Here is an 86,243-nt window from a genome sequence, read left to right on the forward strand (position 1 = left end):
GGCGGAAGCGGCGATGTCGGCGGCGAAGAACCGCCCGATCCACCCGAAGTGCGCATCGGCGTCGGCGGGGGCGACAGAACGCACCGGCACGCCGAGTGCGGCGCCGAGCCACGCCGCGATGTCGCGAGCCGGAATTCCGTCCTCAGCGACAGCGTGCACGATCGTCCCGGGCTCGCCGCCCTCGATCGCGAGGCGCACGAGACGGGCAGCGTCGGTGCGGTGTACCGCGGGCCAACGGTTCATGCCGTCGCCGACATATCCGGCGAACCCCTGCGTGCGGGCGATGCGGGCGAGCTCCGCGGTGAAGCCGTGGTCGCCCATGCCGTGCACCGTCGGGGCGAAGCGGGCCGCCATGGCGCGCACACCCTGCGCCGCCCAGCCGAGCGCGAGGTTCTCGCTGCCGCCGCGCATCGATTCGATGCCGTGCTGCGTGGACGGCGTCGCCTCGGTGAGGGTCTGCCCGGGGTAGCCCGCCATGCCGGAGGCGACGATGAGCGCACCGCCACGAGGCGCGAGCGTCTCGGCGAGCGCGGCGACGGCATAGTGCTCGATCACCCCTGACTCGGCGAACCGTGCGAAGTCGTGCACGAAGGCGAGGTGGGCCACGGCGTCGGCGCCGGCGGCGCCGGCGCGCAGCGAGTCGAGGTCGGTCAGCTCGCCGCGCAGCACCTCGATGCCGCGGGCGGCGAGGGTGTCGGCGGCGGCCGCGGTGCGAGCGAGGCCGACGACCTCATGTCCTGCCGAGAGCAGTTCGGCCGACACGGCGGTTCCGATCCAGCCGGTGGCTCCGGTGACGAAGATGCGCATGATGCGCTCCCTTCCTGATGTCAGTGTGTGACATCAGGCTAGCACCCAACGTCAGTCACTGTCATCACTATGATCGACGTATGGGTCGATGGGAACCGGGAGCACGCGAGCGACTCGCGCGCGCCGCGCTCGACCTCTATGTCGAGCGCGGGTTCGACGAGACATCCGTCGGCGACATCGCCGCGCGCGCAGGAGTCACTGAGCGCACCTTCTTCCGACACTTCGCCGACAAGCGCGAGGTGCTCTTCCAGGGATCGGCCGTGCTCCAGCAGCGGGTCGTCGACGCGATCGCCGCCGCGGACCACCGACTCACGCCGTTGCAGATCATGATCACGGTGATGCGGGAGACGCAGGACTACTTCCCCGACCACGATTTCGTGGCCACCCGTCAGGCCGCGATCGACCGCAACACGAGCCTGCGGGAGCGCGAGCTGCTCAAGCTCGCCACCATGCGCGCCGCCGCCGCCGACGCGCTGCGCGCGCGAGGCGTCGACGACCTGTCGGCCGACCTCGCCGCCGACGCCGGCGTCTCGCTGTTCCACCAGGGGTTCCAGCGCTGGGTGGCCGGCGCCGCCCCCGACCTCGTCTCGGGCATCGACGACGCGGCATCCGCTCTCCGCGGCCTCACCGCCTGACGCGACGCTCCGCGCTCGACATGACGGAACGCCGCACCCCGAGGGGTGCGGCGTTCCGTGGGGCGGCGCTCAGAGAGCGGCGCGCAGTCCCTCGACGAGAGGCGTCGTGGGGCGTCCGATGAGCGCGGCGAGAGAGCCGTCTCCGCCGTCGAGCTGGCCCTCGGCCGTGCTCGCGTCCATCGCGGCGACGAATCCGGCCGTGCCGGCGTCGAGCCCGGCGGCCTCGAGCGCGGCGGCGCGCTCGGCGACCGTTTGGCGCACGTAGGCCACCTCACGGTCGAAGATCGCGGCCGCGGCCGCGGCGAGGTCGTCGTAGCTCCAGGCGACGTCACCGGCGAGCTCATAGACCCGACCGGCCTGGTCGTCGGCCAGCAGCACCGCGGCGGCAGCGTCCGCGTAGTCCACGCGGCTGGCGCTCGCGATGCGACCGTCGCCCGCGGCGGCCGCGAGCACACCCGACGTGCCCGCGTACTGCACGTCGGCGAGCTGGTTCTCGGTGTACCAGTTGTTGCGCAGCAGCACGGCCGGAACGCCCGACGCGGCGATCGCGGCTTCGGTCTCGACATGCTCGGGAGCGAGGATGTGGGTGCTCTCGCCCGCACGGTAGATGCTCGTGTAGGCCAGCAGCTCGACGCCCGCTGCGACGGCGGCGTCGATGACGACCTGATGCTGGGCGGCACGCTGTCCGACCTCGGAGCTCGAGATCAGCAGCACGCGGTCGACGCCCTCGAGGGCTGCCGCGACGGTCTCGGGCTTCGTGTAGTCGAGCTCGACGACGCGCACGCCGAGGTCGGCGGCCTTCGCGGGAGTGCGAGCGCCGGCGACGATATCGGATGCAGCGGCACCACGAGCGAGCAGACGCTCGACGACGAGACGGCCGAGGTGCCCGGAGGCACCGGTGACGAGGATGGTCATGGGGTTCCCTTCGACGTGTGAACGGAGGATGCAGCGGCATCGGGCATCGGCACATTCCCACCGATGGGTACCCACTTTCGGGTACGGTACTGGCATGGCGGTGAGTTTTGCGGAAATCCGGGAGGACCGCCCCGGAACTTTCACCCATTCATGCCCGACCCGGGTCGTGCTCGACCACGTGATGAGCCGGTGGGGAGTGCTCGTGATCGCCGCTCTCAGCGACGGCACGCAGCGCTGGGGCGAGCTGCGCCGGGGCGTCGACGGCATCAGCGAGAAGATGCTCGGCTCGACGCTGCGCACCCTCGTCGCCGACGGTCTCGTGGCCCGGCGATCGCTTCCCGCGGTGCCCCCGCACGTCGAGTACAGCCTCACTCCGCTCGGGCTCGAACTGGTCGAGCGCATGCTCCCGTTGCTCTCCTGGGTGGCCGACAACGCCGACGAGATCGTGGGTCAGAAGGCGATCGCCCGCACCTGACGCCCCCGGGAGAGCCGCGGCATCCATACAGGACTCGTCCAGAAATGCCCCCTAACGTGGCCGGGTCCGCCGCGGTCCCACCCGAGGGAGCGGGGCGGATGCCTCGGACTCACCCGTCCAGACGGGTGTAATGCGTCAGCGTCAGGGCACCGGAACCGCCTCGTGCGACCGTCGCCCGCCGCATCGTCCGAGGCGGCCAGCCTGCTCGGCCGCCGCCCGCTGACACGCGCGCGGCCGCCCGACGTCGTCCGCCTGGCGGGCACGCGAGGAGCCGCAGGGAAGCTCGAGAATTGGAGTTCCGTGCGCCTTCGCGTCACTCTCCCCCGTCGTAAGAGAACCCTCATCCCCCTCGCCGCACTCGCGACCACTCTCGCGGTCGGCATCCCCGTCGGCCTGGTCTCCACGGCCGCGGCCCAGACCCCCGCTCCCCCCTCTCTCGCAGGCCCCGCCGCGCGCGACGTCGATCGAGACGCCAGCCTGTACGCGGCCGTCGCCCGAGTCACGGTGACGGGAGCCTCCGGCAAGGTCGACGCCTCCGCCCTCGGTGCGCAGATCGACCAGCTCACCAACTCGGAGGAGCTTCCCGCCGAGACGGTGGCCGCCCTCACCGCGAATCTGCGCGGCACGACGTCCACCGTCGCCGATCAGATCGCCGCCCACGACGCCGAGCAGGCGCGCATCGCCGCCGAGCAGGCCGCGCAGGCCGCCGCGCAGGAGGCTGCCGCGAAGGCCGCCGCCGAGAAGGCCGCGGCAGCCAAGCGCGCCGCCGCCTCGCAGGCGTCGGCGGCCGCCGCGAACGCGGCAGCCGCGGACCCCGCCAGTGCGCAGGCCATCGCCAAGCAGATGGCGGCCGCCAACTACGGCTGGGGTGACGACCAGTTCGCCTGCCTGTACTCCCTCTGGAAGAAGGAGTCGGGCTGGAACTACCGCGCCTACAACGCCTCGAGCGGTGCCTACGGCATCCCCCAGGCCCTGCCGGGCTCGAAGATGGGCGCGAACGGCGCCGACTGGCAGACGAACCCCGCGACGCAGATCGCGTGGGGTCTCGGCTACATCAGCCGCGCCTACGGCACGCCGTGCGGCGCCTGGGGTCACTCCCAGTCGACCGGCTGGTACTGATCCGCCACGCTGACGCGCTGGTGGTGCGGCCCCTAGGCTGACCACCAGCGCGTTGCCGCGCCCGCCGCCCGCGGGCCGCTCGGTCGACGCCGATGCCGACGCGAGAGGGGACGCCACGTTGGATGCCGCCTCCCCCCGCCCTGCGACACCGGCCCGGGCGGGCATCGTGCTCACGGCATTGGTGCTCGCCGCCGTCGTCTGCAACATCAATGTCGCCGCGGCGACGGTGGCGCTGCCGTCGATCGGCGACGCGTTCGGGGCGTCCCAGACGGCCCTGAACCTCGTCGGCATCGGCAACGGGCTGGGGTTGGCGATGTCGGTGCTCTACCTCGGCGCCGTCGCCGACCGCTACGGCCGCAAGCGGCTCCTGCTCATCGGTCTCTCGCTCACGGTGGTCGCGAGCGTCGCGTCGGCTGCGGCGTCCTCTGTGGAGGCGCTCGTGCTCGCGCGGGTGTTCACGGGGCTCGCGGCCGGCGCCGCCTACCCGACGACCCTGTCGCTGATCACCGCCCTCTGGGCCGACGGACCGGCGCGCACCCGCGCGATCGCGCTGTGGTCCAGCGTGAGCGCGATGGCGAGCGTCGGCGGCTCGGTGCTCGCCGGTATCGTGCTGACGGATGCCGGCTGGCGCCCGTCGTTCCTCATGGCGATCCCCCTCGCGCTCGTCGCCGCGGTGCTGGTCGCGTGGGCCGTGCCCTCCCGCGTCGCGGAGTCCGAGGAGCCCGTCGATCACATCGGCGGCGTGTTGTCCGTGGTCGGCGTCGGTGCGCTCGTGCTCGGCATCGGGATCGTCTTCGATCCGGGCGAGCAGGTGCCGGGCATCGTGCTGGTGCTCGTCGCCGTCGTCGCGATCGGCGGGTTCGGGTGGCGGCAGCGTCGTACCCGCTTCCCCCTGTTCGACCTGCACATCGCCCGGCGACGCCTGTTCTGGGCGCCTGCCGTCGCCGGCACCATCGCGTTCGGTGCGCTGCTGGGTGCGATCTTCGTCGGTGAACAGTTCCTGCAGAACGTGCTCGGCTACGACCCTTTGAAGGCCGGCGCCGCCGTCATCCCCGCCGCCGTCGGCCTGCTGATCGCGGTGCCGTTCGCCGCTCGGCTGGTCGGCACGCGCGGCACCCGGTGGGCGATGCTTCTCGGCTACGCGATCATCCTCGCCGCGTTCCTGACGATGCTCGGCTGGCGCGAGAGCACGCCCTACGCGCTCGTCGGCGTCGGCTTCCTCTTCGTCGGCGCGGGAGCCGCGTTCGTGATGACCGCGTCGTCGCGCTCACTGACCGGATCGACGCCCGTTCGACGCGTCGGCATGGCCTCCGCGGCATCCGATCTGCAGGGCGACCTCGGCGGGTCGATCATGCAGGCGCTTCTCGGTGCGATCCTCGCTGCGGGGTTCGCGGGCGCCGTCTCCCGCCACATCGCCGACTCGGGGCGCGCGGGGGAGATCGGCGCCGAGGTGACGGCGGCGCTGCAGGCGTCGTTCGCCTCCGCGGCCCATGTCGCCCAGGCCTATCCGGCGGATGCGGGCCAGATCCTCGCGGCCGCGCGCGAGTCGCTGGCGGCCGGGGCGTGGGCCGCCTACCTCGTCGGCGCGATCGTGCTCGTCGCCGGCGCCCTCGTCGTGCGCTTCGGCATTCCCGACCGCCGGGGCGAGGCGCGCCTGCACGAGCGCTACCGCGCCGACGACGAGCGGATGCCGCAGCCCGGCGCCTAACGCGACGGGCCGGGCTCCTGGGGGCCGGCGCCGCCGGCGGCCTCGCGGTCGATCGTCGAGGCTTCGTCGACGTCGCGTCCGGCGAGCTCGTCGACCACGAGGGTGTCGGCGTCGAACGAGCCGTTGCGGTAGGCCTGACGACCGACCATGTGGGCCGACAGCGGGGCGGTCGCGAGCTGGAACATCACGACGGGCACGAGGAACGCCACCACCGGCCACGACCGCAGCGACAGCGCGATCGCCAGGCAGATGAGCACGAGTCCGAGCACCTGCGGCTTCGTCGCCGCGTGCAGGCGCCCGGGGACGTCGCGCAGCCTCACGACGCCGATGGCTGCCGTGAGGCACAGCAGGGCGCCGATGAGGATCAGCACGAGCGAGGCCGTGTCGAGCACGCTGTCGATGGTCATCGCCGATCCTCTCTTCTCGCGACGAACCGCGCGATCGCGACCGACCCGAACACACCGATCGCCGCGAGGCACAGCAGCACCGGCAGCGTGCGGGTGTGGTGGTTGATCGCCATGTCGGCGCCGAGCACGCACATCACCTCGGTGAGGAGCACATCGGATGCCACGGCCCGGTCGAGGATCGACGGGCCCTTCACGATGCGCCACAGCGTGAGAAGCGCGGCGAGCGCGAACACGATGTAGATCGCGACGAGCAGGGGGTTCACGAGGCTCCTCCCGCCGCGGCATCCGTCACTGTCTTCACCTGGGCGCGCGATCCGAACGCCTGCACGACGCGACGTTCCCACGCGAGCACCGTGCGTCGCTGGCGCTCGGTGTCCTCCGCGCTGCGCACGCCGATCACGTGCAGGTAGAGCACCCGCCGGTCGCGATCGATGTCGATCAGCAGCGACCCCGGGATGAGCGAGGACGTGACGGCGGTGTGGGTCATGATGAGGTCGTCGTCGACCCGCAGTGGCACCGCGATGACCGCGTTGCGCGGCTGGCGGCGCACGTCGAGCACGATCCAGGCGACCGACAGCGAGCCGCGCACGACCGCGAACGCGAACATGACCACGAAGACGAGCGCGTGCCACGGATGCAGCCGGCCCGACAGCTCGACCGGCGGCAGCCGGAACACGCGCGTGACGATCAGGGCGACCACGATTCCGGTGAGCGCAGCGAGCACCGTGAACTGGCCCCAGAGCAGCATCCACAGCAGCACGAGCCAGATGAAGAACGGCAGCTGGCGCCACGCGCGCGCGGCGGCGGAGCGACGCACCATCAGTGGCCCCCCTCGCCGGTCGTCGTGTCGCTGATCACCTGGGCGACGTGCACCGGCTCGCTCAGCTGAGCGCCGATGCGCGCGCACAGGTCGAACAGGGGTCCGGCGAACACGGTGAGCGCGATCGTGACCACCACGAGCCCGGCGGTCGAGGCGGTCATGACCTTGGGGATGACGCGGCGCTCGGTCTGGACGGCTGCAGCCGGCGCCGACCCGAGGAAGCGGATGCGGTCTTCGACCTCGGGCTCTTCGGCCGAGGTGCTCTCCCGCCAGAAGCCGAGGTTCCACGCGCGCATGAGCGTGTACAGGGTGAGCAGCGACGTGATGACCCCACCCACGATGAGCACGATCATGAGAGGCGTGCCGACCTGCGCGGCGGCGTCGAAGAGCGCGAACTTGCCGATGAAGCCCGAGAACGGTGGCAGACCGCCGAGGTTGATCGCCGGGATGAAGTAGAGCAGCGCGATCAGCGGCGCCCCCGTCATGAGGCCCTTGAGCTTCAGGATCGACGTCGTGCCGGCCCGGCGCTCGATCAGTCCGACCGCGAGGAACAGCGTCGTCTGCACGACGATGTGATGCACCATGTAGTACACGGTCGCGCCGATGGCCGCCGGCGTCGCGATCGCCAGCCCGAAGATCATGTAGCCGACATGGCTGACGAGTGTGAACGACAGGATGCGTTTGAGCTCGGCCTGGGCGACGGCGCCGAGGATGCCGACGATCATCGTCGCAAGCGAGACGATCAGCAGCAGCGTGTTGATGTTGCTGTCGGGGAACAGCTGCGTCTCGGTGCGGATGATCGCGTACACGCCGACCTTGGTCAGCAGGCCCGCGAACACCGCCGTGACAGGGGCGGGGGCGGTCGGGTACGAGTCGGGCAGCCAGAAGGAGAGTGGGAACACGGCCGCCTTGATGCCGAAGGCGAGCAGCAGCATGAGATGCAGCACGAGCTGCACGGAGGGCGGCTGCAGCGCCATGCGCTCGGCGATCTGCGCCATGTTCACCGTGCCGAGCGCCGCGTAGATGGCCGCGATCGCCGAGAGGAACAGCACCGAGGAGACGAGCGAGACGACGATGTACACGACGCCCGAGCGGATGCGCGCCTCGGTGCCGCCGAGCGTGATGAGCACGTACGACGCGACCAGCAGGATCTCGAATCCGACGTAGAGGTTGAAGAGGTCGCCCGCGATGAACGCGGTGTAGATGCCCGCCGCGAGGATCAGATACGAGGGGTGGAAGATCGAGACCGGGGTGTCCTCGTCGCCGTCGGCAGCGCCCTGGCCGACCGAAAACAGCAGCACCGCGAGCAGCACGATGCTGGAGATCACCACGAGCAGCGCTGCGAGGGTGTCGACGTACAGCACGATGCCGAACGGCACCGGCCACCCGGCGACCGCGACGGCGAGCGGGGCGTGGGCGTCGACGTAGACCAGCAGCACCGACGCGATGACGAGCACCGCGGTCAGTGTGACGATCGACACCCACACCTGCACGCGCCGACGACGACCGAAGATGAGCGCGACGGCCGCGCCGAGCAGCGGCAGCGTGGTCAGCAGGGGGACGAGGGAGCTCACGAGTCATCCCCCCGTCGTCCGTCACCGGTGGGCCGGTCGGTCGGCGCGTCGTCGGCGAGTGCATCGAAGTCGAGGCTCGAGAGCACGGTGATCGGGGCGACCTCCGAGTCGACGAAGTCGGTCGTGGCGTCGTCGTCCTGCTCGGTGATCTCGTCCTCCGTCTCGAGAGCGTCGGCCGGCTCGGCGGCCCGTTCGCGCAGCGCGACGTCGGCCTCGTCGTCCTCGACGGTGTCGGCCTGGCCCAACTGCCACGAGCGGTAGATCAGCGCCAGCAGGAACGCCGAGACCGCGAACGTGATGACGATGGCGGTGAGCGAGAGGGCCTGCGGCAGCGGATCCGAGAAGGACGCGGCATCCTCGGCAGACCCGAAGAAGGGGGCGACGCCGGGCTTGCCGAGCACGATCAGCAGCAGCAGGTTCGCGCCGTTGCCGAGCAGCAGGAAGCCGATCAGCACGCGCGTGAGCGAGCGCTCGAGCATGGCGTAGACGCCGCAGGCGAACAGCGCCGCCATCACGACGATGAGCACGACCGAGACGCTCATTGCACGCTCACCCCCCGGGCACGAAGCTCCTGCGTCTGACGGTCGACCTCGGCGCCGAGGCTGCGCAGCACGTCGAGCACGAGCCCGATGACCACGAGGTAGACCCCGATGTCGAAGATGGTCGACGTCACGAACTCGATGTGCCCGATGACGGGGATATCGGCCTCGACGATGCCGCTGGTCAGCGGGGCCACACCGAACAGCAGCGGCACGATCGCGCAGGCGACCGCGAGGGTCATGCCGACGCCGAGCAGGCGTCCGGCGTCGGTCGGCGCGGCGGCGCCGAGCTCGTAGCGGCCGCCCGCGATGTAGCGCATGACCAGGGCCATGCCCGCGACGAGGCCGCCGGCGAAGCCGCCGCCGGGAAGGTTGTGGCCGGCGAAGAGCAGGTAGATCGACACGACGATGATCGAATGGAACAGCACCCGCACGATCACCTCGAGCATGATCGAGCGGTTCTCGGCGCGCACCCTCTGACCGGCGTACAGCCAGGCGCGACGGGTCGAGTCGCTGGATGCCGCGGGGCGCAGTCCCTCGTCGGTCTCGACGAGCACGCGGCGTCCGGTCTGGCGGGGGATGGGCCGGGTGAGCGACGACAGGTTGTCGGCGCGGTGCGTGACGAACACGAGCGAGGCGACGCCGGTCGCGGCGAGCACGAGCACCGACAGCTCGCCCATCGTGTCCCACCCGCGCAGGTCGACGAGGGCGACGTTCACGACGTTCTTGCCGTGCCCGATCTGGTAGGCGAGCGCCGGGAAGTCGAGCGAGATCGGCGGCAGGGTGCGGGCTCCCGTCGCGACGATCGCGACGAGGGCCATCGTCGCACCCACCGCGATCGCGAGCACCGCCCGACCGATGGGCGCGACCGACGCGTTGTGGTCTCCGAGCCGCGAGGGGATGCGGCGCAGCACGAGGGCGAACGCGACGAGCGTCACGGTCTCGACGAGGATCTGCGTGAGTGCGAGGTCGGGCGCCCCGCTCGTGGCGAACAGCACCACCATGCCGAGTCCGGTGACCGAGACGAGTACGACGCCGGTGTAGCGCTTCTGGGCGCGCACCGCGAGGATGCCGGCGACGATCATGACGGGGGCCACGGCGAGCTGCGCGGGCGTGTGCCACGCATCCAGCTGAGCCTGCCACGAGGGGCTCGCGAGCAGCGCGGTGCCCTCGGCGACGACGAACACGGAGAAGATCACGCCGAGGTGCAGGGGCAGGGATCCACGCTGGGTGAGCGTGGTCGAGGAGACGGCGAGCCGGATCACCCCGCGCAGCGCCGCGTTGTAGACGTCGACGGCGGTGAACGGCAGCACGCGACGACGCTCGGCCCAGCCGACGCGCAGCGCGAGCCAGAAGACGAGCGCGCCGACCGCGAGGGAGCCGAGCGAGATCCACAGCGCGGGCTCGAACCCGTGCCAGAGGGCCAGGTGCGCGGCCTTGGTGTGGTCGCCGACGCCCTCCGCACCGGCTGGAACGGTCGCCGCGTAGGGGGCGAGAGCGCCATCCACAACGGATGCCGCGGCCCCCAGCACGAGCGTGAGCACCGCGAGGGCGACCGGTGCGAACGAGAACCCGAACGGGGGAGAGGGCCACTCGGTGCGCGGACGCGGGGAGCCCGCGGCATCCTTCTTCGTGAAGAACGCACCCCAGACGAACCGGATGCCGTACGCGGCGGTCAGCACCGACCCGAGCACGATGGCGACGAGCCCGACGCTCGCCCAGGGGGCCCCTTCGCTGGCCTGCTCGAGGAACGCGGCGAGCACCGACTCCTTCGCGACGAACCCGATCGTGGGGATGACACCGGCCATCGAGCACACGGAGATGATGGCGGCGGCGGCGAGCACCGGCGCCTGCCGGCCGACGCCCGAGAGTTCGCGGATGTCACGGGTCGACAGCTGCCGGTCGACGATGCCGACCACGAGGAACAGCGCCGACTTGAACAGGGCGTGGCTGATGAGCAGCGCGAGGCCGGCGAGCGCGGCGTCACGGGTGCCGTAGCCGAGCACGATCGCGAGGAATCCCAGCTGGCTGACGGTGCCGAAGGCGAGGATGCGCTTGAGGTCGTACTCGCGCAGCGCCTGGATGCCGCCGAGCAGCATCGTGAACGCACCGAGGCCGATGACGATTGGCCGCCAGGTCGGGTCGATGGCGAACACGGGGGCCAGGCGCGCGATGAGGTAGATGCCCGCCTTCACCATGGCGGCGGCGTGCAGGTAGGCGCTCACGGGGGTCGGTGCGGCCATCGCGCCCGGAAGCCAGAAGTGGAACGGGAAGATCGCCGACTTCGACAGCGCGCCCACGAGGATCAGCACGAGCGCCGCGTCGACGACCGGGCCGGTGGGCGCCGCCGCGAGGATCCCCGCGATGCTCGTCGTGCCCGCGTGCACCACGAGCAGCACCACGCCGATGAGCATGATGAGGCCGCCGAGGGTCGTGACGAGCAGTGCCTGCAACGCCGCGCGACGGCTCGCGCCGCGCGCGCGGTAGTAGCCGATGAGCAGGTACGACAGGATGCTCGTGATCTCCCACAGCATCACCAGCACGACGATGTCGTCGGTCAGCACCAGTCCGTACATGGCCCCGGCGAACGCGAGCAGCACCGCGGCGAAGAGCCCGACGCCCTGTGTCTTGCCCGCGAAGTACCAGCGGCAGTAGAGCAGCACGAGCGCGCCGACGCCGGTGACCACGAGCGCCATCACCCAGGCGAGGGTGTCCATGCGCATCGTGAGCGAGATGTCGAGACTCGGAATCCACTCGAGTGTCTCGGTCGGCGGGGTGTCGGTGCCGACCAGGGGGAACAGCGACACGGTGTGCACGAACGCCAGCACGGGAAGGGCCGCGGCGACGAAGAACGCGCGCGAGCCGATGCGGGAGACGAGCCACGGCAGCAGCAGGGGCAGGAGGGCGAACGCAGCGAGAAGGACCAGCACGAGGCCTCCTCGGGGTCGTCGGGCCGGGCTCAACGAGGGAGCGCCCAGGCGATCGGGGTTCGGGCCCTCAGTCTATCGGGCGGCCCATAGGAGGCGTGCGGCGTTCGCCCAGACGGGCGTGCCTATGCCTGCGGCGCGGGACCGGTGGTGTTGCCCTCGCGGAAGCGGCTTGCGAAGTCGACCCCCGACGTGGGCGTCCCCTGGATGAGGGCGGCGAGCACCTCGCCGGCAGCCCTGCCCTTGTCGGCGGCGGGCTGCGCCATGGTCGTCAGGCGGTGGGGGGCGATGCCGTCGGCGCGGATGCCGTCGAATCCGGTGACGCTGAAGTCCTCGGGCACCCGCACGCCCGCGTCGAGGGCCGCGCGCACGATGCCGACGGCGAGCAGGTCGGTCTGCGCGATGGCCGCCGTGGGCCGCGGATCGAGCGCGAGGATGGCCTGGCCGGCGGCGTACCCCTCGTCGATGAGACTTCCGGTGGCGTGGTAGATCGGGGCATCCGGATACACCTCGAGGGCGCCGCGCAGTCGGTCGCGGGTGACGTCGACAGTGATCGCGTCGAGGTCGACCGACGGAGCCCAGCCGGCGCGGGTCGACGCGTCGAACGCCATCGTCACGTGCACGACCCGTTCGTGTCCGAGACCCTTCGTGTACTCCGCGATGTGCCGCTGCGCGGCCTCGTTGTCGAGTCCGATCTGCGGCACCCCCTCGCCCGCATCGCCCTCGATGACGACGACCGGGATGCCACGCCCACGCACATCGTCCAGCGACGAGCGCATGTGCGCGCTGCACCCGAGGAGCACGGCTCCGTCGATGGGCGCGGTCATGAGCGACGGCCCGGTCTCGGTCGCGTCGTCGCGCAGCAAGAGGATCGCCGCGTCGAGTGGGGCGATGCCCTCGGAGATGCCGTCGAGCACGACGGTCGTGACGGGGTCGAGGAACGCCGAGCGCAGGCGTCCGCCGAGCACGACGCCGATGATGCCGCTGCGCCCGCGACGCAGCGAGGCGGCGCGGGGGTCGGGGCCGGTGTAGCCGAGGGCGGATGCCGCGGCGAGCACGCGTTGGCGCGTGGCATCCGTCACCTGGGTCTTGCCGCTGAACACGACCGACGCGGTCGACGGCGACACCCCCGCCTCGCGGGCGACGTCGGCGATGGTGGCTCGGCGTGCGCTCATGTTGCACCGATGCTAACCCGTCGGAGGCTTGGTGTGTCGAATCGATTCGATTAGGGTGTGCTGCATGCTCCACTCGACCGACCGCCGCGCCTTCGTGCGCTGGCGCGCCGCGATCTTCGTCGTGTTCGCGCTCTCCGGGCTCAGCATCGCCACCTGGGCGTCGCGCGTGCCCGCGATCAAGGCGGCACTCGGCATCTCGCAGCTCGAGATCGGTCTGCTGCTGCTCGGCGCCGGAATCGCGTCCGTCGCGGGCCTCTCCCTCGCCCCGATCGTGTTCACGCGGATCGGCGCGCGGCGCACGATCATCGCGGCGATCGCCGTGTTCGCCGCGGGCGTGCTCGTGATCGGCGTCGGCACGGACCTCGTGCACAGCTACGCCGTGGTGCTCGCCGGGCTCGTGCTGTTCGGGCTCGGCAACGGCGCCGTCGACGTCACGATGAACGTCGAAGGGGCCGCGATCGAGAAGCAGCAGGGCACGACGATCCTGCCGCTGTTCCACGCGTTCTTCAGCTTCGGCACCGTCATCGGGGCGAGCCTCGGCGCCCTCGCTGTCGCGCTCGGGTTCGACGTGTTCACGCACGCCGCCGTGATCGCCGTCACCCTCGTCGTGGCCGGGCTGATCGCCGCGAGCCAGGTTCCGGCACACATCCCCGCCGACGCCGCACCCGCGACCCAGCGCACCCCGTGGCGGGAGCGTCTCCGCATCTCGCTCTCGGCCTGGCGCGAGCCGCGCACGTACGCGATCGGCGTGGTCATGCTCGGCATGGCCTTCGCCGAGGGCGGCGCGAACGACTGGCTCGCACTCAGCGTGAGCGAGGGGCATCGCCAAGGCGAGGCGGCCGGGGCGATCGGCCTCGCCGTGTTCTCGGTGAGCATGACCGCCGCGCGCGTGCTCGGTGGCCCGCTCGTCGACCGCATCGGCCGCGTCACGACCCTGCGCATCCTCGCGACGACCGCGACGGTCGGCATGATCCTGTTCGTCTTCGCCCCGAACCTGCCGCTCATCTTCGTCGGCGCGTTCCTGTGGGGCGCGGGGGTGTCGATGGGCTTCCCGCTCGGCATGTCCGCCGCGGCCGACGATCCCGCGCGCGCGGCCGCCCGGGTGAGCGCCGCAGCGACGATCGGCTACGTCGCGTTCCTCGCCGGACCGCCGCTGCTCGGCTTCCTCGCCGAGCACATCGGGCTGCTCCCCACGCTGCTCGTGCTCGTGGTGCTGGTCGTCGCCTCGGGTCTCGCATCGGGCGCCGCGAAGCCGCTCACGCCGGTGGCGTCCGCACCGCGGGGGGCCGCGGCATCCACCGACGCCTGAGGCGGCGCTCAGCCGGCGTCGAGGTCGGCCCAGAACGGCGAGAAGTGGTAGCCGTCGGGGTCGTCGAACTGTCGCTGGTACATGAAGCCGTACTCGTCGGTGTCGCCGAGGCGGCCCCCGGCGGACTCGGCGGCGACGGCGAGCGCATCGACGGCGTCGCGCGTCGGCACGCTGAAGGCGACCGTCACCGGCGACGGGGTGCCCGGCCCGCCCACGAGCTCCTCGGTGCCGCCGAGGCTCTCGTAGAAGCTGCGGCTGATGGCCATGATGTGCGTGTCGCCGTCGATGCGGAAGCAGGCGGCGTTCTCGTTGGTGAACTCGGCGACGGCGCTCCAGCCGAGCGTCGAGTAGAAGGCGGCGGAGCGTGCGACGTCCGCGACGGGGAAGTTCACCAAGATGCTCATGGCCCGATCGTCGCGCGCGGCGGCGAGCGCGTCAACGGCGTCGCCGGGGCGGGGCGGGCGCCGGTACCGTGGTCGGGTGCGTCTCGTCATCGCCCGCTGCTCCGTGGACTACTCGGGGCGCCTCAACGCCCATCTGCCGCTGGCCACCCGGCTCCTCGTACACAAGGGCGACGGCTCGCTGCTCGTGCACTCCGACGGCGGCAGCTACAAGCCGCTCAACTGGATGAGCCCGCCGTGCTCGCTCGCGGTCGAAGAGGTCGATGAGGATGCCGCGGCATCCGGTGTCATCGAGCAGTGGCGCGTGACCCACCAGAAGTCCGGCGACGCGCTCGTCGTGAAGCTCTACGAGGTGCTGCACGACTCGTCCCACGAGCTCGGCATCGACCCGGGCCTGCAGAAGGACGGCGTCGAGGCCGACCTGCAGCGCCTGCTCGCCGAGCAGGTCGACGTGATCGGCGAGGGACTCACCCTGGTGCGGCGCGAGTTCCCCACTGCGATCGGCCCGGTCGACCTGCTGCTGCGCAACCCCGAGGGCGGCACGATCGCCGTCGAGGTGAAGCGCCGCGGCGACATCGACGGCGTCGAGCAGCTCACCCGCTACCTGGAGCTCCTGGGTCGCGACCCCCACCTCGCGCCGGTCACCGGCGTCTTCGCCGCGCAGGAGATCAAGCCGCAGGCGCGGGTGCTCGCCGGCGACCGCGGGATCCGCTGCGTGACCCTCGACTACGACGGCATGAAGGGCGTCGAGTCGGGCGCACCCCGGCTCTTCTGACGACCGGATGCCGCGGCATCCCGTGCCGTCGGCGACGACTACCGTTAAGGGGTGTCCCTCCCCTACACCTGCGTCCTCTGGGACGTCGACGGCACGATCGTCGACGCCTCGGTCGGAATCCTCCGTCGGCTGACGATCTCGCTCGAGCGTCTCGGGCTGCCCGCCCCCACTGAGGCGGAGCTCACCCACTGGATCGGCCCGCCGATGTTCGAGTCCTTCCAGACGCAGGCGCACCTGAGCCCGGAGGACGCAGAGAAGGCCGTCGCGCACTACCGCGAGCTCGGCAAGGCCGACGGCTACACCACCGACGTGCGGCTGTACCCGGGGGTCGCCGACCTCATCCACGAGCTGCACGACCGCGGCGTGCCGCAGGCCACGGCGAGCTCCAAGCCCGAGGTGCAGGTGAAGGCGATCCTCGAGCACTTCGAGCTCGCGCCGCTGTTCGCCTCGATCACCGGTGCCACCGCCGATGAGCGCACGCTCGGCCGCAAGGCCGACATCGTCGCCGAGGCCCTCCGCCGCCTCGAGGCCCAGGGTATCGACGTCTCGCGTCCCGTGCTCATCGGCGACCGCCACCACGACGTCGAGGGCGGCACCGAGCGCGGCGTGCCCGTGATCTTCGTCGACTGGGGCTTCAGCAGCCCGGGCGAGGCCGAGGGCGCGGTCGCCGAGGCGGCTGACATCGAGGCGCTGCGCGCACTCGTGCTGCCGGCCGCCTGAACCCCTCGTCGACCGGCGACCCGGTCGGTAGGCTGGCCGACATGACGGATGCGGCGGCTCCGACGAGGCATCCGGTGATCACCGTCGTCGCGCGCATCCCGGCGACGCTCATCACCCTCGGTCTGGTGCTCGTGGCCGGACTCGTGAGCGCCGCGCTCTGGTTCCCGCTGCGCGAGAACCATGCCTGGCGCTACCTGGCCTACGGCCTGCCCTCGCTCCTCGAGGGGCACTGGTGGACGCCCGTCACCGGTGCACTGCTCGTGCACTCGCCGATCCTCTACCCGGTCGTGATCGTGAGCTTCGCCGGCATGGCGTACCTCGAGTTCCACCGCGGGTGGAAGGTCGCGACCCGATACTTCGTCATCGGCCAGATCGGCACCGTGCTGGTCGCGGCTCTCATCGTGTGGCTGCTCGCGATGACCGGGTGGCCGTGGGCCGTGGCGCAGTCGCATCACCTCGACGTCGGCCCCTCGGGCGGCACGATGGCGTGCATCGCGGCAGCCGTCGGGCTCTTCCGCCCGCCCTGGCGGGTGCGCGCCTGGCTCGTGCTGCTCGCCTTCGTAGGTGTGACGATGGTCTTCTGGGGCAACCTCGGCGATCTCGAGCACGCCGTGTCGGTCATCGGCGTGCTGATCGTCGACCGGTCGCTGCGCCTGCGCAAGGCGTCGCTGCGCGAGAAGCGCTTCATCGCCTTCGTCGCCGTCCTGGCGCTCGGGGCGCTCGAGATCATCGTTCTCGTGGTGCCGACGGCGGGCATGTTCGGCAGTACGACGCCGGACCCCGGTCCGATCCTCGATGTGACGGTCGATGTCGTGGTGATCGTGCTGATCGCTCGCGGCCTGCTGCGCGGCCGGCGCTGGACGTGGTGGGTCGCCGCGGTCTTCGCGGGCGGCAACATCCTCGCCGTGGTCTTCGTGCTCATCGGTGCCGAACTGGTCGGGTGGAGCGAGGTGACGGACGCGATCTCCGGCGATCCCGCCCTGACGATTGTGAGCGGGGTGCTGTGGGCGTTGCTCCTCGTCTACCTGCTCATCGAGCGGCGTGCGTTCCGCGCGGGGCGCGGCACCCGCCTGTCGGCCCTGCCTCCGCCCACGCGGGCGGAGGTGCGACGCACCCTTCATCGGGACGGCGGCGGCACTCTGTCATGGATGGCCACGTGGGACGCCAACTCGACGGTGCGCACGGCGGCGGGCGGGATGCTCACCTACCAGCGGCGCAACGGAGTGGCCCTGGCGCTCGGCGATCCGTTCGGCCCGCCGAGCGACGCCCCGGGTGTGGTCGACGCGTTCGTCGACGGTGCGGAGCACGCCGGTCTCGTGCCGTGCTTCTTCAGCGCGAGCGAGTCGACCCGCGCGCTGCTCCCGCCCAGCTGGAGGAGCCTGGTGGTCGCCGCCGACACGATCGTCGATCTTCCGGGGCTGCAGTTCACGGGCAAGAAGTGGAACTCGGTGCGCACGTCCCTCAACCGTGCCGACCGCGAGCAGGTCGAGTTCCGCATGACGCACCTCGTGCACGAGTCCTGGGGCGTGCGCCAGCAGATCCGTGCGATCTCCGAGGAGTGGCTCGGCGACAAGGACCTGCCCGAGATGGGCTTCACCCTCGGCAGCCTCATCGAGGCCGCCGATCCGGAGGTGCGGATCGCCCTGGCCGTGACACCGTCGGGCGATGTCGACGGCTTCTTGTCCTGGCTGCCGGTGTACGGCGCTCAGGGTGTGGTTCGCGGGTGGACGCTCGACCTCATGCGCCGCCGCGAGGGCGGCTTCCCCTCGGTGATGGAGTTCCTCATCGGATCCTCCGCGCAGCAGTTCGAGGCGGAGGGCGCCGAGTTCATGTCGCTGTCGGGTGCGCCGCTGGCCCACGATCTCCCGCAGGAGGCCGGCGGCCTCGCCGCGCTGGGCGACCGGCTGGCCGAATCGCTCGAGCCCGTCTACGGATTCCGCTCTCTGCAACGCTTCAAGCAGAAGTTCCATCCCCGCCACGAGCCGCTCTACCTGCTCTACCGCGACGAGAGCGACCTCACCCGCATCGGTCTCGCCCTCGTGCGCGCGTTCCTGCCGACTGCGACGCTGCGTCAGCTCGCGGCGGCGGGGGTGGACGTCGTGCGCGCCGGCTGAGCCCGAACATGACGAGGGGACGGGATGCCGCGGCATCCCGTCCCCTCGAACGCTTCGGTCAGAGCGCGCGAATGCTCGCCGCCTGCAGTCCCTTGGGACCCTGTTCGACCTCGAACTCGACCCGCTGGTTCTCTTCGAGCGAGCGGTATCCGTTTCCCTGAATGGCCGAGTAGTGCGCGAAGACGTCGGCGCCGCCCTCATCAGGAGCGATGAAACCGAAACCTTTCTCCGAGTTGAACCACTTGACCGTACCCGTCGTGCTCATGAACTGCCGTTCTCTACTGCAACCGGCGCCCAGTGCACCGGTGTTCGCTTCACGCTAGCGGGCATCACGGCTCGGGGCGAGGGCGATCGCAGATCGTTAACGCAACCGTTGCGTGGGAGGACCCCGCCCGAGCGCCCGATCGGGCCCTTAACCCATACGACGCCCGGGCCGAGTGAACTCAAGGCCCGGGCGTCGACGGATCCCCCCGGATATGCCACGCCATGCGTGACAGCGTTCACTCTAATGACCTCGAAACCGCCGCGCATAGCGGGTGAGCCGTGAGAAATCGATGAGCTGCGCGACGTCGGTTCGACGTCGTCGCCGGGCTGTGCGCCCCACCGGAAGAGGGCTGCGAGTTCGCGCCAAGGCAGAGAAGAGCCCCCTCCCGGCTGGGGGATCAGGAGGGGGCTCTTGTGGATCCCTCCGCTGGGGGCACGAGGGATGCGAGTCGTTACGTTACGCGGCGGCGGCGGCGCGTGGGGGTGCCCGCGTCGATCTTGCGGCAAGCGCATAAGCAACGCCCAGTCTGACTGTCCGGGAATGCACGATGGTCTTCGACAGTTGTCGAACAAGGACAACCTTTCAGGCTGCCCGACGGCAGGCGCACCCGCGCCGCCGCCATCGGCCGGCGCCGCCTCATCACGGTCACGCCGGATGAGGAAAGGAATCGACATGGCTGTGTACGACGTCGCAGAACGTTCGGCGATCGTGACGGGAGCGGGGTCGGGGATCGGTCGCGCCGTGGCGCACACCCTGGCGGCGAGCGGCGCGAGCGTGCTCGTCACCGACATCAACGCGGATGCCGCGGCATCCGTCGTCGACGAGATCACCGCCGCGGGCGGCACCGCGAGCGCCTTCGTCGGCGACGTGAGCGACACCGCGTGGATCGACGAGTCGATCCAGCGCGCCAACGCCCTCGCGCCGCTGCGCATCGCCGTGAACAACGCCGGGATCGGCGGCGCCGCGGCCCCCGTAGGGGAGTACCCCCTCGACAGCTGGCAGAAGGTCATCGAGGTCAACCTCAACGCCGTGTTCTACGGCGTGCGCGCGCAGGTCGTCGCCATGGCAGCCAACGGGGGCGGCTCGATCGTCAACATGGCCTCGGTGCTCGGCTCCGTCGGCATCCCCTTCTCGTCGGCCTACGTGACCGCGAAGCACGGCCTCATCGGCCTCACCAAGAACGCCGCCCTCGAGTACGGCGCGAAGAAGGTGCGCGTCAACGCGGTCGGCCCGGGGTTCATCGCCACCCCGCTGCTCGACAAGAACCTCGACCAGGCCACCAAGGACGCCCTCGCCGCCAAGCACGCGCTCGGCCGTCTCGGCACCCCCGAGGAGGTCGCCGCGATCGTCGCCTTCCTCTCGAGCGACGCCGCCAGCTTCGTGACCGGCTCCTACCACCTGGTCGACGGCGGCTACGCCGCCCAGTGACCTCAATGACGAAGGCCCCCGGGATGACCGGGGGCCTTCGTCGTTGTGCGGTGCGCGAGGGGGGAGTTGAACCCCCACGCCCTTTCGGGCACTGGCACCTGAAGCCAGCGCGTCTGCCTATTCCGCCACTCGCGCGTTCGGAGAGGATGCCGAGGCATCCGCCCACTCAACCTCCCGAGGATATCACGGGGCCGCGGCCGGCACGCACCTCGAGACGCGTTGTGCACGGCTCCTCCAGGGTGTGCAACTACGATGAAGCAACCCGTCGGCCTGCCTGAGGAGTCACGTGGGACTACTAGACAGCTTCGAGAAAGGTCTCGAGCGCGCCGTCAACGGCGCCTTCGCGAAGACCTTTCGCAGCGGTATCGAGCCCGTCGACATCGCGTCGGCGTTGCGCAGCGACATGGACAAGAAGGCCGCGATCGTCTCGCGTGAGCGCATCCTGGCTCCGAACGCCTTCGTCGTGCATCTCGCCCCGTCCGACGAGGAGCGCATGAGTGCGCTCGGCACCCCGCTGCAGGCGGAGCTGCGCGAGGTCATCACGACCCACGCCCGCACGCAGGGCTACACGCTTCCGTCCGCGCTGACGATCTCGCTCGTCTCCGACGACCGCCTCTCCACCGGCACACTGCGGGTCGAGTCGCAGATCGCCGAGGGTCGCGTCTCCTGGCAGGCGGTCGTGGATGTCGCGGGTCGCCGATACCCGATCGCCGGTGCCCGCACGGTCATCGGCCGTGGATCGGATGCCGACATCACGATCTCCGACGCGGGAGCCAGCCGCACGCACGCCGAGATCCTGTGGGACGGCGAACGCGCCATGGTGCGCGACCTCGGGTCGACGAACGGCACGAAGCTCGCCGGCCGCAAGATCTCCGAGGCGGCACTGCCGAGCGACGCCACCATCTCGATCGGCAACACCAACCTCGTCTTCCGCGTGATCGCATCGACCGAGGCGCCCCGGCGCCCGGCACCCGCGGCGGCCGACGATACGACGCGCGCGTTCGATGTACGCGGCGACAACTGGGGGAGTCCGCTGTCATGAGCGATGTGAGCGAGCTCACACTTCTGCTGCTGCGGATCGGCTTCCTGCTGATCCTGTGGTTCTTCGTGTTCGCCGTCATCTACTCGCTGCGCGCCGACCTGTTCGGCGTACGAGTGCGCAAACTCCCCGACGCCGGGGCCGCATCCGGGCCGGTGCGTGCGGCCGCCCCCGCCGCCGCCACCGCGGCGACCGCCGCCCCCCTCGTCGCCGGCACCGGACCGACCCTCGCGACCTCGCCCACCTCCGCGGCCCGCGCCTCGGCGAAGAAGGGCGGGAAGGCGACATCCGAGAACGCCCATCGCATCGTGATCACGAGCGGGCCCAAGGCCGGACTCGAGCTGACGCTCGGCACCGAGCCACTGACGATCGGGCGCTCCAGCGAGTCCGGTCTCGTCATCCGCGACGACTACACCTCGAGCCACCACGCACGCCTGCTGCTGTGGGGCGAGCAGTGGATGATCCAGGACCTCGACTCGACCAACGGCACGTGGCACGACGGCGACCGCGTCAGCTCACCCGTGCCGGTTCTGCTCGGCGCGCCGATCAAGGTGGGCGCCACGACCTTCGAGCTGCGGGACTGATCGCGCCCGATGGTCTTCCAGGGATCGAGCACAGCGCTCTCGCACACCGGCAAGGTGCGATCGAACAACCAGGACTCCGGCTACGCCGGGTCGAACCTGTTCGTCGTCGCCGACGGCATGGGCGGCCATGCCGGCGGGGATGTCGCGTCGAGCATCGCGGTCGACCGGCTCGAGGAGCTCGACCGCCCGTTCGGCTCGTCGCTCGACGCCGAGCGCGCGCTGCAGGAGACGATCCATGAGACGGCGACCGACCTGATCGACACGGTCGCCACCCGCCCGGAGCTGGCCGGCATGGGCACCACCGTCAGTGCGATCGTGATGGTCGACGACTATGCCGTGATCGCCCACATCGGCGACTCGCGCATCTATCTCTTCCGCGACGGCGCGCTCACCCAGATCACGACCGACCACACCTTCGTGCAGCGTCTGGTGGACTCCGGGCGGATCACGCCGGAGGAGGCGCGCTACCACCCGCGGCGCTCGGTGCTGATGCGGGTGCTCGGCGACATGGACCCCGACCCCGAGGTCGACTCGTTCATCATGCCCACCCGCCCGGGCGACCGGTGGCTGCTGTGCTCCGACGGGCTCTCCGGCGTCGTCGACGACACGCACACGGCGAAGGCGCTCGCGGCGGGCCACGCACCCGCCCGCACCGCCGACATGCTCCTCAAGCAGGCCCTCGACGCGGGTGCCCCCGACAACGTGACCATCGTCATCGTCGACGTCGGGGGGCAGCATCCGGTCTTCTCCGGCACGCCGACGATCGTGGGCTCCGCCTCGAACCCGACGGGCGTCGTCGTCACCGCCGCCCGTCCCGGCCGATCGTCCTGGCTGCACCCGGTGCGGCAGGCCGCGAACGAGCCGACGCACTTCGAGCCGCAGCCGCAGTTCCTCGAAGAGCTCATCGAGGAGGACCGGCGGCGCGCGCGACGCCGGCGGATCTCCTGGATCGTGGGTCTGGTCATCGTCATCGCGCTCATCGCGGCCGCGCTCGCGGGCGCGTACGCCTGGACGCAGACGCGCTACTACGTTGGCGCCGACAACGACACGGTGGTGATCTACCGCGGCATCCAGGCGAATATCGGACCTATCCACCTGTCCGAGCTCTACCAGGACACCGGCATCACGCTCGACTCCCTCGCGCCGTTCGACCGTGCCACGGTGACGGCGACGATCTCCGCCGGCTCCCTCGCCGAGGCGCAGAGCATCGTGGAGCGCATCACTCCCCAGAAGGGATCCGGCGGATGACGACCACCCCGGCCGACGCGCCGATCCAGGCCGACACCGCGGTGCTGCGCGCCCTGCGCCGCATCCGCTCGCCGCAGACCCTGCGCAACCGGGAGCTGGGGCTGCTGATCTTCGCGTGCCTCATCTCCGCGGCCGCGATCGTGCTCGTGCAGCTCGGCGCACTCGGTCAGGTGGATGTCACGATCCTCACCTACTCCGGCGGGCTCACCCTGCTCGCGCTCGGTCTGCACGTCGTGCTGCGGTTCCGGGCACCCAACGCCGACCCGTTCGTGCTGCCGATCGCGACCCTCCTCACCGGGCTCGGCATCGCCGAGATCTACCGCATCGACATAGCGTTCCGCTACACCGGGTGGGCGGCCTACTCCACCCGCCAGCTGGCATGGGCGGCGATCGCCATCGCGGGCTCCATCCTCATCGTGGTGTTCCTGCGCAACTACCGCGTGCTGTTCCGCTTCACGTACGTGTTCGGCTTCGTCGGTGTGCTTCTGCTCGTCCTCCCCCTGATCCCCGGCCTCGCCATCAACGCGAACGCCGCCGTCTGGGTGAACCTCGGCATCTTCTCCTTCCAGCCGGGCGAGCTCGCGAAGATCGCCCTCGCGATCTTCTTCGCCGGCTACCTCGTGCGCACACGCGAGAGCCTGTCGTCGGTGGGCAAGCGCTTCCTCGGCATCACATGGCCGCGCGCGCGCGATCTCGGCCCGCTCCTCGTGGTCTGGGTGATCTCGGTGGGCATCATCGTCGCCCAGCACGATCTCGGCAGCGGCCTGCTCATCTTCGGCATGTTCGTCGGCATGCTCTATGTCGCGACGGGCAAGACCGGCTGGGTGCTGCTCGGCGTCGCGATGGCGGCCGGAGTCGCCGTGGCCGCCGCCCAGGTACTGCCCTACGTCGGTGCCCGGTTCACGAACTGGCTGCACGCGTTCGACCCGTCACTCATCAACAACAGCAGCTACCAGCTCGCGCAGGGCATCTTCGGAATGGCCCACGGCGGCCTGCTGGGCACCGGTCTCGGTCAGGGGCGCCCTCAGATCACGCCGCTCGCGCAGAGCGATTACATCTTCCCGAGCCTCGCCGAGGAGCTCGGGCTCGTCGGAGCCTTCGCGATCCTCTGTCTCTACATGGTCTTCATCAGCCGCGGCCTGCGGGTCGGCATCGCCGGCCAGGACGACTTCGGAAAGCTCCTCGCGACCGGCCTGTCGATCACGATCGCGCTGCAGGTGTTCATCATGGTCGGCGGCGTGACACGGGTCATCCCCCTCACCGGCCTCACCACGCCCTTCCTCGCCGCGGGAGGTTCGTCCCTCGTCGCCAACTGGCTGATCGTCGCCATCCTGCTGCGCATCTCCGACGCCGTGCGTCGCCAGCCGCGGGCGGTGATCGGATGACCCGTCGCGCGCGCGTGATCGCGTTCGCCGCCGGCATCCGGGGGGAGGAACGATGACCAAAGAGCTCCGCCGCATCAGCATCGTGCTGCTCGCCATGTTCCTCGTGCTCTTCGGCTCGACGAGCATCATCCAGGTCGCGCAGGCGCAGAACCTCGCGGCGAATCCCGCCGACCGCCGCAGCCTCTACGACTCCTACTCGATCGAGCGCGGGGCGATCATCGCAAGCGGCACGGCCATCGCCTCATCGGTGCCGTCGAGCGATGTCTACAGCTGGCAGCGCCAGTATGTCGACCCGCAGATGTGGGCTCCGGTGACCGGGTACTTCAACCCCGTGCTCGGGTCATCGACGGGCATCGAGAACGCGATGAACCAGGACCTGAGCGGGACCGGCGGGTCGCAGTTCCTCGCGCGTCTCGAGCAGATCATCTCCGGCAAGCCCGCGCGCGGATCGAACGTGGTGCTCACCCTCGACGCGAGCGTGCAGAAGGCCGCCTACGACGCGCTCGGGTCCCTGCAGGGCGCTGTGGTCGCGATCGAACCCTCGACCGGGCGCATCCTGGCGATGGTCACGAGCCCCAGCTACGACACCAACTCGCTGGCCGGCCACGACGCGACCCAGGTGAACACGACCTACGACCAACTCGTCGCACAGGCGACGAACCCGCTCTACAACCGGGCGATCGGCGGCAACCTCAACCCGCCCGGCTCGACGTTCAAGCTCGTCACGGCGTCCGCCGCTCTCGCCACGGGAAACTACACGCCGCAGTCCCTGCTCCCCAACGTCGCCAGCTACACGCTGCCGGGCACCTCGACCTCGATCAGCAACGACACCGGAGGCACGTGCGGTCCGGGCGACCAGGTCTCGATCGCCGACGCACTCCGGCTGAGCTGCAACATCCCGATGGCGGAGCTCGCCGCGCAGCTCGGCGGCGAGACCATCCGCAAGGAGGCCGAGAAGTACGGCTTCAACACGAGCTTCGATCTGCCGATTACCAGCACCGCCTCGGTCTACCCGAGCAACCTCAGCGACACGCGCGCCGCCCTGAGCGGCTTCGGCCAGGGCGATGTGCGCGCGACCCCGCTGCAGATGGCGATGGTGTCGGCGGGCATCGCGAACGGTGGCGTCGTGATGAAGCCGCGCATGGTGGACCAGGTGATCGGATCCGACCTGTCGGTTCAGCAGACCTTCGGCAACGAGCAGTTCGGACAGGCACTCGACTCGACATTGGATGCGGAGATGGTGCAGATGATGGTCGCCAACGTCAGCAGCGGAATCGCGACGAATGCAAGAATAGACGGCGTCAGTGTGGGAGGTAAGACCGGCACGGCGCAGAACGGTCCCACCGACCCGTACACGCTGTGGTTCACCGGCTTCGCGCCCGCAGAGAACCCGAAGGTGGCCGTCGCCGTGGTCGTCGAGAACGGCGGGGGACGAGGACAATCGGGCAGCGGCAATTCGCTCGCGGCGCCCATCGCAAAGAAGGTCATGGAGGCGGTGCTGGGCAAATGAGACCTATGCAGGGTGCGATGTTCGGGGGACGCTACGAGCTCGAGTCCAGGATCGCCATCGGCGGCATGGGCGAGGTCTGGGAGGCGACCGACCATGTGATCGGCCGCACGGTCGCGATCAAGATCCTCAAGGACGAGTACATGGGGGACCCCGGGTTCCTCGAGCGGTTCCGCGCGGAAGCGCGCCATGCCGCACTCGTGAACCACGAGGGCATCGCGAGCGTCTTCGACTACGGCGAGGAGAACGGCAGCGCGTTCCTCGTGATGGAGCTCGTGCCCGGTGAGGCGCTCTCCACGATCCTCGAGCGAGAGGGGTCGCTCTCGACGGACAAGACGCTCGACATCGTCGCGCAGACGGCGTCCGCGTTGCAGGCGGCTCATGCCGCCGGCCTCGTGCACCGCGACATCAAGCCCGGCAACCTCCTCATCACGCCGGACGGCCGGGTGAAGATCACCGACTTCGGCATCGCGCGCATCGCCGACCAGGTGCCGCTGACCGCCACCGGTCAGGTCATGGGCACGGTGCAGTACCTCTCGCCCGAGCAGGCGTCGGGTCACCCCGCGACCCCGTCGACCGACATCTATTCGCTCGGCATCGTGGCTTACGAGAGCCTCGCCGGAAAGCGCCCGTTCACGGGCGAGTCGCAGGTCGCGATCGCGATGGCGCAGATCAACGAGCAGCCGCCGCCGCTGCCTCCGACGGTAGCCGAGCCGGTGCAGAACTTCGTCATGGCGATGATCGCCAAGAAGCCGGAGGACCGCCCTGGCTCTGCGGCGACCGTGGCCCGCGCGGCGACCGCGCTGCGTCGCGGGGACGTCGCCGCGGCCGCGGCGGCCGTGCCGGCGATCGCCGGTGGTTTCCTCGCGACCGATGCCGCCACCCAGCTGCTGGGCACATCGCCCGCGACGGCAGCGGCGACGCAGCTGCTCGCGGCGGCTCCGGTGGCAGCCACGGAGCAGAAGCGCAAGCGCAGCCCGTGGACATGGCCCCTGATCGCGCTCATCGCCCTGCTGGTGATCGTCCTCGGCGGCACGTTGATCGCCCTGTTCGCGAACCGGGGCGATTCGGCGCCGCCCTCGACGCCGAGCGTGTCGAGCTCGACCCCGTCGAACAGCCCGACGCCGTCCGAGTCGGCCACCCCGGTGAGCATCGCGAGCCTCAACCTCGTCGGAATGACCTGCACCGAGGCCTTCTCGAAGGCCACGAGTGCCGGCCTCACCCCCGCGACCGGGGCGAACCCGCCGGCAGCACCGTCGAGCGACAAGGTGAACACGGTCGCATCGACGTCGCCGAGCAGTGGCAACGTGCCGGCCGGATCCACGATAACGATCACCTGTTACGGCGCGGTGCAGTCGCTCCCGGCCCCGTCCGCAGGCGTGACGTATGAGATCGCCGGTGCGCCGGTGACGCAGGTCCCGGCGGGAAGCACCGTCACGGTGAAGTGGAGCGCCTACACGTGCCCGAGCGGCACCGGGTCGGTCTCCAGCTACACGGTGCAGATCGTCCAGAACGCGGTGTTCGCGAACGGAACTCAGACGCTCACGGTCGACGCGAACACGACCACCGCGCAGATTCAGGTCACCGGTGCATCCGGCAACCGCGTCGGAGTCACCTACACGGCGACCTGCAGCGGTGGGACCGGGCAGACGCAGCAGACCACGCCGCAGGCGCCCCAGGTGGAGGCGACGATCGTCGGCGCGTCCACCCCGACACCTAGCGCGACCACTCCCTGAACACCCCCTCCATGGGGTCGGTCCTCGGCAGGCCTAGGCTTGCCGAGGACCAAGGAGTGATGTGAGCGACGAACCACGCGTGCTCGACGGGCGCTACCGCCTCGACGAGCTCATCGGACGCGGCGGCATGGCGAGCGTCTACCGCGGCTACGACGTGACCCTCGGACGCGAGGTGGCCATCAAGCTCCTCGCCCGCGAACTGGCGTCTGACGACGGCTTCCGCACGAGGTTCCGTCTCGAAGCACAGTCGGCGTCGAGGATGTCCCATCCGACGATCGTGCGTGTGTACGACGCGGGGGAGACGACGACGACCTTTCCCGACGGCACCGTGGTGCCGGAGCCGTACATCGTCATGGAGCTCGTTCGCGGCACGCTCGTGAAGGACCTCATCGGCGACGAGCCGCTCTCCGTCGAAGACGCCGTGCGCATCACCGACGGCATCCTCGAGGCTCTGCAGTACTCCCATCGCGCCGGCGTCATCCACCGGGACATCAAGCCGGGCAACGTCATGGTGACGCCGACCGGTCAGGTGAAGGTGATGGACTTCGGCATCGCCCGCGCCGTCTCCGACGGGTCCTCGACGGTGGCCGAGACGACGCAGATCCTCGGCACGGCCTCGTACTTCTCGCCCGAGCAGGCCAAGGGCGAGACGGTCGACGCCCGCGCAGATCTCTACTCGGCGGGCGTCGTGCTGTTCGAACTGCTCACCGGGCATCCGCCGTTCCGGGGCGACACTCCGGTCGCCGTCGCGTACCAGCACGTGAGCGAGGCACCCGCCGCGCCGAGCGATGAGCGCGATGACGTGCCGCCCATCATCGACGCCGTCGTCTCCCGGGCTCTCGCGAAGGATCCCTTCGACAGATTCCCGGATGCCGCGGCCTTCCGCGGCGCGCTCGCCTCCGCGCTCCGGGGGGTCGCGTCCGACGAACCGCCCGCTCCGACGCCCACCGAGGTCTCCGACGTGCTGTTCGCGCCGAGCACCCGCGAGGCGACGGCCACGGCGCAGTCGCTGCGGCGCCTGTCGACGACCCGCGCGACGACGAGGACCTCGCCCGCACCGACCACCCTCTGGATCTGGATCGGAACCGCGATCGCGGCGGTCGTGCTGATCGCCGTGCTCGCCTGGGTGATCGCGGCCCGAGCCGGCGCCGGCGCCGAAGCCCCGCCCCACACGGTGCCCGACGTCGCGCAGGTGGCCTTCACGAAGGCGAGCGGCACGCTCAGCGAAGCGGGCTTCACCGTGCAGCAGCGCGCCGAAGCGAGCACGACGGTCGCGTCCGGCAATGTCATCCGCACCGATCCCGCCGCGGGCACCGTGAGCGCGCAGGGGGCGACCGTCGTGGTCTACGTGTCGACGGGTGTGCCCATGGTTCCCGTGCCGACGCTGCAGGGCCTTTCCCAGGATGCCGCCACCTCCGCACTCACGAACGCCGGCCTCGCTCTCGGCGCGGTCACCCAGCAGGACGATCCCTCGGCGAAGTCCGGGACGGTGCTGTCCGCGAGCAGCGCGGCGGGCACCAACGTCCCGGCCGGCACGTCGATCGCACTCGTGGTGGCGACCGGAAAAGTCGCTCTCCCCGACCTGACCGGCTTCACGGTCTCCGCCGCGGAGTCCCAGTTGCAGAAGCTCGGCTTGACCCCTGCGCAGACCAACGATGGGTCCTGCACGGCGAGCAAGCCGCCCACGGTGAAGGTGATGTCGGTCGCGCCCGGCGAGGTGCCGATTCAGTCGACAGTCACGCTCACGGTCTGCGCCGGCTGAGCCAACGCACCCCGGTGCGGGGAGAGGGAGGATCCGCGCGCCGCGGCATCCGGAATCCCCACGGATTCGAGCCAGGTGCCCAGCAGCAGATATCCGCCCTCGGTGAGCACGCTCTCGGGATGGAACTGCACACCGTCGACCCGCGCAGTGCGATGCGTGATCGCCATGACAGTTCCGCTCGACGTGCGCGCGGTGACACGCAGCTCGTCGGGGAGCGCCTCCTCGACGACAGCCAGCGAGTGGTAGCGTCCGACGATCGCGGGACGAGGCATCCGCGCCAGCACGCCGCTCGCGTCATGCTCGACGCGCGACGTCATCCCGTGCCGCAGTTCCGGCGCCTCCTCGACGCGCCCGCCGAGGGCCACGGCGATCACCTGATGGCCGAAGCAGACACCGAGAAGAGGGATGTCCCGGCTCATCGCCAGCGGAACGGCCGCGAGCGAGGCCCGAGCGTCCTCGGGCCGGCCGGGGCCCGGCGAGATCACGACCGCGTCGGCGCGCTGCACGAGCGCCTCGACATCGGCCGTCGCGAGATGGGTCGCGTCGCTCACGTCGACCTGCGCCCCGAGCTCGCGCAGATACCCGACGAGGGTGTGGACGAAACTGTCGCGGTTATCGAGGACGACGACGCGTGCGGTCATCCCACCGTGACGTCTTGATTGCTGGTGATCGAGGCGATGAAGGGGAACGCCCAGAACACGAGGCCGTAGAGCACGGCCGCCGCGAGCACGACGAGGATGATGACCCGAACCCACCAGGGGCCGGGCAGGATGCGCCAGAGAGCTCCGTACATCAGGGGGACACCTCCGTGAGGGACGCCGGCGGTCCTGCCGAGCGCGGGGTGAAGGACTCGAACACGCTGTAGGCGACGATGCGCTCGTCCGCCGAGTACATGGGGCTGCAGCTGGTCATCGTCATGTACCGGCCGGAGGCGGGGACATCCGGCACCTGCGGCACCGGGAGCAGCACGTCGACGGCGGTCGGCTTCACGTATTCGAGCGTCCGGAATCGGTAGGTGTACCAGCCGTCGGGGGTCTCGACGACGATCGCGTCACCGACGTGGAGATCGGCGATGCGGTGGAAGGGGGCGCCGAACGTCGTGCGGTGCGCCGCGAGGGCGAAGTTCCCTTCCTGCCCCGGCATCTGCGTCCCCGGGTAGTGCCCGATGCCGATCGGGTCGAGTGTTCCCTGCCGTGTCACTCCGCCGGCGATCGCCACGTTGTAGTCCGAGCCGAAGCGGGGGATGTGCATGGTGGCGAAGATCTGCGCGTTCGCGGGCTGCGGAAGATCGGGCGGCGCCGCGGTCACGGGCTCGCCGCTGGTCGTGGGAGACGGCGAGGGTTCGGTTGTCGCCTCGGTCTGCCACTGCTGCGAGAGGGAGTTTCCGACCGAGTTCTGCTGGGCCCCGATGATGGAGTCGCCCCACCACATCTGCCAGGACACGTAGAGGAGCGCCAGCACTCCGGCCGTGATGAGGATCTCCCCGATGACACCGATCACGCTCACGCGGTGGCGGCGGGGAGCCTGCGGTGAGGCCGACGTCTCCGAGGACGACGCGACGGCGCGACGATGGCGACGCAGCGGCGGTTCGGGTTCGGTCACACTCGGATTGTACGTTCCGCGGAGCCGAAGCATCCCCCCGATAGACTGTGCCGCATGGCATCCAAGCGCACGGACGACCAGCGACCCGCAGCCACCTCGGGTGAGCCCGCCCCGAACCCCGCGTGGTTCAAGCCGATCATGATCGGTCTCATGCTCCTCGGCCTCGCCTGGGTGCTCGTGTTCTACCTCAGCGGTTCGCAGTTCCCGATCCCGAACCTCGGCGCGTGGAACCTCGTCATCGGCTTCGGCATCGCCTTCGTCGGGTTCCTCATGACGACCCGCTGGCGCTGAGCCGCGGCATCCGAATTACACCGCTGTCATTCATCCCCACCTGTGGATGACGCTGTGGAAAACTCCGGCGATCAGCCGTAGATCGCGAGCGGGATCAGCATCAGCGCGAACAGCGCAACCGTGACCACGGTCAGCAGCACGATCTGACGCACCCGCTGGTCCCGACGACGCGTCCGCGCGAACACGAGGCCGACGACGGCGCCCGCGACGAGTCCGCCGAGGTGCGTCTGCCACGAGATTCCGAACCCGGGCACGAACCCGATCACCAGGTTCACCGCGAGCACGACGAGGATCCCCGTGATCTGGGCACCGAGGTGGCGGGCGATGATGACCAGCGCGCCGAAGAGCCCGAAGATCGCACCCGATGCCCCGAGCACGGGAGTCGGGAAGGCGAGCAGGGTCACTGCCACCCAGCCGCCGAGCGCACTGATCAGGTAGAGCGCGAGGAAGCGGCCCCTCCCGAGCAACGGCTCCATGATGCGACCGATCATCCAGAGCGAGAGCATGTTGAGCCCGATGTGCAGGATGCTGCTGTGCACCAGTGCGCCGGTCACCAGTCGCCAGGGTTCGAACGTGCCCAGAAGCGACGGGTAGAGCGCGGGCGCGTAGAAGACGAACCACTGCGTCGAGGCCGGGATGATCTGCTGGATCACATAGAAGACGGCCGTGATGGCGATGATCGCGTAGGTCACCACCGGCTGTCCGCGCAGCGCAACGGAGGTCGACCCTCCCGCCCGGCCCCAGCGGCGCTGCGCTCGGGCCTGGGCGGGAGTCTGGTCACGGCGCTGCTGCGCGATGCACTCGGGACAGATGACGCCGACGGCCGCCTGGGTCTGGCATTCGGGGCAAATCGTGCGCAGGCACCGCTGGCAGAGCACGAAGCTCTGCCGGTCGGGATGCCGGTAGCAGAAGTTCTCGCGATTGCGCGCGAAGTCGGCGCTGGTCACCGCTGTGGTCAGGCCGCGACGATGTCGATCGACTCGATGACCACCGGCTCGACCGGACGGTCGCCCGCAGCGGTCGGCACCGCGGCGATGGCATCGACCACGGCGCGCGAGGCGTCGTCGGCGACCTCGCCAAAGATCGAGTGCTTGCCCTGCAGCCACGGCGTCGGGTCGGTCGTGATGAAGAACTGCGAGCCGTTCGTTCCCTCGGCCTTGCCCGTGACGGCGTTCCGGCGGAGTCCGGCGTTCGCCATCGCGAGGAGGTACGGCTTCTGGAAGGTCAGCTCGGGGTGGATCTCGTCGTCGAACTGGTAGCCGGGCCCGCCGATGCCCTGTCCGAGCGGATCACCGCCCTGGATCATGAAGCCGGGGATGATGCGGTGGAAGATGACGTCCTTGTACAGGGCGCCCTCTCCCGGCTGACCCGTCGCCGGGTTGGTCCAGGCCTGCGAGCCGTCCGAGAGGCCGGTGAAGTTCTGCACCGTGCGCGGGGCGTGGTCCCCGAAGAGGTTGACGACGATGTCGCCGTGGTTCGTGTGGATGGTGGCGACTGCCGTGTGAAGAGCCATGCGTACATTCTCACAGAGTTCCCTGCAACCCCGCCCGGCCGCGGCGCCCGATTCTGGCAATATGGGCGGTACCCATCCCATCGAAAAGGGGGTCCGCTCGTGAGTCTCACCCGCAAGCGCAAGAAGGAGCTGCGCAAGCTCCAGAACCAGGTGAACAAGCTGTGGGAAGCCCAGCAGGTCGTGCTCGGCGAGGCTGCCGGCGCCGCCCGCGAGGCCGGCCGGCAGCTCGGCAACTACAACCGTGAGCACGTGGTTCCGGCCGTGCAGCAGGGGTACGAGACCTATGCGGCTCCCTACGTCGACCGTGGGGTGAAGGCGTCCAAGCGCGTGCTGAGTGACGCCGTCGTGCCGGCGGCCGGTGCTCTCGTCGGTGGTGCTCTGTCGGTATGGGATGCCGCGAACGACACACGTGGCCGCATCGCCGCGGGCCGTGGCCTCGAGCTTCCCGATGCGGCGCTGTTCCAGAAGCGCGCCGCCGGCTACAGCAAGAAGGCGACGAAGAAGCTGTCCGCCAAGCTCGCGGCGCTCGAGCCGCAGCGCAAGGGCATCGGCGCGGGCGGGGTGATCGCCATCATCCTCGGTGCGGCCGCTGCCATCGGTGTGCTCTACGCCGCGTGGCAGACCCTGCGCGCCGACGACGAGCTGTGGGTCGCGGACGACCCGCTGCGCGCGCCCGACGCCTGAGTCGCGAACATCGAGGGGGCGGGAGGATGTCGACATCCTCCCGCCCCCTTCGCGCGCGTGGTGGTCAGTCGATGAGGCCGGCGAAGCGTAGCGAGATGTCGACCAGGCTCACCCGGCGCAGGGCAGCGACCTCGGTGAGCGAGAACCACCGCGCCTCGTCCGTCGAGCCGTCGGCCTCGTTGCGTAGCGCGCCTCCCACGGTCTCCGCGCGGTAGATGATCCTCAGCGCGTGAAGGGGTGACGCCGCTCCCGGGAACCGCTTTCCCGCCGGGATCACCTGCGAATCGATGCCGAGCAGCGCGCCGATGCGGGCCTCGTAGCCGGTCTCCTCGTCCACCTCGCGGCGAGCGGCGTCGATCGGGTCCTCTCCGGGGTCGATGCCCCCGCCCGGCATCGTCCATCCGCTCCGGCCGCCTTCGTTCCAGTGGGCGAGGAGCACCCTCCCCTCCGCATCGGTGATGACGGCGTACGCGGCGACCCGGATGTCCATGTCCGAAGCCTACGACCCGTGCTCTCGGGGCGGGCTGGGCGGACGGGCGTAAACTGACCGGCACGCCTGACATCGCCACCTTCCTCACCACTTGGCGCGCCGATCCCCTCACGATCGTCGTGCTGCTCGTCGCGGGCGCAAGCTATCTCTGGGGCGTGAGAGCCGCAGGCCGCCGCGGGGTGGAGTGGCCGCTGACGCGCACGCTGCTGTTCTTCGGTCTGGGCCTCGGCTCGTACGCGGTCGTGGAGCTCGGATTCCTCGGCGTCTATTCCGGCGAGCTTCGCTGGGCATTCACGACCCGCATCGCACTGCTGATCTTCGTGGTTCCGGCCGGAGTGGTGGTGGGCCGCCCTCTCGAGCTCGCCGAGGCGGCGACCGGCCCGACCGGCGCGGCGCGCATCGCTCGACTCCTCGCCTCGCGGCTCGTGCGCCTGTTCGGAAATGCGATGTTCGCGACCGTCTTCGTCGCCGCGATCTTCTGCGTCTTCCTCACGCCTCTCGCCGGTGCCCTGCGCTCGAACCCGCTGACCGATGCCCTCCTGGGGGTGATCGTCCCGATTGTCGGGGTGGTTCTGGTCCTGCCGATGGCTGCGCTCTCCGCGGTGCACACCGGTCTGTTCATCACCATCGAGTTCCTGCTGGCCTTCGTCGAGCTGCTCATCGACTCGGTGCCCGGCATCCTGCTGCGACTCAACGACTCGGTGGTGGATGCCGCGGCCACCACGACCTCCTCGCTCGGGTGGTGGCCGAACCCCTTGCACGACCAGCACCTCGCAGGTGACATGCTGTGGTTCATCGCCGAGGTCGCAGACGTGCCGGTGCTCGTCATCCTGCTCCTGCGATGGATGCGCAGCGATCGACGCGAGGCCACCCAGTACGACGAGCTCGACGACGACGAGTACGAGCGTCTGACCCAGGAGCACCTGCGCGGGGGCCGCGCCGAGAGCGCCTGACCCGGCGTTCATCGGGTTGTGGAAAACCCCCTCGCGCGTCGGCGACGCGTGGCTAGCGTGGCGCTGTGTTGCCCGATGCGGAGGAGACGATCGCGCAGGTCGAGGCGGATGCCCGCCTGACCCAGGAGCGCGCTGACAAGATGCCGGCCTTCCAGGCCGCGATGGCGGAGGTGCGCGGCAGCGCGTACTCGGCCGCCAAGGACGTGTTCGTCGAGGTGGATGCCACCGGTCGGGTGACCGGCCTCCGCCTCGGCGATCAGGCCGTTGCGCGCGGTGCGCGACGGCTCACCCAGGAGATCCTCGCGGTGATCGCGGTCGCCCAGGACGACGTGCAGGAGAAGGCGCTGCGGCGCGTGTCCCGGTTGCTCGGTGACGACGACCCGATCGTCAGCGAGCTTCGCGCCGCGGCATCCGCGCCCCCCGTGGAGAGGACGACGTGATGGGCGACGAGATCGCGCTCGACTTCGACAGGCTGAGGCATCACGCCGCGCTCGTCGAATCCCTCGCCGACGACGTGACCCGGGCGATCGGCGCACTGCGCGGGGGCGATCTCGCCTCGGACGCGTTCGGCATCCTGTGCGCGTTCCTCGTGCCGCCCTCGCTCGCGATGACCGCAGCGGCCACCGGCCTGTTCGGTACGAACGAGTCATTGCTGCTGCGCACGGCAGGACAGCTGCGGGGCACGGCTCAGCAGTGGGAGCAGCTCGAGGCCGACATCGTCACGACACTGCATGATCTCGAGAGGGCGATGGACTGATGACCCCTTCTGCACAGACGCTCGCCGCCCCCTACGCGGGCACTCGCCTTCTCGAGGACGGCCGGGCGTTGTCGACCGCGATCCAGAATGGCAACTGGCTCGATGGCGGCATCGCGTTCTTCGACACCCTCAGCAGCGCTGCAGCCGCCACGGCCGATCCGATCGGAACGATCGCGAGCGCCGGACTCGGGTGGGTCATCAACCTTCTCGGCCCGCTCAAGTCCTGGCTGGAACAGCTCGCCGGGAGCGAGGCGAGTGTCAGCGGCGTCGCGTCCCAGTGGACGAGCGCGGGTGCGTCGATGCGCAGCGCCGGGTCGACACTCGCCGCGCGGACCAGCGATCTCGAGGGGCTGTCGGGAGCGACGGTGATCGCGTATCTGCGGTTCGCGCAAGAGACGTCGCGTCAGTTGACCGCTTCCGGCGATTGGGCGGATTCGGTCTCGAGCGGACTGACGACGGCCTCAGGTCTTGTGGCGCGCATGCAGAGCGTCGTGAAGTCGGCGATCTCGAAGGTGCTCGCCACGGCGATCGAAGCCATGGCGGTGGTGGCGGCATCCTTCGGACTCGGAATGGGCTACGCGATCGCCCGGGTCGTCACGCGCGTCAACGAGATGGTCAACAAGGTCGCGAAGCCCATCGTGCAGGTGCTGCGGTCGGTGAAGTCGCTCGTCGGCTTCGTGCAGCAGATGCGGTCCCTGTTCGACAGCACGTCGTCGCTCATCGCGACGCTGGCCGGCAACTCGCCCGCAGCGACGGTCGTGACCGCCGGCGGGACGGTGGATGCCGCGGCCGCGACGCAGCTCGGATCCACGGGCTATGACCGACTCACCCTCGCGGGCGGCGCGGCAGACCTCGACCGCACGCGCATCGACGCCGGGATGACCGGCATCGGCGCCCCGGGCTCGGCGACGGGGGTCGCCGCACTCACCGTCGACGGCTCGATGGGTGGAGGGGTATCCGGAGGAGCGGGCTTCTCGATCGCATCGGCCGGTGCGCCGACGAGCACGGGCATCTCCGCCGCGGGCCTCGTGGGATCGACCTCGGCGGGAACGGATCCCGCCGGAACCGTCGCCGGCACGACGGCCGCCGGTGCGGCGGCCGCGCGGATGATGCATCCCGGCGTCGCCGGAGCGGGTCCGATGTCCGATCAGAGATCGGCCGCCCCCCAACGCGGGGGAAAGCGACGGGGCGTACGTATCGTCTCGGACGACGACGACTGAGTTCGCATTGGAACGTCGAACGGCCGGTCCTTCGGGACCGGCCGTCGTTGTGTTGTGGAGCCTAGGAGATTCGAACTCCTGACATCCTGCTTGCAAAGCAGGCGCTCTACCAGCTGAGCTAAGGCCCCGGAGGGAGAAGAGTGGGGCTACCAGGACTTGAACCTGGGACCTCTTCATTATCAGTGAAGCGCTCTAACCGCCTGAGCTATAGCCCCGTGCGACGGCTCGGCCGTCAACCTCCAAGACTTTACCCGACGCCTCCTCATTTCACGAATTCGACGTCGCCGATGCTCACGGCGCAGGCAAGCCATGCCTTCGTTGCCGAGGCCCGATCCGGGTCGATTTACTGGACGCATGACCCAGGAATCCACGGAGCACGCCGAGCCGCACAACGGTGGTGTGAGCCAGCGTCTCAACTGGCTGCGCGCCGGTGTGCTCGGCGCGAACGACGGCATCGTGTCGGTCGCGTCCCTCGTCGTCGGTGTCGCCGGTGCGACGACCGACGTGCCCGCTCTGCTGACGGCCGGCATCGCCGGCCTCGTCGGTGGCGCCGTGTCGATGGCCCTCGGGGAGTACGTGTCGGTGAGCAGTCAGCGCGACAGCGAGCGGGCGCTCATCGAGAAGGAGAAGCGCGAGCTGCTCGAGATGCCCGAGGAGGAGCTCGAGGAGCTCACCCAGCTCTATCAGCAGCGCGGGATCTCGCGGGAGACCGCGGAGAAGGTGGCGGCCGAGCTCACCGCTCACGATGCCCTCGCGGCGCACCTCGAGGTCGAGCTCGGCATCGACCAGGATGACCTGGTCAGCCCGTGGCAGGCCGCGTTCTCCTCGGCGATCGCGTTCACGGCCGGCGCGATCCTTCCGCTTCTGGCGATCCTCCTGCCGCCCCCGGGCCTGCGTGTGCCGATCACGTTCGTCGTGGTGATCATCGCGCTGGCGCTGACCGGAACGATCTCTGCGAAGCTCGGCGGCAGCGGTCGCCGCAAGGCGGCGCTGCGCCTGGTGATCGGTGGCGCGCTCGCACTCGTGGTCACCTACCTGATCGGTCACCTGCTCGGCACCGCCGGCATCGTCTGAGACGGTATGACGAAGGGCCCTGCCACGTGGCAGGGCCCTTCGTCATACCGTCGGTCAGTTCGAGGTGAACCCGACCAGCAGTCCGCCGGTCACCTTGACGGCGAAGTTGTAGATTCCCGCGACGACGGCGCCGAGCACCGTCACCACGATGAGGTTGATGATGGCGACGACCGCGGCGAAGGCGAGCACCTGCGGCAGGCCGATCGTGTGGCTGAGGATGAATGTGCCGCCCGAGATCGACGACGTGAACTCGTCGGCCTTCGAGAGAACACCGGTCGCCGCGACGGCGGCGTAAACCACGACATAGGCGACGACCGTCACGATCGCGAGCGCCACCGCGGCGAGGAAGGAGAGCTTCACAGCCGTCCAGAAGTCGACGTAGACCAGACGCAGCCGCACCTGCTTGGTGCTGGCGCCCTTCGAGCTGCTGGACTTCTTCGCGAGCTTGTCCGCTACGGTGCTCATGCCTCAGTGTTCTCCTCAGTACCTGCGTCGACGCCGTCGGACTCGGCCGGGGCATCGGATGTCTCGGCGAGACCTCGCTCGCCGTTGCGGGCGATCGCGAGGATGCGATCGTCGTCGTCGGGCCGGGCGAACACGACTCCCATCGTGTCGCGTCCCTTCGCCGGGACCTCGGCCACGGCCGAGCGTACCACTTTGCCACTTGCGAGAACCACGAGAACCTCGTCGTCCTCGCCCACGATGAGGCCGCCGGCGAGGTCGCCTCGGTCGTCGTGGAGCTTGGCCACCTTGATGCCGAGTCCACCGCGGCTCTGCACCCGGTACTGATCCACGTCGGTGCGCTTCGCGTAGCCGCCTTCGGTCACGACGAACACGAATCCTTCGTCGTGGACGACCGACGCCGACAGCAGGCTGTCATCCCCGCGGAAGGCCATGCCCTTCACACCTTCGGTGGAGCGACCCATCGGACGCAGTGCGTCGTCGGTCGCGGTGAAGCGCAGAGACATGCCGTGCCGCGAGATCAGCAGCACATCGTCGGACTCGTCGACGAGCAGCGCGCTCGTCACCTCGTCGCCCTCGCGCAGCTTGATCGCGATGACGCCGCCCTGGCGGTTGGTGTCGTACTCACCGAGTCGCGTCTTCTTCACGAGGCCCGACCGCGTGGCCAGCACGAGATAGGGCGAGGTCGCGTAGTCGCGGATGTCGAGGATCTGCGCCACCTGCTCGTCCGGCTGCAGGGCGAGCAGGTTCGCGACGTGCTGACCCTTCGCATCGCGTCCGGCCTCGGGCACTTCATAGCCCTTGGCCCGGTACACCCGGCCCTTGGTGGTGAAGAACAGCAGCCAGTGGTGCGTGGTCGTCACGAAGAAGTGCTCGACGACGTCGTCCGCGCGCAGCTGCGCGCCCTTCACACCCTTGCCGCCGCGGTGCTGCGAGCGGTAGTTGTCGCTGCGGGTGCGCTTGATGTATCCGTCACGGGTGATCGTGACGACCATCTCCTCCTCGGGGATGAGGTCCTCGATGGACATGTCGCCGTCGAAGCCGAACAGGATCTCGGTGCGACGCTCGTCGCCGAACTTCTCGACGATCTCACTCAGCTCGTCGCGCACGATCGTGCGCTGGCGCTCGGGGCTCGCGAGGATGCCCTTGTAGTCGGTGATCTGCTCCTCGAGGGCGGATGCCTCATCCATGATCTTCTGACGCTCGAGCGCCGCCAGGCGCCGCAGCTGCATCGTGAGGATCGCGTCGGCCTGCACGTCGTCGATGTCGAGGAGCGTCTTCAGTCCTTCACGCGCGTCGTCGACGGTGGTCGACCGGCGGATGAGCGCGATGACCTCGTCGAGCGCGTCGAGCGCCTTGAGGTAGCCGCGCAGGATGTGCATGCGCTCCTCCGCCTTGCGCAGGCGGAACTGGGTGCGACGCACGATCACGTCGAGCTGGTGGTCGATCCAGTGGCTGACGAAGCCGTCGATCGACAGGGTGCGCGGTACGCCGTCGACGATCGCGAGCATGTTGGCGCCGAAGTTGTCCTGCAGCTGCGTGTGCTTGTACAGGTTGTTGAGCACGACCTTCGCGACGGCGTCGCGCTTGAGCACGATGACCAGGCGCTGACCCGTGCGCTCGCTCGACTCGTCGCGGATGTCGGCGATGCCGGCGATCTTGCCGTCACGGGCGAGGTCGCGGATCTTGATCGCGACGTTGTCGGGGTTGACCTGGTACGGCAGCTCGGTGACGACCAGGCACGTGCGGCCCTGGATCTCCTCGACGTTGACGACGGCGCGCATCGTGATCGAGCCACGACCCGTGCGGTAGGCCTCGATGATGCCGCGGGTGCCGAGGATCTGCGCCGACGTGGGGAAGTCCGGCCCCTTGATGCGGGCGATCAGGGCGTCCTGCAGCTCGTGAGCGGATGCCTCGGGGTGCTCGAGCGCCCACAGCACACCGTCAGCCACCTCGCGCAGGTTGTGCGGCGGGATGTTCGTGGCCATGCCCACTGCGATGCCGACGGAGCCGTTGACGAGCAGATTCGGGAACCGGGCCGTGAGGACCTTCGGCTCCTGCGTCTGACCGTCGTAGTTGTCCTGGAAGTCGACGGTCTCCTCTTCGATGTCGCGCACCATCTCGAGGGCGAGCGGAGCCATCTTGGTCTCGGTGTAGCGAGGGGCGGCCGCCTCGAGGTTCCCGGCGGAGCCGAAGTTGCCCTGACCGAGCGCGAGCGGGTAGCGCAGCGACCACGGCTGCACGAGTCGCACGAGGGCGTCATAGATGGGGGCATCGCCGTGCGGGTGGTACTGGCCCATCACCTCGCCGACCACGCGGGCGCACTTGGAGTACGACTTGTCGGGGCGGAAGCCACCGTCGTACATGCCGTAGATCACGCGTCGGTGCACGGGCTTGAGGCCGTCGCGCACGTCGGGAAGCGCGCGCCCGACGATGACGCTCATCGCATAGTCGAGGTAGCTGCGCTGCATCTCCGACTGCAGGTCGACCTGGTCGATCCTGCCGTGGTTGTGCTCGGATGCCTCGTCGGGCCGGACGTCGTCAGTCATAGTCGTTCAATCTCGTTCGTGTGATCCGGGGCGCGGGGTGGTGGGCCTCAGATATCGAGGAATCGCACGTCCTTGGCGTTGCGCTGGATGAAGGAGCGGCGGGATTCGACGTCCTCTCCCATGAGGGTCGAGAAGATCTCGTCGGCGGCCGCCGCGTCCTCGATGGTCACCTGCAGCAGCGTGCGGGTGACCGGGTCCATCGTCGTCTCCCACAGCTCCTTCGGGTTCATCTCGCCCAGACCCTTGTATCGCTGGATGCCGTTGTCCTTCGGGATGCGCTTTCCGCTCGCGATGCCGTCGGCCAGCAGCGCATCGCGCTCACGGTCGCTGTAGACGTACTGGTGGTCGGAGTTCGACCACTTCAGGCGGTACAGCGGGGGCTGGGCGAGGTAGACGTAACCGGCCTCGATGAGTCCGCGCATGTAGCGGAAGAGCAGAGTGAGCAGCAGCGTCGTGATGTGCTGACCGTCGACGTCGGCATCGGCCATCAGCACGATCTTGTGATAACGGGCCTTCGTGATGTCGAAGTCCTCACCGATGCCCGTGCCGAAGGCCTGGATCATCTCGGTGATCTCCTTGTTGCCGAGCGCACGGTCGAGTCGTGCGCGCTCGACGTTGAGCACCTTGCCGCGCAGCGCCAGGATCGCCTGCGTGTGCGGGTTGCGCCCCTGCACCGCCGAACCGCCGGCGGAGTTTCCCTCGACGAGGAAGATCTCACTGATCGAGGGGTCCTTGCTCGTGCAGTCCTTCAGCTTCTCCGGCATCGACGCGGACTCGAACACGCTCTTGCGCCGGGCCGTCTCGCGGGCCTTGCGCGCGGCGATGCGCGCGGTCGCGGCGTCGATCGCCTTGCGCACGATGTTCTTCGCCTGTGCCGGGTTGCGGTCGAACCAGTCGCCGAGCTGGTCGCCGACGACCTTCTGCACGAACGCCTTGGCCTCTGTGTTGCCGAGCTTCGTCTTGGTCTGTCCCTCGAACTGCGGCTCGGAGAGCTTCACCGAGATGACGGCGGTGAGCCCTTCGCGCACGTCGTCGCCCGAGAGGTTGTCGTCCTTCTCCTTGAGCAGGCCCTGGGCGCGCGCGTACTTGTTGACGAGCGTGGTGAGCGCGGCGCGGAAGCCCTCTTCGTGCGTTCCGCCCTCGTGCGTGTTGATGGTGTTCGCGTAGGTGAACACGTTCTCGGTGTACGAGGTGGTCCACTGCATCGCGATCTCGAGGGCGATCTTCTTCTCGGTGTCCTCCGAGTCGAAGTCGATGATCTCGTCGTTGACCGCTTCGATCTTGCGCACCGAGTTGAGGTACTGCACGTAATCGACGAGTCCGCGCTCGTACAGATAGACGTCGCTGGGCTGACGGATGACCGGGGAGCCGTCGACATCCTCTTCGTACGCCTCGTCGGCACGCTCGTCACGGAGGGCGAGGGTGAGCCCCTTGTTGAGGAAGGCCATCTGCTGGAAGCGCGTGCGCAGCGTGTCGTAGTCGAACACGACCGTCTCGAAGATCTCGGGGTCGGGCCAGAAGGTGATGGTGGTGCCGGTCTCGTCGGTCTCCTCGCCCTTCGCGAGGGGGGCGACCGGGGCGCCGCCGGACGTGTACGACTGCCGCCAGACGTGGCCCTGACGCTTGACCTCGACCTCGAGACGTGTGGAGAGCGCGTTCACCACCGAGGAGCCGACGCCGTGGAGACCACCCGATACGGCGTAGCCGCCGCCGCCGAACTTGCCGCCCGCGTGCAGCACGGTGAGCACGACCTCGACGGTCGACTTCCCCTCGGTCTTGTGGATGTCGACGGGGATGCCGCGCCCGTTGTCGATCACGCGCACCGCACCGTCCGCGAGGATCGTCACGTCGATCGTGTCGCAGTAGCCGGCGAGGGCTTCGTCGACCGAGTTGTCGACGATCTCGTAGACGAGGTGGTGGAGGCCGCGGGGACCGGTCGATCCGATGTACATGCCGGGGCGCTTGCGCACCGCCTCGAGGCCTTCGAGCACCTGAATGGCATCGGCGCCGTACTCACCCGGCGTGGACGCGGGAGCCTTTTTCTCGGAATTCTCGGGTCCGCTGGCAGGGTTTTCAGACGTCATAGGTTTCGAGCGCTCCGGATAGGTCGGCGATACCGGTCCAGTCTACCGCGCCGAGCGGTTTCGCGGGCCCTGTACGCCCGTATGGCGGGATGAAATGATCCGAGCCACCGACGGACGTGCCTCAGCCGTAGGTATCGCGAGGGCCGCGCCCTGGAACCGTTCTGGGGCCCCATTTCCACGAGGGGACGTCGGGTCCGATGAAGCGCACTGCGTCGACGCCCGCGTCCGGGAACCGTCGTGTGATCTCGCTGACGATCTGTGCGCGCATCAGCGTGAGCTGCTTCGCCCACGCGGTCGAGTCGCACTCGACGGTCAATCGGCCGTCGTCGAGCGAGAGTGGTCGTGTGTGCTGCGCGGTCTCGGCGCCGGCGACCTCCCGCCACTGGAGGATGATGTCCTCTCGGGCGAGCGCCCCGGTCCACCCGGCATCGCGCGTCAGCGCGTCGACCACATCGCCGAGGCCCTTCGGGTCGCGACCGGGCGCGAACGGGGCATCCTCGTCGTCGACCACGGGCCGACGGCCGCGCCGTTTCGCTCGCGGCGACGGCTCGAGACCGCGCAGTCGCCGATAGGTCGCGACGGTCTCCGGAACACCCGGTTCATCCATCGCTGACCCCGACGATCTGACCGCTGTCGATGCGCACCGTGCGCCCTCGGAGCGCCGCAGGCACATCGGCCTCCACAGCCGCCGTCACGATCACCTGCTCGAAATCGTGGATGACGCCAGCGAGCCGGGTGCGACGGTCGGCGTCGAGCTCGGCGAACACATCGTCGAGGATGAGCACGGGATCCCCCGTGGAACGCTCTTCCCGCAGGAGCGCGGCGGAGGCGAGACGGAGCGACAGCGCCGCCGACCACGATTCGCCGTGCGACGCGTAGCCCTTCACCGGGAGTCCGCGCACGCTCACCAGCAGATCGTCGCGGTGTGGACCGACGAGAGTCAACCCCCGGTCGAGCTCGATCGAGCGTCGCGCGGTCAGGGCCTGACGGAACGCCGTCGCGGTGTCGGATGCCGCGGCCACCTCCGAGGCCGATTCGTCCTCCTCGGGATCACCTCCGTCGATGGAGCGCACCCAACGGACGCTGGGGTCATGGTCGGCGCCCGCGATCGAGGCGTAGGCGCTCGCCAGCGGACCCGCGATGTCGACGGCCAACCCATGGCGTGCGTCGATGATCTGTGCGCCGAGCTCGATGAGCTTGTCGTCCCACACGTCGAGCGTGGCGAGCCCCGAACCCTGCACCCCGCGCGCCCGCGCCGACTTCAGCAGGGTGTTGCGCTGGCGCAGCACCCGGTCGTAGTCGCCCAGCACGGCAGACATCCGCGGGTGGCGCTGCACGAGCAGCTGATCGGCGAACCGGCGACGCGCGGAAGGGTCGCCACGGACGATCTGCAGGTCCTCCGGAGCGAAGAGCACGACGTGCGCGTAGCGCGGCAGCTCACACGGACGCACCGGCGACCCGCCGACCCGAGCCTTGTTACCGCCCTGACGGTTGATCTGCAGCTCGACGATGAGCCGCCGCTCTCCGTGCCCGATGCGTGCGCGCACGATCGCGGCATCCTGTCCACGACGCACCAGCGGAGCATCGAGCGCCACCCGGTGCGACCCGAGGGTGGCGAGATAGGCGATCGCCTCGGCGAGGTTCGTCTTGCCCTGTCCGTTGCGCCCGACGAAAAGGTTGGGACCGCGCTCGAGCGCGAGCTCCGCGTGCGCGTAGTTGCGGAAGTCGACGAGACTCAGCTGCTCCACGAACACCCGCCCAGCCTACCGACGGGGTGAGACGACGGTCAGGCTCGCGCGGCCCGCAGCCGCGGACCGGGCACCTGGGCGAGCCACTCGGTGATCGTGCGCATGAAGGCCCCGTGGTCGTCGCGGAACACGGTGTGCCCGGTACCCCCGAGGCGGAGCACGATCATGCCCCGTTCCACGAGAGCGGAGCGCGCGCGATCGGTGATCAGCAGGCTCTTCTCTGCGAGCACCACGAGAGTCGGGATGCCGAGGTGCCGCGGCGGTCTCAGCCACGCGGTGCGAACGAAGGCGAGGATCGTGCGACGGTCCCAGCGGGCCACGGTCGACACCTCGATCTCGAGGTCGACCTCGCTCCACTTCGGGTTCATACGCGCGAGCATACGGCGGCTCGGCCGCGGTGCCATCGCAAAGGCAGCTTTGAAGGCTGCCCCCTTGACCCCTCGGGGGAATGCGAAGGCCGGATCCACGTAGATCGCGCTGCGCGCCCCCAGCCGGGTCGCGACCTCACCGGCGACGACGCTGCCGAGGGAGTGCCCCATCACGAGATCGGGGGGCCCGTCCAGGAGCGGTGCGACGGTCTCCACGACATCATCGGTCCAGGATGCCGCCGAGTACCGCGCCGCACGAGGCGAGGAGCCGTGACCGGCCAGATCTACCGCGAGGACGCGGTAGCCCGCGGCATCCAGATCTGCGGCCACCCGGTGCCACGCCTCGGCGCCCGACATGATGCCGTGCACGAGAATCGCCGTGCGGTGCCCTTCACCCTGCGTCACGACGGCCAGCTGCATGCGGCCACCGTAGGCCGACAAGCTGGATGTGGGCCGTCCCCTACCTATGCGGTTCGGGCGGGCGTCAGCGCAGGAGCAGGTTGGGCTGGAGCAGGTAGCGGAAGCTCTCCGCACCGCCCTTGTCGACCGAGGTCTGCGGGGTGATGAGGATCGGGCTCAGCTTGTTCTGGTTCTCGCTCGACGTGAACGTGATGCGGGTGAACTCGCTGCGGACAGCACCGAGCGCTTCGAGCAGGTACTGGGGGTTCAAACCGAGCGTGACATCCTCACCGGTCAGGGTGGCATCGACCGCCTCGGATGCGCGTGCCTGCTCGGTGCCCGAGGCATCCATCGAGACGCCGTCGACCGTGAAGGTGAAGCGCAACGGAGCCGAGCGGTCGAGCACGAGTGCGACGCGGCGGACGGCCTCGGCGAGCTCGGCCGTGTTCACCACCGCGTAGTGATCCGTCTGCTCGGGGAACAGCCGGCGCACCGGCGGGAAGTTGCCCTTGATGAGCAGCGACGTCACCGTCTTGTTGCCCGAGGTGAAGGCGATGATCTCGCGGTCGCCCGACCCGGAGAAGTGCACGGAGATGTCGGACCCGTGCGAGAACGTCTTGCCGACCTCCTGCAGGGTGCGCGCCGGCACGAGCGCGGTCGTCGTCTCGTCGCCGGCGACCGTGCCGCCGTCCCACGGGATCTCCCGCAGCGCGACCCGGTAGCGGTCGGTGGCCACCAGGCTGAGTGCGGTGCCGCTGACCTCGAGCTGCACGCCGGTGAGCACCGGAGTCACGTCGTCGCGCGACGCGGCGAAGCCGACCTGCGAGATCGCCGTGGCGAATTCCTCCGCCTGCACGAGGCCGGATTCGCCGGTGACCTCGGGGATCGCGGGGTACTCCTGCACCGGCATGGACGCGAGGGTGAAACGCGCCGAGCCGCAGGTGAGCACGATGCCGTCGTCGTCGACGGAGATCTGGATCGGAGCGTTGGGCAGCCGACTGGCGATGTCGGAGAGAAGACGCCCGTGCACCAGGATCGTGCCCGGCTCATCGACCGTCGCCTCGATCGTGGTGCGCGCGGAAGCCTCGTAGTCGAAGGCCGACAGCGACAGACCCGCATCGGATGCCTCGATCAGCACGCCCGCGAGGATCGGCTGCGGATTGCGCTGAGGCAGCAGCTTGACCACGAAGGACACGGCTTCGCTGAAAACGTCTCGACTGACGTGGAACCTCACGGGCGCTCCCTTGACCTTGTTGGGCCTTCCCATGCTAGTGGTGCGTCTCGCGCAGGCGAATGACCCGTGTCGCGGGACGTTCTCCCACCCGACCTGTTCGCAAGGGTGATCGAACGGCTGAAAGGAGAGAGGACTTAAGTGATGGTGTTAACGCCTGTGGACAGTGTGGATAACCCCGCGGATCCTTGTCCTGCGTGGGGAACTACACGCGTGGAAGTTGTGAGTGACCGGGGGAGGCCGATGTGGTGCGGCGATGTCAGGATCGACGCGTTCTCATGCGCACCGCGATCGAGCCCACAGGATTGGGGTCGAGATCCACAGTTATCCACAGGTTATGCACACTGGGGAAAGTGCATCTTGGCGTTCCCTGTGTGCCGTGTCAAGGGGGGAAGTGACGCACCGAGATGTGCGATCGGATCAGCGCGCGTTGCGCCCCAGCTGCGACGTGATCTCGGACACCTGGTTGTAGATCGACCGACGCTCCTTCATGAGGTCGCTGATCTTCTTGTAGGCGTACATGACGGTCGTGTGGTCGCGATTGCCGAAGAGCTGGCCGATCTTCGGCAGCGACAGGCTCGTGCGCTCGCGGCACAGGTACATCGCGATCTGCCGTGCGGTCGCGACCGCCTGCGAGCGGCTCGACCCGTAGAGGTCGTCGACCGAGAGCTTGAAGTACTGCGCGGTCGCAGTGATGATGTCGGTCGGCGAGATCACATTCGCGTCGTCCTGGTCGACGATGTCTCTCAGTACCTGCTGTGCGAGCGACATGTCGAGCGAGGACCGATTGAGGCTCGCGAACGCGGAGACCCGGATCAGCGCGCCCTCGAGTTCACGGATGTTGGTGGACACGACTGTCGCGATGTACTCCAGCACCTCGTCGGGGATGTGGAGTCGCTCGTTCTGCGCCTTCTTCCGGAGGATGGCGATGCGGGTTTCGAGATCGGGCGCCTGAACGTCGGTGATCAGACCCCACTCGAAGCGGCTGCGCATGCGGTCCTCGAACCCGGTGAGGTGCTTGGGCGGCACATCGCTCGTGATCACGACCTGCTTGTCGTGGTCGTGCAGCTGATTGAAGGTGTGGAAGAACGCCTCCTGCGTCTCGGCGCGACCCTGGAGGAACTGGATGTCGTCGATCAACAGGATGTCGACATCGCGGTAGCGCGCCTGGAACGCCGAGCCACGGTTGTTGGCGATCGAGTTGATGAAGTCGTTCGTGAACTCTTCGCTGGACACATAGCGCACGCGGATGCCCGAATAGAGGCTCTGCGCGTAGTCGCCGATCGCGTGGAGGAGATGAGTCTTCCCGAGCCCGGAGTCGCCGTAGACGAAGAGCGGGTTGTAGGCCTTCGCCGGCGCCTCGGCGACGGCGACCGCCGCGGCGTGCGCGAAGCGGTTGGACTGCCCGATGACGAATCGGTCGAACGTGTACTTCGGATTCAGTCGGGTGTCGGAGCGCAGCGGGGTGCTCGGCGAGTCGGCGACGTCATCGGCGAGGGGCACGGGCGGAGCGGGCAACGGCGTCGACGACGGCGCCGGAGCGCTCAGGTGCGCGTCACTCAGTTCCGGATTCACGACCACGCGGAACGAGGTCACCTCACCGTCGGGCGACGCGACACTGAGAGCCTCCATGATCGGCGTGCGCAGACGCTTCGTGAACTGCGCCTGCGTGAGTTCGTTCGGCACGTCGAGATAGAGAGTGCCGCCCATCACCCCCTGCGGGATCGCGAGGCTGAGGAAGCCGTGCAGCTGCGGGGTGACCCGGTCGTCGTGCACGAGAGCGTCGAGCACGTCGGCCCAGACGGGCACCTCCGGTTGGTCCTGCACGATGCCGTTCCCCCTTAGACCTGTGGATGAATACCCCGGTTTCGGAGGAGAACCCGCCCGAACCTGTGGATAAGTGCTGGAGACACGCTAGTCAGACGGCGGGGGTGAATCAAACCGTTCGGCGATGGGCGCGTGTCGATCACGGGGTGGTTTGGGGGTGCCGTGATAGTGCGGATGGGTCCTGGGTTTGAGTTCTCGGCTCCGCGGGCATACCCTTAGTCGGTTGACTTATGCCTTCCAGGCAGTTCGTTCCCCGTCGCCGGCCGCCAGCTTCCGGTGACCCCCGATCCGGAGTGATCCCATGAGCAAGCGCACCTTCCAGCCCAACAACCGCCGCCGCGCCAAGAAGCACGGCTTCCGCGCCCGTATGCGCACCCGCGCCGGCCGCGCCATCCTCTCGGCGCGTCGCACCAAGGGTCGCGCCACGCTCTCTGCCTGAGACCGGCGTGCTTTCCCGGCCGAGTCGTCTCACCGATGGTGCCGACTACAAGGCCGTCGTCCGACGGGGAGTCCGCAGCACTTCGCCGCACCTGATCACCTATGTGGTCGCGAGCGAGGGCACGCGGGCACCCCGTTTCGGTTTCATCGTGTCGAAGCAGGTGGGAGGCGCGGTGACCCGCAATCTGGTTCGTCGCCGCTTGAAGGCGATCTGCGCAGAGGCGCGGGGCGACGTCGCGCCGGGACGCGACATCGTCATCCGCGCGTTGCCCGCCGCCGCCGCGGCATCCTTCTCCACTCTTCGCCGAGACGTGCGCACCGCACTGCAGCGGAGGGCGTCATGAGCTCGGCGACGCTGCCGTCTCACTCGCGCGGAACCGACCGGTTCGACACTCGGCTGTGGCTGCGCGCCGTGCCGCTCGTTCCTCGCAACCTGGGTCTCGCGCTGCTGCACGGCTACCGCGCAACCATCTCCCATGTTTACGGCGACGTGTGCAAGTACTATCCGTCGTGTTCCGCGTATGCGGTGGGTGCCGTGCAGCAGCACGGATTGGTCAAGGGTTCTGCCCTCGCGGCCGCCCGCATCGCCCGGTGCCACCCGTGGGCAGCTGGCGGAGTGGACGACCCCCCGACCCATGCGCATTACGCCCACGCTCTGACTCCGCACGGCTTCGTCGTGCCCCTTCGAAAGGACTGATCCGTGCCGGATCTGTTGGGAATCGTCCTCTGGCCGCTCAAATGGGTGGTCGAGCTCGTGCTGGTCGCGTGGCATGCCGTGTTCACGTTCTTCGGGATGGACCCGGCGACCGGTCTGACCTGGGTGCTGTCGATCATGGGCCTCGTGGTCGTCGTGCGCGCCGCACTGATCCCGGTGTTCGTGCGCCAGATCAAGAGCCAGCGCAAGATGATGGAGATCGCGCCCGAGCTGCGCAAGATCCAGGAGAAGTACAAGGGCAAGCGCGACCAGCTCTCCCGTGAGGCGATGAGCCGCGAGACGATGGCGCTCTACAAGAAGCACGGCACCTCCCCGGTGTCCAGCTGCCTGCCGCTGCTGATCCAGATGCCGATCTTCTTCTCGCTGTACAGCGTGCTGAGCGATGTCGCCAAGCATGCGACGGCGGCGGTGCCCACCGGTGGCGTCGGCCCGCTCACGCTCGAGCTGACGCAGGAGTTCTATCAGGCGAAGCTCTTCGGCGTCGCGTCGCTCCACGACACCCTCACCGGAGCGTGGGGTCAGCCGGGCGGCACCGTGACCGTGGTCATCCTCATCGTCCTGGTGGCGGCGATGATCGCGTCGCAGTTCATCACCCAGCTGCAGATCATCTCGCGCAACCTCTCGCCCGAGGCGAAGACCGGCCAGGCGTACCAGATGCAGCGCATCATGCTCTTCATCATCCCGATCGGCATGATCTTCTCGGGCGTGTTCTTCCCGCTCGGTGTCGTCATGTACTGGTTCACGTCGAACCTGTGGACGATGGTGCAGCAGTTCCTCGTGATCCGGAACCTCCCCACCCCCGGATCCGCGGCGGCCAAGGCCCGCGAGGAGCGCCTGGCTCGAAAGGGGAAGGCGGTCGATTCCAGTGGTCGTGTCGTCTCGCTGGAGAAGTACGAGGCGGAGCAGCAGCGGCTGCTCGCCGAAGCCGAGCGCGCGAAGGCTGCAGCTCCCAAGCGCCAGCAGCCCATGGGCAAGCAGCGCGCGAAGAAGCAGGGGGGCTCCCCCGCCGGTCCGAAGCCGGGCGCGTCCTCCGGTGGCGACGCGACGCGTCCCGCCTGACGACCTCCCCGAACTCCCCTATCCGAAGGACTCTCGATGACGACGACCGCGAACTCCGACGACCTCCGCGACGAGGCGACCGTCGAGCAGCTCGAGCAGGAAGGTGACGCTGCTGCGGACTTCCTCGAGGGGCTGCTCGACATCGCCGACATCGACGGCGACCTCACCCTCGATGTGCGAAACGGTCGTGCGTACGTGTCGGTCGAGGCATCGGACGCGTCCCTCGATGCACTCGCCGAGCCGGACACCGTGGCGTCGTTGCAGGAGCTGACCCGACTCGCGGTGCAGAACGCGACGGGTCGCTACTCCCGGCTCATCCTCGACATCGGCGGCTCCCGCGATGCGCGTCGCCGTGAACTCGAGTCCCTGGTCGAACGAGCCGCCGCCCGACTCGCCGACGGCGCGTCGCAGGCATCCCTCCCGGCGATGTCGAGCTACGAGCGCAAACTCGTGCACGACATCGCCGCCGAGCGCGGGCTCACCTCCGAGTCCTACGGCGAGGGCGCCGCGCGTCACACGGTGCTGCGCCGCGCGTGAGTGTTTCACGTGAAACATCGCCACAGGGTGATGTGGAACGCGAGCCCGCGTATGCGACCGAGGTGTTCGGTGACGGGATCGGACGCGCGCGTCGGTTCGCTGGTTCGCTCGCCCGGGAGGGCGAGCTGCGAGGTCTTCTCGGTCCCCTCGAGAATGCGCGCCTCTGGTCGCGGCATCTGCTGAACTGCGCGGCCGCGGCACCCCTGTTCGCGACGGGATCCGAAGTCGGGGACATCGGATCCGGGGCGGGTCTGCCGGGGATCGTCCTCGCGATCGCGCGCCCGGATGTCGCGTGGACTCTCATCGAACCGATGGAACGACGCGTGGCCTGGTTGTCAGAGCAGGTCGCCGACCTCGAACTGGAGCACGTGACCGTGCTCCGCGCGCGCGCCGAGGACGTTCCCCGAGAGTCCTTCGACGCGGTGACCGCGCGTGCGGTGAGCGCACTGAGGGGTCTTGTCCCTCTCGCGGCTCCGCTCGTACGCGACGGTGGAGAGCTGATCTTCCTCAAGGGCGCGTCGGTGGCGGCGGAGATCGACGCGGCCCGCAAGCAGCTCGCTGCTGCTCGCGTGTCGGACCCGCGTGTCGACACGGTCGGCGATGGTGTGCTCGAGGAACCGACGCGCGTCTTCCGGGGAACCGTGCGTCGTGCGCGAGCGTGATGTTTCACGTGAAACATCGCAAGGCCGCCGACGTGCGGTGTCGGCCACGCGGCTACAGTGGACGGAGTGAGTGACGACATGACCGAGACCGAGGTGTTTCACGTGAAACATTCCCCCGCGTCGGATGACTCACCGCTCGACGACACGCCACTTGCTCGCGAACTGGCGGACCTGTCGACCCGCCGACGTGCGCTCGAGCACGCGTCGGTCACGCTTCCGACGGCGACCCGGATCATCACGGTGTCGAACCAGAAAGGGGGGGTCGGCAAGACGACCTCCGCGGTGAATCTGGCTGCGGCGCTCGCACACGTCGGCGCTCGCGTGCTCGTCATCGACCTCGATCCCCAGGGCAACGCCTCGACCGCGCTCGGAATCCCGCACTCGGCGGACACGCCCAGCATCTACGACGTGCTGATCGATGACTTCCCGCTCGCGGACGTGGTCCAGTCGAGTCCCGAATCCGACCTCCTGCATTGCGCGCCGAGCACGATCCACCTCGCCGGCGCAGAGATCGAGCTCGTCTCGCTCGTCGCTCGCGAGCACCGACTGCGTACCGCGCTCGAGACCTACCTCGCTGCCACGACCGATGCTCCTCACTTCGTCATCATCGACTGCCCGCCCTCGCTCGGACTGCTCACGATCAACGCGTTCACCGCGGCATCCGAGGTGCTCATTCCCATCCAGTGCGAGTACTACGCGCTCGAGGGCCTCGGCCAGCTGATGGGCAGTGTCGAGATGATCCAGAAGCACCTCAACCCCCGGCTGCACGTCTCGACGATCCTGCTGACGATGTTCGACGCACGCACCCGTCTGTCGGGAGAGGTCGCCGACGACGTGCGTACCCACTTTGCAGGCGAGACGCTCACGACTGTCATCCCGCGATCGGTGCGGGTGAGTGAGGCACCGAGCTTCGGACAGACCGTCATCGCGTATGACGTGCAGTCGGCCGGCGCGGTGGCCTATCGCGAGGCCGCCGTCGAGATGCTCGCGCGCGGCGTCGAGCGGGAAGGGGGCCGATGATGGCCAAGCGCACCGGACTCGGGCGGGGGATCGGAGCCCTCATCCCGACGAGCGAGCCCAGCGAGGCACGCCCCGTCGATGTCTTCTTCCCCGAGCAGCCCAAGACCTCGACCGCGGATACCCCGCCGGCCTCCGAGCCCGAGCTCATCGCCGTTCCCGGTGCGCGGCTGATCCGCATCGACCCGAACGAGATCCAGCCCAACCCGCGCCAGCCGCGCACCGTTTTCGACCCGCAGGACCTGGCGGAGCTCGTGCACTCGGTGCGGGAGTTCGGCGTGCTGCAGCCCGTCATCGTGCGCGAGGTGGACGGCTCGTACGAGCTCATCATGGGAGAGCGTCGCACTCGTGCCGCCAGAGAGGCGGGCCTGGACTCGATCCCGGCGATCGTGCGCGAGACGGCCGACGAGGATCTGCTGCGCGACGCACTGCTCGAGAACCTGCACCGTTCGCAGCTGAATCCCCTCGAGGAGGCATCGGCCTACCAGCAGCTGCTTGAAGACTTCGGCATCACGCAGGAGCAGCTGTCCCAGCGCATCGGCCGCTCACGGCCGCAGATCTCCAACACGATCCGGCTGCTCCGCCTTCCCGTGCCGGTGCAGCAGCGGGTGGCGGCCGGTGTGCTCAGCGCGGGACACGCGCGGGCGATCCTGTCGCTCGACGACACAGACGCGATGGCGAGGCTCGCCGACAAGATCGTGAACGAGGATCTCTCAGTGCGCGCCGCCGAAGCGGCAGCCAAGAACTCGCCCGCACCTCGACGCCCGGCGCCCAAGGCGGGGGCCCGGCGGGGTCACCTCGATGAGGTCGCGAGTCGACTGGGCGACCGTCTCGACACGCGCGTGAAGATCAGTCTGAGCGCGAGAAAAGGCCAGATCATCATAGATTTCGCCACCATCCAGGACTTGAATCGGATCCTGGCGGAACTGGGCGAGGAGGGGTTTGCGGGCTGAGCCGCGGCATCCGGCCCGACCCTCACCGGCGGGCACGTAGGCTGGATGGGTGACCGACGCCCGAGCCACCGACGGAGCCCGTCGCGCCAGCCTCGAGCTGTTGCGCGCCGAGGCCGCGGATGAGCTGTCGGTGCTCGTGGAGGAACGGCTTCGCGACGGCGAGGACCCCTGGGACTTCATGGAGGACCTGCCCACGGTCGACGAGCTGGTCGTGTTCATGCTGCGGGCGGAGAACATCGCCGAGGCCGGCGGGGGCAAGCCCACCGCCGCCCGCCACTACCGCGTGCTGCGTCAGATCGCGCTCGACTACCCACCGCTCACCCGTGCGGTCTGGCGGCTTCTCGGAGAGGCGAACACCCACCGCCGCTGGGATGCGGTCGTGCGCGACGCGTCCTGACGGTTCCTCGGCTCGCGCATCGACCCCGCGAGACGGCTGACGTACGCGACCTTCACTGCGCCGTCCCTACCGCCGCTGCCACGGGCTCCGCCCACGCCGTTCGAGGACGAAGACGACGAGAGGCCCGGATGCCGCGGCATCCGGGCCTCTCGTGAGGCGTCTCGCTCAGGCGAGGAAGGTGGCGAGATCCTGCTCGAGCGCGACCTTCGGCTTGGCGCCGATGATCGTCTTCTTGACCTCGCCGGCCTCGAAGACCTTGAGGGCGGGGATCGAGGTGATCTGGTACTTCATCGCGAGGTCGGGGTTCTCGTCGACGTTGAGCTTCAGGATCGTGATCTTGCCCTGGTGCTCGCTCGCGATCTCGTCGAGGATCGGGGCGACCATGCGACACGGACCGCACCAGGCGGCCCAGAAGTCGACGAGCACAGGGCCGTCGGCCTGCAGGACGTCTTCGGTCCACGTCTTGGAGCTGGTGGCGGTGGCAGTCATGGGGTTTCTCCTTAGGAAGTCTGCTGAGTGTTCGAACGCCGTGCGCGAACGGATTGTTCCCGTCGCTCAGGCGACCGGGAGCTCTTCGATCTGGTCGGCGTCGGCGGCCGGCGCACCGGCGTCGTCGAGGGAGGCGAGGAAGTGCTCCGCGTCGAGGGCGGCGACTGTGCCGCTTCCCGCCGCGGTCACAGCCTGGCGGTAGGTCGGGTCGATCACGTCACCGGCGGCGAACACGCCCGTGAGGGACGTGCGCGACGACCGGCCATCCACCCACACCGTGCCGGCGTCGGTCAGTCGCAGCTGGTCGTGCACGAGGTGGGTGCGCGGGTCGTTTCCGATCGCGACGAACACGCCCTCGAGCGGGAGCTCGCGAGTCGACCCGTCGACGGTGGAGCGGAGTACCACGCCCGACACCGAGTCCTCACCCAGGATGTCGACGACCTCGCTGTTCCAGACGAACTCGATCTTCGGGTCGGCGAAGGCGCGCTGCTGCATGATCTTCGATGCACGCAGCTCCTCGCGACGGTGGATCACGTAGACCTTCGACGCGAAGCGGGTGAGGAAGGTGGCCTCCTCCATCGCCGAGTCGCCGCCGCCGACGACGGCGATGGTGCGCTCGCGGAAGAAGAACCCGTCGCAGGTCGCGCAGTACGAGACCCCGTGGCCCGAGAGGCGCTGCTCACCCTCGATGCCGATCTTGCGGTAGGCGGAGCCGGTCGCGAAGATCACCGCGTCGGCCTCTTCCACGGCGCCGTTGCCGAGGGTGACGCGCTTGACGTCACCGGAGAGGTCGAGCGCGGTGACGTCGTCATAGCGCACGGTGGTGCCGAACTTCTCGGCCTGCTCCTGCAGCTTGGCCATGAGCTCGGGGCCCTGGATGCCCTCCGGGAACCCGGGGAAGTTCTCGACCTCGGTGGTGTTCATCAGCTCGCCGCCGACCTCGACGGAGGAGGCGAACAGCACGGGCGACAGCTCGGCGCGCGCCGCGTAGATGGCGGCGGTGAATCCGGCGGGGCCCGATCCGATGATGATGAGCTTGCTCACGTGGGGACTCTCCTTGTCGATCGGCCGCGGGGATGTCTCTCGCAGCCACTACCGGTCAACACATGGTAGCCGTGGGACATTCCGCGAGGGGCCGTCAGCGACGCACGATCCGCCGTACGAGGGCGATGCCCGGGCCGAGCTCGGGCGCGCGCAGCACCGCCAGGGCGAGCACGTACACGACGGTGGCCGAGAGCCCCACCACGGCTGTTCCGACAGCCCCCAGGATCTGGCCCGAGACCATCCAGCCGTGCACACCGCCGGCGAGCAGGAACACCCCGTAGCCGGCGAGGCCCGCGGGGATGGCCGCGATGCCGAAGCGGGCGAGCGATCCGAGCCAGACCCGTGCCCGCAGGTCGCCGATCTTGCGCCGCAGCAGGATGCCCCCGGCGATGACCTGCACGAGCATGGCGAACGACTGGCCCAGTGCGATGCCGGCGCCCAGATACTCCCGGGGGAGCGTCCACGAGGCGATGAACGCCGTGAGCACCACCAGCACCGCCTGCAGCAGTGTGAACAGGAAGGGTGTGCGGGTGTCGTCGAACGCGTAGAACGACCGCTGCACGATGTAGAGCACCGACATCGGGATGAGACCGGCGAGATAGCACAGCAGCATCAGCGCGGCCGCCGGGGCATCGGCATCCGAATCGGTGAAGATGCGGGCCGCGGGGATGGCCGCCGCCGCGAGCGCCGCGGTGGCGAGCACGATGAACAGGCCGAGCATCGTGATGCTGCGGCCCACATCGACGCGCACCGCGTCGATGTTTCCGGCGTGCGCCTGCTCGCTCAACCGCGTGAAGTAGGGGGTTCCGATCGAGACCACGATCACCGAGTACGGCAGCATGAACAGCAGCCACATGTTCTGCGACGTCGTGGCGGCGGGGCCGTAGCCGGATGCCGCGGACAGCAGCTGCGACTGGATGAGCCCGGCCGCCTGCCCCACGAGCACCATGAGGAACGTCCAGCCCGCGAGGCGTCCGATGTGGCGAAGACCGACCCCGCGCCAGCGGAAGTCGGGGCGCAGGCTCAGTCCCGCCCCCCGCCAGAACAGCAGCAGCACGATCGCCTGGGCGACGACACCGCCGGTGGCGGTCGCGCCGATCACCGTCACCATGCCGGGCGTCCAGCCGGTGACCTCGGTCTGCGGGCCGAACAGCGCGATGAACGCGCCGAAGCCGGCCACCGAGACGACGTTGTTGATGATCGGCGCCCACGTGAACGGACCGTAGGCGTTGCGGGCGTTGAGCGTCTCGCCGAGGAGCGCATAGAGGCCGTAGAAGAGCACCTGCGGCAGGCACCAGTAGGCGAACGCGGTCGCGAGGGCCATCTGATCGGGGGTGTAGTTCGGCGCGTACGCGACGACCAGCAGCGGGGCGAACACCATCGCGAGCGCCGTGGCGCCCAGCAGCACGGTCGTGCCGAGGGTGAACAGCTTGGAGACGAACGCGCGACCGCCGTCGGCGTGGCTCGCCGCCTTCACGATCTGCGGAACGACGACGGCGGTGATGATGCCCGTCGAGATGATCGCGTAAATGTTGTTCGGCAGCTGATTGGCCGTCGAGAACGCGTCGGCGGCGCGGCTTCCGACCGAACCGAGCGCGGCCACGAGCACGATGGAGCGCACGAATCCGGACAGTCGGGAGATCACGGTTCCGGCGCCGATCAGCAGGCTGGCGCGGCCGAACGAGGTCACGGAGCGTCCTTCGGGTCAGCCGGGGCCGCGGCATCCGTCGTCGCCGGATCGCCGGTCGCCGGATCGGCGGTCGCGTCGGTTGCGTCGTCTCCGGCGGTCGTCGCTGTCGGGCGCGAGAGGCGTCGGCGTCGGCGGACCATACGGATGACGCCGAGGCCGATGAACGCGGCCACCAGCACGCTGATCACGACGAGGCCGATGTTCTCCCAGTCCGCGCGCACCGCGACATCCACCGTCTGGGCGGTGCCGACCGCGACCCCGGACGCGCTGCGCAACTGCAGCGCGATACGCACGTCTCCGTTGCCCAGGCGCGCCCGAACAGGTACCTCGACGCGCGTCACACTCGAGGCCTCGGCGTGCACCTCAACGCGTGCGTCGACGTCGAGGCGCACGTCGTTCGGGGTGGCGAAGAGCGTGACGTCGACCGGATAGGGCAGATCGTTGCGCACCGCGAACCACAGGTTCGCGCCGCTCGCGAAGAGGTTCACGTTGCTGGTGGGCGTGATGTCGACCGAGCCGAGCGTCGTCGCCGTGGCCGCGGCATGGTCGGACAGTGCTGCCTTCCAGCCGTCGAGGTCCGACAGCCACGAGCCGCCGAGGAGCTGGAGGGCCGCCGCGTCCTCGGGACCTGTCAGCAGGGCGGGCGAGCTCAACACGGTGGCGAACTGCGCGATCGACGCGGCCTGCGACTGCAGCGAGGTCACTGCGCTCGTCCGGGCCGCGTCGATGGTCGAGGTCGCGAGTGCGCGCGGAGTTCCCGAGGTGCTGATCAGGCCGCTGAGCGAGGTGAGGGAGATCCCGGATCCCCCGGTGACGGCGGCGACCGCAGCGCCGACCCCGGCCGCTGACCGGGTGGCGGTGCGGTCGACGACGACGGCGAGAGGGGAGCCCGACGTGTCGTGCGCGGCGAAGAAGAGGGCGGCGGATGCCGCGGCCAGCGGTGCGCCCCGCAGGTTGGCGTCACCCGTGGCGGCGGCGAGACCGAGGGCGGATGAGATCTCGCCGTCGTAGACCACGACGGGCGCCGCGTCGACGGTGCCGGACGCGGAGACGGTGGCGTTGTTCGCCCCCGTGGTCGTACTCACGGAGGACACGAGGGACACCGCCGCAGCGTCGCTCGATCTCAGCTCGGAGACGGTCTGTGCGTCGCTGAGGCCCGAGGGTGCCCAGTAGATCGAGGGGTCGGACGGCCCGATCGCCAGCAGTTCGGAGAGCGTCGGCAGCGTCGACGTCGTCGAGCCGCTCGCGCTCGGCGTCGGCGTCGGGCCGCCTGTCGTCGTCGGGGAGGGGGAGGTGCTGCCGAAGTTCTTCGGGTCGAGGTAGGCGGCCAGCGAGGTCGGCGCGAGCGGGCGGGACAGTCCCGCCTCGAGCTGGGTGGCGACATCCGCATCGCCGTACTGCAGGGCGAAGCGCTCGTTCGGCAGGGTCATCAGCCGCTGCAGCCATGCGCGCGCACTCGCCGGCGCCGACGAGCCGAGCACGCGGATCGAGGCGACGACGGCGGGGTCGACGGCCAGGACCGCCGCGGTTCCGGCGACCGCGGTGAGCTCCGCGTCGAGCAGCCCGCCGGTGGCGGTCAGCGTGGCGAGCCGGTCGGCGGGGATCACGGCGGTGGATTGCGGGCCCGCGCTGATGGGCACGACGAGCGCGACCGAGGCCGTCGTCGCGTCCGGCACGGTGATGACCGATCGGGCGTCGTACGAGCCGAGGGTCACGCGCACCGGGTACACGCCCGCGGCGAGAGTCGCGATCGCGCTGGTGGTCGGATCGATGACGAGTGAAGCCGATTCGGTCTGACCGCCCGCGGTGGTGCCGAGGTCGGTGGCTCCGAGCACGGCCGGTGTCGTGGCATCCGCGGTTCCCGACAGCCACCGCGACAGCTCGGTGCGGCTCGTGAACGGCGCGCTCCCGATGCTGAGGGTTGCGACTCCGCCGTCGACGGCGGCACCGGTCGTGTTCGAGAGGACGATGGACGCCGCCAGCGACTCACCCGGGCGGAAGAGTCCGTCCTGTGCGGGGGAGAGCGTGAGTGCGACGGTGCCGGTCGGCGACGCGGACGGTGACGGCGACGGTGTGTCGGCGGCGGCCGGCGCCGCAGGGGCGAGCAGCACGGCGGCGGCCAGCACCGCAGCGCCCGCGCGCAGCGCCCGACGCAGGAGCGCGCGTGCGCGGGGGGCGTCCCCCGCCGAGGTGTGCTTCGCAGTCATAAGAGAGGTCGGTGCGGTCCACGCGCACGTCGGCTGCGATTCTACGGGCGGGTGCTGTGGCATCCCCGAGCCTCGCGGGGAAGGCGGCGAGCGGACGCCCGCGCGCGGTTGAATGGACGGGTGACCGTCTCCATCGACACCGCCGCGGCGGCGGCCCTCGCCCGGGATCTGGATGCCGCGGACTACCGCACCGACGCCGTGCGCGCCGCGTGGGGCGACCTGCCCGATCGGGCCATCGGGCAGGGGCTGCGCGGCCCCGCCCTCGCGGCGCTCGAGGGACGCACCGACCCGCTCGCGGTCGTGTGCCGCCTGCTCGGCGTGGGGGCTGCGGCATCCGTCGCCGAGGTGGAGGCCGCGTTCCCCGCGTGCGGCGTGGCCGGGCTCATCGCGCTCGACCTCGTGCAGGTCGCCGGAGAGGTCGTCGTCGCGACCGCCCTCGTACGCCCGCAGGCCTTCGCCGACGGTCGCGGCGAGGTCGAATGGTGGATCGCGAGCGATCTCGACGAGGCGGCCCTCGGCGGAGAGCTCGCCCCCGACCACGTGCTGGGCGTCGGGGGTGCCTCGCTCACGCTCGCGTCGCTGCAGCTGCCGGCGGCCGCGGCATCCGTGCTCGACATCGGCACGGGGTGCGGCATCCAGGCGCTGCGGGCGCGGCGGTATGCGGACCGCGTGGTGGCGACGGATGTCTCGACCCGCGCCCTGCGGTTCGCCGCCCTGAACGCGGCGCTCGCGGGGGACACCGCGGTCGAGCTGCGGGAGGGGAGTCTGTTCGAGCCCGTCGCGGGCGAGCAGTTCGACCGGGTCGTCTCCAACCCGCCGTTCGTGATCACGCCCCGTGTCGCGGGCGTTCCGGCCTACGAGTACCGCGACGCCGGATTCGCGGGCGATGATCTCGTGGCCGCCGTCGTGCGGGGGGTCGGGGAGGTGCTCACGCCCGGCGGAGTGGCCCAGCTGCTCGGCAACTGGGAGTACCGCGACGGCGAGGACGGCCTCGAGCGAGTGCGGGCCTGGGTGGCGGCGAGTCCGGTTCCGCTCGACGCCTGGATCGTCGAGCGCGAGCAGCTGGACCCGCTCGCGTATGCGCAGCTGTGGGTGCGTGACGGCGGGTCGGCTCCGGGCGGCGACGACTACGCCCGCCTCGTGGGCGCCTGGCTCGAAGACTTCGCCGACCGCGGCGTGACCGCCGTGGGGTTCGGCTATCTGCTGCTGCGCCGGGCCACGGGCGTGCCCACACTCGCCCGGTTCGAGCGGATGCCGCAGCCCATCGACCACGCGCTCGGACCGCACCTGGCGGCCTCCCTCGCCGCCCACGACAGGCTCGCCGCGCTCACCGATGCGCAGCTCGCCGCGAGCGTGCTGCACGTCGCCCCGGATGTCACCGAGGCGCGGCATCACCGCCCCGGCGAGGAGGCGCCGACGGTCATCGAGCTGCGCCAGGGCGCCGGCTTCCAGCGGGCGCTCGTGGTCGATCCGGGGCTCGCCGCCCTCGTCGGCGTGTGCGACGGCGACCTCGCGGTGGGTGTGCTCGTCGCGGCGATCGCCGACCTCCTCGAGGTCGACCCCGACGCGCTCGCCGCGGAACTGCTGCCGCGCGTGCGGGAGCTCGTCGTGACGGGCTTCCTCGGGTTCGACGGCCCCGAGCCGGCCGATCCCGCCGGATAGGCTCGTCGGCATGCTCAACATGGTCGACGGTGTCGCGCGCCTGGCCGCACTCGCCGCGTCACCGGTCGTGGTCCGCGTCGCCGACGCGTTCGCCGCCGCAGGGTTCGAGCTGGCGATCGTGGGCGGCCCGGTGCGCGATGCGCTGATCGGCCGCCCGACGCACGACCTCGACTTCGCCACGAACGCGCGGCCCGATGACATCCTGCGGATCGTCACGCCGATCTCCACCGCCCAGTGGGACATCGGGCGGGCGTTCGGCACGATCGGCGCGCGCGTACAGGGCGAGCAGGTCGAGATCACGACGTACCGCGCCGACAACTACGACGGGGCGACCCGCAAGCCCGTGGTCGCCTTCGGCGACGTGCTCGACGACGACCTCGTGCGCCGCGACTTCACGGTCAACGCGATGGCGCTGCGCGTGCCCGAGCGGGCGCTCGTCGACCCCTCGGGGGGTGTGGAGGACCTGGTCGCGGGCGTGCTGCGCACCCCGATCGACCCGCGGGTGAGCTTCGGCGACGATCCGCTGCGGATGCTGCGCGCCGCCCGGTTCTCCTCGCAGCTGGGCTTCGCCGTCGCCCCCGAGACGAGCGAGGCGATCGCCGGGCTCACGGCGACGTTGGCGATCGTGAGCCCCGAGCGCGTGCAGGGCGAGCTCGTTCGGCTGCTGGCGTCGGACGATCCCGTGCGGGGCATCCGTCTGCTGGTCGAGACCGGTCTGCTCGCGGAGTTCCTGCCGGAGGTGCCGGCGTTGCGCCTCGAGGTCGACGAGCACCACCACCACAAGGATGTCTACGAGCACTCGCTGACGGTGCTGCGGCAGGCGATCGCACTCGAACGGTCGCGGCATCCCGATGCCGAGCCCGATGTGCCGCTGCGGCTCGCCGCCCTGCTGCACGACATCGGCAAGCCCGCCACGCGCCGGCTCGAGCCGGGCGGCGGGGTCACCTTCCACCACCACGACGTGAAGGGCGCCCGCCTTGCGCGCGCCCGCCTTCGCGACCTGCGCTTCGACAGCGACACGATGACGGTGGTGGCCCGGCTCATCGAGCTGCACCTGCGCTTCTTCGGCTACGCCGAGGGGGCATGGACGGACTCGGCCGTGCGCCGGTACGTGCGCGATGCGGGCGAAGAGCTCGAGCGTCTGCATATCCTCACCCGCGCCGACGTGACGACCCGCAACAAGCGCAAGGCGGCGCGGCTGGCGGCGGCGTACGACGACATCGAGGCGCGCATCTCCCAGCTCGCGGCGCAGGAGGAGCTCGACGCGATCCGGCCCGAGCTCGACGGCAACCGCATCCAGGAGGTGCTGGGCATCGGCCCCGGCCGTGAGGTCGGCGAGGCCTACCGCTACCTGCTGGAGGTGCGTCTCGACGAGGGCGTCATCGGTGCGGATGCCGCGGAGCAGCGCCTTCTCGAGTGGTGGGCCGCCCGGTCGTAGGGCGACCCACCACGGCGGTCACGCGGCGCTGGCGATGTCGCGGCCGTGGGCGCGCGCGGACTCCTCGGCCTGCTGTTTGAGGTCGGCGGCGAGGTCGCTGAAGGCGTCGAGCGCCGGGTTCACGCCGACGAGGGTGAACGGACGCATCACGACGCGCAGGTCGAGCCCCCAGACATCCGCGAAGACGCGCTCGAGCCACCCGGTGGAGTGGTCCCAGCCCTCCTTCGGGGTGCCTTCGCCGTAGTTGCCGCCGAGCACGGTCGCGAGTACGGCGGGCTTGCCCTGCAGAGCGGTGCCCTGCGGGTCGATGCGGGGATCGGTGTAGGCCAGGTCGAACCAGGTCTTCACGTGCTGCGAGACGCCGAAGTTGTACAGCGGCACGGTGAACAGCAGAGCGTCGGCCGAGATGAGCTCGTCGGCGAGACGGGTGGCGAGGGCGACGGCCTCGACCTGCTCGGGGCTGCGGTCGGCCTCGGGGGTGAACTTCGCGGTGACCGCGGCGGGCCAGGCGGTCGCGGGAATGGGCGCCGTGGCGAGATCCCGGCGTACGACGCCGCGATCGGGGTGCGCGGCGGTCCACTCCGCCTCGACGATGTCTCCGAGCGCACGGCTCGCAGAGGTGGCGGGGAGGATGCTGGCATCCAGACGGAACAGCGACATGACACTCCATTCATTCTCGTAGTCGCTATGGAAATTAGAGCGACTTTCCGGAGTGTAGCACCGCTACCATGGGGGCATGGCCGAGGACCACGACACCCACGCGTGCGACGCGGCGGTGTCGCTCGCGTTCTCGATCCTCGGCAAGCGCTGGAACGGCATGATCCTGAGCGTGCTCGGGGCGGGACCGACGTCGTTCGTCGCGATCCGCCGGGCCATCGGCGTCAGCGACGCCATGCTCTCCGACCGGTTGGGCGAGCTCGCCGAGGCGGGACTCGTGAGCCGCTCCGTCGAACCCGGCCCGCCCGTCACCGTCAGCTACGCGCTCACCGAGGCGGGCACCCGCATCAGCCCGATCCTCGACGACCTCGGACGCTGGGCGAGCTCCTACCTCGTCGCCCCCGCGCGGCCATGAGCGTCGCGGGCGCCGCGAACCTGCGGGATTCCCACGAACCCTGCCGCGCGTCGCGCCCGATGTCTACACTGAGGGCGACCCCCGTTTCATCGTCGATCGGAGGGCGCGAATGACGTCCCCTTGGACCGAGGACCTGCCGGTCGTACCCGCGGCATCCCGTCTGATCATCGAGCGCGCGCACGAGGAGTTCGTGCGCGGCAACTCGGACGACGACCGCGTGCGGAACGTGCGCGGCATGGTGCGCGAGAGTTGGCGCCGCTCGCTCGACCGTCTCGTCGGCGTCGAAGACCTGCCGCCCATCGGCATCCCCGCCGACGAACTCGACCGGCTGCGGCACGAGCATCCCCTTGCGGGTGCGATCGACATGATCCGCACGCTCCTCATCCCCGGCGTCTCCGAGGATTCCGGCGTGGTCGTCGCCGTCGGCGATGCCGCCGGGAGACTGCTGTGGGTCGAGGGCGATCGACGTCTGCGACTGCGTGCGGGCGAGATGGGCTTCGTCGCCGGCGCCACGTGGTCGGAGGAGGCCATGGGCACCGCCGCCCCCGGCACCGCCCTCATGCTCGACCAGTCGGTGCAGATCCGCGGCGCCGAGCACTTCAACCGTCTCGTGCAGGGCTGGTCGTGCACGGCCGCGCCCGTGCACGACCCCGAGACGAGACGTCTACTCGGCGTCATCGACGTCACCGGCACCGACGTCGTCGTCACTCCTCAAGCCAAGCTCCTGGTCGACGCGACCGCGCGGGCCGTCGAGGGCGAACTGCTGCTCTCGCGCCTGCGAGCCCGCGCCGAGCAGCCCACCCGCACCCGCCGCTCTCGCACCCAGCCTGCGGTCACCGGCCGCACCACACTGCGGGTGCTCGGCCGCGACCGCGCGCTGCTCGAGACCGCCGCCGACCAGTCGGTCACGGTGTTCGAGCTCTCGGTGCGCCACGCCGAGATCATGCTCATGCTCGCCACCCACCGGCAGGGTCTGTCGGCCGAGCGGCTGAGCGAGCTCGTCTACGGCGACCCCGAGGCATCCGTGACGCTTCGGGCCGAGATCGTGCGCTTGCGCAAGATGCTCGAGAAGTCTGCGCCGCATCTCGTGCCCGAGTCCCGTCCCTACCGGCTCGGCGGAGGGCTCGAGACCGACGCGCAGCAGCTGCTGTCGCTGCTCGACCGCGGCGCGCACCGTGTCGCGCTCTCGGCGTACCGCGGCGACGTGCTGCCCGAATCGACCGCACCCGGGGTCGAGGAGTTCCGCGACTCGGTGCGCACGGCGCTGCGCGAAGCGCTCATGAGCGAGGCGAGCGTCGACGTGCTGCTGGCCTTCGCCGACACCGAGATGGGGTCCGCCGACGGCGAGCTGCTGCGGCTGTGCCTCGAGATGCTGCCCGCCCGCTCGCCCAAGCGCGCGGGGCTCGTGGCGCGCATCGAGAAGCTCGAACAGGGCTGACCCGCGCCGCGCAACGTGATGCAACGTGGCGCGACCTAGCTTCGACGGCAACGAGGCGGCACCGACGCCGACCTCGGTTCATGACCCGTCGAAGGAGACACCATGACCATCGTCGAAGATGGCGTCTCGAGCGTCTACGCAGCCCCCGGACAGCGTGGCTCGATCGCCGACTACCGCCCCCGCTACGGCCACTACATCGGCGGCGAGTGGGTAGAGCCCGTCAAGGGCCAGTACTTCGAGAACATCTCGCCGGTCAACGGCAAGCCGTTCACCGAGGTCGCGCGCGGCACCAGCGAGGACATCGATCGCGCGGTGGATGCCGCGTGGAAGGCGTTCGAGAGCTGGAAGAAGACCAGCACCACCGAGCGCGCCAACCTGCTCAACAAGATCGCCGACCGCATCGAGCAGAACCTCGAGAAGATCGCCGTCGCCGAGACCTGGGACAACGGCAAGCCGGTGCGCGAGACGCTCGCCGCCGACATCCCGCTGACCGTCGACCACTTCCGCTACTTCGCCGGCGTGCTGCGGGCCCAGGAGGGCGGCATCAGCCAGATCGACGAGAACACGGTCGCGTACCACTTCCACGAGCCGCTGGGCGTGGTCGCGCAGATCATCCCGTGGAACTTCCCGATCCTCATGGCCGCGTGGAAGCTCGCCCCCGCGCTCGCCGCCGGCAACTGCGTGGTCATCAAGCCCGCCGAGCAGACCCCGGCGTCGCTGCTGTTCCTGTTCGAGATCATCGGCGACCTCATCCCCGCCGGTGTCGTCAACATCGTCAACGGCTTCGGCATCGAGGCGGGCGCGCCGCTCGCGCAGCACAAGCGCATCCGCAAGGTCGCCTTCACCGGTGAGACCACCACCGGCCGCCTGATCATGCAGTACGCGTCGCAGAACCTCATCCCGGTCACGCTCGAGCTCGGAGGCAAGAGCCCGAACCTGTTCTTCGAGGACGTCGCCACCCGTGACGACGGCTTCTACGACAAGGCGCTCGAGGGCTTCACGCTGTTCGCCCTGAACCAGGGCGAGGTCTGCACCTGCCCGTCGCGCGCGCTCATCCAGCGCTCGATCTACGACCAGTTCCTCGGTGACGGCCTGCAGCGCGTCAGCAAGATCATCCAGGGCAACCCGCTCGACCCGAACACCATGATCGGTGCGCAGGCGTCGAACGACCAGCTCGAGAAGATCCTGTCCTACATCCAGATCGGCCAGGAGGGCGGCGCGAAGCTGCTCACCGGTGGTGAGCGCGTCGACCTCGGCGGCGACCTGTCGGGCGGCTTCTACGTGGCGCCGACCGTGTTCGAGGGCACCAACGACATGCGGATCTTCCAGGAGGAGATCTTCGGTCCGGTCGTCTCGGTCACCTCGTTCGACGACTTCGACGACGCGATCTCGATCGCCAACGACACGCTGTACGGCCTGGGCGCCGGTGTCTGGAGCCGCAACATCGACACCGCCTACCGCGCCGGTCGCGCCATCGAGGCCGGTCGCGTCTGGACGAACACCTACCACCAGTACCCGGCTCACGCCGCCTTCGGTGGCTACAAGCAGTCGGGCATCGGACGCGAGAACCACGCTCAGATGCTCGACCACTACCAGCAGACCAAGAACCTCCTGGTCAGCTACGCGGAAGGGGCCATGGGCTTCTTCTAAGCCGATGGATGCGGGGCTCCCCACTCCTCCGGGAGCCCCGCGGTTCCGTCGCCCGCCGTCGTCCCGGTCTTCCCTCCGGGCGGCGGCGGGCGCACACTCGGAGGACACGATCTCGGAGAGGAGATCACGATGGTCCGTATCGGCACCTATCACCGCGTCGATGTGACGGATGCCGCGGCATCCCTGCTGCGGCAGCTGACCGAGCAGCACGGCCCGCTGATGTTCCACCAGTCCGGCGGCTGCTGCGACGGCAGCGCACCCATGTGCTACCCGATCGGGATGTTCATGACCGGTCCGAGCGACGTGAAGCTCGGCGACCTTGATGTCCCGGGCCTCGAGCCGATCGAGGTCTTCATGTCGGAGAGCCAGTTCGAGTACTGGAAGTACACCCATCTGACGATCGACGTCGTGCCCGGCCGTGGCGCCGGCTTCAGCGTGGAGGGCCCGACGGGGATGCGCTTCCTCATCCGGTCGCGCATGCTCAACGACGCCGAGCTCGAGTACTTCGGGTTGACGACGGCGTCGTGACGCCCGGCTCCCGGCGCCGCTCGCGCGGAGCCTGACCCGGCTACAGCCAGCCGTTCTGCTCGGCGATGCGCGCCGCGTCGCCTCGGTTGCGGGCGCCGGTCTTGCCGATGGCCGACGACAGATGGTTGCGCACGGTGCCTTCGGACAGGTGCAGCATGCGCGCGATGTCCGCGACGCTGCCGCCGGTGCGCGCCCCCTCGAGAACGTCGCGTTCGCGCTCGGTGAGCGGCGAGTCGCCCTGCGCGAGCGAGTCGATCGCGAGCTGCGGGTCAACGACCCGCTCCCCTCGGGCGACCCGGCGCACCGCGTCGGCGAGCTGCGCGGCGGGGGTGTCCTTCACGACGAACCCGGATGCCCCCGCCTGCAGCGCGCGCGACAGGTAGCCGGGGCGACCGAAGGTCGTGACGATGAGCACGCGGCATCCGGGCGCTGTCTCGCGCAGCCGCGCGCACGCGGCGATGCCGTCGAGACCGGGCATCTCGATGTCGAGGAGGGCCACGGTCGCCGCCGCCGCGCGGGCGGCGGCCTCGACCTCGTCGCCGCGGCCGACCTCGGCGACGACCTCGATGTCGCGCTCCAGCGAGAGCAGCGCCGAGAGCGCCCCGCGCACGAGGGCCTGGTCGTCGGCAATCAGCAGCCGGATGCCGTCGCTCACAGCTCGACCCGCACCGAGAACCCGCCGAGGTCGCTGCGACCGATGCGCAGGCGGGCGCCGGCGGCATCCGCTCTCTCCCGCAGCCCCGTGAGACCGGTGGACGCGGTGCCGGCCCCGGGCCCGACACCGTCGTCGGCGACCTCGACCACATCGTGCTCGAGCCGGATGCGGCAGCGCGACGCACCCGCGTGACGGATGACGTTCGTGACGCCTTCGCGCACGACCCACCCCGCGAGCTCACGATGTGCCGGGTCGATCGCATCGGTGGATGCGGGCGCGTCGAGCTCGATCCCGGCCGCCCGCAGCGCCGCCCGGGCGGCGGCGAGCTCCGCGCTCACGTTCACCTCGCGGAAGCCGCTCACCGCGGCGCGCACGTCGGCCAGGGCGCCGCGGGCAAGCGCCTCGACCTCGCCGATCTCGACGCCCGCCCGCTGCGGGTCGGCGTCGATGAGGCGTCCGGCGAGCTCGGCCTTCACGGTGATGACCGTGAGCGAGTGCCCGAGGATGTCGTGGATGTCGCGCGCCACCCGGCTGCGCTCCCGGTCGGCGGCGAGCACCTCGACCTGGGCCTGCGTCTTGCGCAGCTGGCCGAGCGCGGCGAGGGTGCGTGCGAAGGCGGCCATCATGAGCGAGATCGACACGATGATCGCGGAGTTCAGCACGGCGTCCGCCGGGTCGACGCCGGTCGCGACTGCGATGCCGAAGGCGAGCAGGCCGAGCGCGACGATGGCGATCCAGGTGAACCGCCAGCCGATGACGCTCACGCCCAGCACCACGCCCACGAACGTCCAGGTGGCGCGCACGTCCCACCCGAGCCAGGGCATCAGTGCGAAAGACAGCGCGAACAGGCCCAGCACGATCCAGATGCGCCCGCGGCGCGGAGTGGCCCACGCGGTCGGGGCGGCGATCAGGAACGCGGCGGCGAAGAGCAGCACCAGAGTGCTGCCGAGCACCTGCTGCCACAGCTGCGGGGCGCTGAGCACCCCCGGCAGCACGACGAACAGCCACGGCAACGCGATCGCGCCGCCCACGTACCACCCCCGTACGGAGGGAGTCGCCAGCGTCGCACGCCATCCGGCGAGCGAGGCGCGCTCGCCGTCGGCGAGCACCGGCCAGCCCATGCCGCGCACACGATCGGGCGACTCCGTCTGACTCACATCCCACACGATAGGCCGCGGGGCGGCATCCGCACCCGGACGCCGCCCCGCGGACATCGCGCTCACGACCGCTTCGTGTCGCGACGGAAGAACACCACCGTGCCGGCGACGAAGATCGCAAGCCACACGATCGCGTTGACGAGCGCGCCGAGGTCGAAGGCGTCGCCCGTGAGCGGTGCGCGCGCGATCTGGCTGATGCCGTACACGGGGGTGAACTTCGCGATCGTCTGCAGGAAGTCCGGCATGCTCGACAGCGGGTAGAACAGACCTCCGAGGAACGAGAGCAGCACGATCACGAGGCTCGTGATCTGCGCGGCGTTCTCGCCGGGGACCATGTAGCCGACCATCAGTCCGAGGGTCGTGAAGACGGCGCCGGCGAGCAGCCACGCCGCGAGACCCGTGACGATCCACTGCACGGGGCTCAGCTGCACACCCGAGAACCCGGCCACGACATACGTGGCCACGATCGCGATGAACCCGAACAGCATGCCGGCGATGATCTTGATGATGACGTTCACGAGGGGGTTGAGCGGCGTGAGCAGCAGCTGCCGGCTCCATCCCTGTGCGCGCTCGAGGGCGACCGATGCGCCGGTCTGCGTGGCCGACATCATGGCACCGTACATCGCCATCGACACCATGATGTAGGCCGCGACGGAGACACCGCCGGCCGACAGGGGCACATCCGTGAGCGGGGTGTCCTTCAGGCGATAGCCGACGATCATGTACATCAGCACCGGGAAGGCGACGGTGAAGATCAGCGACCGGCGGTTGCGCAGCTTCCGCGTGAGCTCGATGCCGAGATAGGTGAAGGTGAAGCCGCCGAGCGGCGGCACTCGCCGGTCGAGGTTGACGGGGGCGGGGGCGGGCGTGCTGGTCATCGCGTGCTCTTCTCGGTGTCGTCGTTGCCGGTGAGCGCGAGGAAGACGCTCTCGAGGTTCTGCGCCGAGATCTCGAGGTCTCGCGCGGGGGTGGCGGTCAGGAGATGCCGGGCCACCGAGTCGGAGTCGCGGGTGCGGATCGCGATGCGCTCGCCCTGCACCGAGACATCCTCGGCGCCGGCGATCGCCGCGAGCGCGACCGGGTCCGCGCCGGGCAGGGTGGCGTGCACGACGCGGCCGGCGACCAGGTTCTTGATCTCCGCCGTCGTGCCGTCGGCGACGATGCGGCCGTGGCTCATCAGCACGATGCGGTCGGCGTACTCGTCGGCCTCGTCGAGGTAGTGCGTGGCGAACAGCACGGTGCGGCCGCGGGCGGCGTCCGCGCGGATCGCCTGCCAGAACGAGCGGCGACCCTCGACATCCATGCCCGTCGTCGGCTCGTCGAGGATCAGCAGCCCCGGGTCGCTGAGCAGCGCCATCGCGAACCTCAGCCGCTGCTGCTGACCGCCCGAGCACACCCCCACCTTGCGGTCGGCGATCGACGAGATGCCGGCGCGCTGCAGCACCTCGTCGATGGGCCGGGTGTCGCTGAACAGGCTCGCCGTGAGCCGCAGCGTCTCGCGCACGGTGAGGTCCTTGAGCAGGCCGCCGGTCTGCAGCACCGCGGAGATGAGACCGTGGGAGATCGCCGACCGGGGACTGCGCCCGAACACCTCGATCTCACCCGCGTCGGGGTGCGCGAGCCCCAGGATCATGTCGATCGTGGTGGTCTTGCCTGCCCCGTTCGGGCCGAGGAACGCGACGATCTCGCCCTGCGCGACGGTGAGGTCGACGCCGCGCACGGCCTGGACCTTGCCGAACGACTTCACGAGGCTGCGAGCGCGGATCGCCGTGTGACCGGAGCCGCCGGAGCGAGCGGATGCCGCGTCTGCGGCGGGTGCGGATGAGCTCATGCTCAGAGCCTCCCGCAGGGCGATCCGCTGCACCAGAGCCGGTCGTCACGACCCGAATGTGACATTCGTCACGCCCATAGCACGCGTTTCGATCTTGTGAAAAGTCCTTCCACAGGCTTTGTCCCCGCTGAGAACGGGTCCAAGATATCGGGATGCGGTCCGTCGCCAGGCGGCCGTTTCTTTCACAGCTGGAGTCACATCACCATGACACTTTCCCCCCGCACGCGCGGCCGTCTCGGCCTCGTCGTGGCCGCGGTCGGCGCCTCCGCGCTGCTGCTGGCCGGTTGCTCGGGCAGCAGCTCCTCCTCGAGCTCGGGCTCGAGCGAGCCGCTGCTGATCGGCACGACAGACAAGATCACCTCGATCGACCCGGCCGGTTCGTACGACAACGGCTCGTTCGCCGTGATGAACCAGGTCTACCCGTTCCTGCTCAACAGCAAGTACGGCACGTCGGAGGTCACCCCCGACATCGCGACCTCGGCCGAGTACACCTCGCCCACCGAGTACACGGTGAAGCTCAAGCCGGGTCTGAAGTTCGCGAACGGCCACGACCTCACCTCCTCGGACGTGAAGTTCTCCTTCGACCGTCAGGTCGCGATCAACGACCCCAACGGTCCGGCATCGCTGCTCGGCAACCTCGACTCGGTCGCCACCCCAGATGACACGACCGTCGTGTTCACGCTGAAGGCGCCCAACGACCAGACGTGGCCGCAGATCCTCTCGAGCCCGGCGGCGCCGATCGTCGACGAGCAGGTGTTCTCGGCGACCGCCGTCACCCCTGACGACACGATCGTCGCGGGCAACGCGTTCGCGGGCCAGTACACGATCGACTCGTACAAGAAGAATGAGCTGATCGACTACAAGCCCTATGCCGGTTACCAGGGCGAGCTGGGCGCGGCCGCCAACGGCGGCGTGACGGTCAAGTACTACGCCGACTCGTCGAACCTGAAGCTGGATGTCTCCAACAACGCGATCGACGTCGCGTTCCGCAGCCTCACCGCCACCGACATCGCCGACCTGAAGTCGAACAACAAGGTGCAGGTCGTCGACGGCCCCGGCGGCGAGATCCGCTACATCGTCTTCAACTTCAACACCCAGCCCTACGGTGCGACGACCGCGGAGGCCGACCCGGCCAAGGCTCTCGCCGTGCGCCAGGCCGCGGCATCCCTCGTCGACCGCGCCGCCATCTCGCAGAACGTCTACAAGGGCACCTACACCCCCCTGTACTCCTACGTTCCGCAGGGCCTCGCCGGCGCCACCGAGTCGCTGAAGTCGCTGTACGGCGACGGCAACGGCGGCCCGAGCCTCGACAAGGCGAAGCAGATCCTCGAGGCCGCCGGCGTCACCACGCCCGTCACCCTCAACCTGCAGTACAACGGCGACCACTACGGCCCCTCGTCGGGTGACGAGTACGCCGCGGTCAAGAGCCAGCTCGAGAACGGCGGCCTGTTCACCGTCAACCTCGCGCAGACCGAGTGGGTGCAGTACTCCAAGGACCGCGTCGCCGACGTGTACCCGGCGTACCAGCTCGGCTGGTTCCCGGACTACTCCGACGCCGACAACTACCTGACGCCGTTCTTCTCGAAGGACAACTTCCTGAAGAACCACTACGACAACGCCGAGGTGCAGGACCTGATCACGAAGCAGGCCTCCGACACCGACGCCGCGTCGCGCGCGACCGAGCTCGGCAAGATCCAGGACCTCGTGGCCCAGGACCTGTCGACCCTGCCGCTGCTGCAGGGCACGCAGACCGCCGTCGTCGGCTCCGACGTCCAGGGCGCGACGCTCGACGGTTCGTTCAAGTTCCGTTACGCGCCGCTGCACAAGTAAGCGTCGTCCAGCGCCGTGGGCCGGGGGTCTCCCCCCGGCCCACGGCGCGATCCACGTAAGGTCGTTCCCCCATGGTCACTGCCGCCGTCGATCCGGCCGCACTCGCCCCCGCCGTCTCCAAGGGCGGCGGGCTCTGGCGCTACATCCTCGTGCGCCTGCTGCTGGTCATCCCCACCGTCTTCATCCTGGTCACCGTCGTCTTCGTGCTGATGCGTCTGACCGGCGACCCCATCACCGCCGCTCTCGGCGGACGTCTCCCTCCCGATCAGCTGCAGCAGCGCATCCACGAGGCCGGCTACGACCGACCCCTCTGGGCGCAGTACCTCGACTACCTCGGCGGCATCCTGCGCGGTGACTTCGGCACCACGATCACCGACCGCCGACCCGTGCTCGACGTGCTGCTGCAGTACGGCTCGGCCACCCTCGAGCTCGCGTTCTACGCGCTCATCGTCGCGTTCCTCATCGGCATCCCGTTCGGACTGGTCGCCGCCTACAAGCGCGACCGCTGGCCGGACGCCACCCTGCGCGTCGGGGCGATCCTCGGCTACGCGACCCCCATCTTCTTCGTCGGACTGCTGCTCAAGCTCGTCTTCTCGGTGTGGCTCGGGGTGCTCCCCACGAACGGCCGCGCCTCCACCCGCACCGAGCTGCTGCTCGGCAACCTCGACCACCCCAGCGGCATCTACCTGATCGACGCGATCCGACTCGGCAACGGCGCCGCCGTCGGCGACGTGCTGCTGCACGCGATCCTCCCCGGCGTCGCTCTCGGCATCCTGACCGCGGGCGTGTTCCTGAGGCTCGTGCGCACGAACGTGATCGGCACGCTCGGCGCGCAGTATGTGACATCCGCCCGCTCGCGAGGGGTGAGCGAGTTCCGCCTCGTCACCAAGCATGCGTACCGGCCCGCGTTGATCCCGATCATCACTGTCATCGGCCTGCAGATCGCGATGCTGCTGTCGGGGGCGGTGCTGACCGAGACGACGTTCGAGTGGAAGGGCATCGGCTTCATGCTCTCCGAGTATCTGAAGGCGCGTGACTTCGTCGCCGTGCAGGGGATCGTCGTCATGATCGCGGTCGTCGTGGCGCTGACCAACTTCGTGGTCGACGTGATCGCCGCTCTCATCGACCCGCGAGTGAGGTACTGATGTCCACGGATGCCTCCTCCCGCCCCGCGGCGGTCAGTGATCGCACGCGTCCTCTCGCCGACCGCATCCCGGTGCTCTCGCACCTGCGCCGCAGCGTCGGGCTGCAGCGCGCAATGCTCGTCATCGGCGTCGTCATCGTCGCCGTGTTCGTGCTCGTCGCCGCCTTCGCGCCGCTCATCGCGCCGTACTCATGGGCACAGCAGTCGGCGAACGGTGTCGACTTCGCGACCCAGCAGTCACCCAGTGCCGCCCACCTCTGGGGCACGACCGTCAGCGGCTTCGACGTGTTCTCGCGAGTGATCTGGGGCGCGCAGACGGCGCTGTTCGCGATCCTCGCGGCGATCGTGTTCTCGCTGTTCATCGGTGTCGCCCTCGGGCTTCTGTCGGGGTATTTCGGGGGTTGGCTCGACCGGGTGCTCGTCGTGATCTGCGACGCGATCTACGCGTTCCCGTCGCTCCTGCTCGCGATCGTCATGTCGATCGTGATCAGCCGCGGGCAGTCGACGCTGGTCGGCGGCATCCTGGCGGCCGCGATCTCGATCACCGTCGTCTTCGTGCCGCAGTACTTCCGCGTGGTGCGCGCCGAGGTCGTGCGGGTGAAGGCGGAGCCGTTCGTCGAGTCGGCGCGCGTCATCGGCGTGCCGCTCGGGCGCATCCTGGTGCGCCACGTGCTGCGCAACTCGACCCGCACGCTGCCGGTGGTCGTCACCCTCAACGCGTCCGAGGCGCTGCTCACCCTCGCGGGCCTCGGCTTCCTCGGGTTCGGCATCGAGGCGACGAAGGCCGCCGAGTGGGGCTATGACCTGAACCGGTCGGTCGCCGACGTGACGAGCGGGATCTGGTGGACCTCCATCTTCCCGGGCCTGGCGATCGTGCTCGTGGTGCTCGGCATCACGCTCGTCGGCGAGAGCCTCAACGACCTGAGCGATCCGCGACTGCGTACCCGCCGTCGCGCGGGAGGTGCCGCATGAGCGACGTCGCAGACATCCGAGACCTCACGGTCACCTTCGCGACCGACGGCGCGCCCGTCACCGCGGTGTCGGGCATCTCGCTCGCCGCGCACGCCGGCGAGGTGCTGGCGATCGTCGGTGAGTCCGGGTCGGGAAAGACGGTCACGGCGAACACGCTGCTGGGCCTGCTGCCCGAGACGGCGACGCTCTCGGGAGCCGTGATCATCCGTGGCGCCGACGGCGAGACCGATGTCGTGCACGCGACCCACGCGCAGCTGCGCGCGATGCGCGGGCGGGACGCGGCGATGGTGTTCCAGGAGCCCTCGACCGCGCTGAACCCCGTCTACACGGTGGGCTGGCAGATCGCGGAGGGCCTGCGCGCCCACCAGAAGATCAGCCGCGCCCAGGCGAAGGCGCGCGCGATCGAGATCCTGCGCACGGTCGGCATCCCCGACCCCGAGCGCCGCGTCGACGACTTCCCGCACCAGTTCTCGGGCGGTCAGAAGCAGCGCGTCGTGATCGCGATGGCGCTGGTGCTCAACGCGGGGCTGATCATCGCCGACGAGCCGACGACGGCGCTCGATGTCACCGTGCAGGCCGAGATCCTCGAGCTGCTGCGCACCTGCCGCGACGAGTTCGGCGCGACGATCGTGCTCATCACCCACAACATGGGCGTCGTCGCCGACCTCGCCGACCGCGTGATCGTGATGTACCGCGGCGACATCGTCGAGCAGGCGCCCGTGCGCGAGCTGTTCGCGTCGCCGCGCGAGCCGTACACGAAGGAGCTCCTCGCCGCCGTCCCGCGCGTGGGTGCGGGCAAGAGCCGCACGCAGGGGCAGGATGCCGCGGCATCCGCCCCGACCGAGGCGCCCGCCGACGCGGTCGTCGTCGCGCGAGCGGCTGAGATCGGCTACCCGGGACGCTTCGGTCGCGGCGGGGTCGTGGCCGTCAAGGGCGTCGACTTCTGGGTCGCGCCGGGCGAGGTCGTCGGCCTCGTGGGCGAGTCGGGGTCGGGCAAGACCACGATCGGGCGCGCCCTCGTCGGTCTCACGGAGGTCATGGGCGGGTCGCTGACCGTGCTCGGCACCGAGATGCGCGGCGCCACGAACCGGCGGCTCGCGCCGCTGCGACCCGAGATCGGGTTCGTGTTCCAGGACCCGGCGACGAGCTTCAACCCGTTGCTGACCATCGCCGAGTGCATCGCCGAGCCGCTCATCGTGCACGGCCGCGCCCGGTCGCCGCGAGCGGCGCGCGCCCGCGTCGACGAGCTGCTCGACGCGGTGCGCCTGCCGACCGCGTTCGGCGACCGGTTCCCGCATGAGCTCTCCGGCGGTCAGCGCCAGCGCGCGTCGCTCGCGCGGGCGCTGGCTCTGCAGCCGACGCTGCTCATCGCCGACGAACCCACCAGCGCACTCGATGTGTCAGTGCAGGCGACCGTGTTGGAGCTGTTCGCGCAGCTGCAGCGGGAGCTGGGGTTCGCGTCGCTGTTCATCAGCCACGATCTGGCGGTGATCGACGAGGTCGCCGACCGTATTGTGGTGCTCAGGCACGGCGTGATCCGCGAGCAGGGCACGACCGCTCAGGTGCTCGGCGCCCCGCGCGACGACTACACGAAGCGGCTGCTCGCCTCGCTCCCCGTGCCCGATCCGGTGGCGCAGGCCGCGCGCCGGCAGGAGTGGGAGCGCACGCGCGAGGGGTGACCGGGTGACCGACGACGAGGGCGACAGCCCGCACGCACCCGGGTATGCGGCGGAGCGGTTCACCGCGTTCTCCGACGCGGTGGTCGCCATCGCGATCACGCTGCTGATCCTGCCGCTCATGGAGAGCGTCGGCGACATCAGCTCGACCGAGGGCGGCACGTGGCGGTGGCTGGGCGACCACCACGACCAGTTGGTGTCGTTCGTGCTGAGCTTCGCGATCATCGCGATGTTCTGGGTGGGCAACCACCGACAGTTCTCCCGGGTGCAGCGGGTCGATGCCGCCGTCATCTGGCTGATGATGGCGTGGCTCGTGACGATCGTCTGGCTGCCGGTCGCAACCTCCATCACGGGGGCGGCGGGGTCCGGCGATCCGGTCGCGAAGTCGATCTACATGGGCAGCATGGTGGTCACGAGCCTGCTGTCGCTCTGCACACGCCTCTATCTGCGGCAGCATCCCGGTCTGCACGACACTCCCGAGAAGGCGCTGATCCGCGGCGTCGGCAACGATCTGTCGCTGGCCGTGCTGTTCTCGCTGGCGCTCGTGATCTCACTGCTGTTCCCCGCGATCGGCTACTACTCGCTGATCCTCATGGGTGCGAACGGCGTGCTCGAGCGCACGATCACGCGGGTCTTCCTCTCCCGCGATGGACGCGTCACGGGTTGACGAGCCGTCCGATCGCATCGCCGAACAGGCTCCACAGCCAGAACCCGATGAACACGACGGCCGCGATGCCGCCGAGCACCGACGCGCGGCGGCGGAGTCTCCGGCCGGCGGGAGCCACGACGGGCGGCGGCGTGACGTGGGGGGTGGATGCCGCGGCATCCGCTGGTGCGCCCTGTTCGCTCTGGACGCGCTCGTCGCGCCAGCGCGCCCACTGATCGAGCTTGGCCGTGAGGGCGCCGATGGTCGCGTCGAGCCACTGCCAGGTGGCGGGATCGAGGGTGACGAGGTCGCGCTCGGCGTAGAGGAACAGTCGGTCGTCGACGATCTCGACGTCGAGGGCGGCAGCGCTGTCGATGAAGCGCGCCATGATGTCGGGCGTGAACAGGTAGAGCGCGTCGCGCTCGTAGCCGGCGGGGCAGTACAGGCGGAAGTACCGGTCAAAGTCGCCCTCGAGCGACAGGTGCTGTGAGCGCGCGAAGTCCGCCGGCAGATTGGATGCCCCGAACATGCGGTTGTTGCCGACGGCGTCGAGCACGATGTTCGGCAACGGCACGTCGAGGCGCACGGCCACGTACCCCCACCGGTGCGTGGTGCGGTCCCGGTCCGAGCCGGTCTCGTACCGGTAGTTCGCGATCTCGATGTCGCGCCCGGACGCGGTACGCACGATATCCAGCGACTTCCGGTTCTCGCCAGTGTCGAAGATGACGCCCGGCAGGTTCGGGTCGTCGATGCGTGTCGTGTAGGTGAGACCGTTCGCGCGCGCGAAGGCGTCGAGCCGGTACGCGTGCACGGCGGCGCTGCGCCAGGTGCGCACGGCCGCCGAGACGAAGATCGCGAGCACTCCGACGACGGCGAGCACGAAGACGAGGGCGACGGGCGAGGCTCCGTCGCCCGTGGTGAGACCCACGATGACCGATCCCAGCACGCCGATGACGATGGGCACGATGACCGCCAGGGCGAACAGCGTCACGATGCCGGCGATGACGAACCCGACGACGCGTCCCGCGGTCATGCCTTTGTCGCGGGCCTTCCGGAACGCCCGCACCGCCGCCGGGTCGACCGGTGCGACGAGGGCGCCCGTGTCGAGGGCGCCGGATGCCGCCCGCCCCAGTCCGTTCATCGGTTCACCTTGTCGGCGTCCCAGTCCAGGTGCGCGCCCTCGTCGATCGGCAGTGCCTCGATGCCCTCCGCCGCACAGACCGCATCGATGAGAGCGGGCGGGCCGCCGACGACCGTCGAGTCGAGGTCGACCTCGCTGACGGTCACCCACGCCTGGTCGGATGACCAGACGATGCTCGGCGACAGGGCGGAGGGCGCGAAGCCGTAGCTCTCCGCGATGCGATCACGCCAGGGCACGTCGAGAGGCCAGTCGTCTGCGCTCAGCTCGCCGATCGTGCCGCGAAACACGACGAAGCCCCGGTTCGGCAGCTGCAGTCGGGGTGCCGCGGAGATCTCGCGCGAGAGCACGGCACCGCCCGCTGCCGCTGCCTGTCCGTCGGAGGAGAGGAACACCCGGCCGGTGCCGCTCGTGCTCTCGACGAGCGCGCCGTGTCCCTCCCACAGCGCGACGAAGATCTCGTCGGTGTCGCTGTGCGCTGCGAGCGTGCGGGCGAGGTGCGGCCATACCGCGGCATCCAGCTGACCCTGTTGAGGCGGGCGCACGCGCCATCCGTCGGCCGAGAGGAACTCGTCCGCCACGCTCGACTCCCACGTGTCGGTGGTTTGTCGCACGAGGGAGCCCCATTGCGCGAGAGGATGCCACGTCGTGCCGTGCATCGCCGCGGCCTCCGACCAGCTGACCGACCGGCGCTCCACGTCGTGCACCCCGTGGGCCATGAAGGCGTCCCACGCACGGAGATGTCGGGCGTACGGAAGTGGGGGCCACTGTCCGGCCATCGGGCGATCGGCGTCCGTCGGGTGGAACACTCGCGCGTAGCTCGGGAATCCGCGCGGGACGACGTCGTGCATGCTGCCGCGCCACGGATCGTCGATGCGCTCGACCAGCCACCGACCGGCGTCGGCCCCGTCCCCCACCCACTCCATGCCGACACCGTAGCGGGCGGGGCGACCCGCTGTCAGGCGTTCACGGCGGCGGCTCGCAGATCGAACTTGCGCACCTTGCCGGTGGCGGTGTGGGGCAGCTCCGCCACGAAGTGGAACTCGTCGGGCACCTTGAATGCGGCGAGCAGCCCGCGCGTGTGCACCCGCAGCTCGTCGGCGCCCGCGGCATGCCCTTCGCGCAGCACCACGAAGGCGACCGGCCGCTCACCCCATCGTGCGTCGGGGCGGCCGATGACGGCGACCTCGAGCACGGCGTCGTGCGAGACGACGGCCTGCTCGACCTCGACCGTCGAGATGTTCTCGCCGCCCGAGATCACGATGTCCTTCGCGCGGTCCTTCAGCTCGATGTAGCGGTCGGGGTGCATCACGCCGAGGTCGCCGGTGTGGAACCATCCCCCGCGGAACGCCTCCTTCGTGGCCCGGCTGTCGCGGAAGTACTCCAGCATGACGTTGTTGCCGCGCAGCACGATCTCGCCGATGGTCGTGCCGTCCGCGGGGACATCCTGCCCCTGCTCGTCGACGACCCGCGCGGACTCTGCCTGCACCATCCCCACCCCCTGCCGCGCGAGACGCTTGGCGCGCTCGCCGCGGTCGAGGCCGTCCCACGCGGTCTGGTACTCGCACACCGTGAACGGTCCGTACACCTCGGTGAGCCCGTAGACGTGCACGACGGTGATGCCGAGGTCCTCGAGAGTCTCGATGATGGTCGGCGACGGCGGCGCACCCGCGGTCGTGATGCGCAGTGGCCGCTCGACGAGGTGCGCGTCGGCGGACGCCGCGATCGTCGTGCACACGGTCGGCGCCCCGCAGAGATGGGTGACGGATGCCCCGTCGATGAGCTCCCAGATGCGGTCGGCCCGCACGGCGCGAAGCCCGACATGGGTGGCGCCGGCGGCGGTCACCGCCCACGGCGTGCACCAGCCGTTGCAGTGGAACATCGGCAGCGTCCACAGGTAGACCGACGCGCTCGTCAGCTGCTGGTGGAACACCTCGCCGAGCGCGTTCAGGTAGGCGCCGCGGTGCGTGTAGACGACGCCCTTCGGCTTGCCGGTCGTGCCCGAGGTGTAGTTGATCGAGATGGGCGCGCGCTCATCCCTCACATGCCATGACACCGGCTCGTCGAGGTCGGCCGCGCGGCCCAGGAACTCCTCGTAGGACACCTGACCGGATGCCACGTGCCCGCCCGGATGGCCGAACTCGGGGTCCTGCACCTCGACGACCTCCTCGAGGGTGCCGACGCTGGCGAGCGGGTCGCCGATCGACGCGAGGATCTCGGCGTCGGCGATCAGCACCCGCGCGCCGGAGTGCAGCAGGATGTAGTCGATCTCGGTCCGGCTCAGGCGGGTGTTGATCGCGACGAGCACGCCGCCCGCGAGCGGCACCGCGAAATGGCCGATCAGCATCTCGGGGGTGTTGGGCACGAGGTAGGCGATGCGGTCGCCGGGCTCGATGCGCGCCTGCAGCACCCGCGCCAGTTGCTCGGCCTCGTGGGCGAAGCGCCGGTACGAGTAGCGGCGCGCGCCGTAGACGATCGCGTCCTTGTCGGGGAAGACCTCCGCCGCCCGCTGCAGGAACCGCAGCGGGGTGAGCGGCTCGTCGTTCGCGGCGGGGCTGAGGGGAACGGGCGAGGTGATCGTCGTGGGTTCGGCGAGGTGAGGCATCCGGGTCTCCTTCGACAGCTGGGCGGCGCTCCGTCGCGCCGCGGTGGCACGATGCAAACACGGATGCCGCGGCCCCCACACCCCCCGATGGAGGGTGTCGGCCGGCGCCGGCCGTCAGGGCAGCAGGCCGAGGCGCCGCGCCGTCGCGACGGCCTCATGGCGCGAGTGGGCGCCGAGTTTCGCCATGATCGTCTGCATGTAGCCCTTGACGGTGTCGGGCTGCAGGGTGAGCCGCCGCGCCGTCTCGGCATAGGTGCAGCCGAGCGCGACCTGCGCGAGCACGTCCGACTCCCGTGCCGACAGCTGTGGGGCATCGTGCTGCCGGGCGCCCACGAGCTGCGCGTCGATCGCGAGCAGGCGGGCGGCGAGAGTCGGATCCGCGGTCGCTGCGGCCAGCGCGGTCAGTTCGGCGTGCGCCACCCGCACCGCGTCGCGGGCGTCCCGGTCGTCGGCGCGCACCGCGGGGTCGACGCCCCGCAGCGCCGCCAGCCGGCGGTCGACCTCGTCCCGCACGTGCAGCTCTCCGCCGATCGCGCGCGCTCCGCCGAGCAGGTGCGTCGCGACCGCGTCGCCGAGGCTCCCCTCGTCGCGTGTCGCGGCGTAGAGCACCGCGCGGGTGGCACCGTCGACCGTCACCGGCACGGCGACCATCGACCGCAGCCCTTCGCGTCGCACCGCACCGTCGTGCTGGTGGGAGATCTGCGGCGCTCCCACGTAGTCGTTGACCGCCGTCGGGCGTCCGCGCGCGACGGCTCCGCCGCCGACCCCTTCGCCCGCGCGAACGAACAGCCGGTGCAGGCTGTCGGTCTCGGTGCCCACGAGCTCGGTGATCGTGAACGCGTCGTGATCGACCAGTCCTGCCATCAGCACGTAGCCGGGCGTACCGCCTGCCAGACGACGCAGGATGCCGCGCAGCAGGTCGCGGTCGTCGGGCCGCAGGGCCGCCGCGCTGATGTCCGGCATCGTCGCCTCCAGATGATTGGGCCGCATCGTAGCACCGGCCCGTGCGCGGGAAGCGCCGCCGGTTGGCGGGGGTTCGTGGCATCCGATACACTTCGAAGGTTGTCCGTGTGCGGCTCCCGCCGCGCATCGCGGACACGTGCATCAACCCTCCTGCTGTCGGGAAACGCCCGGCAGCCGTTCTAGTCCGAAGGAGGTGGGTTAGTGACGCACACGCACCAGTACGAGCTGATGGTCATCCTCGACCCCGAGCTCGACGAGCGCCAGGTCACCCCGAACCTCGACAAGTTCCTGAAGGTCATCACGAATGATGGTGGCTCGATCGACAACGTCGACGTCTGGGGCCGCCGCCGTCTCGCCTACGAGATCAAGAAGAAGTCCGAGGGCATCTACGCCGTCGTCAACTTCACCGCGACCAGCGAGACCACGCAGGAGCTCGACCGCCAGCTGAACCTCAGCGAGCTCGTGTTCCGCACCAAGGTGCTCCGCGCCGAAGAGGCCATCGCTCTCATCGCGTCCGAGCAGAAGCGCGCCGACGAGAAGGCTGCCCGCAAGGCCGCCGCCGGTGCCGCGAAGGTCGCGAAGGCGTAACGACGATGGCCGGCGAGACCGTCATCACCGTCGTGGGCAACCTCACGGCCGACCCCGAGCTGCGGTACACGCAGAACGGGCTGCCCGTCGCGAACTTCACCATCGCGTCGACCCCCCGCACGTTCGACCGTCAGGCGAACGAGTGGAAGGACGGCGAGGCCCTGTTCCTGCGGGCGTCGGTCTGGCGTGAGTTCGCCGAGCACGTGGCGGGTTCGCTGACCAAGGGCAGCCGTGTCATCGCGACCGGTCGTCTGCGTCAGCGCTCCTACCAGGACCGTGACGGCAACAACCGCACCGCGATCGAGCTGGAGGTCGACGAGATCGGCCCCTCGCTGCGCTACGCCACCGCACAGGTCACCCGTGCGGCCGGCGGTTCCGGCGCCGGCGGCGGCGGATCGCGCGCCCAGGTCGCCGACGAGCCGTGGTCGACGCCCGGCTCCTCGAACAGCAGTGCCGACGCGTGGAGCGCCCCGGGCGCCTACGGCGACGACACTCCGTTCTGAATCTCGAATCACGGATGCCGCGGCCCCGCGCCTGAGGCATCCGCTCACACACACGAAGGAACACCATGGCTGGAAAGGCAAGCGGCGACCGCCGCAAGCCGCGGAAGGGCGCGAAGGTCGCCGCTCCCGCGAAGGCGATCCGCGTGGGCGTCATCGACTACAAGGATGTCGCCACGCTTCGCAAGTTCATCTCGGAGCGCGGCAAGATCCGCGCCCGTCGTATCACCGGTGTCTCGGTGCAGGAGCAGCGTCTGATCGCCAAGGCGATCAAGAACGCGCGCGAGATGGCGCTCCTGCCCTACGCCGGCGCAGGCCGCTAAGGAGCACCCATGTCGAAGCTGATTCTCACCAATGAGGTCGCGGGGCTCGGTAGCGCCGGCGACGTCGTCGAGGTCAAGAACGGGTACGCCCGCAACTACCTCATCCCCCAGGGCTTCGCTGTCGCGTGGACGCGCGGTGGCGAGAAGCAGGTCGCGTCGATCCGCGCGGCCCGTGAGGCCCGTGCCATCCACGACCACGAAGAGGCGCTCGCGCTGAAGGCGAACATCGAGCAGTCCTCGGTCAAGCTCGCGGTCAAGGCCGGCGCCGAGGGGCGTCTGTTCGGTTCCGTCAAGAACGACGACGTGGCCGACGCAGTCAAGGCCGCCGGTCTCGGTGACCTCGACAAGCGCAAGATCCACATCACGTCGCCGATCAAGTCGGTCGGCACCCACGAGGCGACGGTCCGTCTGCGCGACGACGTCACCGCCGTGATCACGCTGCAGGTCGTCGCCGCGAAGTAATCCGGCGCGACGCACGGCTGAGGGCCCCGGGATCCTTTCGGATCCCGGGGCCCTCAGCGTTTCCGGGGGGATGCGGGTCAGGCGAAGCTGGCCACGCGGCGGCGACGGATCACCGAGTAGCCCGCGGCGCCCACACCGGCGGCGACGAGCGAGGCGCCCATGAGCATCAGCGGGAACAGGCCGGCCGCGCCGGTGAAGGCGAGGGCGCCGCTCGTGCTGGCTGCAGAACCGAAGATCGATCCGTTGGTGCCGGGGTCAACCGGGTTGGTCGGGTTCGTCGGGTTGGTGGGGTTCGTCGGGGTGGTGGGCGTGGTGTTCGTCGGGCAGTTCACCGTGTTCGGGGTGAGCAGCGCGACCGAGTTGCACGACGCCGACAGCGGCACGTTCACCGTCGCGAGCCCGGTGCCGTTGACGAGCCCGGTCACTGTCGAGACGAGCGGGTTGAGGGCGTCGTTCACCAGCGGGGAGAGCACGTCGCTGCCTCCGGTGGCCGAGGAGAGTCCCGGCACCAGGGTGTCGAGACCGGCAGGCAGGCTCGAGGTGCCGAGGCTCGGCACCAGCGTGCTCAGACCGGCGGGAAGCTGGCTCTGCAGTCCCGACAGCGCCGAGCTCAGCGGGTTGCTGCTCGATGACAGTCCGCCCAGGAGCGAGGTCAGCGGGTTGCTGCTCGCCGACGACCCGCCGCCCGCGCCGCCCGTTCCCGAGACGGCGTTGCCCAGCACGCCCACCGCGTTGCCGCCGATCGTGACGGGTGCGTTGACGCCCACGAGCCCCTTGCCGGGTGTGGTCGCGGGCGCGGACGGGGAGGTCGACGTCGAGGCGTTGCCGGCGACGCCGACGGCGTTGCCGCCGATCGTCACCGGGGCGTCGACCTGAACGAGCTTCGGCACTCCGGACGATCCGGAGACGGCGTTCGGGTTGACCGTGATGACGCCGTTGAGCAGGTTGCCGAGCGGGTTGCTCGACGACGATCCGCTGGAGGACGACCCGCTCGACGAACCTGGGGTGTCGGTGGCGGTGCCGCCGATGCCGATACCGCTGCCGGTGATGGTCACCGGCAGGTGCACGCCGATGAGGGCGCCGTTGTCGTTGTTGGTGTTGTCGCCCGTGGCGGCGTTGGCGGCCACCGCGCCCGTGAGGGCGAGTCCGGTGCCGATGGCGATGCCGATGACGGATCGCGTGAGGTGCGTGCGCATGATGGTGTTCCTTCCAGGGAGATGACGGTTGGTGGCCGAGGCCACCCGGCGCTCCGCGCGGGTGCGCGGTGAGGGATATGCAGTTGTGGGGAGAGAGGTCTGAAGGTGTGCGTCCCGGGTCGACGCCGCGTCGAGGAGGTGCGATGTCGACCCGGGACGGTTGCGGCGACCCGCGCTCTCGCGAGGAGCGGGGACGTCGCCCATCTCGGTCGTCGCCCGCTGGCCGATCGGCCGACGACGAGCGCCGGACACGCCGAGGGCGACCAGCCGGCTGTCGACTGCATCGACGTGGCCGAGCCGGGGCGCCGCTGCCGCGATGAACGCGGCGGGGGCCGAGGCATCCGATGCGCACCCAGGGGTCCCCGACACAGGAAGAGTCGGCGAAGTGCGGATCGTGGCGGACGTCGCGTCAGCGAGGGAGCGGAGCTGGGCGGTGGGGTCGTCGACGACCGAGGCCGTGCGATCACCCCCGACCGAGGTGGATGGCCCCCCGGTGGCCGCGGGGGCGGCCACCGGGGAGTGAGTGGGCATGCCACCTCGCGGGCCGGTCGGCCCGCTGATCGGCGACGTCGCGACGATCGCCGTCGCGGATTCCGCGGGGCGCACCGGGGCGTGCGAATCGAAGGTGTGCATGGTCTGTTCCCATGTGAGGGTCGCGAGGGCGCGACGGATCGTCTGGCGAGCGGTCGCTCGTCAGGTGTGCGGTGGGGTGTCAGCGGCGCCGGAGGTCCGGTGGCGGATCGGGTGGCTGCCCGAGTGGCCCGGGTGGGCCGGCGGAACGACAGTGTGGGGCGGCGCCGGCGGGAACCCCGAGAGTGCCGAGCGTGGGGCTCGCCATCATCGGGTTGCCCGACCCGCTGGCGCCGCCCGGCGCCAGGGTCCCCGTGGGGAGGGTGGGGTGCACCTGGCCCGACGCGTCGGAGGCGCCGGAGCGG

Annotated in this window: 86 protein-coding genes and 3 tRNA genes (1 of these 89 only partly in view); 47 read left to right on the forward strand and 42 right to left on the reverse strand. The window is 69.8% G+C overall.

Translation table 11 applies throughout. The features are described 5' to 3' along the window. A protein-coding gene (locus tag FFS51_RS01090) for an NAD-dependent epimerase/dehydratase family protein (protein WP_137877237.1) crosses the window boundary here: on the reverse strand, positions 1–807 show its 5' portion. Its footprint begins 84 nt before the window's first position; only the first 807 of its 891 coding nucleotides appear in the window; it begins with the start codon at positions 805–807; the stop codon falls past the left edge of the window. 80 nt (positions 808–887) lie between these two features. Here FFS51_RS01090 and FFS51_RS01095 point away from each other — a divergent pair, with 80 nt between their 5' ends. Next, positions 888–1,442: a TetR/AcrR family transcriptional regulator gene (locus FFS51_RS01095; protein ID WP_137877238.1), complete on the forward strand. Its 555-nt coding sequence runs from the start codon at positions 888–890 to the stop codon at positions 1,440–1,442. Positions 1,443–1,511: 69 nt separating this feature from the next. Here the strand turns inward: FFS51_RS01095 and FFS51_RS01100 are convergent, their stop codons facing one another. Next, complete coding sequence (locus tag FFS51_RS01100) at positions 1,512–2,357, reverse strand: NAD(P)H-binding protein (protein ID WP_137877239.1); 846 nt, start codon at positions 2,355–2,357, stop codon at positions 1,512–1,514. Positions 2,358–2,451: 94 nt separating this feature from the next. Here FFS51_RS01100 and FFS51_RS01105 point away from each other — a divergent pair, with 94 nt between their 5' ends. From FFS51_RS01105 to FFS51_RS01115, 3 genes are all read left to right on the forward strand, one after another. Continuing rightward, positions 2,452–2,832 (forward strand): winged helix-turn-helix transcriptional regulator, encoded by a 381-nt coding sequence (locus FFS51_RS01105; RefSeq protein WP_045247945.1) that lies wholly within the window; start codon positions 2,452–2,454, stop codon positions 2,830–2,832. Between the two features lie 300 nt (positions 2,833–3,132). After that, positions 3,133–3,951: an aggregation-promoting factor C-terminal-like domain-containing protein gene (locus FFS51_RS01110; RefSeq protein WP_045247944.1), complete on the forward strand. Its 819-nt coding sequence runs from the start codon at positions 3,133–3,135 to the stop codon at positions 3,949–3,951. A gap of 52 nt (positions 3,952–4,003) precedes the next feature. Next, complete coding sequence (locus FFS51_RS01115; protein ID WP_249352614.1) at positions 4,004–5,659, forward strand: MFS transporter; 1,656 nt, start codon at positions 4,004–4,006, stop codon at positions 5,657–5,659. On the opposite strand, the gene mnhG is transcribed toward FFS51_RS01115, so the two are convergent. The 7 genes from mnhG to FFS51_RS01150 all read right to left on the reverse strand — a co-directional run bounded on the left by mnhG (position 5,656) and on the right by FFS51_RS01150 (position 13,101). After that, positions 5,656–6,066, reverse strand: a complete 411-nt coding sequence (gene mnhG / locus FFS51_RS01120) for a monovalent cation/H(+) antiporter subunit G (RefSeq protein ID WP_045247943.1) — start codon at positions 6,064–6,066, stop codon at positions 5,656–5,658. The genes FFS51_RS01115 and mnhG overlap by 4 nt on opposite strands. Then, positions 6,063–6,329 carry an MrpF/PhaF family protein gene (locus tag FFS51_RS01125; RefSeq protein ID WP_045247942.1) on the reverse strand — a complete coding sequence of 89 codons (267 nt, stop codon included), beginning with the start codon at positions 6,327–6,329 and terminating at the stop codon, positions 6,063–6,065. The genes mnhG and FFS51_RS01125 overlap by 4 nt, the downstream gene beginning before the upstream one ends. Further along, the gene (locus FFS51_RS01130) at positions 6,326–6,886 is read right to left on the reverse strand and encodes a Na+/H+ antiporter subunit E (protein WP_045247941.1); all 561 of its coding nucleotides are present in this window, start codon (positions 6,884–6,886) and stop codon (positions 6,326–6,328) included. Before FFS51_RS01130 ends, FFS51_RS01125 begins: the two co-directional genes overlap by 4 nt. Then, complete coding sequence (locus tag FFS51_RS01135; RefSeq protein ID WP_045247940.1) at positions 6,886–8,460, reverse strand: Na+/H+ antiporter subunit D; 1,575 nt, start codon at positions 8,458–8,460, stop codon at positions 6,886–6,888. Before FFS51_RS01135 ends, FFS51_RS01130 begins: the two co-directional genes overlap by 1 nt. Then, positions 8,457–9,002, reverse strand: coding sequence for a Na(+)/H(+) antiporter subunit C (locus FFS51_RS01140; RefSeq protein WP_045247939.1), 546 nt, complete (start codon positions 9,000–9,002; stop codon positions 8,457–8,459). Before FFS51_RS01140 ends, FFS51_RS01135 begins: the two co-directional genes overlap by 4 nt. Then, positions 8,999–11,929, reverse strand: a complete 2,931-nt coding sequence (locus tag FFS51_RS01145) for a Na+/H+ antiporter subunit A (protein ID WP_137877240.1) — start codon at positions 11,927–11,929, stop codon at positions 8,999–9,001. The genes FFS51_RS01140 and FFS51_RS01145 overlap by 4 nt, the downstream gene beginning before the upstream one ends. A gap of 122 nt (positions 11,930–12,051) precedes the next feature. After that, entirely contained in the window at positions 12,052–13,101 is a 1,050-nt protein-coding gene (locus FFS51_RS01150) for a LacI family DNA-binding transcriptional regulator (RefSeq protein ID WP_045247937.1), read from the reverse strand. Between the two features lie 64 nt (positions 13,102–13,165). Between FFS51_RS01150 and FFS51_RS01155 the strand changes: the two genes are divergently transcribed. After that, positions 13,166–14,410: an MFS transporter gene (locus tag FFS51_RS01155; protein WP_137877241.1), complete on the forward strand. Its 1,245-nt coding sequence runs from the start codon at positions 13,166–13,168 to the stop codon at positions 14,408–14,410. A gap of 8 nt (positions 14,411–14,418) precedes the next feature. On the opposite strand, the gene FFS51_RS01160 is transcribed toward FFS51_RS01155, so the two are convergent. Further along, entirely contained in the window at positions 14,419–14,814 is a 396-nt protein-coding gene (locus tag FFS51_RS01160; protein WP_137877242.1) for a VOC family protein, read from the reverse strand. 76 nt (positions 14,815–14,890) lie between these two features. Between FFS51_RS01160 and nucS the strand changes: the two genes are divergently transcribed. From nucS to FFS51_RS01180, 3 genes are read left to right on the forward strand one after another with little or no spacing between them, the layout of a single operon-like run. Continuing rightward, positions 14,891–15,586, forward strand: a complete 696-nt coding sequence (nucS, locus tag FFS51_RS01165; protein ID WP_137877243.1) for an endonuclease NucS — start codon at positions 14,891–14,893, stop codon at positions 15,584–15,586. A 51-nt stretch (positions 15,587–15,637) separates the two neighbouring features. Continuing rightward, entirely contained in the window at positions 15,638–16,306 is a 669-nt protein-coding gene (locus FFS51_RS01175; protein ID WP_137877244.1) for an HAD hydrolase-like protein, read from the forward strand. 41 nt (positions 16,307–16,347) lie between these two features. Beyond that, positions 16,348–18,420 (forward strand): bifunctional lysylphosphatidylglycerol flippase/synthetase MprF, encoded by a 2,073-nt coding sequence (locus tag FFS51_RS01180; protein WP_137877245.1) that lies wholly within the window; start codon positions 16,348–16,350, stop codon positions 18,418–18,420. 58 nt (positions 18,421–18,478) lie between these two features. Here the strand turns inward: FFS51_RS01180 and FFS51_RS01185 are convergent, their stop codons facing one another. Continuing rightward, positions 18,479–18,685, reverse strand: a complete 207-nt coding sequence (locus tag FFS51_RS01185) for a cold-shock protein (protein ID WP_045247932.1) — start codon at positions 18,683–18,685, stop codon at positions 18,479–18,481. Positions 18,686–19,357: 672 nt separating this feature from the next. Between FFS51_RS01185 and FFS51_RS01190 the strand changes: the two genes are divergently transcribed. Then, positions 19,358–20,113 (forward strand): SDR family NAD(P)-dependent oxidoreductase, encoded by a 756-nt coding sequence (locus FFS51_RS01190; RefSeq protein ID WP_137877246.1) that lies wholly within the window; start codon positions 19,358–19,360, stop codon positions 20,111–20,113. 51 nt (positions 20,114–20,164) lie between these two features. Here the strand turns inward: FFS51_RS01190 and FFS51_RS01195 are convergent. Beyond that, a tRNA-Leu gene (locus FFS51_RS01195) sits at positions 20,165–20,248 on the reverse strand. Between the two features lie 151 nt (positions 20,249–20,399). On the opposite strand from FFS51_RS01195, the gene FFS51_RS01200 reads away from it, so the two are divergent. The 7 genes from FFS51_RS01200 to pknB all read left to right on the forward strand — a co-directional run bounded on the left by FFS51_RS01200 (position 20,400) and on the right by pknB (position 29,374). Then, positions 20,400–21,155 (forward strand): FHA domain-containing protein, encoded by a 756-nt coding sequence (locus tag FFS51_RS01200; RefSeq protein ID WP_137877247.1) that lies wholly within the window; start codon positions 20,400–20,402, stop codon positions 21,153–21,155. Between the two features lie 5 nt (positions 21,156–21,160). Beyond that, on the forward strand, positions 21,161–21,736 hold the full coding sequence (locus FFS51_RS01205; RefSeq protein WP_045248012.1) for an FHA domain-containing protein FhaB/FipA: 576 nt from the start codon (positions 21,161–21,163) through the stop codon (positions 21,734–21,736). Positions 21,737–21,745: 9 nt separating this feature from the next. Beyond that, positions 21,746–22,984 carry a Stp1/IreP family PP2C-type Ser/Thr phosphatase gene (locus FFS51_RS01210; RefSeq protein ID WP_045247929.1) on the forward strand — a complete coding sequence of 413 codons (1,239 nt, stop codon included), beginning with the start codon at positions 21,746–21,748 and terminating at the stop codon, positions 22,982–22,984. Continuing rightward, on the forward strand, positions 22,981–24,369 hold the full coding sequence (locus tag FFS51_RS01215) for an FtsW/RodA/SpoVE family cell cycle protein (RefSeq protein WP_045247928.1): 1,389 nt from the start codon (positions 22,981–22,983) through the stop codon (positions 24,367–24,369). Before FFS51_RS01210 ends, FFS51_RS01215 begins: the two co-directional genes overlap by 4 nt. A gap of 52 nt (positions 24,370–24,421) precedes the next feature. After that, entirely contained in the window at positions 24,422–25,879 is a 1,458-nt protein-coding gene (locus tag FFS51_RS01220; protein WP_045247927.1) for a peptidoglycan D,D-transpeptidase FtsI family protein, read from the forward strand. Next, the gene (locus tag FFS51_RS01225) at positions 25,876–27,612 is read left to right on the forward strand and encodes a protein kinase domain-containing protein (RefSeq protein ID WP_137877248.1); all 1,737 of its coding nucleotides are present in this window, start codon (positions 25,876–25,878) and stop codon (positions 27,610–27,612) included. Before FFS51_RS01220 ends, FFS51_RS01225 begins: the two co-directional genes overlap by 4 nt. A gap of 61 nt (positions 27,613–27,673) precedes the next feature. Continuing rightward, positions 27,674–29,374 (forward strand): Stk1 family PASTA domain-containing Ser/Thr kinase, encoded by a 1,701-nt coding sequence (gene pknB, locus FFS51_RS01230; protein ID WP_137877249.1) that lies wholly within the window; start codon positions 27,674–27,676, stop codon positions 29,372–29,374. On the opposite strand, the gene FFS51_RS01235 is transcribed toward pknB, so the two are convergent. Genes FFS51_RS01235 through FFS51_RS01240 form a run of 3 tightly spaced genes read right to left on the reverse strand, consistent with a single transcriptional unit; the run spans position 29,338 to position 30,976 of the window. Next, the gene (locus FFS51_RS01235; protein WP_137877250.1) at positions 29,338–30,015 is read right to left on the reverse strand and encodes an anthranilate synthase component II; all 678 of its coding nucleotides are present in this window, start codon (positions 30,013–30,015) and stop codon (positions 29,338–29,340) included. The genes pknB and FFS51_RS01235 overlap by 37 nt on opposite strands. Further along, a complete protein-coding gene (locus FFS51_RS14605) occupies positions 30,012–30,167 on the reverse strand; it encodes a hypothetical protein (RefSeq protein WP_045247923.1) in 156 nt (51 codons plus the stop codon). Before FFS51_RS14605 ends, FFS51_RS01235 begins: the two co-directional genes overlap by 4 nt. Next, a complete protein-coding gene (locus FFS51_RS01240) occupies positions 30,167–30,976 on the reverse strand; it encodes a class E sortase (RefSeq protein WP_235557456.1) in 810 nt (269 codons plus the stop codon). Before FFS51_RS01240 ends, FFS51_RS14605 begins: the two co-directional genes overlap by 1 nt. Before the next feature lie 54 nt (positions 30,977–31,030). Here FFS51_RS01240 and FFS51_RS01245 point away from each other — a divergent pair, with 54 nt between their 5' ends. After that, positions 31,031–31,267 carry a cell division protein CrgA gene (locus FFS51_RS01245; protein WP_045247922.1) on the forward strand — a complete coding sequence of 79 codons (237 nt, stop codon included), beginning with the start codon at positions 31,031–31,033 and terminating at the stop codon, positions 31,265–31,267. 71 nt (positions 31,268–31,338) lie between these two features. On the opposite strand, the gene FFS51_RS01250 is transcribed toward FFS51_RS01245, so the two are convergent. Continuing rightward, entirely contained in the window at positions 31,339–32,214 is an 876-nt protein-coding gene (locus tag FFS51_RS01250) for a rhomboid family intramembrane serine protease (RefSeq protein WP_045247921.1), read from the reverse strand. Between the two features lie 8 nt (positions 32,215–32,222). Further along, on the reverse strand, positions 32,223–32,780 hold the full coding sequence (locus FFS51_RS01255) for a peptidylprolyl isomerase (protein ID WP_137877252.1): 558 nt from the start codon (positions 32,778–32,780) through the stop codon (positions 32,223–32,225). Between the two features lie 99 nt (positions 32,781–32,879). Here FFS51_RS01255 and FFS51_RS01260 point away from each other — a divergent pair, with 99 nt between their 5' ends. Beyond that, positions 32,880–33,464: a hypothetical protein gene (locus FFS51_RS01260; RefSeq protein WP_045247919.1), complete on the forward strand. Its 585-nt coding sequence runs from the start codon at positions 32,880–32,882 to the stop codon at positions 33,462–33,464. 64 nt (positions 33,465–33,528) lie between these two features. On the opposite strand, the gene FFS51_RS01265 is transcribed toward FFS51_RS01260, so the two are convergent. Then, on the reverse strand, positions 33,529–33,954 hold the full coding sequence (locus FFS51_RS01265) for an NUDIX hydrolase (protein WP_045247918.1): 426 nt from the start codon (positions 33,952–33,954) through the stop codon (positions 33,529–33,531). 119 nt (positions 33,955–34,073) lie between these two features. On the opposite strand from FFS51_RS01265, the gene FFS51_RS01270 reads away from it, so the two are divergent. The 4 genes from FFS51_RS01270 (at position 34,074) to FFS51_RS01285 (ending at position 36,884) form a co-directional block, all read left to right on the forward strand. Continuing rightward, entirely contained in the window at positions 34,074–34,907 is an 834-nt protein-coding gene (locus tag FFS51_RS01270) for a cytochrome c oxidase assembly protein (RefSeq protein WP_048808965.1), read from the forward strand. Between the two features lie 65 nt (positions 34,908–34,972). After that, complete coding sequence (locus FFS51_RS01275; RefSeq protein WP_045247917.1) at positions 34,973–35,347, forward strand: YbaB/EbfC family nucleoid-associated protein; 375 nt, start codon at positions 34,973–34,975, stop codon at positions 35,345–35,347. Then, the gene (locus tag FFS51_RS01280; protein WP_137877253.1) at positions 35,347–35,664 is read left to right on the forward strand and encodes a hypothetical protein; all 318 of its coding nucleotides are present in this window, start codon (positions 35,347–35,349) and stop codon (positions 35,662–35,664) included. Before FFS51_RS01275 ends, FFS51_RS01280 begins: the two co-directional genes overlap by 1 nt. Then, on the forward strand, positions 35,664–36,884 hold the full coding sequence (locus FFS51_RS01285) for a hypothetical protein (protein ID WP_137877254.1): 1,221 nt from the start codon (positions 35,664–35,666) through the stop codon (positions 36,882–36,884). The genes FFS51_RS01280 and FFS51_RS01285 overlap by 1 nt, the downstream gene beginning before the upstream one ends. Positions 36,885–36,939: 55 nt before the next feature. On the opposite strand, the gene FFS51_RS01290 is transcribed toward FFS51_RS01285, so the two are convergent. Both FFS51_RS01290 and FFS51_RS01295 read right to left on the reverse strand, forming a co-directional pair. Next, positions 36,940–37,012: transfer RNA gene (locus FFS51_RS01290), tRNA-Ala, on the reverse strand. Positions 37,013–37,025: 13 nt separating this feature from the next. Further along, a tRNA-Ile gene (locus tag FFS51_RS01295) sits at positions 37,026–37,099 on the reverse strand. 139 nt (positions 37,100–37,238) lie between these two features. Here FFS51_RS01295 and FFS51_RS01300 point away from each other — a divergent pair. Further along, a complete protein-coding gene (locus tag FFS51_RS01300; protein ID WP_045247914.1) occupies positions 37,239–37,958 on the forward strand; it encodes a VIT1/CCC1 transporter family protein in 720 nt (239 codons plus the stop codon). Positions 37,959–38,012: 54 nt separating this feature from the next. Here FFS51_RS01300 and FFS51_RS01305 read toward each other — a convergent pair whose 3' ends face one another. The 8 genes from FFS51_RS01305 to dnaA form a co-directional block, all read right to left on the reverse strand. After that, positions 38,013–38,423 (reverse strand): DUF3566 domain-containing protein, encoded by a 411-nt coding sequence (locus FFS51_RS01305; RefSeq protein WP_045247913.1) that lies wholly within the window; start codon positions 38,421–38,423, stop codon positions 38,013–38,015. After that, positions 38,420–40,969 (reverse strand): DNA gyrase subunit A, encoded by a 2,550-nt coding sequence (gyrA, locus tag FFS51_RS01310; protein ID WP_137877255.1) that lies wholly within the window; start codon positions 40,967–40,969, stop codon positions 38,420–38,422. Before gyrA ends, FFS51_RS01305 begins: the two co-directional genes overlap by 4 nt. Before the next feature lie 47 nt (positions 40,970–41,016). Then, entirely contained in the window at positions 41,017–43,053 is a 2,037-nt protein-coding gene (gene gyrB / locus FFS51_RS01315; RefSeq protein WP_137877256.1) for a DNA topoisomerase (ATP-hydrolyzing) subunit B, read from the reverse strand. 121 nt (positions 43,054–43,174) lie between these two features. Then, positions 43,175–43,660 (reverse strand): DciA family protein, encoded by a 486-nt coding sequence (locus FFS51_RS01320; protein WP_045247910.1) that lies wholly within the window; start codon positions 43,658–43,660, stop codon positions 43,175–43,177. Next, on the reverse strand, positions 43,653–44,807 hold the full coding sequence (gene recF, locus FFS51_RS01325; RefSeq protein WP_137877257.1) for a DNA replication/repair protein RecF: 1,155 nt from the start codon (positions 44,805–44,807) through the stop codon (positions 43,653–43,655). The genes FFS51_RS01320 and recF overlap by 8 nt, the downstream gene beginning before the upstream one ends. A gap of 32 nt (positions 44,808–44,839) precedes the next feature. Continuing rightward, a complete protein-coding gene (locus FFS51_RS01330) occupies positions 44,840–45,589 on the reverse strand; it encodes an alpha/beta fold hydrolase (protein WP_056206136.1) in 750 nt (249 codons plus the stop codon). A 64-nt stretch (positions 45,590–45,653) separates the two neighbouring features. Beyond that, on the reverse strand, positions 45,654–46,802 hold the full coding sequence (gene dnaN, locus FFS51_RS01335) for a DNA polymerase III subunit beta (protein ID WP_045247908.1): 1,149 nt from the start codon (positions 46,800–46,802) through the stop codon (positions 45,654–45,656). Positions 46,803–47,219: 417 nt separating this feature from the next. Further along, positions 47,220–48,509, reverse strand: coding sequence for a chromosomal replication initiator protein DnaA (dnaA, locus tag FFS51_RS01340; RefSeq protein WP_416361455.1), 1,290 nt, complete (start codon positions 48,507–48,509; stop codon positions 47,220–47,222). 418 nt (positions 48,510–48,927) lie between these two features. On the opposite strand from dnaA, the gene rpmH reads away from it, so the two are divergent. The 9 genes from rpmH to FFS51_RS01385 all read left to right on the forward strand — a co-directional run bounded on the left by rpmH (position 48,928) and on the right by FFS51_RS01385 (position 54,404). Then, complete coding sequence (rpmH, locus tag FFS51_RS01345) at positions 48,928–49,065, forward strand: 50S ribosomal protein L34 (RefSeq protein WP_045247906.1); 138 nt, start codon at positions 48,928–48,930, stop codon at positions 49,063–49,065. Between the two features lie 7 nt (positions 49,066–49,072). Continuing rightward, on the forward strand, positions 49,073–49,408 hold the full coding sequence (gene rnpA / locus FFS51_RS01350; RefSeq protein ID WP_137877258.1) for a ribonuclease P protein component: 336 nt from the start codon (positions 49,073–49,075) through the stop codon (positions 49,406–49,408). Continuing rightward, complete coding sequence (yidD, locus tag FFS51_RS01355; protein WP_045247904.1) at positions 49,405–49,761, forward strand: membrane protein insertion efficiency factor YidD; 357 nt, start codon at positions 49,405–49,407, stop codon at positions 49,759–49,761. Before rnpA ends, yidD begins: the two co-directional genes overlap by 4 nt. Before the next feature lie 3 nt (positions 49,762–49,764). Then, a complete protein-coding gene (yidC, locus tag FFS51_RS01360; RefSeq protein ID WP_045247903.1) occupies positions 49,765–50,838 on the forward strand; it encodes a membrane protein insertase YidC in 1,074 nt (357 codons plus the stop codon). 36 nt (positions 50,839–50,874) lie between these two features. After that, positions 50,875–51,375 (forward strand): Jag family protein, encoded by a 501-nt coding sequence (locus tag FFS51_RS01365; protein ID WP_045247902.1) that lies wholly within the window; start codon positions 50,875–50,877, stop codon positions 51,373–51,375. Between the two features lie 32 nt (positions 51,376–51,407). Next, positions 51,408–52,037, forward strand: coding sequence for a 16S rRNA (guanine(527)-N(7))-methyltransferase RsmG (gene rsmG, locus FFS51_RS01370; RefSeq protein WP_249352615.1), 630 nt, complete (start codon positions 51,408–51,410; stop codon positions 52,035–52,037). A gap of 78 nt (positions 52,038–52,115) precedes the next feature. Beyond that, positions 52,116–53,057 (forward strand): ParA family protein, encoded by a 942-nt coding sequence (locus FFS51_RS01375; protein ID WP_137877291.1) that lies wholly within the window; start codon positions 52,116–52,118, stop codon positions 53,055–53,057. After that, complete coding sequence (locus FFS51_RS01380; RefSeq protein ID WP_137877260.1) at positions 53,057–54,007, forward strand: ParB/RepB/Spo0J family partition protein; 951 nt, start codon at positions 53,057–53,059, stop codon at positions 54,005–54,007. Before FFS51_RS01375 ends, FFS51_RS01380 begins: the two co-directional genes overlap by 1 nt. Positions 54,008–54,056: 49 nt before the next feature. Next, entirely contained in the window at positions 54,057–54,404 is a 348-nt protein-coding gene (locus tag FFS51_RS01385) for a hypothetical protein (RefSeq protein ID WP_045247898.1), read from the forward strand. Between the two features lie 165 nt (positions 54,405–54,569). On the opposite strand, the gene trxA is transcribed toward FFS51_RS01385, so the two are convergent. The 4 genes from trxA to FFS51_RS01405 form a co-directional block, all read right to left on the reverse strand. Beyond that, positions 54,570–54,893, reverse strand: coding sequence for a thioredoxin (trxA, locus tag FFS51_RS01390; RefSeq protein WP_045247897.1), 324 nt, complete (start codon positions 54,891–54,893; stop codon positions 54,570–54,572). Positions 54,894–54,959: 66 nt separating this feature from the next. After that, positions 54,960–55,937, reverse strand: a complete 978-nt coding sequence (gene trxB / locus FFS51_RS01395; protein ID WP_045247896.1) for a thioredoxin-disulfide reductase — start codon at positions 55,935–55,937, stop codon at positions 54,960–54,962. 94 nt (positions 55,938–56,031) lie between these two features. Continuing rightward, complete coding sequence (murJ, locus tag FFS51_RS01400) at positions 56,032–57,627, reverse strand: murein biosynthesis integral membrane protein MurJ (protein ID WP_045247895.1); 1,596 nt, start codon at positions 57,625–57,627, stop codon at positions 56,032–56,034. Beyond that, a complete protein-coding gene (locus FFS51_RS01405) occupies positions 57,624–59,834 on the reverse strand; it encodes a DUF6049 family protein (RefSeq protein ID WP_045247894.1) in 2,211 nt (736 codons plus the stop codon). The genes murJ and FFS51_RS01405 overlap by 4 nt, the downstream gene beginning before the upstream one ends. A 120-nt stretch (positions 59,835–59,954) precedes the next feature. Here FFS51_RS01405 and FFS51_RS01410 point away from each other — a divergent pair, with 120 nt between their 5' ends. Continuing rightward, entirely contained in the window at positions 59,955–61,496 is a 1,542-nt protein-coding gene (locus FFS51_RS01410) for a DUF7059 domain-containing protein (RefSeq protein ID WP_137877261.1), read from the forward strand. 10 nt (positions 61,497–61,506) lie between these two features. Further along, on the forward strand, positions 61,507–62,934 hold the full coding sequence (locus tag FFS51_RS01415) for a CCA tRNA nucleotidyltransferase (protein ID WP_045247893.1): 1,428 nt from the start codon (positions 61,507–61,509) through the stop codon (positions 62,932–62,934). A gap of 18 nt (positions 62,935–62,952) precedes the next feature. On the opposite strand, the gene FFS51_RS01420 is transcribed toward FFS51_RS01415, so the two are convergent. Then, a complete protein-coding gene (locus FFS51_RS01420; RefSeq protein ID WP_045247892.1) occupies positions 62,953–63,594 on the reverse strand; it encodes an FMN-dependent NADH-azoreductase in 642 nt (213 codons plus the stop codon). Between the two features lie 76 nt (positions 63,595–63,670). Here FFS51_RS01420 and FFS51_RS01425 point away from each other — a divergent pair, with 76 nt between their 5' ends. The 4 genes from FFS51_RS01425 (at position 63,671) to FFS51_RS01440 (ending at position 67,622) form a co-directional block, all read left to right on the forward strand. Beyond that, a complete protein-coding gene (locus FFS51_RS01425; protein ID WP_045247891.1) occupies positions 63,671–64,006 on the forward strand; it encodes a winged helix-turn-helix transcriptional regulator in 336 nt (111 codons plus the stop codon). Positions 64,007–64,115: 109 nt separating this feature from the next. Next, positions 64,116–65,444 (forward strand): GAF domain-containing protein, encoded by a 1,329-nt coding sequence (locus FFS51_RS01430; protein ID WP_137877262.1) that lies wholly within the window; start codon positions 64,116–64,118, stop codon positions 65,442–65,444. A 102-nt stretch (positions 65,445–65,546) separates the two neighbouring features. Then, positions 65,547–67,094 carry an acetaldehyde dehydrogenase ExaC gene (gene exaC, locus FFS51_RS01435; RefSeq protein ID WP_045247889.1) on the forward strand — a complete coding sequence of 516 codons (1,548 nt, stop codon included), beginning with the start codon at positions 65,547–65,549 and terminating at the stop codon, positions 67,092–67,094. Positions 67,095–67,223: 129 nt separating this feature from the next. Then, positions 67,224–67,622 carry a DUF779 domain-containing protein gene (locus FFS51_RS01440; RefSeq protein WP_045247888.1) on the forward strand — a complete coding sequence of 133 codons (399 nt, stop codon included), beginning with the start codon at positions 67,224–67,226 and terminating at the stop codon, positions 67,620–67,622. A gap of 40 nt (positions 67,623–67,662) precedes the next feature. On the opposite strand, the gene FFS51_RS01445 is transcribed toward FFS51_RS01440, so the two are convergent. The 4 genes from FFS51_RS01445 to FFS51_RS01460 are packed head-to-tail and all read right to left on the reverse strand — an operon-like array spanning position 67,663 to position 71,265. Beyond that, entirely contained in the window at positions 67,663–68,277 is a 615-nt protein-coding gene (locus FFS51_RS01445; protein WP_137877263.1) for a response regulator transcription factor, read from the reverse strand. Next, on the reverse strand, positions 68,274–69,491 hold the full coding sequence (locus tag FFS51_RS01450) for a sensor histidine kinase (RefSeq protein WP_048808957.1): 1,218 nt from the start codon (positions 69,489–69,491) through the stop codon (positions 68,274–68,276). Before FFS51_RS01450 ends, FFS51_RS01445 begins: the two co-directional genes overlap by 4 nt. 5 nt (positions 69,492–69,496) lie before the next feature. Continuing rightward, positions 69,497–70,312, reverse strand: coding sequence for an ABC transporter permease (locus tag FFS51_RS01455; protein ID WP_137877264.1), 816 nt, complete (start codon positions 70,310–70,312; stop codon positions 69,497–69,499). Further along, positions 70,309–71,265, reverse strand: coding sequence for an ABC transporter ATP-binding protein (locus FFS51_RS01460; RefSeq protein ID WP_137877265.1), 957 nt, complete (start codon positions 71,263–71,265; stop codon positions 70,309–70,311). Before FFS51_RS01460 ends, FFS51_RS01455 begins: the two co-directional genes overlap by 4 nt. Before the next feature lie 204 nt (positions 71,266–71,469). Between FFS51_RS01460 and FFS51_RS01465 the strand changes: the two genes are divergently transcribed. The 5 genes from FFS51_RS01465 (at position 71,470) to FFS51_RS01485 (ending at position 77,554) form a co-directional block, all read left to right on the forward strand. Further along, on the forward strand, positions 71,470–73,095 hold the full coding sequence (locus tag FFS51_RS01465) for an ABC transporter substrate-binding protein (protein ID WP_045247884.1): 1,626 nt from the start codon (positions 71,470–71,472) through the stop codon (positions 73,093–73,095). 71 nt (positions 73,096–73,166) lie between these two features. Next, complete coding sequence (locus tag FFS51_RS01470) at positions 73,167–74,240, forward strand: ABC transporter permease (RefSeq protein WP_137877266.1); 1,074 nt, start codon at positions 73,167–73,169, stop codon at positions 74,238–74,240. Beyond that, entirely contained in the window at positions 74,240–75,211 is a 972-nt protein-coding gene (locus tag FFS51_RS01475) for an ABC transporter permease (RefSeq protein ID WP_137877267.1), read from the forward strand. The genes FFS51_RS01470 and FFS51_RS01475 overlap by 1 nt, the downstream gene beginning before the upstream one ends. Next, positions 75,208–76,890 carry a dipeptide ABC transporter ATP-binding protein gene (locus FFS51_RS01480; protein ID WP_137877268.1) on the forward strand — a complete coding sequence of 561 codons (1,683 nt, stop codon included), beginning with the start codon at positions 75,208–75,210 and terminating at the stop codon, positions 76,888–76,890. Before FFS51_RS01475 ends, FFS51_RS01480 begins: the two co-directional genes overlap by 4 nt. Before the next feature lie 4 nt (positions 76,891–76,894). After that, complete coding sequence (locus FFS51_RS01485) at positions 76,895–77,554, forward strand: TMEM175 family protein (protein ID WP_056206116.1); 660 nt, start codon at positions 76,895–76,897, stop codon at positions 77,552–77,554. Here FFS51_RS01485 and FFS51_RS01490 read toward each other — a convergent pair. From FFS51_RS01490 to FFS51_RS01505, 4 genes are all read right to left on the reverse strand, one after another. After that, the gene (locus FFS51_RS01490; protein WP_137877269.1) at positions 77,544–78,674 is read right to left on the reverse strand and encodes a hypothetical protein; all 1,131 of its coding nucleotides are present in this window, start codon (positions 78,672–78,674) and stop codon (positions 77,544–77,546) included. The genes FFS51_RS01485 and FFS51_RS01490 overlap by 11 nt on opposite strands. Then, on the reverse strand, positions 78,671–79,597 hold the full coding sequence (locus FFS51_RS01495) for a hypothetical protein (RefSeq protein WP_137877270.1): 927 nt from the start codon (positions 79,595–79,597) through the stop codon (positions 78,671–78,673). The genes FFS51_RS01490 and FFS51_RS01495 overlap by 4 nt, the downstream gene beginning before the upstream one ends. A gap of 32 nt (positions 79,598–79,629) precedes the next feature. Further along, positions 79,630–81,276: an AMP-binding protein gene (locus tag FFS51_RS01500; RefSeq protein ID WP_137877271.1), complete on the reverse strand. Its 1,647-nt coding sequence runs from the start codon at positions 81,274–81,276 to the stop codon at positions 79,630–79,632. 114 nt (positions 81,277–81,390) lie between these two features. Next, entirely contained in the window at positions 81,391–82,239 is an 849-nt protein-coding gene (locus FFS51_RS01505) for a helix-turn-helix transcriptional regulator (protein WP_171006067.1), read from the reverse strand. 228 nt (positions 82,240–82,467) lie between these two features. On the opposite strand from FFS51_RS01505, the gene rpsF reads away from it, so the two are divergent. The 4 genes from rpsF to rplI all read left to right on the forward strand — a co-directional run bounded on the left by rpsF (position 82,468) and on the right by rplI (position 84,112). Beyond that, the gene (rpsF, locus tag FFS51_RS01510) at positions 82,468–82,827 is read left to right on the forward strand and encodes a 30S ribosomal protein S6 (protein ID WP_045248006.1); all 360 of its coding nucleotides are present in this window, start codon (positions 82,468–82,470) and stop codon (positions 82,825–82,827) included. Positions 82,828–82,832: 5 nt separating this feature from the next. Continuing rightward, complete coding sequence (locus FFS51_RS01515; RefSeq protein WP_045247876.1) at positions 82,833–83,330, forward strand: single-stranded DNA-binding protein; 498 nt, start codon at positions 82,833–82,835, stop codon at positions 83,328–83,330. A gap of 65 nt (positions 83,331–83,395) precedes the next feature. Next, positions 83,396–83,650 (forward strand): 30S ribosomal protein S18, encoded by a 255-nt coding sequence (rpsR, locus tag FFS51_RS01520; protein ID WP_045247875.1) that lies wholly within the window; start codon positions 83,396–83,398, stop codon positions 83,648–83,650. Between the two features lie 9 nt (positions 83,651–83,659). Continuing rightward, positions 83,660–84,112: a 50S ribosomal protein L9 gene (gene rplI / locus FFS51_RS01525; protein WP_045247874.1), complete on the forward strand. Its 453-nt coding sequence runs from the start codon at positions 83,660–83,662 to the stop codon at positions 84,110–84,112. 77 nt (positions 84,113–84,189) lie between these two features. Here the strand turns inward: rplI and FFS51_RS01530 are convergent, their stop codons facing one another. Next, positions 84,190–85,839, reverse strand: coding sequence for an autotransporter outer membrane beta-barrel domain-containing protein (locus tag FFS51_RS01530; RefSeq protein ID WP_137877273.1), 1,650 nt, complete (start codon positions 85,837–85,839; stop codon positions 84,190–84,192). Positions 85,840–86,243: the final 404 nt, after the last annotated feature.

The organism is Microbacterium sp. 4NA327F11, from assembly GCF_005503465.1.
In the GTDB taxonomy this organism is placed as follows: Bacteria; Actinomycetota; Actinomycetes; order Actinomycetales; family Microbacteriaceae; genus Microbacterium; species Microbacterium ginsengisoli.

Coding starts and splice junctions, on each gene's coding strand:
- FFS51_RS01095 (WP_137877238.1), top strand. CDS start 888: ATGGGTCGATGGGAACCGGGAGCACGCGAGCGACTCGCGCGCGCCGCG.
- FFS51_RS01100 (WP_137877239.1), bottom strand. CDS start 2,357: ATGACCATCCTCGTCACCGGTGCCTCCGGGCACCTCGGCCGTCTCGTC.
- FFS51_RS01105 (WP_045247945.1), top strand. CDS start 2,452: ATGGCGGTGAGTTTTGCGGAAATCCGGGAGGACCGCCCCGGAACTTTC.
- mnhG (WP_045247943.1), bottom strand. CDS start 6,066: ATGACCATCGACAGCGTGCTCGACACGGCCTCGCTCGTGCTGATCCTC.
- FFS51_RS01130 (WP_045247941.1), bottom strand. CDS start 6,886: ATGGTGCGTCGCTCCGCCGCCGCGCGCGCGTGGCGCCAGCTGCCGTTC.
- FFS51_RS01140 (WP_045247939.1), bottom strand. CDS start 9,002: ATGAGCGTCTCGGTCGTGCTCATCGTCGTGATGGCGGCGCTGTTCGCC.
- FFS51_RS01150 (WP_045247937.1), bottom strand. CDS start 13,101: ATGAGCGCACGCCGAGCCACCATCGCCGACGTCGCCCGCGAGGCGGGG.
- FFS51_RS01155 (WP_137877241.1), top strand. CDS start 13,166: ATGCTCCACTCGACCGACCGCCGCGCCTTCGTGCGCTGGCGCGCCGCG.
- FFS51_RS01160 (WP_137877242.1), bottom strand. CDS start 14,814: ATGAGCATCTTGGTGAACTTCCCCGTCGCGGACGTCGCACGCTCCGCC.
- FFS51_RS01180 (WP_137877245.1), top strand. CDS start 16,348: ATGACGGATGCGGCGGCTCCGACGAGGCATCCGGTGATCACCGTCGTC.
- FFS51_RS01185 (WP_045247932.1), bottom strand. CDS start 18,685: ATGAGCACGACGGGTACGGTCAAGTGGTTCAACTCGGAGAAAGGTTTC.
- FFS51_RS01190 (WP_137877246.1), top strand. CDS start 19,358: ATGGCTGTGTACGACGTCGCAGAACGTTCGGCGATCGTGACGGGAGCG.
- FFS51_RS01210 (WP_045247929.1), top strand. CDS start 21,746: ATGGTCTTCCAGGGATCGAGCACAGCGCTCTCGCACACCGGCAAGGTG.
- FFS51_RS01215 (WP_045247928.1), top strand. CDS start 22,981: ATGACGACCACCCCGGCCGACGCGCCGATCCAGGCCGACACCGCGGTG.
- FFS51_RS01220 (WP_045247927.1), top strand. CDS start 24,422: ATGACCAAAGAGCTCCGCCGCATCAGCATCGTGCTGCTCGCCATGTTC.
- FFS51_RS01225 (WP_137877248.1), top strand. CDS start 25,876: ATGAGACCTATGCAGGGTGCGATGTTCGGGGGACGCTACGAGCTCGAG.
- FFS51_RS01235 (WP_137877250.1), bottom strand. CDS start 30,015: ATGACCGCACGCGTCGTCGTCCTCGATAACCGCGACAGTTTCGTCCAC.
- FFS51_RS14605 (WP_045247923.1), bottom strand. CDS start 30,167: ATGTACGGAGCTCTCTGGCGCATCCTGCCCGGCCCCTGGTGGGTTCGG.
- FFS51_RS01245 (WP_045247922.1), top strand. CDS start 31,031: ATGGCATCCAAGCGCACGGACGACCAGCGACCCGCAGCCACCTCGGGT.
- FFS51_RS01255 (WP_137877252.1), bottom strand. CDS start 32,780: ATGGCTCTTCACACGGCAGTCGCCACCATCCACACGAACCACGGCGAC.
- FFS51_RS01265 (WP_045247918.1), bottom strand. CDS start 33,954: ATGGACATCCGGGTCGCCGCGTACGCCGTCATCACCGATGCGGAGGGG.
- FFS51_RS01280 (WP_137877253.1), top strand. CDS start 35,347: ATGGGCGACGAGATCGCGCTCGACTTCGACAGGCTGAGGCATCACGCC.
- FFS51_RS01285 (WP_137877254.1), top strand. CDS start 35,664: ATGACCCCTTCTGCACAGACGCTCGCCGCCCCCTACGCGGGCACTCGC.
- FFS51_RS01300 (WP_045247914.1), top strand. CDS start 37,239: ATGACCCAGGAATCCACGGAGCACGCCGAGCCGCACAACGGTGGTGTG.
- FFS51_RS01305 (WP_045247913.1), bottom strand. CDS start 38,423: ATGAGCACCGTAGCGGACAAGCTCGCGAAGAAGTCCAGCAGCTCGAAG.
- gyrA (WP_137877255.1), bottom strand. CDS start 40,969: ATGACTGACGACGTCCGGCCCGACGAGGCATCCGAGCACAACCACGGC.
- gyrB (WP_137877256.1), bottom strand. CDS start 43,053: ATGACGTCTGAAAACCCTGCCAGCGGACCCGAGAATTCCGAGAAAAAG.
- FFS51_RS01320 (WP_045247910.1), bottom strand. CDS start 43,660: ATGGATGAACCGGGTGTTCCGGAGACCGTCGCGACCTATCGGCGACTG.
- FFS51_RS01330 (WP_056206136.1), bottom strand. CDS start 45,589: ATGCAGCTGGCCGTCGTGACGCAGGGTGAAGGGCACCGCACGGCGATT.
- dnaA (WP_416361455.1), bottom strand. CDS start 48,509: ATGGGCGGCACTCTCTATCTCGACGTGCCGAACGAACTCACGCAGGCG.
- rpmH (WP_045247906.1), top strand. CDS start 48,928: ATGAGCAAGCGCACCTTCCAGCCCAACAACCGCCGCCGCGCCAAGAAG.
- yidD (WP_045247904.1), top strand. CDS start 49,405: ATGAGCTCGGCGACGCTGCCGTCTCACTCGCGCGGAACCGACCGGTTC.
- FFS51_RS01365 (WP_045247902.1), top strand. CDS start 50,875: ATGACGACGACCGCGAACTCCGACGACCTCCGCGACGAGGCGACCGTC.
- FFS51_RS01375 (WP_137877291.1), top strand. CDS start 52,116: ATGACCGAGACCGAGGTGTTTCACGTGAAACATTCCCCCGCGTCGGAT.
- FFS51_RS01380 (WP_137877260.1), top strand. CDS start 53,057: ATGGCCAAGCGCACCGGACTCGGGCGGGGGATCGGAGCCCTCATCCCG.
- trxA (WP_045247897.1), bottom strand. CDS start 54,893: ATGACTGCCACCGCCACCAGCTCCAAGACGTGGACCGAAGACGTCCTG.
- FFS51_RS01405 (WP_045247894.1), bottom strand. CDS start 59,834: ATGACTGCGAAGCACACCTCGGCGGGGGACGCCCCCCGCGCACGCGCG.
- FFS51_RS01415 (WP_045247893.1), top strand. CDS start 61,507: ATGCTCAACATGGTCGACGGTGTCGCGCGCCTGGCCGCACTCGCCGCG.
- FFS51_RS01420 (WP_045247892.1), bottom strand. CDS start 63,594: ATGTCGCTGTTCCGTCTGGATGCCAGCATCCTCCCCGCCACCTCTGCG.
- FFS51_RS01425 (WP_045247891.1), top strand. CDS start 63,671: ATGGCCGAGGACCACGACACCCACGCGTGCGACGCGGCGGTGTCGCTC.
- FFS51_RS01430 (WP_137877262.1), top strand. CDS start 64,116: ATGACGTCCCCTTGGACCGAGGACCTGCCGGTCGTACCCGCGGCATCC.
- exaC (WP_045247889.1), top strand. CDS start 65,547: ATGACCATCGTCGAAGATGGCGTCTCGAGCGTCTACGCAGCCCCCGGA.
- FFS51_RS01440 (WP_045247888.1), top strand. CDS start 67,224: ATGGTCCGTATCGGCACCTATCACCGCGTCGATGTGACGGATGCCGCG.
- FFS51_RS01450 (WP_048808957.1), bottom strand. CDS start 69,491: ATGTCCGCGGGGCGGCGTCCGGGTGCGGATGCCGCCCCGCGGCCTATC.
- FFS51_RS01455 (WP_137877264.1), bottom strand. CDS start 70,312: ATGACCAGCACGCCCGCCCCCGCCCCCGTCAACCTCGACCGGCGAGTG.
- FFS51_RS01460 (WP_137877265.1), bottom strand. CDS start 71,265: ATGAGCTCATCCGCACCCGCCGCAGACGCGGCATCCGCTCGCTCCGGC.
- FFS51_RS01465 (WP_045247884.1), top strand. CDS start 71,470: ATGACACTTTCCCCCCGCACGCGCGGCCGTCTCGGCCTCGTCGTGGCC.
- FFS51_RS01470 (WP_137877266.1), top strand. CDS start 73,167: ATGGTCACTGCCGCCGTCGATCCGGCCGCACTCGCCCCCGCCGTCTCC.
- FFS51_RS01475 (WP_137877267.1), top strand. CDS start 74,240: ATGTCCACGGATGCCTCCTCCCGCCCCGCGGCGGTCAGTGATCGCACG.
- FFS51_RS01480 (WP_137877268.1), top strand. CDS start 75,208: ATGAGCGACGTCGCAGACATCCGAGACCTCACGGTCACCTTCGCGACC.
- FFS51_RS01490 (WP_137877269.1), bottom strand. CDS start 78,674: ATGAACGGACTGGGGCGGGCGGCATCCGGCGCCCTCGACACGGGCGCC.
- FFS51_RS01495 (WP_137877270.1), bottom strand. CDS start 79,597: ATGGAGTGGGTGGGGGACGGGGCCGACGCCGGTCGGTGGCTGGTCGAG.
- FFS51_RS01500 (WP_137877271.1), bottom strand. CDS start 81,276: ATGCCTCACCTCGCCGAACCCACGACGATCACCTCGCCCGTTCCCCTC.
- FFS51_RS01505 (WP_171006067.1), bottom strand. CDS start 82,239: ATGCCGGACATCAGCGCGGCGGCCCTGCGGCCCGACGACCGCGACCTG.
- rpsF (WP_045248006.1), top strand. CDS start 82,468: ATGGTCATCCTCGACCCCGAGCTCGACGAGCGCCAGGTCACCCCGAAC.
- FFS51_RS01515 (WP_045247876.1), top strand. CDS start 82,833: ATGGCCGGCGAGACCGTCATCACCGTCGTGGGCAACCTCACGGCCGAC.
- rpsR (WP_045247875.1), top strand. CDS start 83,396: ATGGCTGGAAAGGCAAGCGGCGACCGCCGCAAGCCGCGGAAGGGCGCG.
- rplI (WP_045247874.1), top strand. CDS start 83,660: ATGTCGAAGCTGATTCTCACCAATGAGGTCGCGGGGCTCGGTAGCGCC.
- FFS51_RS01530 (WP_137877273.1), bottom strand. CDS start 85,839: ATGCCCACTCACTCCCCGGTGGCCGCCCCCGCGGCCACCGGGGGGCCA.